This is a genomic window from Shimia sp. R10_1 (genome assembly GCF_017744095.1).
Lineage (GTDB): Bacteria > Pseudomonadota > Alphaproteobacteria > Rhodobacterales > Rhodobacteraceae > Shimia.
Map to the genome: position 1 here is coordinate 230,687 of NZ_JAGHQX010000001.1, position 113,893 is coordinate 344,579.

At 56.5% G+C, this 113,893-nt stretch carries 110 protein-coding genes, 4 tRNA genes and 1 pseudogene (2 of these 115 cut by a window edge); 64 read left to right on the plus strand and 51 right to left on the minus strand.

Features of this window, described 5'->3' with window-relative positions:
* Both J7413_RS01025 and J7413_RS01030 read left to right on the plus strand, forming a co-directional pair.
* Positions 1-687, plus strand: the 3' end of a protein-coding gene (locus J7413_RS01025) for a glycerophosphodiester phosphodiesterase (protein ID WP_209095579.1). The gene continues 1,077 nt to the left of window position 1, outside the view; the window shows 687 of its 1,764 coding nt (coding positions 1,078-1,764); its start codon lies beyond the left edge, outside the window; its stop codon occupies positions 685-687.
* On the plus strand, positions 680-1,243 hold the full coding sequence (locus J7413_RS01030) for a hypothetical protein (protein WP_209095581.1): 564 nt from the start codon (positions 680-682) through the stop codon (positions 1,241-1,243). The genes J7413_RS01025 and J7413_RS01030 overlap by 8 nt, the downstream gene beginning before the upstream one ends.
* A gap of 7 nt (positions 1,244-1,250) precedes the next feature.
* On the opposite strand, the gene J7413_RS01035 is transcribed toward J7413_RS01030, so the two are convergent.
* From J7413_RS01035 to J7413_RS01045, 3 genes are read right to left on the minus strand one after another with little or no spacing between them, the layout of a single operon-like run.
* On the minus strand, positions 1,251-1,832 hold the full coding sequence (locus J7413_RS01035; protein WP_209095583.1) for an HD domain-containing protein: 582 nt from the start codon (positions 1,830-1,832) through the stop codon (positions 1,251-1,253).
* A 5-nt stretch (positions 1,833-1,837) separates the two neighbouring features.
* Positions 1,838-2,080, minus strand: a complete 243-nt coding sequence (locus J7413_RS01040) for a hypothetical protein (RefSeq protein WP_209095585.1) — start codon at positions 2,078-2,080, stop codon at positions 1,838-1,840.
* The gene (locus tag J7413_RS01045) at positions 2,080-2,736 is read right to left on the minus strand and encodes an alpha/beta hydrolase (RefSeq protein WP_209095587.1); all 657 of its coding nucleotides are present in this window, start codon (positions 2,734-2,736) and stop codon (positions 2,080-2,082) included. The genes J7413_RS01040 and J7413_RS01045 overlap by 1 nt, the downstream gene beginning before the upstream one ends.
* A gap of 161 nt (positions 2,737-2,897) precedes the next feature.
* Here J7413_RS01045 and J7413_RS01050 point away from each other — a divergent pair, with 161 nt between their 5' ends.
* The 14 genes from J7413_RS01050 to J7413_RS01115 all read left to right on the plus strand — a co-directional run bounded on the left by J7413_RS01050 (position 2,898) and on the right by J7413_RS01115 (position 17,238).
* Positions 2,898-3,380: an Rrf2 family transcriptional regulator gene (locus J7413_RS01050; protein WP_209095589.1), complete on the plus strand. Its 483-nt coding sequence runs from the start codon at positions 2,898-2,900 to the stop codon at positions 3,378-3,380.
* Positions 3,381-3,382: 2 nt separating this feature from the next.
* Positions 3,383-4,426 carry a cysteine desulfurase family protein gene (locus J7413_RS01055; RefSeq protein ID WP_209096711.1) on the plus strand — a complete coding sequence of 348 codons (1,044 nt, stop codon included), beginning with the start codon at positions 3,383-3,385 and terminating at the stop codon, positions 4,424-4,426.
* Between the two features lie 36 nt (positions 4,427-4,462).
* Positions 4,463-5,986: a Fe-S cluster assembly protein SufB gene (sufB, locus tag J7413_RS01060; RefSeq protein WP_209095591.1), complete on the plus strand. Its 1,524-nt coding sequence runs from the start codon at positions 4,463-4,465 to the stop codon at positions 5,984-5,986.
* Between the two features lie 2 nt (positions 5,987-5,988).
* Positions 5,989-6,258 (plus strand): hypothetical protein, encoded by a 270-nt coding sequence (locus J7413_RS01065; RefSeq protein WP_209095594.1) that lies wholly within the window; start codon positions 5,989-5,991, stop codon positions 6,256-6,258.
* 62 nt (positions 6,259-6,320) lie between these two features.
* Positions 6,321-7,076: a Fe-S cluster assembly ATPase SufC gene (gene sufC, locus J7413_RS01070; protein ID WP_209095596.1), complete on the plus strand. Its 756-nt coding sequence runs from the start codon at positions 6,321-6,323 to the stop codon at positions 7,074-7,076.
* A complete protein-coding gene (sufD, locus tag J7413_RS01075) occupies positions 7,076-8,362 on the plus strand; it encodes a Fe-S cluster assembly protein SufD (RefSeq protein WP_209095598.1) in 1,287 nt (428 codons plus the stop codon). Before sufC ends, sufD begins: the two co-directional genes overlap by 1 nt.
* Entirely contained in the window at positions 8,362-8,847 is a 486-nt protein-coding gene (locus J7413_RS01080; protein ID WP_209095599.1) for a YIP1 family protein, read from the plus strand. Before sufD ends, J7413_RS01080 begins: the two co-directional genes overlap by 1 nt.
* Positions 8,844-9,425, plus strand: coding sequence for a YIP1 family protein (locus J7413_RS01085; protein ID WP_209095600.1), 582 nt, complete (start codon positions 8,844-8,846; stop codon positions 9,423-9,425). Before J7413_RS01080 ends, J7413_RS01085 begins: the two co-directional genes overlap by 4 nt.
* Before the next feature lies 1 nt (position 9,426).
* The gene (locus J7413_RS01090) at positions 9,427-10,647 is read left to right on the plus strand and encodes a cysteine desulfurase (protein WP_209095601.1); all 1,221 of its coding nucleotides are present in this window, start codon (positions 9,427-9,429) and stop codon (positions 10,645-10,647) included.
* A 55-nt stretch (positions 10,648-10,702) separates the two neighbouring features.
* A tRNA-Arg gene (locus tag J7413_RS01095) sits at positions 10,703-10,779 on the plus strand.
* Between the two features lie 298 nt (positions 10,780-11,077).
* Positions 11,078-11,350 (plus strand): hypothetical protein, encoded by a 273-nt coding sequence (locus J7413_RS01100; protein ID WP_209095602.1) that lies wholly within the window; start codon positions 11,078-11,080, stop codon positions 11,348-11,350.
* Complete coding sequence (locus J7413_RS01105; RefSeq protein WP_209095603.1) at positions 11,350-11,508, plus strand: hypothetical protein; 159 nt, start codon at positions 11,350-11,352, stop codon at positions 11,506-11,508. Before J7413_RS01100 ends, J7413_RS01105 begins: the two co-directional genes overlap by 1 nt.
* Positions 11,509-13,542 carry a sialate O-acetylesterase gene (locus J7413_RS01110; protein WP_209095604.1) on the plus strand — a complete coding sequence of 678 codons (2,034 nt, stop codon included), beginning with the start codon at positions 11,509-11,511 and terminating at the stop codon, positions 13,540-13,542.
* Positions 13,543-14,088: 546 nt separating this feature from the next.
* Entirely contained in the window at positions 14,089-17,238 is a 3,150-nt protein-coding gene (locus J7413_RS01115) for a calcium-binding protein (protein WP_209095606.1), read from the plus strand.
* 13 nt (positions 17,239-17,251) lie between these two features.
* Here J7413_RS01115 and J7413_RS01120 read toward each other — a convergent pair whose 3' ends face one another.
* The 7 genes from J7413_RS01120 to J7413_RS01150 form a co-directional block, all read right to left on the minus strand.
* A complete protein-coding gene (locus J7413_RS01120; protein ID WP_209095608.1) occupies positions 17,252-17,848 on the minus strand; it encodes a nucleotidyltransferase family protein in 597 nt (198 codons plus the stop codon).
* A 62-nt stretch (positions 17,849-17,910) separates the two neighbouring features.
* Positions 17,911-20,328, minus strand: coding sequence for an FAD-dependent oxidoreductase (locus J7413_RS01125; protein WP_209095610.1), 2,418 nt, complete (start codon positions 20,326-20,328; stop codon positions 17,911-17,913).
* Between the two features lie 229 nt (positions 20,329-20,557).
* Complete coding sequence (locus tag J7413_RS01130; RefSeq protein ID WP_209095612.1) at positions 20,558-20,968, minus strand: Fur family transcriptional regulator; 411 nt, start codon at positions 20,966-20,968, stop codon at positions 20,558-20,560.
* Between the two features lie 103 nt (positions 20,969-21,071).
* Entirely contained in the window at positions 21,072-21,914 is an 843-nt protein-coding gene (locus J7413_RS01135; RefSeq protein WP_209095614.1) for a PhzF family phenazine biosynthesis protein, read from the minus strand.
* Positions 21,915-21,940: 26 nt separating this feature from the next.
* Entirely contained in the window at positions 21,941-23,353 is a 1,413-nt protein-coding gene (locus tag J7413_RS01140) for a protein adenylyltransferase SelO (protein WP_209095616.1), read from the minus strand.
* A gap of 45 nt (positions 23,354-23,398) precedes the next feature.
* Positions 23,399-23,851: a GNAT family N-acetyltransferase gene (locus tag J7413_RS01145; RefSeq protein ID WP_209095618.1), complete on the minus strand. Its 453-nt coding sequence runs from the start codon at positions 23,849-23,851 to the stop codon at positions 23,399-23,401.
* Complete coding sequence (locus tag J7413_RS01150; protein ID WP_209095620.1) at positions 23,848-24,789, minus strand: nucleoside hydrolase; 942 nt, start codon at positions 24,787-24,789, stop codon at positions 23,848-23,850. The genes J7413_RS01145 and J7413_RS01150 overlap by 4 nt, the downstream gene beginning before the upstream one ends.
* A gap of 297 nt (positions 24,790-25,086) precedes the next feature.
* Between J7413_RS01150 and selD the strand changes: the two genes are divergently transcribed.
* Entirely contained in the window at positions 25,087-27,282 is a 2,196-nt protein-coding gene (selD, locus tag J7413_RS01155) for a selenide, water dikinase SelD (RefSeq protein WP_209095622.1), read from the plus strand.
* Here the strand turns inward: selD and mnmH are convergent, their stop codons facing one another.
* Together mnmH and paaZ are read right to left on the minus strand one after the other, a co-directional pair.
* Positions 27,283-28,323, minus strand: coding sequence for a tRNA 2-selenouridine(34) synthase MnmH (gene mnmH, locus J7413_RS01160; RefSeq protein WP_209095624.1), 1,041 nt, complete (start codon positions 28,321-28,323; stop codon positions 27,283-27,285). It lies immediately after the preceding gene.
* 63 nt (positions 28,324-28,386) lie between these two features.
* Positions 28,387-30,402: a phenylacetic acid degradation bifunctional protein PaaZ gene (gene paaZ, locus J7413_RS01165; RefSeq protein ID WP_209095625.1), complete on the minus strand. Its 2,016-nt coding sequence runs from the start codon at positions 30,400-30,402 to the stop codon at positions 28,387-28,389.
* 106 nt (positions 30,403-30,508) lie between these two features.
* On the opposite strand from paaZ, the gene paaI reads away from it, so the two are divergent.
* From paaI to J7413_RS01185, 4 genes are all read left to right on the plus strand, one after another.
* On the plus strand, positions 30,509-30,934 hold the full coding sequence (paaI, locus tag J7413_RS01170; RefSeq protein ID WP_209096712.1) for a hydroxyphenylacetyl-CoA thioesterase PaaI: 426 nt from the start codon (positions 30,509-30,511) through the stop codon (positions 30,932-30,934).
* A 22-nt stretch (positions 30,935-30,956) separates the two neighbouring features.
* Entirely contained in the window at positions 30,957-32,261 is a 1,305-nt protein-coding gene (gene paaK / locus J7413_RS01175) for a phenylacetate--CoA ligase PaaK (protein WP_209095626.1), read from the plus strand.
* Between the two features lie 4 nt (positions 32,262-32,265).
* Positions 32,266-32,868 (plus strand): TetR/AcrR family transcriptional regulator, encoded by a 603-nt coding sequence (locus J7413_RS01180; protein ID WP_209095627.1) that lies wholly within the window; start codon positions 32,266-32,268, stop codon positions 32,866-32,868.
* A 97-nt stretch (positions 32,869-32,965) separates the two neighbouring features.
* Positions 32,966-33,340 carry a hypothetical protein gene (locus J7413_RS01185; RefSeq protein WP_209095628.1) on the plus strand — a complete coding sequence of 125 codons (375 nt, stop codon included), beginning with the start codon at positions 32,966-32,968 and terminating at the stop codon, positions 33,338-33,340.
* Positions 33,341-33,353: 13 nt separating this feature from the next.
* Here J7413_RS01185 and J7413_RS01190 read toward each other — a convergent pair whose 3' ends face one another.
* The 6 genes from J7413_RS01190 to pcaF are packed head-to-tail and all read right to left on the minus strand — an operon-like array spanning position 33,354 to position 38,260.
* The gene (locus J7413_RS01190; RefSeq protein WP_209095629.1) at positions 33,354-34,424 is read right to left on the minus strand and encodes a 2Fe-2S iron-sulfur cluster-binding protein; all 1,071 of its coding nucleotides are present in this window, start codon (positions 34,422-34,424) and stop codon (positions 33,354-33,356) included.
* Positions 34,425-34,434: 10 nt separating this feature from the next.
* Positions 34,435-34,989 (minus strand): 1,2-phenylacetyl-CoA epoxidase subunit PaaD, encoded by a 555-nt coding sequence (gene paaD, locus J7413_RS01195; RefSeq protein WP_209095630.1) that lies wholly within the window; start codon positions 34,987-34,989, stop codon positions 34,435-34,437.
* Entirely contained in the window at positions 34,983-35,747 is a 765-nt protein-coding gene (paaC, locus tag J7413_RS01200) for a 1,2-phenylacetyl-CoA epoxidase subunit PaaC (RefSeq protein WP_209095632.1), read from the minus strand. The genes paaD and paaC overlap by 7 nt, the downstream gene beginning before the upstream one ends.
* On the minus strand, positions 35,747-36,031 hold the full coding sequence (gene paaB, locus J7413_RS01205; protein ID WP_209095634.1) for a 1,2-phenylacetyl-CoA epoxidase subunit PaaB: 285 nt from the start codon (positions 36,029-36,031) through the stop codon (positions 35,747-35,749). The genes paaC and paaB overlap by 1 nt, the downstream gene beginning before the upstream one ends.
* A 9-nt stretch (positions 36,032-36,040) precedes the next feature.
* Positions 36,041-37,018, minus strand: a complete 978-nt coding sequence (paaA, locus tag J7413_RS01210) for a 1,2-phenylacetyl-CoA epoxidase subunit PaaA (RefSeq protein WP_209095636.1) — start codon at positions 37,016-37,018, stop codon at positions 36,041-36,043.
* Positions 37,019-37,054: 36 nt separating this feature from the next.
* On the minus strand, positions 37,055-38,260 hold the full coding sequence (pcaF, locus tag J7413_RS01215; protein ID WP_209095638.1) for a 3-oxoadipyl-CoA thiolase: 1,206 nt from the start codon (positions 38,258-38,260) through the stop codon (positions 37,055-37,057).
* Positions 38,261-38,788: 528 nt separating this feature from the next.
* Between pcaF and J7413_RS01220 the strand changes: the two genes are divergently transcribed.
* From J7413_RS01220 to J7413_RS01250, 7 genes are all read left to right on the plus strand, one after another.
* Positions 38,789-39,379, plus strand: a complete 591-nt coding sequence (locus J7413_RS01220; protein ID WP_348538707.1) for a ferredoxin-type protein NapF — start codon at positions 38,789-38,791, stop codon at positions 39,377-39,379.
* Positions 39,380-39,395: 16 nt separating this feature from the next.
* Complete coding sequence (locus J7413_RS01225; RefSeq protein WP_247743275.1) at positions 39,396-39,602, plus strand: chaperone NapD; 207 nt, start codon at positions 39,396-39,398, stop codon at positions 39,600-39,602.
* Positions 39,603-39,615: 13 nt separating this feature from the next.
* Positions 39,616-42,105 carry a nitrate reductase catalytic subunit NapA gene (napA, locus tag J7413_RS01230; protein ID WP_209095642.1) on the plus strand — a complete coding sequence of 830 codons (2,490 nt, stop codon included), beginning with the start codon at positions 39,616-39,618 and terminating at the stop codon, positions 42,103-42,105.
* A 69-nt stretch (positions 42,106-42,174) separates the two neighbouring features.
* Positions 42,175-42,609, plus strand: coding sequence for a nitrate reductase cytochrome c-type subunit (locus tag J7413_RS01235; protein ID WP_209095644.1), 435 nt, complete (start codon positions 42,175-42,177; stop codon positions 42,607-42,609).
* 23 nt (positions 42,610-42,632) lie between these two features.
* Complete coding sequence (locus J7413_RS01240) at positions 42,633-43,334, plus strand: NapC/NirT family cytochrome c (RefSeq protein WP_209095646.1); 702 nt, start codon at positions 42,633-42,635, stop codon at positions 43,332-43,334.
* 460 nt (positions 43,335-43,794) lie between these two features.
* Positions 43,795-44,631, plus strand: a complete 837-nt coding sequence (locus J7413_RS01245) for a YihY/virulence factor BrkB family protein (protein WP_348538708.1) — start codon at positions 43,795-43,797, stop codon at positions 44,629-44,631.
* A gap of 71 nt (positions 44,632-44,702) precedes the next feature.
* On the plus strand, positions 44,703-46,304 hold the full coding sequence (locus J7413_RS01250) for an AMP-binding protein (protein WP_209095650.1): 1,602 nt from the start codon (positions 44,703-44,705) through the stop codon (positions 46,302-46,304).
* A gap of 67 nt (positions 46,305-46,371) precedes the next feature.
* On the opposite strand, the gene J7413_RS01255 is transcribed toward J7413_RS01250, so the two are convergent.
* From J7413_RS01255 to J7413_RS01265, 3 genes are read right to left on the minus strand one after another with little or no spacing between them, the layout of a single operon-like run.
* Positions 46,372-47,439 (minus strand): methyltetrahydrofolate cobalamin methyltransferase, encoded by a 1,068-nt coding sequence (locus tag J7413_RS01255; protein ID WP_209095652.1) that lies wholly within the window; start codon positions 47,437-47,439, stop codon positions 46,372-46,374.
* A gap of 11 nt (positions 47,440-47,450) precedes the next feature.
* Positions 47,451-48,389, minus strand: a complete 939-nt coding sequence (locus J7413_RS01260; protein WP_209095653.1) for a methylenetetrahydrofolate reductase — start codon at positions 48,387-48,389, stop codon at positions 47,451-47,453.
* A 26-nt stretch (positions 48,390-48,415) separates the two neighbouring features.
* Positions 48,416-48,712: a virulence factor gene (locus J7413_RS01265; protein ID WP_209095654.1), complete on the minus strand. Its 297-nt coding sequence runs from the start codon at positions 48,710-48,712 to the stop codon at positions 48,416-48,418.
* Positions 48,713-49,022: 310 nt separating this feature from the next.
* Here J7413_RS01265 and J7413_RS01270 point away from each other — a divergent pair, with 310 nt between their 5' ends.
* Together J7413_RS01270 and J7413_RS01275 are read left to right on the plus strand one after the other, a co-directional pair.
* A complete protein-coding gene (locus J7413_RS01270; RefSeq protein WP_209096714.1) occupies positions 49,023-50,135 on the plus strand; it encodes a Ppx/GppA phosphatase family protein in 1,113 nt (370 codons plus the stop codon).
* A gap of 72 nt (positions 50,136-50,207) precedes the next feature.
* Entirely contained in the window at positions 50,208-50,924 is a 717-nt protein-coding gene (locus J7413_RS01275; RefSeq protein ID WP_209095655.1) for an RlmE family RNA methyltransferase, read from the plus strand.
* Positions 50,925-51,260: 336 nt separating this feature from the next.
* Here the strand turns inward: J7413_RS01275 and J7413_RS01280 are convergent, their stop codons facing one another.
* Positions 51,261-52,169: a lysophospholipid acyltransferase family protein gene (locus tag J7413_RS01280; RefSeq protein ID WP_209095656.1), complete on the minus strand. Its 909-nt coding sequence runs from the start codon at positions 52,167-52,169 to the stop codon at positions 51,261-51,263.
* Between the two features lie 186 nt (positions 52,170-52,355).
* On the opposite strand from J7413_RS01280, the gene J7413_RS01285 reads away from it, so the two are divergent.
* From J7413_RS01285 to J7413_RS01295, 3 genes are read left to right on the plus strand one after another with little or no spacing between them, the layout of a single operon-like run.
* Positions 52,356-53,060, plus strand: coding sequence for an acylneuraminate cytidylyltransferase family protein (locus J7413_RS01285; RefSeq protein WP_209095657.1), 705 nt, complete (start codon positions 52,356-52,358; stop codon positions 53,058-53,060).
* 13 nt (positions 53,061-53,073) lie between these two features.
* Positions 53,074-53,865, plus strand: coding sequence for an SDR family oxidoreductase (locus tag J7413_RS01290; RefSeq protein WP_209095658.1), 792 nt, complete (start codon positions 53,074-53,076; stop codon positions 53,863-53,865).
* A complete protein-coding gene (locus J7413_RS01295) occupies positions 53,859-54,794 on the plus strand; it encodes a Gfo/Idh/MocA family oxidoreductase (protein WP_209095659.1) in 936 nt (311 codons plus the stop codon). The genes J7413_RS01290 and J7413_RS01295 overlap by 7 nt, the downstream gene beginning before the upstream one ends.
* A gap of 13 nt (positions 54,795-54,807) precedes the next feature.
* Here the strand turns inward: J7413_RS01295 and neuC are convergent, their stop codons facing one another.
* From neuC to J7413_RS01325, 6 genes are all read right to left on the minus strand, one after another.
* Complete coding sequence (gene neuC, locus J7413_RS01300) at positions 54,808-55,929, minus strand: UDP-N-acetylglucosamine 2-epimerase (RefSeq protein WP_209095660.1); 1,122 nt, start codon at positions 55,927-55,929, stop codon at positions 54,808-54,810.
* A complete protein-coding gene (locus J7413_RS01305; RefSeq protein ID WP_209095661.1) occupies positions 55,926-56,687 on the minus strand; it encodes a polysaccharide pyruvyl transferase family protein in 762 nt (253 codons plus the stop codon). The genes neuC and J7413_RS01305 overlap by 4 nt, the downstream gene beginning before the upstream one ends.
* Before the next feature lie 3 nt (positions 56,688-56,690).
* The gene (locus J7413_RS01310) at positions 56,691-57,626 is read right to left on the minus strand and encodes a glycosyltransferase family 92 protein (RefSeq protein ID WP_209095662.1); all 936 of its coding nucleotides are present in this window, start codon (positions 57,624-57,626) and stop codon (positions 56,691-56,693) included.
* Positions 57,626-58,633, minus strand: a complete 1,008-nt coding sequence (locus tag J7413_RS01315; RefSeq protein ID WP_209095663.1) for a capsular biosynthesis protein — start codon at positions 58,631-58,633, stop codon at positions 57,626-57,628. Before J7413_RS01315 ends, J7413_RS01310 begins: the two co-directional genes overlap by 1 nt.
* Before the next feature lie 114 nt (positions 58,634-58,747).
* On the minus strand, positions 58,748-59,779 hold the full coding sequence (locus J7413_RS01320; RefSeq protein ID WP_209095664.1) for an N-acetylneuraminate synthase family protein: 1,032 nt from the start codon (positions 59,777-59,779) through the stop codon (positions 58,748-58,750).
* A gap of 87 nt (positions 59,780-59,866) precedes the next feature.
* Positions 59,867-61,171 (minus strand): ATP-binding protein, encoded by a 1,305-nt coding sequence (locus tag J7413_RS01325; protein WP_209095665.1) that lies wholly within the window; start codon positions 61,169-61,171, stop codon positions 59,867-59,869.
* A 39-nt stretch (positions 61,172-61,210) separates the two neighbouring features.
* Here J7413_RS01325 and J7413_RS01330 point away from each other — a divergent pair, with 39 nt between their 5' ends.
* The gene (locus tag J7413_RS01330) at positions 61,211-62,125 is read left to right on the plus strand and encodes an MBL fold metallo-hydrolase (RefSeq protein WP_209095666.1); all 915 of its coding nucleotides are present in this window, start codon (positions 61,211-61,213) and stop codon (positions 62,123-62,125) included.
* Between the two features lie 108 nt (positions 62,126-62,233).
* Positions 62,234-62,308 (plus strand) — tRNA-Asn (locus tag J7413_RS01335).
* Between the two features lie 134 nt (positions 62,309-62,442).
* Here the strand turns inward: J7413_RS01335 and J7413_RS01340 are convergent.
* Positions 62,443-62,904 carry a hypothetical protein gene (locus J7413_RS01340; protein WP_247743276.1) on the minus strand — a complete coding sequence of 154 codons (462 nt, stop codon included), beginning with the start codon at positions 62,902-62,904 and terminating at the stop codon, positions 62,443-62,445.
* A 208-nt stretch (positions 62,905-63,112) separates the two neighbouring features.
* On the opposite strand from J7413_RS01340, the pseudogene J7413_RS01345 reads away from it, so the two are divergent.
* Positions 63,113-63,869, plus strand: a pseudogene (locus J7413_RS01345) (IS5 family transposase).
* A gap of 189 nt (positions 63,870-64,058) precedes the next feature.
* On the opposite strand, the gene speB reads toward J7413_RS01345, so the two are convergent.
* The 4 genes from speB to speA form a co-directional block, all read right to left on the minus strand.
* Entirely contained in the window at positions 64,059-64,898 is an 840-nt protein-coding gene (gene speB, locus J7413_RS01350; RefSeq protein WP_209095668.1) for an agmatinase, read from the minus strand.
* Positions 64,895-66,064, minus strand: coding sequence for a carboxynorspermidine decarboxylase (gene nspC / locus J7413_RS01355; protein ID WP_209095669.1), 1,170 nt, complete (start codon positions 66,062-66,064; stop codon positions 64,895-64,897). Before nspC ends, speB begins: the two co-directional genes overlap by 4 nt.
* Before the next feature lie 121 nt (positions 66,065-66,185).
* Entirely contained in the window at positions 66,186-67,397 is a 1,212-nt protein-coding gene (locus tag J7413_RS01360; protein ID WP_209095676.1) for a saccharopine dehydrogenase family protein, read from the minus strand.
* 23 nt (positions 67,398-67,420) lie between these two features.
* Positions 67,421-69,310: a biosynthetic arginine decarboxylase gene (gene speA / locus J7413_RS01365; protein ID WP_209095684.1), complete on the minus strand. Its 1,890-nt coding sequence runs from the start codon at positions 69,308-69,310 to the stop codon at positions 67,421-67,423.
* Positions 69,311-69,847: 537 nt separating this feature from the next.
* Between speA and J7413_RS01370 the strand changes: the two genes are divergently transcribed.
* Genes J7413_RS01370 through J7413_RS01390 form a run of 5 tightly spaced genes read left to right on the plus strand, consistent with a single transcriptional unit; the run spans position 69,848 to position 75,710 of the window.
* Positions 69,848-70,840, plus strand: coding sequence for a BMP family protein (locus J7413_RS01370; RefSeq protein WP_247743277.1), 993 nt, complete (start codon positions 69,848-69,850; stop codon positions 70,838-70,840).
* A gap of 39 nt (positions 70,841-70,879) precedes the next feature.
* Positions 70,880-72,397, plus strand: a complete 1,518-nt coding sequence (locus tag J7413_RS01375; RefSeq protein ID WP_209095686.1) for an ABC transporter ATP-binding protein — start codon at positions 70,880-70,882, stop codon at positions 72,395-72,397.
* Positions 72,397-73,470, plus strand: coding sequence for an ABC transporter permease (locus tag J7413_RS01380; protein WP_348538719.1), 1,074 nt, complete (start codon positions 72,397-72,399; stop codon positions 73,468-73,470). The genes J7413_RS01375 and J7413_RS01380 overlap by 1 nt, the downstream gene beginning before the upstream one ends.
* Positions 73,470-74,411 carry an ABC transporter permease gene (locus tag J7413_RS01385; RefSeq protein ID WP_209096715.1) on the plus strand — a complete coding sequence of 314 codons (942 nt, stop codon included), beginning with the start codon at positions 73,470-73,472 and terminating at the stop codon, positions 74,409-74,411. The genes J7413_RS01380 and J7413_RS01385 overlap by 1 nt, the downstream gene beginning before the upstream one ends.
* Before the next feature lie 9 nt (positions 74,412-74,420).
* The gene (locus J7413_RS01390; RefSeq protein WP_209095688.1) at positions 74,421-75,710 is read left to right on the plus strand and encodes an amidohydrolase family protein; all 1,290 of its coding nucleotides are present in this window, start codon (positions 74,421-74,423) and stop codon (positions 75,708-75,710) included.
* A gap of 108 nt (positions 75,711-75,818) precedes the next feature.
* Here the strand turns inward: J7413_RS01390 and J7413_RS01395 are convergent.
* A tRNA-Asn gene (locus tag J7413_RS01395) sits at positions 75,819-75,893 on the minus strand.
* A gap of 264 nt (positions 75,894-76,157) precedes the next feature.
* On the opposite strand from J7413_RS01395, the gene J7413_RS01400 reads away from it, so the two are divergent.
* From J7413_RS01400 to J7413_RS01445, 10 genes are all read left to right on the plus strand, one after another.
* Positions 76,158-76,712 (plus strand): sigma-70 family RNA polymerase sigma factor, encoded by a 555-nt coding sequence (locus J7413_RS01400; protein WP_209095689.1) that lies wholly within the window; start codon positions 76,158-76,160, stop codon positions 76,710-76,712.
* Positions 76,713-76,775: 63 nt separating this feature from the next.
* Positions 76,776-77,372 carry a hypothetical protein gene (locus J7413_RS01405; protein WP_209095690.1) on the plus strand — a complete coding sequence of 199 codons (597 nt, stop codon included), beginning with the start codon at positions 76,776-76,778 and terminating at the stop codon, positions 77,370-77,372.
* Between the two features lie 33 nt (positions 77,373-77,405).
* Positions 77,406-78,545, plus strand: a complete 1,140-nt coding sequence (locus J7413_RS01410) for a S8 family serine peptidase (RefSeq protein ID WP_209095693.1) — start codon at positions 77,406-77,408, stop codon at positions 78,543-78,545.
* A 476-nt stretch (positions 78,546-79,021) separates the two neighbouring features.
* Complete coding sequence (locus tag J7413_RS01415) at positions 79,022-80,374, plus strand: extracellular solute-binding protein (RefSeq protein ID WP_209095695.1); 1,353 nt, start codon at positions 79,022-79,024, stop codon at positions 80,372-80,374.
* Positions 80,375-80,437: 63 nt separating this feature from the next.
* Positions 80,438-81,739, plus strand: a complete 1,302-nt coding sequence (locus J7413_RS01420) for a sugar ABC transporter permease (RefSeq protein WP_209095697.1) — start codon at positions 80,438-80,440, stop codon at positions 81,737-81,739.
* 4 nt (positions 81,740-81,743) lie between these two features.
* Entirely contained in the window at positions 81,744-82,571 is an 828-nt protein-coding gene (locus J7413_RS01425; RefSeq protein WP_209095698.1) for a carbohydrate ABC transporter permease, read from the plus strand.
* Complete coding sequence (locus J7413_RS01430; protein ID WP_209095699.1) at positions 82,571-83,620, plus strand: ABC transporter ATP-binding protein; 1,050 nt, start codon at positions 82,571-82,573, stop codon at positions 83,618-83,620. Before J7413_RS01425 ends, J7413_RS01430 begins: the two co-directional genes overlap by 1 nt.
* Positions 83,620-85,041, plus strand: a complete 1,422-nt coding sequence (locus tag J7413_RS01435) for a glycerophosphodiester phosphodiesterase family protein (protein ID WP_209095700.1) — start codon at positions 83,620-83,622, stop codon at positions 85,039-85,041. The genes J7413_RS01430 and J7413_RS01435 overlap by 1 nt, the downstream gene beginning before the upstream one ends.
* Entirely contained in the window at positions 85,034-86,053 is a 1,020-nt protein-coding gene (locus J7413_RS01440; protein WP_209095701.1) for a LacI family DNA-binding transcriptional regulator, read from the plus strand. The genes J7413_RS01435 and J7413_RS01440 overlap by 8 nt, the downstream gene beginning before the upstream one ends.
* A complete protein-coding gene (locus tag J7413_RS01445) occupies positions 86,046-86,825 on the plus strand; it encodes an inositol monophosphatase (RefSeq protein ID WP_209095702.1) in 780 nt (259 codons plus the stop codon). The genes J7413_RS01440 and J7413_RS01445 overlap by 8 nt, the downstream gene beginning before the upstream one ends.
* Positions 86,826-86,929: 104 nt before the next feature.
* Here J7413_RS01445 and J7413_RS01450 read toward each other — a convergent pair whose 3' ends face one another.
* The 3 genes from J7413_RS01450 to J7413_RS01460 form a co-directional block, all read right to left on the minus strand.
* Positions 86,930-87,319, minus strand: coding sequence for a response regulator (locus tag J7413_RS01450; protein WP_209095704.1), 390 nt, complete (start codon positions 87,317-87,319; stop codon positions 86,930-86,932).
* Positions 87,316-88,887 (minus strand): HAMP domain-containing sensor histidine kinase, encoded by a 1,572-nt coding sequence (locus J7413_RS01455; protein ID WP_209095706.1) that lies wholly within the window; start codon positions 88,885-88,887, stop codon positions 87,316-87,318. Before J7413_RS01455 ends, J7413_RS01450 begins: the two co-directional genes overlap by 4 nt.
* Positions 88,888-89,184: 297 nt before the next feature.
* Positions 89,185-89,274, minus strand: a tRNA-Ser gene (locus tag J7413_RS01460).
* A 107-nt stretch (positions 89,275-89,381) separates the two neighbouring features.
* On the opposite strand from J7413_RS01460, the gene J7413_RS01465 reads away from it, so the two are divergent.
* The 8 genes from J7413_RS01465 to J7413_RS01500 all read left to right on the plus strand — a co-directional run bounded on the left by J7413_RS01465 (position 89,382) and on the right by J7413_RS01500 (position 96,119).
* Positions 89,382-90,254: a DUF2059 domain-containing protein gene (locus J7413_RS01465; protein WP_209095708.1), complete on the plus strand. Its 873-nt coding sequence runs from the start codon at positions 89,382-89,384 to the stop codon at positions 90,252-90,254.
* Positions 90,255-90,475: 221 nt separating this feature from the next.
* Complete coding sequence (locus J7413_RS01470) at positions 90,476-91,081, plus strand: 50S ribosomal protein L21 (RefSeq protein ID WP_209095709.1); 606 nt, start codon at positions 90,476-90,478, stop codon at positions 91,079-91,081.
* Between the two features lie 23 nt (positions 91,082-91,104).
* Complete coding sequence (gene rpmA / locus J7413_RS01475; RefSeq protein WP_108890078.1) at positions 91,105-91,374, plus strand: 50S ribosomal protein L27; 270 nt, start codon at positions 91,105-91,107, stop codon at positions 91,372-91,374.
* Positions 91,375-91,455: 81 nt separating this feature from the next.
* Positions 91,456-92,049 (plus strand): LysE family translocator, encoded by a 594-nt coding sequence (locus J7413_RS01480; protein WP_209095710.1) that lies wholly within the window; start codon positions 91,456-91,458, stop codon positions 92,047-92,049.
* A 14-nt stretch (positions 92,050-92,063) separates the two neighbouring features.
* The gene (locus J7413_RS01485) at positions 92,064-92,603 is read left to right on the plus strand and encodes a GNAT family N-acetyltransferase (RefSeq protein ID WP_209095711.1); all 540 of its coding nucleotides are present in this window, start codon (positions 92,064-92,066) and stop codon (positions 92,601-92,603) included.
* A gap of 55 nt (positions 92,604-92,658) precedes the next feature.
* Complete coding sequence (gene obgE, locus J7413_RS01490) at positions 92,659-93,705, plus strand: GTPase ObgE (RefSeq protein ID WP_209095712.1); 1,047 nt, start codon at positions 92,659-92,661, stop codon at positions 93,703-93,705.
* Positions 93,693-94,799, plus strand: a complete 1,107-nt coding sequence (gene proB / locus J7413_RS01495; RefSeq protein ID WP_209095713.1) for a glutamate 5-kinase — start codon at positions 93,693-93,695, stop codon at positions 94,797-94,799. Before obgE ends, proB begins: the two co-directional genes overlap by 13 nt.
* A 54-nt stretch (positions 94,800-94,853) precedes the next feature.
* Positions 94,854-96,119: a glutamate-5-semialdehyde dehydrogenase gene (locus J7413_RS01500; protein WP_209095714.1), complete on the plus strand. Its 1,266-nt coding sequence runs from the start codon at positions 94,854-94,856 to the stop codon at positions 96,117-96,119.
* Positions 96,120-96,169: 50 nt separating this feature from the next.
* Here the strand turns inward: J7413_RS01500 and J7413_RS01505 are convergent, their stop codons facing one another.
* Positions 96,170-96,766 (minus strand): histidine phosphotransferase family protein, encoded by a 597-nt coding sequence (locus tag J7413_RS01505; protein WP_209095715.1) that lies wholly within the window; start codon positions 96,764-96,766, stop codon positions 96,170-96,172.
* Positions 96,767-96,795: 29 nt separating this feature from the next.
* Here J7413_RS01505 and J7413_RS01510 point away from each other — a divergent pair, with 29 nt between their 5' ends.
* From J7413_RS01510 to J7413_RS01520, 3 genes are all read left to right on the plus strand, one after another.
* Positions 96,796-96,987, plus strand: coding sequence for a DUF3553 domain-containing protein (locus J7413_RS01510; RefSeq protein WP_209095717.1), 192 nt, complete (start codon positions 96,796-96,798; stop codon positions 96,985-96,987).
* 112 nt (positions 96,988-97,099) lie between these two features.
* Positions 97,100-97,879: a GNAT family N-acyltransferase gene (locus J7413_RS01515; RefSeq protein WP_209095718.1), complete on the plus strand. Its 780-nt coding sequence runs from the start codon at positions 97,100-97,102 to the stop codon at positions 97,877-97,879.
* Positions 97,876-98,694, plus strand: coding sequence for a lysophospholipid acyltransferase family protein (locus J7413_RS01520; RefSeq protein WP_348538709.1), 819 nt, complete (start codon positions 97,876-97,878; stop codon positions 98,692-98,694). The genes J7413_RS01515 and J7413_RS01520 overlap by 4 nt, the downstream gene beginning before the upstream one ends.
* Before the next feature lie 54 nt (positions 98,695-98,748).
* Here the strand turns inward: J7413_RS01520 and J7413_RS01525 are convergent, their stop codons facing one another.
* Entirely contained in the window at positions 98,749-99,363 is a 615-nt protein-coding gene (locus tag J7413_RS01525) for a glutathione S-transferase (protein ID WP_209095719.1), read from the minus strand.
* A gap of 324 nt (positions 99,364-99,687) precedes the next feature.
* Here J7413_RS01525 and rpsB point away from each other — a divergent pair, with 324 nt between their 5' ends.
* Positions 99,688-100,458, plus strand: coding sequence for a 30S ribosomal protein S2 (rpsB, locus tag J7413_RS01530; protein WP_058240801.1), 771 nt, complete (start codon positions 99,688-99,690; stop codon positions 100,456-100,458).
* A gap of 75 nt (positions 100,459-100,533) precedes the next feature.
* Positions 100,534-101,409: a translation elongation factor Ts gene (gene tsf, locus J7413_RS01535; RefSeq protein ID WP_209095720.1), complete on the plus strand. Its 876-nt coding sequence runs from the start codon at positions 100,534-100,536 to the stop codon at positions 101,407-101,409.
* A gap of 171 nt (positions 101,410-101,580) precedes the next feature.
* Here tsf and J7413_RS01540 read toward each other — a convergent pair whose 3' ends face one another.
* The 12 genes from J7413_RS01540 to J7413_RS01595 form a co-directional block, all read right to left on the minus strand.
* Positions 101,581-103,386 carry a methyl-accepting chemotaxis protein gene (locus J7413_RS01540; RefSeq protein WP_209095721.1) on the minus strand — a complete coding sequence of 602 codons (1,806 nt, stop codon included), beginning with the start codon at positions 103,384-103,386 and terminating at the stop codon, positions 101,581-101,583.
* A 577-nt stretch (positions 103,387-103,963) separates the two neighbouring features.
* On the minus strand, positions 103,964-104,728 hold the full coding sequence (locus J7413_RS01545) for a LuxR family transcriptional regulator (RefSeq protein WP_209095722.1): 765 nt from the start codon (positions 104,726-104,728) through the stop codon (positions 103,964-103,966).
* Between the two features lie 320 nt (positions 104,729-105,048).
* Positions 105,049-105,738 (minus strand): phosphate regulon transcriptional regulator PhoB, encoded by a 690-nt coding sequence (gene phoB, locus J7413_RS01550; protein ID WP_209095723.1) that lies wholly within the window; start codon positions 105,736-105,738, stop codon positions 105,049-105,051.
* Between the two features lie 23 nt (positions 105,739-105,761).
* Positions 105,762-106,457 carry a phosphate signaling complex protein PhoU gene (gene phoU, locus J7413_RS01555; protein WP_209095724.1) on the minus strand — a complete coding sequence of 232 codons (696 nt, stop codon included), beginning with the start codon at positions 106,455-106,457 and terminating at the stop codon, positions 105,762-105,764.
* Between the two features lie 12 nt (positions 106,458-106,469).
* Positions 106,470-107,267: a phosphate ABC transporter ATP-binding protein PstB gene (gene pstB, locus J7413_RS01560; RefSeq protein ID WP_209095726.1), complete on the minus strand. Its 798-nt coding sequence runs from the start codon at positions 107,265-107,267 to the stop codon at positions 106,470-106,472.
* A gap of 17 nt (positions 107,268-107,284) precedes the next feature.
* Positions 107,285-108,640, minus strand: a complete 1,356-nt coding sequence (gene pstA / locus J7413_RS01565; protein ID WP_209095727.1) for a phosphate ABC transporter permease PstA — start codon at positions 108,638-108,640, stop codon at positions 107,285-107,287.
* Positions 108,637-110,109, minus strand: coding sequence for a phosphate ABC transporter permease subunit PstC (gene pstC / locus J7413_RS01570; RefSeq protein WP_209095728.1), 1,473 nt, complete (start codon positions 110,107-110,109; stop codon positions 108,637-108,639). Before pstC ends, pstA begins: the two co-directional genes overlap by 4 nt.
* A gap of 90 nt (positions 110,110-110,199) precedes the next feature.
* Positions 110,200-111,237, minus strand: coding sequence for a substrate-binding domain-containing protein (locus J7413_RS01575; protein ID WP_209095729.1), 1,038 nt, complete (start codon positions 111,235-111,237; stop codon positions 110,200-110,202).
* 151 nt (positions 111,238-111,388) lie between these two features.
* Positions 111,389-112,477 (minus strand): ATP-binding protein, encoded by a 1,089-nt coding sequence (locus J7413_RS01580; RefSeq protein ID WP_348538710.1) that lies wholly within the window; start codon positions 112,475-112,477, stop codon positions 111,389-111,391.
* Positions 112,478-112,611: 134 nt separating this feature from the next.
* On the minus strand, positions 112,612-113,133 hold the full coding sequence (locus J7413_RS01585; protein WP_209095730.1) for a gamma carbonic anhydrase family protein: 522 nt from the start codon (positions 113,131-113,133) through the stop codon (positions 112,612-112,614).
* The gene (gene gmk / locus J7413_RS01590) at positions 113,133-113,774 is read right to left on the minus strand and encodes a guanylate kinase (RefSeq protein ID WP_209095731.1); all 642 of its coding nucleotides are present in this window, start codon (positions 113,772-113,774) and stop codon (positions 113,133-113,135) included. Before gmk ends, J7413_RS01585 begins: the two co-directional genes overlap by 1 nt.
* A 4-nt stretch (positions 113,775-113,778) precedes the next feature.
* Positions 113,779-113,893, minus strand: the 3' portion of a protein-coding gene (locus J7413_RS01595) for a YicC/YloC family endoribonuclease (protein ID WP_209095732.1). 776 nt of this gene lie beyond the right edge of the window; only the last 115 of its 891 coding nucleotides appear in the window; the start codon falls outside the window, past its right edge; it ends in the stop codon at positions 113,779-113,781.

A 113,893-nucleotide genomic window follows, 5' to 3' on the forward strand; every position in this document is an offset into this window, starting at 1 on the left:
GTTCAAGAAACGGTGGATGGCGCTGTGGTGGTGATGCACGACAGCGATTTCATGAAACTTGCGGGCAATCCGCTGAAGATCTGGGATGCGTCGCTTGCCGATCTGGAAGAGATCGACATCGGCAGCTGGTATGACCCGGCCTATGCAGAAGAGCGCGTTCCGCTGTTGCGCGACGTGCTGCTTGCGGCAAAGGATAAGGCTGGCGTGATCATCGAGTTGAAATACTATGGTCACGATCAGATGCTTGAGACGCGTGTCGCGGCAATTGTCGAGGAAACAGGCATGGCAGATCAGGTCCAGCTGATGTCGCTGAAATATGATGCGGTGCAAAAAATGCATGCGCTGCGCCCGGATTGGTCCGTTGGTCTATTGGCGTCTGCGGCGCTTGGCAAAATGTGGGAGCTTGATGCGGATTTTCTGGCAGTGAACAGCGCGACAGTGTCTTTGAATCTGGTGAAGTCGGCCCAGGCTGCGGGCAAGCGGGTTTATGTCTGGACAGTGAATGACGCGTTGTCGATGTCTGGCATGCTGTCGTTGGGGGTGGACGGGTTGATCACAGATGAGCCGGCGCTGGCGCGAGAGGTTCTGGCAGATCGCAAAACGCTCTCTGGTATTGAGCGGATGATATTGGGGCTTGCCGGGCGAATTGGTCTGGATGTGCAGGGGGGCAGCGACGCCGATGCTTGAACATATCAGGCTGGGGCTGCTGGTTGTGCTGTTTCCGGTGCAGGTGGGCGTTGCGGCGGCTGAAGAGGACGCGCGGGTGTCTGTCCCGGCAAAGGTCGAGATCTGGCGGCACAGTCGCTTGGAGCAAGTGCGGCGGGCGACGCCGGATGCGTTGCAGCCCTTCACCACCGATGGCTGCTCTGGCGGGATGTCAGCCGCTTGGGAGGCGTTGGCCGAACAATCGCCTTGGTTCTATGAGGTTTTTGAGACGCGCGCGCCTTGGCATCACTGTTGCGTGATCCATGATCGGGCCTATCATCTTGGGGGCGATGATCCTGCGCCAGAGGCGGGATATTGGGCCCGTGTCACTGCCGATGAGGCGTTGCGTGCCTGCGTTCAAGAGGTTGGCCGGACACAAAGCGATGCGCTGGCTGCGCAGTATGGGCGCGATGCGGAGGAAGTGGCGGCGATTATCACCTTTGTCGGTCAGCGGATGTATGAAGCTGTGCGCCTTGGCGGATGGCCGTGTTCAGGGCTGACCTGGCGCTGGGGCTATGGCTGGCCGCAGTGTTGGTGAGGTGCGCTTAGGCGCGACCGTCAAACCACGCAGCAATGCGGGCCTTGAGATGATCCCAGATCGCAGGTGCGCCTTTGGCGACTTTCCAGCCGACGCGATCTTCAAGCTGTTCGCGGGTGACGTTGTATTCGGGCCACGTGCCGCCATCGGTTTCAAGATTGCCGATCACCGGCTGCACACGGTCTATGCTTTTGGCAAAAACAGCGTCGTCTGTTTCGGCCGCTTCGAATTCATCCCAGAGGGCACGCAATTCGGTGGCTTGATCGGCTGGCAATAGGCCGAAGATTCGATCTGCCGCAGCGCTTTCGGCTGCTTCCATCGCGGCAATGTCATGGTCGCCGTGAATAGGGCTGTCGCCCACGTCGATTTCCACAAGATCATGGATCAGCAACATGCGGATCACGCGGTCAATATTAATGTCACGATTGGCGTGTTCGCCGAGGATCAGCGCATAGAGCGCGATGTGCCAGCTGTGGCTGCCGCTGTCTTCGTGCCGATGCCCATCCAGCACCTTGGTGGCGCGATACACAGATTTGAGTTTGTCCGCCTCAGTCAGGAAGGCAATTTGCTGGCTGAGGCGATCGCTCATGTGTCTTAATTTTCCGCAGCTGCTTTGGCCGCGCGGGCGGCTTTGACTTTGTTAATCAGAAAGGCGCGGGCCTTTTCTTCGGACATGCGCACGCGCACTTCGGTCAGAAAGGCCTCTTCGAGGGTCTGTGAAGACGCCGCCAATACATTGCCAACCTCTACAAAGATACGATCATCACCCAGCTCTTTTTGGGCTTTGAGCGTGTCTTCGGCGAGTTTGGCGGCCAGCGTCTCCAGAGACGAACTCATCAGCGGCTGCTTTCCGTCAGGCGCCGTTTCACATAGTCGGTCACATTGCCGGTGAGCTGATCCATATACTCATCGGTTTCAAAAAAGTGACCCGCACCGTCGATTTCGGTGTGCGTGATGGTGATGCCTTTTTGCTCGTGCAGTTTGTTCACAAGGCCGTGTGTCTCTGCCGGGGGCGCGACACGGTCATTTTTGCCATTGATGATCAAGCCAGAGCTCGGGCAGGGCGCGAGGAAGGAGAAATCATACATGTTGGCAGGCGGTGCCACGGAGATGAATCCGGTGATTTCTGGGCGGCGCATCAGCAGTTGCATGCCGATCCATGCGCCAAAAGAGAACCCAGCGACCCAGCAGTGCTTGGAGTTGTTGTTCATTGACTGCAGGTAGTCGAGTGCGGAGGCCGCATCAGACAGCTCACCCACGCCTTGGTCGTATTCGCCCTGTGAGCGGCCCACACCACGGAAGTTGAACCGCAGAACGGTGAAACCCATGTTGTAGAAGGCATAGTGCAGATTGTAGACGACCTTGTTGTTCATCGTGCCGCCAAATTGCGGATGCGGATGCAAAACGATGGCGATGGGAGCGTCTTTTTCTTTCTGCGGGTGGTAGCGGCCTTCGAGGCGGCCCTCTGGTCCTGGAAAAATCACCTCAGGCATGTTTCTCGTCAATCTCCCTCAGAAAGGTTGCCGGCAATTCTTGACGAATTACCTCTGCTACCTTAGAACGCTTCTAAATCGTGTGGCGCTTGTGCGCCATGCAGGTTCTAGCGACTTAAGCTCAGATGCGGCTGAGGTCAATCAGTTCGAGGGAGTCTGATATGAAACTGTCGACAAAAGGGCGCTATGCGGTCGTTGCATTGGCTGATATTGCGTTGCAGCCCGCGGAAAACCTCGTGAGTTTGAATGAAATTTCCAAACGTCAGGATATTTCATTGCCGTATCTGGAGCAGTTGTTTGTGAAGCTGCGGCGTGCTGGGCTTGTGGAATCTGTGAGAGGGCCGGGCGGCGGCTATCGTCTTGCACGTCCCAGCTCAGAGATTCGGACAGCAGATATTTTGGCGGCGGTTGATGAAACCGTCTCAGCGCTTCATACGGGCGCAGGGGCCAGCGGAGGCTCCAGCGGATCGCGTGCGCAATCCATGGCAAACCGCCTTTGGGAAGGGCTTTCCGCGCATGTGTATGTGTTTCTGCATCAGACACGGCTGTCTGACATAGTGCAGAACGACCTCGCACCCTGTCCGGCTGTGCCGACGCTGTTCTCTGTCGTGGATGAAGGCGCAGATGCTGCGGAGGCTGAATAAGCCTGATGCGCGCCTATCTGGACCATAACGCCACCACGCCCCTGCGTGCTGAAGCGAAAGACGCGATGATCGCGGCGATGGATGTGGTGGGAAACCCATCCTCTGTGCATGGCGAAGGACGCAAGGCCAAGAGTCTGCTTGAGCGCGCGCGGGCCGAGGTCGCCTCGGCTTTTGGAGCGGATGGGGCGGATGTGATCTTCACCTCCAGCGCGACCGAGGCTGCGGCTTTGGCGCTGCGGGGGCGCGATTTGCTGGGTGCGGATGTGGAACATGACGCGGTTGCGGCGTGGACCTCCGGCACTTTGGACGTTGATCGCGATGGGCGCGTTGCAATTGACGATCCGGCCCAAAGCTGTGTGCAGCTCGCGAATTCGGAAACCGGTGTGGTGCAGGATTTGCCCGAGGGACTCGCGGTCAGCGACATGACGCAGGCGTTTGGCAAGTTGCCCGTCGCCTTTAACTGGAGCGGCGCGCAGATGGCGCTGATCTCTGCGCATAAACTTGGTGGACCGAAAGGCATTGGCGCGCTGGTTGTGAAACGCGGCACAGATGTTCCTGCGCAGCTTTTGGGCGGTGGGCAGGAAATGGGCCGCCGTGCGGGCACAGAAAACATCATTGGCGCAGCTGGCTTTGCGGCTGCGGCCAGTGCCGCGGCACGGGATCTGGCGGATGGTGTCTGGGATCGTGTTGCGGAACTGCGAGATTTGTTGGAGGCACGCCTTGAGAGTGAGGCGCCCGGTACCATCTTTGTTGGGAAGGGCGCCAAGCGCCTGCCCAACACAAGCTGTATTGCCACCCCCGGTTGGAAAGGGGAAACGCAGGTGATGCAGATGGATTTGGCAGGCTATGCGGTGTCTGCCGGATCAGCCTGTTCGTCGGGCAAAGTTCGGGCGAGCAAAGTGCTGACCGCAATGGGCTATGACACGCCCACAGCCGCAGGAGCAATCCGGGTCAGCTTGGGGCCCGTAACAACAGAAAACGATGTGATGGGGTTTGCTGATGCCTGGCTCTCCATCCAGAAGAAACACCTTGCCCGTTCCGCTTAGGGATTTGGCAAGGCAGCGAACACATAGGAGTAGCAGATGGCGGCAATCGACCAGACGCAAGTAAAAGAAGGTGTCGATCAGGAGACCGTAGATGCCGTGCGCGAAATGGCGGGCAAATACAAATACGGTTGGGAAACCGAGATCGAGATGGAATATGCCCCCAAAGGGCTGACACCGGATATCGTTCGCCTGATTTCAGAGAAAAACGAAGAGCCTGAGTGGATGACCGAATGGCGTCTGCAGGCTTATGAGCGCTGGCTGACACGCGAAGAGCCAGTGTGGGCTATGCTGGACTATCCGAAAGTCGACTTTCAGGATCAGTATTACTATGCGCGCCCAAAGAGCATGGAGCAAAAGCCCAAGTCGCTGGATGAAGTCGATCCAAAGCTGCTCGCCACCTATGAAAAGCTGGGTATTCCGCTGAAAGAGCAGATGATCCTGGCGGGTGTTGAAGGCGCTGAGGATGCGCCTGCAGAAGGTCGGAAAGTGGCTGTGGACGCGGTGTTTGACTCCGTTTCTGTGGGCACGACTTTCCAGAAAGAGCTGAAAGAGGCGGGCGTGATCTTCTGCTCGATCTCTGAAGCGATCCGCGAGCATCCTGAACTGGTCAAGAAATACCTCGGCAGCGTGGTTCCGGTGAGCGACAACTATTACGCCACGCTGAACAGTGCTGTGTTCTCTGACGGCTCGTTTGTTTATGTGCCGCCAGGTGTGCGCTGCCCAATGGAGCTGTCCACTTATTTCCGTATCAACGCGGAAAACACCGGCCAGTTTGAGCGCACGCTGATCATCGCGGACAAAGGCTCTTACGTGTCTTATCTTGAAGGCTGTACCGCGCCACAGCGTGACACCAGCCAGCTGCACGCCGCGGTGGTGGAAATCATCATCGAAGAAGATGCTGAAGTGAAATACTCCACCGTTCAGAACTGGTTCCCCGGTGATGAGAACGGCAAAGGCGGCATCTACAACTTTGTGACCAAGCGTGCGGATTGCCGTGGCGACCGCTCCAAAGTGATGTGGACACAGGTGGAAACCGGCTCTGCGGTGACCTGGAAATATCCATCCTGCATCCTGCGCGGCGATGACAGCCAGGGCGAGTTCTACTCGATTGCGATCACCAACAACCACCAGCAGGCCGACACTGGCACCAAGATGGTGCATCTGGGCAAAAACACCAAATCGCGCATTGTCTCCAAAGGCATCAGCGCGGGTGTGGCGCAGAACACCTATCGCGGTCTGGTGTCCATGCACCCGAAAGCCAAGAACAGCCGGAACTACACGCAATGTGACAGCTTGCTGATTGGTGACAAATGTGGGGCGCATACGGTGCCGTATATCGAGGTGAAGAACAACTCTTCCCGTGTGGAGCATGAGGCGACAACCTCCAAGGTGGATGATGAACAGATGTTCTACTGCCGCCAGCGGGGCATGGACGAGGAAGAGGCCGTGGCGCTGATCGTGAATGGCTTTGCCAAGGAAGTGCTTCAGGCGCTGCCGATGGAATTCGCCATGGAAGCGCAGCAGCTTGTGGCGATCTCGCTGGAAGGCTCTGTGGGCTAACGATGGTTAAGGAGTGTGAGCAAAGAGAAGAGGTAAAGGTCTTCGAATACAACGCAAAAGAGGGTGCCCGAGCGGTTGCTTTCTGGTGGTTGTTTCGCAAGCTGCTTTTACCACTCATTCTTTTCTTCACACTCCTAGTTGTTGCAGCTTGGATGGAGAACGGTCCGATTGCAGGGCTACTGAGCGCAGCAATTTTCGCGACGCCAATAGTGATTTTGGTTCTTTTTTCTAAGGGCCAGTTCGAAAAAATAGCGCGTTACTTCCGCAAATGAAGATGAGCGCTAAAGAAGACAGACCGGGCGCTTGCGCCTGAGGAAACGCGAAGGAATAGAAAATGTTGGAAATCAAAGGCCTGAAGGTCAAACTGGAAGAAGAAGACAAGCAGATCCTGAAAGGTGTGGATCTGACAGTGGAAGCGGGCAAGGTGCATGCGATTATGGGCCCGAACGGCTCTGGCAAATCCACCCTGTCTTATGTTCTGTCCGGCAAAGACGGCTATGAAGTCACCGACGGCGCAGCGACCCTTGAGGGCGAAGACCTGTTGGAGATGGAAGCGGAAGAGCGCGCGGCGGCTGGCCTGTTTTTGGCGTTCCAATATCCGGTGGAAATTCCCGGTGTGGGCAACATGACCTTTCTGCGCACCGCGGTGAACGCACAGCGTAAGGCGCGTGGCGAAGAAGAGCTGTCTGCGGCGGACTTCCTCAAAGAAGTGCGTGCCAAAGCCAAGACCCTGAAGATCGACGCCGATATGCTGAAGCGTCCGGTGAACGTGGGCTTCTCTGGCGGTGAGAAGAAGCGCAACGAGATCCTGCAAATGGCGATGCTAGCGCCAAAGATGTGCATCCTTGATGAGACCGACTCTGGTCTGGACGTGGACGCGATGAAGCTGGTGTCTGAGGGCGTGAACGCGCTGCGTGATGAAGGCCGTGGTTTCCTTGTGATCACCCACTATCAGCGTCTGCTGGACCACATCAAACCAGACGTAGTGCACATCATGGCGGATGGCCGTATTGTGAAAACCGGCGGCCCAGAGCTGGCGCTGGAAGTTGAAAAGAATGGCTATGCCGACATTCTTGCGGAGGTGGCATAATGGCCGCTTTGGCAAAGAAGCAAGAGGCAACGGCGGCCCGGCTGGGCGGGCTGAGCCTGCCAGCGGGTGGCCAGTGGGCCACAGAGGCACGCGAGGCGGCATTGAGCCGTCTCAAGGATATGGGCCTGCCGGATCGTCGTGACGAATACTGGAAGTTCACGCGCCCGGACACGCTGACCCAAGCAGAGGCGCCTGAGGCAGCTGTGTTTGAGACTGGCGAAGCGCCATTGTTTGATGATTTCGACCGCATCAAGATCGTGTTTGTCGACGGTGTGTTTGACGCCGACGCTTCTGACGATCTGGTGGGCGAAGCGGTGACAATCGAGCGGCTGGCGGATGTGGCCTCCAAAGATATCCATTGGGCCAAAGAGCTTTATGGACAGTTGGAAGCCAAGGGTCAGACTCCGGTTGAGCGGCCGCTTGCGGCGATGAACACCGCCTTTGCCACCGATGGCGTGGTGATCCATGCGACCGGTAAGGCAACAAAGCCGATCAACCTGATCTACCGTCACAAAGAGACCACGTCGGATGCGATCCTGCACCATGTTGTGAAACTGGATGCGGGCGCGGAGGTGACCATTCTGGAGAACGGTCCAGCGGCGGCGCGTTTCAACAAATCCATGGAAGTGGATGTGGCTGATGGTGCCGCGTTCCATCATGTGCGGGCGCAGGGGCGTGATCATGAGCGTCGCGCGGTCACACATCTGTTTGGGCGTCTGGGCACCGAAAGCGTGTTCAAATCGTTCACGCTGACTGTGAACGGCCGACTGACCCGCAACGAAGCGGTGCTTGAGCTGACCGGTGACGATGCCATGGCGCATGTGGCGGGCGCGTGTCTTGGGGATGGGGATTTCCATCACGATGACACGGTGTTTGTCACCCATGACGCAGTGAACTGTGAAAGCCGTCAGGTGTTCAAAAAAGTGCTGCGTAATGGTGCTGTTGGCACATTCCAGGGTAAGATCCTGGTGCAACCGGGGGCGCAGAAGACCGATGGCTATCAGATCAGCCAGTCGCTTCTGCTGGATGAGGATGCACAGTTCCTCGCCAAGCCAGAGCTTGAGATCTACGCTGATGACGTAGCATGCTCGCATGGCTCCACCTCCGGTGCCATTGACGAAGATGCGCTGTTCTATCTTCGCGCGCGTGGTGTGCCCAAAGACATCGCAACAGATCTTCTGGTGATGTCCTTTGTGGCAGAAGCTGTCGATGAAATCGAAAGCGAAGAGCTGAGAGACGCCATGCTTGCACGCCTTGAAGGCTGGCTGGAGCGTCGGCGCGGCTGATGTCGGTGACGCAAGACATTGTCGCCAGTTACCGCGCGCCGCGTCAGGTGGTGCGCCGGTTGCTGGCGATGGGAGAACGGGAGGATCGCGCCTTTGCGATCCTCATGGCCGCCTGTGCGGTCATTTTTGTTTCGCGCTGGCCTGCGTTGGCGCGGCAGGCACATTTTGAACAGATTGAGCTGAACCCATTGCTTGGTGGCAGCCTGTTTGCCCTATTGTTTATGTTGCCTTTGTGCGCCTACATCATCGCCTTTGTGACGCATCTGGTGCTTAAGGTGGTCGGGCGCAAACAAAGTGCTTTTGGCGCGCGGATTTCCCTGTTTTGGGCGATGATTGCGACCGGGCCTTTGTATTTGCTGGTGGGGCTTGTGGAAGGCTTCATGGGCGAAGGGGTCGCATTGACCATAGTGGGCGCAGTGTGGTTTGCGGTGTTCATGTGGATTTGGATTTCCGGATTGATTGAAGCGGGCAGAGTGAACGCATGAAAGAACAACTAGGCGCTTTGTTTTGGCTCACGATACGTGACCCGGCCGAGGCGGCACTGGCGATTATGAGCCGACCCGTTGCACGCCAGATTGGCTGGATGATTTTGACGCTTGGCATCATTTTAAATGTGCTTGCACATTTTCTGACGCTGGCGATTTTTCCAGCCCCTGCAGATCTGTATGTGCCCATGCTACAGACGCCCTTCCTCTATGCAGGGGTGATGGGCAGTGGTCTGGTGATTTTGGTTTATGCGTTTTTCTGGGGCGGTCAGGCGATTGGTGGCCGGGGCCGGTTTGACGATCTTTTGCTGGCGTTGGGTTGGCTGCAGTACATGCGCTTTGTTGTGCAGCTGCTTGTGCTGGTTCTGATGGTTGTTTTGCCCGGGCTGGCGTTGCTCGTGTCACTGGGCGTCGGGCTGTATTCGATTTGGATCGTCTTGCATTTTGTCAATGTGATCCATGGGTTTGGCAGCCTTGGGAAGACCTTTGTGCTGCTATTGTTTACCTCGATGGGTCTTGTGCTCGCCATGTCATTGCTGTTGTCAATCACAGCCACAACTTCGATAGGGATCTCCTGAAATGTATGATGTTGAGAAAATCCGCGCAGATTTTCCGATCCTGAGCCGAGAGGTGAACGGCAAGCCGCTGGTCTATCTGGACAATGGGGCGTCGGCGCAGAAGCCCAAAGTGGTGATTGATGCCATCACACAGGCCTATGCTGCAGAATATGCCAATGTTCACCGTGGGTTGCACTATCTCTCAAATCTGGCGACCGACAAATATGAGGCGGTGCGGGGCATCATTGCCAAATTTCTGAACGCCAAAAGCGAAGACGAAATTGTGCTGAACTCCGGCACCACTGAGGGCATCAATATGGTGGCCTATGGCTGGGCCATGCCGCGTATGGAAGCGGGTGACGAGATCGTGCTGTCGGTGATGGAACACCACGCCAATATCGTGCCGTGGCATTTCCTGCGCGAGCGGCAGGGCGTAGTCATCAAATGGGTCGATGTGGACGCCACTGGCGCGCTGGATCCGCAAGCGGTGATTGACGCGATTGGCCCCAAAACCAAATTAGTGGCGATCACGCAGTGCTCCAATGTTCTGGGCACCATGGTGGATGTGAAAACCATCACTGCGGCGGCTCATGAAAAAGGCGTGCCAGTGCTGGTGGATGGCTCGCAGGGATCTGTACACGCACCTGTGGACGTGCAGGACATCGACTGCGACTTCTACGCGATCACCGGGCACAAACTTTATGGGCCCTCCGGATCCGGCGCGATCTACTGCAAGGCAGAGCGGATGGCCGAGATGCGCCCCTTTATCGGGGGCGGCGATATGATCAAGGAAGTCAGCAAAGAAGCTGTCATCTACAATGATCCGCCGATGAAGTTTGAAGCAGGCACACCGGGCATTGTGCAGACCATCGGTCTGGGCGTGGCGCTGGAATATATGATGGATCTCGGCATGGAGAACATCGCTGCGCATGAGGCGGATTTGCGGGACTATGCGGTGCAAAAACTCGCTGGGCTGAACTGGCTGCAGGTACAGGGCACGACGGCCAATAAAGCGGCGATTTTCAGCTTCACGCTGGACGGCGCAGCGCATGCGCACGACATTTCCACCATTCTGGACAAGAAAGGTGTGGCCGTGCGGGCAGGGCACCATTGTGCCGGACCGCTGATGGATCATCTGGGTGTGTCGGCGACATGCCGGGCCAGCTTTGGCCTTTATAACACCACCGAAGAGGTGGACGTGCTGGTGGACGCGCTGGAACTCGCTCACGAACTCTTTGCATAAGCACGCATTTTGCGATTGCGGGGCGTAGCCACACTGGCTATACCCCAACGAGAAAGCACCCGTAGCTCAGCTGGATAGAGTGTCGGCCTCCGAAGCCGAAGGTCACAGGTTCGAATCCTGTCGGGTGCGCCATTCTTCCCAATTTTATACATCGCCCGAGCGTTGGGCGCTTGCATTCCATCTCATGGGTGCGATCACGCATTCGTTTGGGGCAAAGGCACGCGACTTAGGTGTTGCGTGTCTTGCTGGCTGCGTGCGGGCGCTTAAAGGCTCCTCAATGCAGGCGCTTCATTGCTTAGGCGCACTGCGGATTTGATCGAACAGACCAGCTGCTTTTTTGGTTTGTCGTGTTTGCGCGGCAGAGGTTTCAACATGCAATGGCGTGGTGTTGGCACAGCGGACACCTCCAATCGAGTGAAGGAGAACCCCCATGGGCAAAGACCGATTTTTGGGCATTACCAGCACGACAGGGCCAATCAGCTATGGCTTCGCGGTGAGCCCGAGCGACGGCACGGATCTGGAAGAGGTGACACGCAGTTTGATGGTGGCCACGACTGGCGATGTACGGGTCACATTGATGGATCAGGCTGAAGGCGACTCTTTGACATTGCCTGCGTTGCAGCCTGGGGCGCTCTATCCCTTTCGCGTGAAACGGATCTGGGCCAGTGGCAGCTCCGCCGGCGGCATCATTGGATTGGTGTGATGATTGGCGTGGGGATTTCAATTACGGCGCTTTTTCCAGTGCTTGGGCAGCAGACCAGTCTGCGGCGCGAACAGACAGGTGACGTGACGGTCCTGTCGATTGGCGTGTGGGAGCCACGGGTGACACGCGAAGAAAACGGCAATGTAGTGGTGGGTTAAATGGGTGATTTTGAATATAGAATTAACGGTGGCGCGTGGCAGTTGGTGGCGGGGCAAACCCTGCCGTATACAATTGCGGCGTCTGAGGATGATGCTGTTGACGTGCGCGGTATCGGTGAGATTGTGCAAGCAGGTGCCTACCAAGATCCGGTGGTCACACCGCCGGACCCTGATGCGGATGCAATGCTTCTGTTCGTTACGGGGCAGTCCAACAGTCGTGTGGCGGGGACGTCCTCCGCGACACCGCCTGCGCGGTATACGGATGGATCCTTGGGCGCGGTGTTTTCTTTTGTGGATGGCGTAAGTGAAACTGACGGACAGTTTCAACCCTACGATGTCACAACCAACGCCGACCCTGACAACAGTGGAACGGCCTGGGGAGCGGAGGCTGAGTTTGTTTTTCAGATGCGCGAGGCGGGTGATACACGCCCTGTATATGTTGTGAAACGCGCCCGGAATGGGCAGAATTTATACGACCAATGGCACCCGGATACCGCCGGAGGGCAATTTGACAGTCTGCGGGCGAAAACCGCGCGTGCACGTGCCTTACTGGCCGATGCGGGCGTGACGATTGGGCCAGAGGTGCTGATCTGGAACCAAGGTGAAGCGGACGCCAGCCAAGATTTTTCCGCGGCCTCTTATGAAGCAAATTTGTCGGACTGGTTCGCCGCTGTGCGGGCTGAGATCACCACCGGTTTGATAGTTGTGCAACGCATTCGTCCATTGGGATACGGGGGGAGTGATGGGGTCGCAACCGAAGCGGGCTGGCCGCGTGCGTGGACCGTGAGAGAGGCGCAGATATCTGTTGTGGCTGCCGACGCCAATGCGATCGCTGTTGATACTGATTTTATCCCTTCCAATTTTGGCAATATCCACCCCAACGAGCCATGGATCGAAGGATTGGGCGCGCGGTCTTACGCGGCTTACATTGGTACGTATACTGCCGCCTTTGGGCCCCTAAGCGATGCTGTTCCAGCGGCCTTTGATTTTGCGGATGTGCAAGATGTTGCAGCAGGGCAGATCATTACGTCGAACGCTGTATTGCTGACCGGCTTTGAGCGTCGGACAGCGGTTTCTGTGACCGGAGGGGCGTTTCGCACATTGAACAGCCTGAACGGTGACAGCGTCGTTTCTGATTGGGGGACCGTTGGAATGATCGATCCCTTCCAGAAGATCCAGCTGCGTACCACATCAGGGGGGCTGGATAGCACTGTGACTGTCTCTTTAGATGTGGGTGGCACTGCTGCGGACTGGGCTGTTTCCACGGCGTCTGCCACGGCATCGTTTGAACCGGAGACAGATGCCTTTGCCGCGCAAGCCGTGGCGAACGGAGGGGTCACCCTGTCCGGCGTGCAGAAAGATGCGTTGGATGCGTTCTATGTCGCCGCAAAGGCGAGCACATGGTGGCCCAAGATGCGCAGGCTTTATGTCTCGCTTGCTGATGTGGTCTCTTCTGGCATGGATCTGAAGGAGCCATCGGTGTCGCTTGCTCAGGTAGGCAATCTAGCTTCAGACCATTGGGTGTGGGCAGCGGGACAGGGTTGGAGCGGGTTGTCAACTTCGAACGGAGGTCTTGATATGGGATTTGCCCCCGTGTCAGAACCTGACTTGCGCAACAATATGAGCATCGGTGTCTTTTGTTCGTCGTTTTCGACCAACTCTGCGCCCCTCTTGTTGTCCAAGCCCGGACAGGAGAATTACTTGCGCGCCACTGCCAATGGGCAAGCGCGCGGACGGGTCAATCAGGGGAGCAACACAACATCAGGGTCCGTACTTGGGGCGAATGGATGGGTGGCTGCGGTGCGCACAGATGCAGGCAGCCTTCGTCTGTATCACGAGAGTGCGACGCCAATTGATACGGAACCAGATGTATCTGTTTTGCCTTCTGACGGTGCCTTTGAGATCGGAAACTCTTCCGGAACATACGGAAACGGATCGGTTCTTGGTGCGTTTGTTGGGGAAGCAATGAGTGGTGCTGAGCTGGTGGAATTGGCCAGCGCGGTGGACACGCTCCATGGGGCGTTTGGGCACTGACCCGAACGCCGCACTGGCGCGTTTGGGTCGTAAATTGATTCCTTTCGGTGGAAAATCCGTTTCCAATCAATTTGAAAGCTCTCCTTAAGGGAGAGTTTTTTTATTTGGAGATTCAATTGTGTCAGCCATTTAGAAGCACCGCGTCCAAACTGTGGTTCAAATGTGGCAGGAATGGGGCGATCAGAATCTTCTTAAAATTTTGAAAACGTCGCGAGGAAATTCCGCAAATGTGTTGATGTAAAAATATCAAAGTATATCAGCAGGTTGTGTTGTTTATTGGTTGGTGTTGAGTGGTTGTTTTAAATTTGAAGTAAGTTGAATTTTCAATCTTTTAGCTTCCTTAATTAAAAAGACCTACCAATGAACGTGGGATTTGTAACGGCCTTTGGGGGCCTTATCGTGGGGATGCAGTCATGTTTCTCAGACAGAATAGTATTGCCGAGCCTAAGGTGCTTTGTTTTTGGGGTGTTCCGCCAAATGGGCGGTCGACCTTGCGCGTGGAAGTGAGCCACCACGTAACCTAACAGCCTTTCTGAGGACAGTTTGATGCCTATCACCATTACTGTGGATCGCAGTAGTGCACCGGTAGAGGTGCGCGCGGACATGTTCGGGGCCAACCTTTTGGGGACAACCAATGAGGTGGATGGGGTTCCGACCGAACAATATGTGGAGGCGATCGACGCCATCGGATCAACACGGCTTCGGTATCCTGGTGGTCGTGCGGTTAGTGAGAATATCATCGAACTCGATCGCTCTGAAAGCGGCACAGAGCAGCTGCGCGAAGATCTGAGAAACTACCTGGACTGGATCAAGGAAACCGGTCACCGCACCACGCTTGTGGTGCCTGCGCTGGCGCCGGAACACGCCAACCAGCAGGATGTGCGAGACTGGGCAAATCTCGTTCTGCGTTACATGGGTGACAAAGCCGAGCAGATTGTTGGCTATGAGATTGGCAATGAATTCTGGCAGAACATTGATGAGAAACAATACGGTGAATATGCGCATGACATTGCAAATGCGCTGAGCGGGGCAACCTTTGGCGGCTATCAGCCTGAGATCTGGGTACAGAGCTCAAATATTGTTGGCGATGGGTCCAATTATAAAGGTGGCAGCTTTGGGTCGGTCAGTGACGCGGATGCAATTGCTGCGATGCAGCATTGGGACAGAGATGTGCGCCCTGATGACTGGTCTGACAGTCAAACTGCTGAAGAGTACTATAAGAGCCTCAATGGGTTTGAAAAACGCATTGTCAAAGGCAACCTTGAGCTCATCGAACAACTGGATGCCGATCGCGATATCACCAATGGGTTTCAAACCGACAAGGCGTCAGGCGCCATTGATGGGGTGATTGCACACTACTACTTTGATGATGAAGTAGAAGGCTATGACTTGAGTGCAAATTCAAGCCGATCGGAGCTTAAGAACCTTGATCTGCGTCTGGCCACTTGGGAAGGGATGATACAGACGGATCTGGACCTTCAGATCACCGAATGGAATGTTGAAATTGGCCATTGGTCGTTTTTGGGTTTGCGTGCCGCTGGGGCGCTTACGGAACAGTTCCACAGCATGGTGGAGTTGGGTGTAGACGCGGCTGATTTTTGGACCATTCGTCACAACACGGCCTCTGCGATTGCAGGCGGCAACAACGATGCCGGACCCGTTGATCTGACACCTGCTGGGGTCGTCTTGTCGCTGATGACAGAGTCGTTGCATCCCAAAAATGGCGAGATGTATGCGGTTTCGTTGTCTGGATTTGATCCGCGTGAGTTGGAGGTGAATGCCTTCACCAACGGCTATCGCAGCGTGATCTATGTGACCTCTCACAGCCAGGAGTTCGGCAAAGATTTTGTATTGGATCTGTCTGATTTGGCTGCTGTTGCAGAAAATTGGAGTGGGCGGATCGTTGGCATAGCCGATGGGGCTGCCGATGGTTTGAGCGACAACGCGGCTTATGATGAGAATGGCAAGCTGGTTTCGCGCAATCCACGTCGTTCAATCGATCAGAATGAACTGGACGAGCTGAAAGACGTGCTTGGCAACGCTTGGGATGACAGTTTGATCAAGGTCGTCGGTGGGGACGTTAAAACCTATCTGCCGCAACCTGAGTATATTCTGCTTCGACCGGGCGTGAAGACGCCAACGAGCCTGAATGACTTCTATTTTGCCACTGAAACAGACGTTGCCGGCAAAATCACAAATGTGTCGCAGGCTGAGCTTGGCAGGAATGTTTCGTCCCTGACGGCGACGCTCAATCCCTATGAAGTGATTGAGATTGTCATTGAGCATGAAAACATTGTCGCGGGTACGAATTCTGCTGAAGTCTTGGAAGGCGGGGACGGCGAAGACGCCTTTGATGGCAACGGTGGGAATGACTATCTGAATGGGCGCGACGGCAACGACAATCTGATTGGCGGCACGGGAGACGACACCGTAATTGGGGGTCGTAACAACGACAATTTGGAAGGTAAGGCCGGTAAAGATCGTCTGTATGGTGGCAGTGGTGATGATCGCTTGGTTGGTGGTGACGGCGATGACTATCTGCGGGATGAAAACGGCCGCGATACATTCATTGGCGGTGCAGGCAATGACACGGCATCCTATTGGGGGCACCACTATGGCGTTTATGTCGACCTGCACACCGGCAAAAACAACAGCAAGGACACCTACAGCAGTATCGAAAATCTGTGGGGATCCAATGAAGCCAATGACACGCTGATTGGAAGCCGTGGCGACAACTTGCTGTATGGCGCTGCGGGAGATGATCGGATCTACGGCAGGGCAGGGGATGATACGCTGCAGGGCGGTGATGGCGACGACTATCTTCGTGATGATAATGGCCGCGACGTGTTTGAAGGTGGTGCTGGTCAGGACACAGTGTCTTACTGGGGGCACAAGTATGGCGTGGCCGCGAGCTTGACGACCGGGAAAAACACCAGCGGGGACCGCTATGAGAGCATCGAGCATTTGCTTGGGTCCAACATTGCGGATGATCGTTTCTATGGCAATCAGGTTGCAAACCGCCTTGATGGAGCTGGTGGCAATGACAGTTTGCATGGGTATGCGGGCAACGACACGCTGATAGGCGGCGACGGCACCGACCGGCTTTATGGTGGTGATGGCAACGACCGGCTGGAAGGCGGCGCGGGGGATGACTATCTGCGCGACGACGACGGTAAAGATGTTTTTGATGGTGGCGCTGGGTTTGATACGGCCAGCTATTGGGGACACAAAAGCGGAGTGACGGTTAACCTGCAAACGGGCAAAAACTCAAGCTCTGATACCTATGTCAGCATCGAAGGTGTGGTTGGATCGCAAGAGGCCAACGACCATCTTAAGGGGGACTCTGGTGACAACTACATTCGCGGGGCCGCAGGTCATGACACTCTGATCGGTGCGGGCGGAGAGGACACGCTGCGCGGTGATGCAGGCAATGATCGCATGTCAGGCGGTGCTGGCGCAGATGTTTTTGAGTTCCACAATGGTTTTGGCCGCGATGTGATCACAGACTTTGCTTTAACAGGCGCCGCGGATGTGCTGGACTTCTCGGAAGTGACGGAGATCAAGAGCTTTTCTGATCTGATGTCCAATCACGCCAGTCAAGACGGCGATGATGTGGTCATTTCCCTGGGCAGCCATCGCATCACCTTGCAGGATGTCGATCTCGACGTTCTCAATGGGGATCATTTCATGTTCTGATCACCAGAACGGCTTATGTGCGGTGGCGTTCTGCGCGCCAGCTTTCCCATTGCTCGGGCGTGTCCAGATCGACCAAGGCATGATTTTCCGGTAAGGGAACCAACGTGATGGACTGTTTGTTTGCCTTCAGAACATCGCGCGCGCCCTTGTCCCCCGAAAGACGGAGAAGTTCGGGAAAGAAGCGTCGTGGGAATAACACGGGATGGCCGGGAACTTGCGCGGCTGTTGCGCCGCGCAGAATGGCCTCAGGCGTCGCTTTAAGCGCGTTTATCATCGTCTGAAGGTCAAATTCCTCGATTTCGGGCATATCAGCAGGCAAAATCATCACCGCTGTTGTTTCATCTGAAAGCGCCGCGACCCCGGCGCGCAAACTATGGGCCATTCCGTTGTCTGCATCCGGCACAAAGACACTTTGCACAGAAAGACCTGCGAGCGCTTCCATACGGTTGGGTTTGTCCAACGGCAGAGCCACCATCACGTTGGCCCCTGTGGCCAAGGCGCGGCTGGTGATGATGCGCAACAGCGGGGCGCCCTCAATGTCTTCCAGCAGTTTGTCACCACCGCGCATGCGGGAGGATGACCCAGCGGCCAGCACGAGAATTGTCAGCATGGTGCCTCTAACTTGATCCGGACGGGGTGACCGACGTTGCCGCCCCGTGATGTGGAGGAACTCTACCCGCGCATGCGCGTGCCGTCTGCATCAAATAATGGGGCGGTGAGGATCTTGGCCGGACACATCGTGCCAAGGATTTCGATTTCGACTTCCAGGTCAGCCGTGATCTGTTGGCTGGGAACAAAGCCGATGGCGATGGATTTCTGTGCGTGATGCGAGAAGCCTCCGGAGGTGCAAAAGCCCACCACGTCACCATTGAGCCAGATCGGCTCATAGGCGTGCACGTCCGCGTCTTGCGTTTTCACCTCAAAGACGCAGAGCTTGCGGGCTGTGCCGTTTGCTTTTTCGTATTCAGCGGCCTTGCGTCCGATGAAATCTCCCTCTTTCTGAAACGCGATGAAGCGATCAAGACCAGTTTCTGCGGCGGTATAATCCGGCCCGTATTCTGAAAGCCAGGAGCCAAAAAATTTGTCGAGCCGCAGTGACATCATTGCGCGCATGCCAAAGGGGCGCATGCCATGCGGGGCGCCAGCGTCCCAAAGGGTTTTCCAGAGTGCGCGTTGCCCCATTTGATCGCAGTAGATTTCAAACCCCAGATCACCGGTGTAGCTGACCCGCTGGACGATACAGTCAACCATACCAATGGTGACAGGACGGACATCCATAAATTCCATGTCAGACACATCGCTTCGGGTACAGGCCGTCAGGACTTCGCGGGCTTTGGGGCCAGCGATCTGGAAACCTGTGAGCCGGTCTGACACGTTTTTAACCAGCACGCCCTCGGCCTCGTTCTGCTCAAACCACCGCATGTGATAGGCCTGTGCGCCGTAAGACGCAGTCAGCTGGAACGCGTCCTCTGAAAGACAGGAGACGGTGAAGTCGCCGATCAGGCGGCCTTTGTGGGACAGCATCGGTGTGAGGCTGAGGCGACCAGGTTGTGGGATGCGGCCTGCCATTATTCTGTTGAGCCACTGGCGCGCATTTGGACCCGTGACCATGTATTTTCCAAAATTGTGGACTTCGTTGATGCCTACGGTCTCGCGCACAGCTTTGACTTCTCGGGCGGTCGAGGCGAAGGCGTTTGAACGCCGGAAAGACGGGGTTTCATAGCGGGGTTCATCGTCGGCTGCGAAGTAGTTGACAACTTCCAGCCCAAATTGGTGCCCCCAAACAGCGCCCATTTGGTCAAACACATCATACATAGGTGTCTGGCGGAAGGGACGGGCGGCTGGAAGCTCTTCATTGGGGTAGGAAACGGAAAATCGTTTCTGGTAGTTTTCAATCACTTTGGGGCGGGTGTAGCCCGGTGTGATCCAGTCGCCAAAGCGGGCGCAATCCATTGCGAAGGTGTCGCGCTCACATTCGCCTTCGACCATCCATTGCGCCAGCATCAGGCCAACGCCACCGCCTTGGCTGAAACCCGCCATCACTGCACAAGCTGACCAGTAATTGCGCATGCCGGGCACGGGGCCGACCAGCGGGTTGCCGTCGGGCGCAAATGTGAAGGGGCCATGTATGACGGATTTCACACCCGCAGACTGCAATGCTGGAAAGCGCTTGTAGGCGAAATTGATGCTGTCTTCGATCTTGTCGAAATCATCTGGCAGAAGCTCATGGCCAAAGTCCCATGGGGTGCCATCAACTGCCCAAGGACGGCAAGGCTGCTCGTAAAAACCGATGCAGAGGCCGCGGCCTTCTTGGCGTAGATAACTTTCCCCTGCCGGGTCCATCACATGGGGGTGTTCTTTGCCGCCGGTCATCATGTCGACGATCAGCGGTACATCTTCGGTGACAATGTATTGGTGTTCCATCGGGTGCAGCGGGAAATACACGCCTGCCATGGCGCCGACTTCGCGTGCCCAGAGGCCCGCCGCGTTGACCACATGCTCGGCATGAATGGTGCCTTTGTCGGTTATCACATCCCAGCTGCCATCTGGACGTTGTTTGGTGGCAAGTACTTTTGTGTGGGTTTTTATGGTCGCTCCGCCAAGGCGGGCTGCCTTGGCATAGGCGTGGGTAGTGCCGGATGGGTCAAGATGTCCATCAAGCGGGTCATACAGCGCCCCGATGATGCCCTCAATATTGGTGGCTGGTGCGAATTTTTGCACCTCGTCCGGAGTGAGGATTTCGGTTTCTAAACCCATGAATCGGTGTTTGGCGCGCTCCGCCACCAACATATCAAAACGATCGCGATTGTCGGCAAGCGTCACCCCGCCTACGTGGTGCAGGCCGCACGACAGGCCGGTCAGCTCTTCAAGCTCTCGGTAGAGTTTGATCGTGTAGCCCTGCAGCGCAGCCATGTTTGTGTCGCCGTTGAGTGTGTGAAATCCCCCGGCGGCATGCCACGTAGAGCCTGAGGTGAGTTCGTTGCGATCAACCAACATCACATCTGACCAGCCCAGTTTGGTCAGATGATAGAGAACCGAACAGCCAACAACGCCACCGCCGATAACTGCCACACGTGTTGTCATCTGCATGCCGTACTCCATCCTGTTTGTGTCTTATGAAACGAACAAGTCACTGGCGACGGCATGTCGAAAAACGACGAAAATGGTCGCAATTGGATACCCTGAGGTGGGTGACGTGACCACAGATGCGCCACCCGGCTTGGACACAAGTCGCTTTGCAACAAAAAGACCCACTGTGGTGCAGCGGGCCTGTTTGATGATTATTCAACGATGTTGGCTGTGCCGGGCACACCCTTTTTTACTTTTTTATTGGCACTCCGTAGAGTTCCAGACGGTGCCCTTTCAGTGTGTAGCCTAGTTTTTGTGCGATTTTTTCCTGCAAAGCTTCGATTTCTGGATCAACAAACTCAATGACTTCACCAGAATTTATGTCGATCAGATGATCGTGGTGCGCCCGCTCTGCATCCTCATAACGCGCGCGTCCGTCTCCAAATTCATGTTTGTCGAGGATTCCAGCCTCTTCGAAGAGCTTCACCGTGCGATAGACTGTTGCAAGCGAGATTCCTGAGTCTCTTGCGGAGGCGCGCGCATAGAGTTCTTCGACATCAGGATGATCGTCGCAGTCCTGCAAAACAGCAGCAATGGTTCTGCGTTGTCCTGTCATGCGCAAGCCTTTGGCTTCGCAGCGTTCTATGATGGTATCGCCCATGATCGCTCGTTTTAGATGCGTTGTTTTTCTGGCTTTCCTGTCTATCCAAAGACATATTCAATTTCTACAGCAATTTGCCAAGATATCTGGGGAAAACTGCGGTTTATAGGGTCAGTTGGCCTGACATGACACGTACAGCACTTCCCGCGACTGTAACGCCGGTTTCATCTGCCCTTACATGGATCTTGCTGGGTCGCCCCATATCCTCTCCCTGTGTGATGGTAAGAGTGACAGGTGCGTTTTCAATCCTGTGCAGCAATGCGCCGAGTGTGGCGCAGGCGCTGCCCGTGGCGGGATCTTCGGGGATGTTGTCCAGTGGGGCAAACATACGGGCATCCACTTGGTTGCCGTCACGCACATAGGCGAATTGCGCAAAATCCAGACCAGAGGGGTATTTGGCATGGCCTTCCCGGAAGGCAGCGACATCTGTGGACAGACTGGCGAGCACGTCACGGGATTTGACCTGAGTGATTGTAAAGGGCAATCCAACGGATGCCATGACAGGCGGGTGCGTCGCAAAGACGATGTTGTCGGTGCGTGTGCCAAGTGCGGCGGCGACCAAAGCAGGGTCTGGCTCCGCCTGCAGGTCCAATGCAGTGGTGGTGACAAATTCGGCCTGCCGGCCATCTATCTTGCACGATATTGGTCCAACCCCCAGTTCGAATGTCAGATCGTTCCCCGCGCCTTCGTCAAAGAGCGCAAGCGCCGTGCCAATCACGGGGTGCCCCGCGAAAGGGATTTCCATTGTTGGCGTGAATATGCGCAGTTTTGCAGTATGTTTGGGGTCCACTGGAGGAAAGACAAAGGTGGTTTCAGAGAAGTTGAACTCGCGTGCGATTTTTTGCAGCTGCTCCTCCGGCACCGCGGTTGCATCCGGGATGACGGCAAGTGGGTTGCCGCCAAACGCAGCCTCGGTAAAAACATCATAGACAAAATAGTTGGTCATGTTTGGCCCCTCGGCTGTTTGTTGCGTCATGTGCCGCAGAAGGTTTGTTTGACAACTTCGTCTGGCTTGGGCGGCGCCGTGAATGTCGCAAAGCTTTCGTCTTTTAGATAGGGATGTTCTAGGGCGGCGATGAGTGTGTGAAACGGGGCATAGTCGCCTGTCAGTGCGGCTTGGATCATTGCCTCGACTTGATGGTTTCGTGGAATACGCACAGGGTTGGCTTTGGCCATGATGGCTTGAGGATCCGCCGTTTCCGTTTCCAATCGGGTTTGCCACCTGTGGTGCCAGTCTTCGTAATCTTCGTGATGAGACAGTGCGGTTTCGCTGATGGCTCCGTCTGTTAACGCATTGAAGGTGTTCGTGAAATCTGCCTTGGTCGCTGTCATGATCTCCAAGAGATCTGCAATCAGCGTTTCGTCTTCAGCGACCATTGCAGAAATGCCAAGTTTGGCGGCAAAGCGAGTGCGCCATTCTGTGCGGATCAACTCCGGCATGGCGTGTACCAGTTTGGTGAACTCCTGCACCGCTGCGTCTGAATTGTCTTCCAATGGCAGCAAGGATGTCGCCAACTGAGCCATGTTCCAAGCCGCGATTTCGGGTTGGTTTCCATAGGCGTAGCGCCCGTAGTGGTCGATTGAGGAAAACACCATGCCGGGATGGAAGATATCCATAAACGCGCAGGGGCCATAGTCGATGGTTTCGCCAGAAATTGTGCAGTTGTCGGTATTCATCACTCCGTGAATGAAGCCGACAGCCATCCAATGGGCCACGAGCTTTGCTTGGCACGCGATCACGGCCTCAAGCAGCTCTGCTGAAGAGGAGGCATGGGGGTAGTGGCGTGCACAGGCATAGTCCATAAGGGCTTGAAGCCCTTCTGTGTCCTGTCGGGCGGCGAGGACTTGAAAGGTGCCGACGCGCATGTGGCTGCTGGCGACGCGGGTGAGGATTCCGCCGGGTTGCGGGCGTTCGCGAAACACGGTTTCGCCCGTCTCCACCGCTGCGAGTGCGCGGGTGGTGGGCACGCCCATCGCATGCATCGCCTCAGATACGATATATTCGCGCAAAACTGGGCCAAGCCAGGAGCGCCCGTCACCGCGCCGTGAGAATGGGGTTACGCCAGAACCTTTAAGTTGTATGTCATATCCTTTTGATTCTCCTAACAAAACTGCACGACCGTCACCAAGTTGTGGGTTCCAGTTGCCAAATTGATGGCCGGCATAGAGTTGCGCGATTGGATCAGAGCCGTCCGCAAGAGAGCTGCCGGAAAACACCTGTGCAAGCTCTGCGTCGTCTGTGGCATTCGTGATCCCCAGCTGCGTGCCCAAGGCCGCATTGTATGCGATCAGCTTTGGCGCGCGAACTGGGGTGGGTTTCTGGCGGGCAAACAGGCGATCGGGTAAGTCGACGTAACTGTTTTCAAAGGGAATATGCAGGCTCATATAGGCAAGATAATCTGCCCGCCCCAGAAATCCAGAGGCGATGTTTCAGCGTTTGAGGCGGCACATCAGTGCAAACTGATCGCGCCGCTTGAAACCGGCTTTCTCGTAAAACTTCTGAGACGCTGGATTGTCGCGTTCCACAGTGAGGTGAAAGGCAGTAATTCCACTGTTTTCAAGGGCTTGGCAGATGTTATGTAGCGCGCTCGACGCCATGCCACGCCTGCGGACGCTGGGCCGGACATATATTTCATCGATGGCGGCATCCATGCCCGCAAATTCCACCGACCAGCTGAACGTCACAACCAGATAGCCCACCGGAGCGCGGCGCGGCCCGATGAGATAGGCGCTGCCATATGGCGAACCATTGAGCAGCGGGATGAGCGCATCAGCGCGTTTCTCTGGCGAGCTGGCAATTTGCATCTCTGCATGAAAGGCCGACACAAGCGCGTCCAAGCGATGAAAATCTGCCTCTGTGGCGAGGTGAACTGCGCCGCTCATAGTCGCGCAAGTCTTTCTGAAAGAAGGGAAAAGAACCCATCAGCATTGAGATCGCCGATGAACAGCGCATTGGGCGCGCGGTCTGTGACGCCCCACCAATCGGCCACTGTCATACCCATTGTGAGCTCAGATTGGGTTTCGATTTCCACGTTGATGTGGCGACCGGAGAACAGTTCGGGGTTGATCAGATAGGCTGTGACGCATGGATCATGCAGCGGAGCACCGTCTGATCCGTACTTCTCACGGTCAAAACGTTCAAAGAAATCAGTCATTTCGGCGACTGCAACACCTGCCTTGGTGCCGAGCGCGCGGAAGGCGTCATTGCGGGGCTTTGTCACCAGTGCTTTGTGGGTCACATCCAGCGGCATGACCACAAGAGGAACACCGGATTTGAAGACGATGTCAGCAGCTTGTGGATCCACGTAAATGTTGAATTCAGCGGCTGGTGTGATGTTGCCCACCTCAAAATAGGCGCCACCCATCAGGACGATTTCCTGAACCTTTTCAATGATATCAGGGGCTTTCTCAAACGCGGTTGCGATGTTTGTGAGGGGGCCAAGTGGGCAGAGGGTGACCGTGCCAGCCTCATGCGCGCGCAGGGTGTCGATGATGAAGTCAACGCCATGCTGCTCTTGCAGAGCCATCTGAGGGTCAGGCAACACAGGACCGTTAAGACCGGTTTCCCCATGTACATGCTCCGCTGTCACCAGCACACGGCCCATTGGACGGTCGCATCCAGCAAAGACCTTAACGTTTGGTTTACCTGCTAACTCACAGACAATACGCGCATTTTTCGCAGTCAAAGAGAGCGGAACATTGCCTGCCACGGCGGTGATACCAAGCACGTCGATTTCTTCTGGACTGGCCAGCGCCAAGAGAATAGCGACGGCATCGTCCTGTCCTGGATCCGTGTCGATGATGATCTTGCGCGCGCTCATGGCTGTCCTCTTTGCTGGTTGAATGCGCACACTTACAATGTGCAGAGATGATGTCTAGCAAGCATTTCTTAGGACTTCTTAATTCTTTACCGTTCGGTTGAAATCCGCTCATTTCGCACGTCGGTATTGCGTCTGTATTGCGGAGGTATTGCGACGGTGCGTTTTGCGGTGGCGTGATCGCGCAACGGCGCGCAACAGCGGTCTGTAAATCACGTTTTGGTAGAAGGCTGTTTCAAGACGCGCGCTTGGGGTATCCAAGTGCAAAGACTCACGATGAGGCGCAGAAACAGAATGGTCATGACTGCTGACAGGATGCTGACCCGCGATCTGGTTTTGGTGGGGGGCGGTCATGCCCATGCGTTGATGCTCCGGATGTGGGGTATGGCGCCGGTGGCCGGTGTGCGGGTGACATTGATCAATCCGGGTCCGACCGCACCTTACTCTGGCATGTTGCCAGGTCACATTGCGGGGCACTATAGCCGGGAGGCTTTGGACATTGATCTTGTCAGGCTGGCGCAATGGGCTGGCGTGCGCCTGATCAATGGGGCGGCGACGGCGATTGATCCGGTTGCGCGTGTTGTGACCGTTGAAGATGCGATCCTTGGCGCGCGCGAGATTGCCTATGATGTTGCCTCTTTGGATGTGGGATTGCATGCCGTCACGCCGCATATTGCAGGGTTTGCCAAGTTCGGAGTTGGGGCAAAGCCGCTGGGGGTATATGCGGATCGTTGGGCCGGATTCCTGAAACAGGTGGAAATGGGGCAAGCGGAAGGTCAGGTGGCCGTGATCGGTGGCGGCGTCGCGGGATCTGAGTTGTCGATGGCCATGGCGCATAAGTTGCGCACCATGGGAAAGCGCGACGGTGTTACGTTGATCGAAGCCAGCGCGGCGCTTGGCAATGGGGTGCCCGGTGCGGATAAGGCCTTGCGGGCCGCGATGGCTCAGCTTGGGGTGCGCGTTCGGTTGAATGCGAAAGTCAGTCAGGTGCGTGCGCATGCCGTTGCATTGAAAGGCGCGGTAGAGGTGGCCTCTGAGTTCACCGTCGCCACGGCGGGCGGGTTTGCGCACAGTTGGCTGGCTGCATCGGGATTGCCCTGTGACGATGATGGCTTTGTGCATGTGGATGATCGGCTGGTGGTGGAAGGTCATGAGGGGCTTTTTGCGGTGGGCGATTGTGCGCATCTTTTGGCGTCGCCGCGCCCGAAAGCCGGGGTGTTTGCGGTGCGTGCGGCACCGGTCTTGCTGGCCAACATTCGCGCGGCGTTGACCGGCAGTGCCTATGAGAGCTTTCGGCCGCAGGGAGATTATCTGAAGCTGATCTCTTTGGGCGGAAAAGAAGCCATCGCCGCGAAATGGGGGCGTGTGCTGCGCGGTCCTGCGGCGATGCTCTGGCGGATGAAGGATGGCATCGACCAGAAATTCATGCGCCAGTTCGAGGACTTGCCGCAGATGGCCAAACCTGAGGCCGCGGAATGGGTAGCGGATGGTGGCCCAGCGCAGAGCTCGGATCAGATGCTTTGCGGCGGGTGCGGGGCCAAAGTGGCGCCCGGACAGTTGGCGACGGCGTTGGACGCGCTGCCAGATCGACGGCGGACTGATGTGTTGAGCGGGCCCGGGGATGATGCGGCGGTGCTTGAAATCGGCGGTGTTCGCCAAGTGATTTCGGTCGATCATCTGCGAGGCTTTGTCGATGATCCGGCAGTTATGGCGCGGATTGCGGCGGTGCATGCGTTGGGCGATGTCTGGGCCATGGGGGCTGCGGCGCAATCTGCGCTTTTGTCGGTGACCTTGCCGCGCATGACCCCGGCCTTGCAAGCGCGTGCGATGACTGAGATTTTGCAGGCCACAAGCGATGTGGTGCAAGGCGCGGGCGCTGAGATTGTTGGTGGGCATTCCACCATGGGTGCGGAGCTGAGCCTTGGGCTGACGGTGACGGGCTTGTCGGAGGGGGCGCCGATCACGGTGGCGGGAGCACAAGAGGGCGATCGGTTGATCCTGACGCGGCCGATTGGCTCTGGCACGATTTTGGCAGCGATGATGCAGGGCAAGGCCCGTGGGGCGGATGTGGCGGCGCTGCTTTCACAGATGGCGCAGCCGCAGGGGGACGCGGCAGCGATCCTGCGCGGTGCGCATGCGATGACCGATGTGACGGGCTTTGGACTTGCGGGACATTTGATGGCGATTTGCCGAGCATCAGATGTGGCGGCTGCTTTGGATCTGGCCGCGGTGCCGTTCTATGCAGGGGCGGAGGCCTTGGCCGAAGCGGGGCACCGCAGCACGATTTACGCGGACAATGCAGCCCATGCGCCGGTGTTTGGCCCAGAAAGTGCGCGCGCCGCATTGTTGCATGATCCGCAGACGGCCGGCGGACTTTTGGCGGCGGTGCAGCCTGAGGAGGCTGCGGGGTTGGTTGTGCAGTTGCGTGCGCTTGGCCATGCCGCGGCGGTGATCGGCACAGTGCAAAAAGGTGCGCCGTCGATCAGCCTGATCTGATCATTCCGCAGAAATCAGCTTTGCGGCAGTGGCGGCGAGGGTGTCCTCAGAAAGATCAGGGAGCGCGTGCTCTTCGGCGGCGGGCGCATGGGCGCGGCTGATGCGGGCATAGCGCGGATCATAGTGGGTCTGCACAAGCGCGCGGATCAGTGGGGCAAAGTCACGTGTCTGCGCGAGCGCCTGCCACTGCGCGACGGTCTCATGGCCGTGATAGCGGGTCAGTTGAGCCAGCACATCGGAAAGTTTGGCGCTGTCTGTGAGTAGGTCAGGATAGGCGCTCATCAGATGGCTGACACGGGCCTCAAGTGGTGCGGTCAATCGCAAGTTCGGCGCAGCAATCATGGCCTGCCACAGGGCTGGCGGAATGATGAGGCGGCCAATTTTGGAGCTTTCCGCCTCCACATAGACCGGGCGATCCGGCGCGAGCGCTGCGATGCCCATGGCAAGTTGGCTTTCAAAGGCTTTCTGGCTGGGTTGGCTGTCGGAAACAGGGCCAAAAAGAGAGCCACGATGGGCGGCCATGGCCTCCAGATCCAGCGTTTGCGCGCCCTGATCTGCGAGGTGGTGCAAGAGGCGGGTTTTGGCTGTGCCCGTGCCGCCATCAATCACCACCACAGGGCAGGGCATGGCGCCGTCATAAAGCGCTTTGGAGACAAGCCGTCGGTAGGCTTGATAGCCACCCTCCACCGTGTCGGCGCGCCAGCCGATTTGCTTGAGGATGATGGCAACAGAGCCTGAGCGTTGCCCGCCACGCCAGCAGTATACCAAGGGTTTGTAGCTGCCTTCGCGATCTGCCAGCGGCCCTTCGAGATGGGCGGCCATGTTGCGTGACACCAGCGCGGCCCCAATTTTGCGGGCTTTGAATGGGTCTTCCTGCACGTAGATGGTGCCGACGCGGGCGCGCTCTTCGTTGGATAGAGCGGGCAGGTTGATCGCGCCGGGCATGTGATCTTCGGCAAATTCCGCCGGGGAGCGCACGTCGATGATCTCGTCAAACGGTAGGGTGGCGAGATCGGCAAGCTGGGTGAGCGCGAGGGGCATGGGCGGATCCGGGTTGGTGTGCTGGGCAATGCGTAGCGCGCCAAGGGGCTTGGAACAAGCGGCTTAAAACGCAACCATGGTCAGCAGTTCGTATTCCGCGACGGCGTCATCATCCTGATTTGATAGGTGCACATGCCAGCGCACTTCGCCGTAGTCTTCGTTGCGTATGGTTTTCTGTTTGACTGTGAGGGCGACCTTGATGCTGTCGCCGGGCACAACCGGCTTCATGAAGCGTAAGGCGTCGAGACCGGTGTTGGCGAGAACCGGCCCTTCGTTTGGCTCAACAAACAGACCGGCGGCGAAGGACAGCAGGAGATAGCCGTGGGCAACGCGACCGGGGAAGAACGGGTTTCGCGCGGCGGCGGCTTCGTCCATGTGGGCATAGAAGGTGTCGCCGGTGAAATGCGCGAAGTGCTCAACATCCTCAAGCGTCACTTCGCGAGATGGGGTGTGCAGGGTTTCCCCAATCTGCAACTCCCCAAAGCGGCGGGTGAACGGGTGTGCGGGCGCTTGTTCTTGCGTCGTGCCGGGCAGCCATTTGCCCGTGATGCTGGACAGCATGTCCGGGCTGCCCTGAATGGCGGTGCGTTGCATATAGTGTGTGACGGCGCGGATGCCGCCGAGTTCTTCGCCGCCGCCAGCGCGGCCGGGCCCGCCGTGGGTCATATGGGGCAGGGGTGCGCCGTGGCCTGTGGCCTCGGCCATGCTGTCGCGGTTGTTGATGTAGATACGTCCATTGAAGGCGGCGCAGCCCAGCGCGATGTGGCGGGCAACCTCTGTGTCATGGGTGATAAGCGATGTGACTAATGAGCCCTGACCTTTGTTTGCGAGCGCGATGGCGTGATCTATGTCGCGGAAGCCCATGAGAGTGGAAACCGGGCCGAAGGCCTCTGTCTCATGGGCGTGAATGGCGGTGTCAGGCGATGTGCAGTGAAACAGCATGGGCGCAACAAAGGCACCTTTTGCGTCATTTAAGGCATCAGATGTGTCCAACAGCGTGTCACATTCGGTGGCAAGCAGGGCGGCTTTGGCGAGCACATCGGCTTTTTGTGCGCCAGAGACCAATGCGCCCATTTGCGTCTCTTTCGCGCGAGGGTCGCCGATTTTAATGTTGGAGAGCCGCTGGCGCAGGGCTTCTCCCACGGCCTCGATATGGCTTTCGGGTGCAAGAATACGGCGGATTGCGGTACATTTCTGGCCTGCTTTGGTGGTGATTTCCTGTGTGGCCTCTGTGATGAAGAGGTCAAATTCCGGCGTGCCGGGGGTGGCGTCTGGTCCAAGGATGGAGGCGTTGAGACTGTCGGCTTCTGCGGTGAACCGCACGGCGTTTTGCAAAATTGCTGGAGTGGCACGCAGTTTCAGTGCCGTGTTGGCAGAGCCTGTGAAGCTGACGGCATCCTGACAGGTGAGGTGGTCGAGCATGTCGCCAAGCCCGCCAGACACCAGTTGCAGCGCGCCGTCGGGCAAGAGGCCACTGTCCAGCATCAGACGCACGCAGTGTTCGGTCACATAGCAGCTGGATGTGGCGGGTTTCACAATCGCAGGGACACCCGCAAGCAGGGTCGGGGCGAGCTTTTCCAGCATGCCCCAGACCGGAAAGTTAAAGGCGTTGATATGAACTGCCACGCCTTGAAGCGGGGTGCAGATATGCTGGCCCAGAAAGCTGCCATTGCGGGAAAGCTGCTCTGGATCGCCATCGGGATAGACTGTGCTGTCGGGCATCTCGCGGCGGCCCTTTGAGGCATAGACCAGCATGGTGCCGATGCCGCCGTCGATGTCGATCAGGTGATCGGTTTGTGTGGCGCCGGTGTGAAAGGACAGATCATAGAGAGCTTGACGGTGTGCGCGCAGGTGCAGGGCCAGAGCCTTTAGCAGGCGCGCGCGGTCATGAAAGGTCATCTGACGCAGAGCTGGGCCGCCTTTGGTGCGCGCATGATCCAGCATGGCCTGCACATTCAGCATGTCGTTGCCAGCCTGCGCAAACGGTGCTCCAGTGATGGCGCAGTCAATTTGGCGTGCAGATGCATTTGGCGCAATCCATTGGCCTGCGGCGAAACTCGCCACCTGAAGTATGGACATGGCTGCCCCTCCTTGAATGTCTCCTCTGGTTATTTATTGACCAACCGTTCGGTTTATGCAAGCTGAGTGAAGGGAACATCACGCAAAGGAGGGCGGGATGGGAGCACTGACACCGAAGGCGCGCGCAGAAAAGGCGGCGGCTGCCATGTGGGCTGAAGATTGCGCGAGCCAGAGTATCGGCATGGAGATTGCCGAGGTCGATGCGGGGCGCGCGGTGCTGACATTGACGGTGCAGCCTGAGCATTGCAACGGGCATGGTATCTGTCACGGCGGTATCACATTCATGCTCGCAGACAGCGCGTTTGCCTTTGCCTGCAACAGCCGCAATCAGATGACGGTCGCTCAGCACAACAGCATCAGTTACCTCGCACCGGGCCAGCTGGGCGACACCTTACGCGCTGAAGCGTGTGAGGTCAGCTTGCGGGGGCGGAGCGGGCTTTATGATGTCACGGTGACCAATCAGAACGGGCAGATGATCGCCGCCTTTCGGGGCGCATCGCGTGCACTCAAAGGCACAGTTTTTGAAGAATAAAAGAGAACTGGGGAGGGTTTTCATGAACGATCTGTCACCGCGCCGCGAAGAGCTGGAGCCGATAGAGATTGCCTCTATTGATGAAATTCGCACTTTGCAGCTTGAGCGCCTGCAATGGTCACTGCGCCATGCCTATGACAACGTGCCGATGTATCGGGCGCGGTTTGAGGCGGCTGGGGTGCATCCCGACGATTTGAAATCACTGGAAGATTTGGCGAAATTTCCGTTTACCTACAAAGATGATCTGCGTGATCACTATCCTTATGGCATGTTTGCGGTGCCAAGAGAGCAGATCGCGCGTCTACATGCCTCTTCCGGCACCACGGGCAAGCCAACAGTTGTGGGCTATACACAAAACGACATTGATACCTGGGCAGATTTGATGGCGCGGAGTTTGCGGGCCTCAGGATTGCGCGCGGGGGATCTGATCCACAATGCCTATGGATATGGGCTGTTCACCGGGGGGCTTGGTGCGCACTACGGCATTGAACGTTTGGGGGCGACGGTGGTGCCCATGAGCGGGGGGCAAACCGAAAAGCAGGTTGGTCTGATCAATGATTTTCGCCCCGATGGGATCATGGTGACGCCAAGTTACATGCTCAACATTCTGGAAGCGTTTCATGCGGCGGGACTGGATCCACGCGCGTGTTCACTGAGTGTCGGCGTGTTTGGGGCAGAGCCCTGGACGGATGCCATGCGCAAGGAGGTAGAAGACGCGTTTGCGATGCATGCCGTTGATATTTATGGTCTTTCGGAAATTATGGGGCCTGGTGTGGCCAATGAATGTGTGGAGACCAAAGACGGGCCTGTGATCTGGGAAGATCATTTTTATCCTGAGGTCATCAACCCAGAAACCGGAGAGGTATTGCAGGACGGCGAGCTGGGAGAGCTGGTGTTTACGACACTCACCAAAGAAGGGCTGCCGATGATCCGCTACCGCACGCGGGATCTGACCCGGTTGCTGCCGGGCACGGCGCGCAGCATGCGTCGGATGCAGAAAATCACCGGGCGCAGCGATGACATGATGATTTTGCGCGGGGTAAATGTGTTTCCGTCTCAGATTGAAGAACAGGTACTGGCCACCAACGGGCTTGCGCCCTATTACCAGATCGAACTTTACAAAGACGGACCGATGGACGCGATGCGGGTGCATGTGGAAGCGTTGAGTGGCGCAGGCTCTGGCTCAGATGAGATGGCGAGAAATTTGGCGCGTCATATCAAGTCAATGGTCGGCGTGTCAGCGCATATTGTGGTGGGGGCTCCGGGGGCGGTAGAGCGCTCTCAGGGGAAGGCGCGCCGGGTGATTGATCGCCGGAGCGAAGGGTAAGCATATGGCGCGTACCATTGCCAAAGATCACGATCAGAAGCGTGCGCATATCCTGAAGGTGGCGGCGCAGGTTTTCGCCGCTGAGGGGTTCGACCGCGCCTCTATGACGGTTTTGGCAAAGGCGTGCGGGATCTCAAAGGCGAACATCTATCACTATTACAGTGGCAAAGATGCGCTGTTGTTTGACGTGCTCGACAGCTACTTGCGGGCGCTGCGGGATCGGATCTGTGGTCTGGCGCTTGACGGTCTGTCCCCAGAGGCGCAGCTGCGCGCGTTGTTGCGGGAAATTTTGCTGGCCTATCAGGGCGCGGATGACGAACATCGGGTGCAGAGCAGCGCCATCTCAGCCTTGCCACAGAGCGAACAAGCGGTTTTGCGCGGGTATCAGCGCGAGATGGTTGCGGTGATGAAAACGGTTGTCGCCGCAAATGCACCAGAGGTGTTTGATGCGGATGCAATGCGATTGCATGAGGTCACCATGTCAGTCTTTGGCATGTTGAACTGGTATTACATGTGGCAAAGCGAGGCGGATGCGCAGGCGCGGCTGCGCTATGCTGATGTGGTCACCGATCTTGTGCTTGGCGGGATCGCGGGCCAGACACTCTGACCTCATGCCCCGTTGATCCTATGCGGCATCTAATAATTGCGCGGTGCGGTGCCGATGCTATTATTGGATGAATGGTATTCTGGTGTGAGGGATTTTTATGAAACGTTTTGTGACTCCGTTGGCATTGGCCGCGGCCCTGGCAGCGCCGATGGCTGCGCAGGCTGAGCCGTCTTTTGGGTTTGGTGTGACCTTTGTTTTTGGCGGTGATGTGGCCGCAGGTATCCGTATTTTCAGCGATGATGAACCAGAGAGAGCGGTTTTGGCGCTTGGTGCCGATTATAAATTCGGCTCAGGGTCGTTACGGCCCACGGTTGGTGCCGCCTATCTGGATGAGGATTTTTACGTCGATTTCAGCCTTGGCTATGACGTGGGCATTGGCGCGCTGGATTACGGTGTGGGCATTGGCGGTGCGTTTGACACGGAAGAGGACAGCTCTGGCTCATCAGCGCCGTCCACAGATGGACCCACCTGATCCCAACACGTCCTTATTCGTCATATGACACCACCACGCGGTCGCTGAGCGGGTAGGATTGGCACGACAGCACGTAGCCTTTCTCCACCTCATAGTCTTCAAGCGCGTGGTTGGTGTACATGTTGACCTCACCTTCAAGAACGCGGCAGCGGCAGGTGGCGCAGACGCCCGCCTTGCAGGCGTAGGGCACATCCAGAGACTGCGCGCGCGCGGCATCAAGTATGGCTGTGTCCGGGTCCATAGTGATGGTCTGCGTGGCGCCATCTAGCGTGATTGTTGCGGTGACGGTCTGGGCCGTAGCCGAGGCGCTGGCGGCTTTTTTGCGCGCGCGGCCGGGTTGGCTGCTGGCGAAGAGTTCGAATTTGATTTGAGATTTGGGCAGGCCGTGATCCTGAAGGGCCTGTGCGATGCCAAGCATCATCGGTTCCGGCCCGCAGATGAAGGCGGTGTCAACGCTGTTGATGTCGATCCAGCCGGAGCGAAAGAGCTGCGCGCATTTCTCCTCCGTCACCAGCCCGGTGAAGAGGTCGATTTCCTGACTGTCGCTTTCCAGCACATGGATCACGTTGAAGCGGCCCATGTAGAGGTTTTTGAGGTCTTCGAGTTCCTCACGGAACATGATCGTTGTGACGCCTTTGTTGGCATAGATCAGGGTGAAATTGGCGCGCGGTTCGCGTCTGAGGGTGGTTTTGATCAGCGAAAGCACTGGCGTGATGCCGGAGCCGCCTGCAAAACCGAGATAGGATTTGGCCGTGTTTGCGTCGAGGTCTGTGAAAAACGTGCCCATGGGTGGCATGGCAGAGAGCGTGTCGCCGATCTTCAGATCGGTGTTGGCCCAGGTGGAAAAGGCCCCGCCGTCGACCCGTTTGATGCCTACCTGTAGCACGCCGTCGTCTTTGCCCGCGCAGATCGAATAGGAGCGGCGCAGCTCTTCGCCGTCAAAATCGCGCTTGAATGTCAGGTATTGGCCTTGGATGAAATCAAAGGCCGCTGCGTCATCAGCAGCCGGGGCGAGGGTGACCACCACCGCGTCCCGGATGGTTTTTTGGATGTCTGTGACTGTGAGGTCATGAAAACGCGCCATGGGGGTCTCCTCAGATGCATTTGAAGTGGTCGAAGGGTTCCAGGCAGCTCTTGCAGCGCCAGAGAGACTTACAGGGCGTGGAGCCAAATTGGCTTATCTTTTCAACGTCTTCCGCGTTGCAGTTCGGGCAATTGCCTGGGCGGCCAGAGGGTGTCGGAGGCGCGATGCCATAGGCTTTGAGCTTGGCGCGGCCTTGATCTGTCATCCAGTCGGTGGTCCATGCCGGGCTGAGCTGACTGCGCAGTTTGAGGTCGCTAACGCCGTGGTCGCGCAGCGCAGTTTCGATATCGAGGTTGATGATCGAGGTGGCGGGGCAGCCGGAATAGGTGGGGGTCACGGTGACGATGAGCGTTTCATCTTCGTAAGCCACATCACGGATCACACCGAGATCGGTGAGCGAGATCACCGGGATTTCCGGGTCAGGGATGGCGTGGAGCCAAGACCAGACCTGCTCAATACTCGGCAAAGCCGAGGCGCCCGGCGACAGGCCGGGCAGCGCCCAACCGCCCCCATGGGCGGGCGCTTCGCTTCCGCCCGCGGTTGAGCGATGCCCTTTGATCACCATGTCGCCCCCGGATAGGCGCGCTGCAGCCATTGCATTTGGGTAAGTAAATGGCCGAGATGTTCGGTGTGCGTTTGACCTGTGCGGCCACCTTTGTGCGCAAATGTGCTTTCCGGGACCGTCAGAGTGGCCTCAGCGAGAACTCTGCCAACCAGAGCGTCATATTCGGTGCGCAGGCTGGCGGGATCGGGGGCGATGCCTGCCTCTGCCATGGCGGCATCCACCGGATCGGTGGCAAACATCTCGCCAACGTAAGGCCAGAGCCGATCAAGCGCGGCTTGCATCCGGTTGTGGCTTTCCTCTGTGCCATCGCCAAGACCCACCACCGTGTCAGCGGACCGTTCCACGTGATAAGAGGCTTCTTTACTGGCTTTCTCAGCAATCTCAGCCACGCGCGGATCTGTGGATCTTACCAGACGGGGCAGATGGATCGACTGGTAGGCGTCAAAGAGGAATTGGCGCATCAGGGTGTGGCCAAAATCACCATTGGGGAGTTCGACCAGCAAGAGATTGCGAAAATCCCAGACGTCGCGCAGGAAGGCGAGATCATCCGCGGTTTTGCCGTCGCCCATGACTTCTGCGGCATAGGTGAGCCAGAGCTGGGTCTGTCCGATCAGGTCGAGCGCTGTGTTGGCGAGCGCGATGTCTTCTTCCAGCACAGGCGCATGGCCGCACCATTCAGAGGTGCGGTGGCCGAGGATCAAGGCGTTGTCGCCCATGCGCAGCAGGAATTCGGCAAGGTGCGTGTTGTTCTGCGCCATCACATATGCCCCACGTCATCAGGGATGTCGTAGAAAGTGGGGTGGCGGTAGATCTTGCTTTCGGATGGCTCATATAGCGGGCCTTTCTCGGACGGGGCCGAAGCAGCGATGTGGTTGGCCTCCACCACCCAGATGGAGACACCTTCGTTGCGGCGGGTGTAAACGTCGCGCGCGTTTTTGATCGCCATTTCCGCATCTGGTGCGTGCAGGGAGCCGACGTGGCGGTGGCTGAGGCCATGCTGACCACGGATGAAGATTTCCCAGAGGGGCCATTCTTTGGACATGTCTGCCTCCTATTCCGCAGCGGTTTTGCGGGCGCGTTTCTTTTCAGCGTGGGCCAGCAAGCCCTCGCGCACCCATGCGCCGTCGTCCCACGCCTTGTTGCGTGCCTCCAGCCGTTCGGTGTTGCAGGGGCCATTGCCTTTCAACACATCAAAGAACTCTGACCAGTCAGGCTCGGAGAAGTCGTAGCCGCCTTTTTCTTCGTTCCATGAAAGGGTCTCATCGGGCACGGTGAGACCGAGGAACTCAGCTTGTGGCACGGTTTGATCGACGAATTTCTGACGCAGCTCGTCGTTGGTGTTCATCTTGATTTTCCACGCCATGTTCTGGGTGGAATGCACCGAGTCCGCATCCGAGGGGCCAAACATCATCAGTGAGGGATACCAGAACCGGTTGAGCGCATCCTGCGCCATGCGGCGCTGTGCCTCGCTGCCCTGTGCCATCTTCATCATGATGTCAAAGCCCTGACGCTGATGGAAACTTTCCTCTTTGCAGATGCGGATCATGGCGCGGGAATAGGGGCCGTAGGAGGTGCGTTGCAGCGGCACCTGATTCATGATGGCCGCCCCATCCACCAGCCAGCCCACCGCGCCGATGTCGGCCCATGTGAGGGTGGGGTAGTTGAAGATGGAGGAGTACTTCATCTTGCCAGACAGGAGCTGTTCGGTCAGGTCATCGCGGCTCACCCCCAGGGTTTCGGCGGCGCAGTAGAGGTAGAGGCCGTGGCCGGCCTCATCCTGCACTTTGGCGAGCAGGATCATCTTGCGCTCCAGCGTGGGCGCGCGGGTGATCCAGTTGCCTTCGGGCAATTGGCCCACGATCTCGGAATGGGCATGTTGCCCAATTTGGCGGATCAGGGTTTTTCTGTAACCTTCAGGCATCCAATCACGCGGCTCGATCTTGATGTCGGCATCAATGCGGGCCTGAAACTCCGCGAGTTTTTGCGGATCATCCTGGCTGGCTTCTGACTGGATCATCTGAGCGTACATGATTGGTATCCTCCTCTGGCGTCGGGCTGAGAAATGTCAGACCCTTTCGAGAATAAGTGCGGTGCCCTGGCCAACGCCGACACACATGGTGCAAAGCGCGTAGCGGCCGCCGGTGCGTTTGAGCTGATAAGCGGCGGAAAGCACGAGGCGTGCGCCGGACATGCCCAGCGGGTGGCCGATGGCAATGGCGCCGCCGTTCGGGTTCACATGGGGCGCATCATCGGCCACTCCGAGTTCCCGCAGCGAGGCGAGCCCCTGGGCCGCGAAAGCCTCATTCAATTCTATCACATCCATCTGCTCGATGGTGAGACCTGTGCGCTTCAAAACTTTGCGCGTGGCCGGAACCGGGCCGATGCCCATCACGCGCGGCGCAACGCCTGCGGCGGCCATGCCCACGATGCGTGCCATCGGGGTGAGCCCGTTGGCCGCGGCGGCAGCTTCGGTGGCCATCAACAGTGCCGCGGCGCCATCGTTGACGCCGGAGGCATTGCCCGCTGTGACGGTGAGATGGGCACCATTCACGCCGCGCAGTTTGGCGAGCTTTTCAGCGTCTGTGCCGGGGCGGGGGTGCTCATCTGTATCGACAATCAGCGGATCGCCCCTGCGCTGAGGAATGGTCACCGGGGTGATCTCTTCGGCGAAATATCCGGCGGCATGGGCCGCGGCCCACCGCGCCTGAGACCGGGCGGCAAAAGCGTCCTGATCTTCGCGGTTGATGTTATAGTCTTCGGCAACATTGTCCGCAGTTTGCGACATGCTGTCGGTGCCATACATGGCCTTCATTTTCGGGTTCACAAAACGCCAGCCGATGGTGGTGTCAAACACCTCATTGGCGCGCGAAAACGCGGTGGTGGCTTTGGGCATCACGAACGGCGCGCGGGACATGCTTTCCACGCCGCCTGCGATGGCCATGTCGTAGTCGCCCGCGCGCAGACCACGCGACGCCATGCCGACCGCATCCATACCAGAGGCGCAGAGGCGGTTGATGGTGGTGCCGGGCACGTCGGTTGGCAGACCAGCGAGCAGGGCGGCCATGCGCGCCACATTGCGGTTGTCTTCGCCCGCCTGATTGGCAGAGCCGAAAATCACGTCATCCAGTGCAGCCCAATCGACCTGGGGATTGCGCGCCATCAATGCGGCGATGGGCGCTGCGGCGAGATCGTCTGTGCGTACCGAAGAAAGCGCCCCGCCGTAGCGGCCAATGGGGGTGCGTGTGGCGTCACAGATAAAAGCGTCGGTCATGTATCCTCCCAGGATCACTGCTGTCGATTTGATGCTGCAACCCTCGTGTTTTCGTAGGCCGAGGTTTGATTCGTCGCAACAAAAAGTTACCATAAATTTAGATGTGGCAATAAAATGTAACGCATAGTGTTGCACTTTTAGCCTGTATAGATTGAGTGAAACAAACAATTCTCATGAGTTGAAGCGGCAATGTGAAAGGCGACCTTGCGTCGTATTGAGGCCTCGGGGCCGATTAATGCTTGGCGCCAGATCGGTGCTGTGTGCGTTGGAATTGGCTCGGGGATGGCCAAACGGATCCGGAAAAATTAGGACTGCTTGTGTGCGACCGTTTGACACATTCAAAGCCTGAGCTATAGTGAAGGGAGCGTTTCTTTAGCTGCTTGTTTTTGTTGGGATTGATGGATGTGATCTCGGGATGAGCGCATGAATTCGAAGCCCCCCTGATCGGGGGGAGGAACGCAGGCCTCGTTGAGGCAGAAGACCGGACTAACGAATTTTCGACCGATATAGTTTTTCTACGGTGGGTATGTGACGTCTGAACTGCAACATTCGCCTGAACGCAGAGCCCTTCTCCGGGGGCGCACGATCTATGCGGATGTTTTGCGGCCACCGGGTGCTTTGGAAGCCGGGGCGTTTGAAGACACATGCACGCATTGCGGTGACTGCGCGGCCTCTTGCCCGCAAGCGATCATCAAAGCTGACCCAGATGGCTTTCCATTTGTTGATGTTTCCGCGCGCGGATGTGATTTTTGTAACGTCTGCGCAGATGTCTGTGTTGAAGACGCGATATTGCCTGCCCAGAGTTGGGATGTGCGTGCCGTTGTGGGCGACAGTTGTTTGTCTGTCCAAGGCATCATGTGCCGCACCTGTGAAGATCACTGTGATGCAGCGGCCATTCGGTTTCGTCCAATGACGGGTGGCAGAGCGCAACCCTTGATTGATCCAGACAACTGCACCGGATGTGGAGCCTGTGTTGCGCCTTGCCCAGCCGATGCGCTGACGCTTCAAAAACCAGTGGCCACCTCGGCCACAGATGACATTTCATCAGCCAGCCTTTCTCAAGCCAGCGAGTTTCAAAATGTACAATATCTGCGGATGCCTCGTTCACGCGATACCTGAGCGCGTTTCACACATTATGGCCGAAATAGAGGCTTTGGAGGGGTGCGATGTGCATGCCGCCGAGGGCGGACGCATCGTGACAACGGTTGAGGATACCGAGACCCAGCGCGCCTCTGAGATCATTATGGGCATGCATCAAATTCCGGGCGTGATCACGATCACGCTGACCTATCACCATTTCGAACAGGGCGGTGCAGCGACAGCACCTGCCCAAGCGCTCTGAAGGAGGGGTAGCCATGACATTGCCAACATCCCGACGTTCCTTTCTTAAGGCTTCGGCCGCGGCGGCGACAGCCTCCGCCGCTGGGATCACACTGCCCAAGGAGGCGCAGGCCCAGGTGGGCACGCCCGATATCCGATGGGACAAGGCGGCGTGCCGTTTTTGCGGCACCGGGTGCTCTGTGCTGGTAGGGGTTAAGGATGGTCGCGTGGTTGCCACTCAGGGCGACCCTGAGGCAGAGGTGAACCGGGGGCTGAACTGCATCAAGGGCTACTTCCTCTCTAAGATCATGTATGGCGAAGACCGCCTGACCCAGCCGATGCTCCGCAAAACCAATGGGGTTTATGACAAAGATGGCGAGTTCACCCCAGTGGGATGGGATGAAGCCTTCGACATTATGGAAGAAAAGTTCAAAGCCGCGCTGAAAGACAAGGGACCAACCGGTGTTGGGATGTTTGGTTCTGGGCAGTGGACGGTTTGGGAAGGCTATGCCGCTGCCAAGCTTATGAAGGCGGGCTTTCTGTCCAACAACATCGACCCGAATGCACGCCATTGTATGGCCTCTGCTGTTGTCGGTTTCATGCGGGCCTTTGGCATTGATGAGCCTATGGGCTGCTATGATGATTTTGAGGCGGCGGACACCTTTGTGCTGTGGGGCTCCAACATGGCGGAGATGCACCCCATTTTGTGGTCGCGCATCAGCGACACGCGCCTGACCAAGCCGGATGCGCAGGTGCATGTGCTCTCCACATTTGAGCATCGCTCCTTTGAGCTCGCGGACAATGGCATGATTTTCACGCCGCAGACCGATCTCGCGATACTCAATTTCATCGCCCATTACATCATCGAAAATGATGCTGTGAATTGGGACTTTGTGAACAACCACACCAACTTCAAAAAAGCGACCACCGATATTGGTTATGGGCTGCGGGATGAAAACCCACTGCAGCAGGCGGCGGCCAATCCCAACAGCGGGAAGATGGAGGCGATCGATTTTGAAGCCTACAAAAAATACGTCAGCGACTACACGCTGGAGTCGGTGAGCGAACTGTCTGGTGTCCCAGAAAGCAATCTGTTGCGGCTGGCAGAGCAATATGCTGATCCCAATCGCAAGGTGATGAGCCTTTGGACCATGGGGTTCAACCAGCATACGCGCGGTTCTTGGGTGAACGGGCTGTGCTATAACGTGCATCTGTTGACCGGCAAAATCTCTGAGCCGGGCAATTCACCGTTTTCACTGACCGGGCAGCCTTCGGCCTGTGGCACGGCGCGAGAGGTTGGTACCTTTGCGCACCGTCTGCCTGCGGATATGGTGGTGAACAATGATGAGCACCGTGCGATTGCTGAGAAGAAGTGGAAGCTGCCAAGTGGCATTTTGAATGCCAAGCCCGGATCCCATGCGGTGCAACAGAACCGGGATCTGAAAGACGGCAAGATCAACGCCTATTGGGTGCAGGTGAACAACAACATGCAGGCCGCGCCCAACATGAACGAAGAAGGGTATCCGGGATACCGCAACCCCGACAACTTTATTGTGGTGTCTGATCCTTATCCAACGGTCACGGCGATTGCTGCTGATCTGATCCTGCCCACCGCCATGTGGGTCGAGAAAGAAGGCGCCTTTGGCAACGCAGAGCGGCGCACGCAGTTCTGGCGGCAGCAGGTGGATGCACCGGGGGAGGCAAAATCAGACCTCTGGCAGTTGATGGAATTCTCCAAACGCTTCACCACAGATGAGGTCTGGCCTGCGGAGACTTTGGCGGCCAACCCAGAATATAAGGGCAAGACCCTGTTTGAAGTGCTCTTTGCCAATGGGCAGGTGGATAAATACCCGCTGTCTGAAACGGCGGAAGGCTTTGCCAATGCGGAATCTGAGGATTTTGGCTTCTACGTGCAGAAAGGTCTGTTTGAGGAATATGCCACGTTCGGGCGTGGCCATGGCCATGATCTGGCAGAGTTTGAACGCTATCATGAAGAGCGCGGCATGCGCTGGCCCGTGGTGGATGGCAAGGAGACGCTGTATCGCTTCCGCGAAGGGTATGACCCCTATGTGAAAGAGGGCGAAGGCGTGCGGTTTTACGGCAACAAGGATGGCCGGGCCAATATCATATTTGCACCTTATGAGCCCCCTGCGGAAAGCCCGGATGACGCCTTTGACATGTGGCTTGTGACCGGTCGTGTGCTGGAGCATTGGCATTCAGGCTCAATGACGCGGCGGGTGCCAGAGCTGCACCGCGCCTATCCCCATGCGCAGGTGTTTATGCATCCTGATGATGCCAAAGATCGGGGTTTGCGACGCGGGCAGGAAATAACGATTTCCACCCGACGTGGCGAGATGCACAGCCGGGTGGAGACGCGTGGGCGCAACAAGATGCCACGCGGCGTGGTGTTTGTGCCGTGGTTTGACGAAGGCCAGTTGATCAACAAGCTGACGCTGGATGCGACCTGTCCACTGTCCAAGGAGACGGATTTCAAGAAATGTGCCTGCAAGGTGGAGCGCGCCTGATTTGTGCGCCCGCATAGCCAGCGCGGGGGCGGCCACGCGCCATCCCTCGCAAGCTACGGAGATTGTAAGATGAGAAAATACAATTATGTCAGCGCTTTGGCGGCAATTGCGGTGGTGTTGATCAGCGGCGTTGCGGTGGCGGATCAGGCCGGGACCGTGAAGGCGCTTCGCAATGATCCGCTGGATCACATCAACCGGATTGACGAGGTGCTGCATCAGGAAACCCGCCGATTTGTGCGCAATTATCGCCAACAGCCGCCCCTGATCCCGCATTCGATTGACCAGTATCAGATTGATTTGAGCGCAAACCAGTGTTTGGCCTGCCATGACTGGAGCAATGCAGGCGACCGCGGTGCGCCAACGCTTTCAATGACGCATTACCTTGATCGCGATGGGCAACAGCTGGATGCGGTCGCGGGCACACGCTGGTTCTGTAATCAGTGCCATGTGCCACAAGCTAACACGCCTCCGCTCGTGGAGAGCACCTTTGTGCCCTCGCAGTGACGCCAGAAAGAAGGAGTTGAGACATGTCTGATCATGGCAAGAAACCCGGCTTTTTCCGGCGCGCCTTTCGACTGCTGACCTCACCCGCAACGACGTTTTCGATGGGTGGGTTGCTGATTGGCGGCTTTGTGGGCGGGATCCTGTTCTGGGGCGGCTTTCATTGGGCGCTGGAGCTGACAAACACCGAAGAGTTCTGCATTTCCTGCCACGAGATGGAGCGGAACTTCGCGGAATACAAAGAGACGGTGCATTACAACAACCACTCCGGCGTGCGTGCCACCTGTCCGGATTGCCATGTGCCGAAAGAATGGCAACACAAGATTAAGGCGAAGGTTCTGGCCAGCAAAGACGTATATCACACGCTGGTAGGCACAATTGACACGCAGGAAAAATATGACGCGCATCGCCTTGGCATGGCGTCGCAATCCTGGGTGAAGATGAAGAAATCTGACAGCCGCGAATGCCGCAACTGCCATAATTTCGAATATATGGATTTCACCATTCAGGAAAATCGTGCGGCGGCCAATCACCAGCAAGCGCTGGATGAGGGTTTGACCTGTATTGATTGCCATCAGGGGGTCGCGCACAACTTGCCTGAAAACTATCTGGAAACCTACCGCGCGCTGGTGGAAGAGCTGGCCGATGCCGGTGAGATCCCAGCACCAAAGGGCAGGGTCGTGGCGGAGTCGCTGGGCGACATTAAGGCGTTTCTCAACGCGAATTGAGCAGCCTGCGCGCCCGTTAAGTCGCTTGTTGAAGAAAGGTGCCGGCTCCTGAAAAGGAACCGGCACATGCCTTGCTTTGTGAGTGGTCTGGCTTGGGCGCAGACATTGCAAAACCGCCAAGGCTGAGCGATCTTGCCCCCAGCCAGCGCCACAGGGAGGGAGGGTGTGCGCCAGCTGATCGTGGCCACGCAGCGGTATTGGAGAGGGAGCTGTGTGGCGTCTTTGGAAAGAGTTGGCTGTTACCCCAGGCCGCATCTTTCGTGTGACACCACGGATAGACTCACTTTCTGAAAATATCCTTTTAGAATGTTCCCAGTTTTGAATGGTATTTGTTTAAAACTTTATACAATGACGCATGTTGACGACATCCTACACGATGCAGCGATCCAGTCTGCTGGAAAGTCCATTGAGTTCAGCCTATTATCCGAAATGATTGAAAAGCTATTTTTGGGTGACACCGGTGACGGTCTTGCAAAATTTTTTTGAAGCACTTCGCCGATTTGGGGCCAAGGGCGGCGCGATGCGCAGTTCGCATCTGGCTTTGTCGTTTTTGTTGGCCATTTTTCCATTTTGCCTGTTTGCACTTTCGCTGGCGGGGGCTCTGAGCCCGGAAAGCCATATTGATGATGTCATCGCGTTTGCCATTGGTGCCTGGCCGGATGCGATTGCAAATTCGATCGAGAGTGAGTTGCGCGCGGTGCTACAGGCGGGCAGTTCGACGCTGACGTTTGGCGCTGTTCTGGCGATCTTTTTTGCGTCAAACGGCGTGCAAGCCATTCGACTGGTGATCACAGAGGCCTATCGTGACACAGATCCACGCCCATTCTGGAAGACGCGCGCACTGTCGATTTTGTTCGTGCTTGCCGGATCCTGCGTGATCGTGGTGGCAGGTTCCATCAATGTGGTGGTTCCGCTTACGGTGCATTATTTCGATGATCTTGTGCCTTGGCTCAGTCAGTCGATCCTGAGCAATGACCAGTTTCGGCAGTTGGTCACCCTGTCTATATCGGTGTTCTTTCTCTTTGCATGTCACAAATGGTTGCCGGGTGTATCGCACAGCACGCGTGAGCTTGTGCCCGGAATTGTGCTGTGCATGTTTCTGTGGTGGGCGGTGTCCAAGGGCTTTGCTTTTTACCTCAGCAGCTTTGCCACCTATTCGGTCACCTATGCCGGGCTTGCCGGGATTATGTCGACCTTGGTCTATCTCTATTTGTTGTCAGCGATCTTTGTTCTTGGTGCTGAGTTCAACGGCCAGTTGATGGATGCACAGAAATCCCGAGAGAGTGCAGCCGCGTAGGTGTTTCTACGGTGATTGCGCTCACAGTTTGCGCCGTTAAAGTCCCGCGTCACGAATAAGGAGGAGTTCCGATGAGCATGACGATCGGCGGGCTGTTTGCCGCGCGGGCAAAGACCTATGCGGACAAGCTATTTTTGCAGGTTCCAGCGAATTCTGAACGGGCCTATCACCCGGACGGCTATCTGTGCTCCTATGCTGAGGCGCGCGCGCAAGTTGATGCAATGGTGGCCACACTGAAAGCTGCGGGATATGGCCATGGGCACCGGATTGCGGCGCTTTTGGAAAACCGGCCGGAGATGCTCATTTTGAAGCTCGCTTTGGCAGAGCTTGGTATCAGCTGGGTGCCTGTGAACCCGGATTACCGTCCTGCCGAGGTGGCCTATCTGCTGCAAGACAGCGGCGCGGAATTGGCACTTGTTGTGCGAGAGCAGCGCGCGCTGATGGAAGCGGGGATTGCGGAGAGCGGTCTGGATGTGCCGATGGTGGAAATGGGCACAACGCTGCCGGCTTTGCCCCAGAGCAAGACCGCTGCGCCCAAGGACGGCCCGATTACACAAGAGACCGAAGCCAGCCTGATCTACACCTCCGGCACCACAGGGCGGCCCAAGGGCTGTATGCTGAGCCATGGCTATGAGGTGGAGATGGGGCAGTGGTATGCCTCTCGTAGGGGGCTTATCCAATTTGAAGCGGGGGTGACCAAGGTTTATTGCCCGTTGCCGCTGTTTCATGTGAACGCCGCGATCCTGTTGTTCATGGCGGTGATTGAAACCGGCAGTGCGCAGATCGCACCAGAGCGATTCCGGGCCAGTGCGTGGTGGCGCGAATTGGCGGAAACCGGCGCCACGGCCGCACATTATCTGGGGATCATCATTCCAGCCCTGATGAACCGCGCACCAGAGGACTGGGAGAAGAAACATAAGGTTCAGTTCGCTGTTGGGGCAGGGGTAGAGCCCACGCTGCACCGTCCGTTTGAAGAGCGCTTTGGGTTTCCGTTGATCGAGGTCTGGGGCATGACAGAGATGTGCCGCATTCTGGGCGACTATGAAGAGCCGCGCCGGATCGACACTCGCGCGATGGGTCGCCCGCAACCGGGGTTGGACGTGCGCGTCGTGGATGGTGACGATCAAGAGGTGCCACGGGGCACGGCGGGCGAAATGGTGCTGCGCTACAGTGCTGAGACCCCGCGGCGGGGGGCTTTTTCGGGCTATCTCAACCTTCCGGAGGCCACTGAGGAAGCCTGGCGTGGGGGATGGTTTCACACCGGCGATACGGTGGTGATGGATGAAACGGACATGATCACCTTTGTGGATCGAAAGAAAAACATCATCCGACGGTCTGGTGAAAACATTGCGGCGGCGGAGATTGAGGCTTGTCTGCAGGATCACCCGGCTGTTGAGCGTGTGGCGGTGGTGGCTGTGCCAGACGAGATGCGCGACGAAGAGGTCATGGCCTGCGTGCAGGTGGTTGGTACGCGGGGCGAGTCCCTGTCACAGGAGCTGTTTGATTGGTGCTTTGCACGACTGGCCTACTACAAGGCTCCGGGGTGGATACGGTTTGTTCAAGAGGTTCCGGTGACGGGCACCCAAAAGGTGCAGAAACACAGTCTGTTTGGCGAAGGTGACGATCCCACGGTGGGAGCTGACGACTATCGCAACCTTAAGAAGCGCGGATAAATCTTTCACATAAAAGAAAAAAGCCCGCATCAAAGGATGCGGGCTTTTTCGTCATATCAAGGCGCGCTTAGGCGCGACGGCGACGACGACCGCCCCGGCCACCTGCGGCTGCATCTGCAGGGGATTTGTTGAATTTGATCCACTCAGCACCACCTTCGTCGTTGTTGGTCAGGAAGTTGGCGGCGCGGATGGCCTCCATCTCTTTGCCTGCGCGGGCTTTGGTGGAGCCCAGACCGAAGGTTTCGCAGAAGGTCTCGTCATCCATGTCCTCTGGGATGATGATCCCTTTGGCGGCGATTTCGGCTTTCTTCTCGGCCAGCTTTTTGGGGCCAACAGGCAGGGCAACCGGGTTCATGATCGCGGAGGTCATGCCGGTCGCCATTGCCATTGGCAGGAAGGCGTTGTTGATGCCGTGACGGTTTGGCAGGCCGAAGGAGATGTTGGACGCACCACAGGTGGTGTTCACGCCCAGCTCGTTGCGCAGACGGTGGTTGAGTTCAAACACCTGCAGGCCAGCAGTGCCCATGGCGCCGATTGGCATCACCAGTGGGTCGACCACGATGTCATGAGCCGGGATGCCGAAGTCAGCTGCGCGCTCAACGATCTTTTTGGCCACGGCAAAGCGGACCTCTGGGTCCTCAGAGATGCCGGTGTCGTCGTTGGAGATGGCCACCACAGGCACGTTGTATTTCTTGACCAGCGGCAGAACGATTTCCAGACGCTCTTCTTCGCCTGTCACAGAGTTCAGCAGCGGACGACCTTTGGCCGCTTCCAGACCGGCCTCAAGCGCGCCGGGAACCGAGCTGTCGATGCAGAGCGGGCAGTCGGTGACTTCCTGCACCTTTTCCACCAGCTGGCGCATCAGGTCAGGCTCAACAAAGTTGTTGTCCGCGTAGCGTGGGTCTTCGGCCATTTTGTTGGAGAAAACCGCGCCGGAGTTGATGTCCAGAACAGTAGCGCCTGCGGCCACCTGTGCCAGTGCATCTGCTTGCACGCGGGAGAAATCGCCCGCTTCCAGCTCTGCGTTCAGGATCTTGCGGCCGGTTGGGTTGATGCGCTCACCGATAACAGTGAACGGCTGATCAAAACCCATGATCGCTGTTTTTGTTTGTGATTCAATGATGGTCCGGGTCATGTTTTATCCTGTCAGACAGAGGTGCTTTGTGGGGCGGCTGGCTGCGTGGAGGCGCCGCCGTTTTCGATTGCCCAATTGGCGTTGGTTTTGATGCCGCCAAGCGGGAAGAAGTGGACTTTCTCGATGTTGAAATCCGGGTTGGCCGCTTTGTGGGCCGCGAGACCCGCGAGAACTTCGGTTGGCTCATGCGGCAGCAGCAGTTTGGAAACGTCTTTGGCGCGCTTCTGAAGCACTTTCAAAGACGGACCAACGCCGCAGGCAATGGCAAATTTGATCATGGTCTGCAGTTTGGCAGGGCCCGCGATACCGATGTGGATCGGCAGGGTCATGCCGCGCTCTTTCAGGGTGTTGGCCCATTCGATCACCGGCTCTGCCTCAAAGCAGAACTGGGTGGCCAGCGCCATATCCGCGTCGGTGCGCTTGGAGAACTCGAGTTTCCAGTCCAGAGCGGCGTAGGTGTTGGCGCGACCACCGTCCGGGTCGATGTCCATGTTCGGCTCTGGGTGGCCCGCCACGTGCAGGTTGGTGAAACCGGCTTTGTCAAACAGACCCGTGTCCAGGAGCTGCATGGAATCGGAGAAATCGCCATGCGGGTTGGCAACGCCACCGGCCAGCAGAAGCGCCTGTTTCACATCAGCTTCGCCCTGATACATGGAGATCCAGTTTTCCAGCGTCGCCTTATCTTTGATGATGCGTGCCGGGAAGTGGGGCATCACATCGTAGCCTTCGCCTTTGATGCGCTTGGCAGTGGCAACCATATCCTCGATTGGTGTGCCTTCGATGTGGGCGATATAGACGCGGGTGCCTTCCGGCAGCAGCACGCGGAAATCTTCGACCTTTGCTGCGGTGCGGGGCATTACCTCGATAGAGTAGCCTTTCAGGAAAGCTTCCATCTCAGGTGAGGTGGTTTTGCCATCCTCGCTCTTACGTTTGAAATTCAACAAAGCCATTGCGGCCTCCCAAAACGAGGGGCGTGTCATGCCCAGCCTTCATTGGCGATCAGGGCTTTGATGCGCTCCTGATCGAATTCTGCCTCAAGCCGCGCGACCTCTTGTTCGACGATCGCTTGCGGCTCTCCTTCCACCGGGTAGGGATCAGCCTTACGCCATTCTGCAAGATAGGCATCCGTGTCAGATGCGCCAACTTTCATTGCCGCTCGGTCGATTGCTTGCTCAAACCGTTCTGCCAAAGGTTTTTTCGCGCCTCGGCGTCCTTTGCCAACGATCACTTGAGCAGGAATATCGCGCCAATAGACAATTGTGACATCAGGCATAGGTTTGATTCCTCCAGTATCAGTGCTTCCTTCGTAGGCCAGGGTTGCGTTTTGGTTTGTCTCAATTTCGACACGAAGACAGCATTCCGCGACCTAGGGGTTTGTTGTGGGCTTTGTTGTGGGGCGGTTGTAGCCAATTTTGACTGGATATGGCTATGCACGTGGCTGTGAATTCTTTGCATGAAAAAGATGAAGGTGTCAGCCAATTGGTTTGGAACGCACAAGCTTTGGAGGAGGCGCGCGCAGGAGGGATTGCGCGAAATGGACGGAGTGATTAGGTTAGAGGCAACACGAAATGGAGGGCGTGATGATGGCGCCCAAGCGTCCCAAAGGTGCGGGCGCATTCCCAAAACCGGTTGAGAGCCCCGCGCCGAAACCGCCTGATCCGAGTACGCTTTATGCGGCGCTGGATCTTGGCACAAACAGTTGCCGCATGCTGATTGCCCAGCCAAAGGGCAGTCAGATCCATGTGGTGGACAGCTTTAGCAAGTCTGTCCAGTTGGGGTCCGGGCTGGAAAGTACCGGGCGCCTTTCACGTGGCTCAATGCGACGCACCATTCAGGCCATGCGGATCTGCCAGCAGAAACTGAAGCGTCATAAGGTCAAACGCATGCGTTTGGTGGCGACGGAGGCCTGCCGTCGCGCCAAGAACGCGCGGGATTTTGTCCGGCAGGTGCGGCGTGAGACGGGATTGCAGCTGGAGATTATCAAAGCCGAAGAAGAAGCGCGTCTTGCGGTGATCAGCTGCGCGCCTTTGGTGTCCATGAAAACCGAGCAGCTTTTGGTTGTAGATATCGGCGGTGGGTCAACGGAGCTTGTGTGGATTGATCTGTCCTCTGTGCCGCCGATCGAGCGGTCGCGCGCGATCATGCGGTTGCGTGGGGGGTTCCACACAGTTGACAGCCCATTCCCTGCCGCAAAGGTGGTGGACTGGATCAGCGTGCCTCTTGGGGTTGCAACACTGCGGGATCAGTTCCGCGATGTTGAGGATGATGCCGGGCGGTTTGCGCTGATGAGTTGGTTTTTTGAAGAAAACCTGAGTGAATTTGCGCCTTATAAAGATGAGCCACCGAGCGAAGGGTTCCAGATCATCGGGACCAGTGGCACGGTGACTACTGTGGCGGCGAGCCATCTGGGCTTGCGACGGTATGACCGGACCAAGGTGGACGGGCTGCGTATGACCAGTGAGCAGATCGACAAGGTCATTCGGGGCTATCTGGATCTTGGACCACGTGGCAGACGCAATGACCCGCGCATCGGACAGGATCGTCAGGCTTTGATCATGAGCGGATCGGCGATTTTGCAGGCGCTTTTGCGGTGTTGGCCGACGGATCGGCTTTCTGTGGCAGATCGTGGTCTGCGTGAAGGGCTGCTTTATGCGCAGATGAGCGCGGATGGCGTGTTGGAAGACGGACCTTTCTGAATAAGCAAGACCGCTTGAAGTGGCGGCAAAAATGACTAGAAGGCTTTGTTTCAAAGCGAAGTGGTGAGCAAGATGGCCAAGAAACCGACCGGCAAAAACACATCCGGGCGCGGACAGCGCGATTTGACCGTAAAGGTGAAGTCGGCGCGTGGGCGCAAATTGTCCAGCACTCGCTGGCTGCAGCGCCAGTTGAATGACCCTTATGTGCAGCGCGCAAAGGCCGAGGGCTATCGCGGTCGTGCGGCATTTAAGATCATGGAGTTGGACGACAAATACCGCTTTCTGGTGCCTGGCGCCCGGGTTGTGGACCTTGGCTGTGCCCCCGGAGGCTGGTGCCAGGTGGCCGTGCCACGCGTGAACGCGCTTGGCGAAAAGTCAGGCAAAAAAGTTGGCACCATTCTGGGGGTCGACCTTCAGGAAGTTGAAGCCATTGCAGGCTGTGAGATTCATCAGCTCGACTTCATGGAAGACGATGCCGATGTGAAGGTGAAAGAGTGGCTGGGCGGCAAGGCTGATGTGGTGATGAGCGACATGGCTGCCGCAAGCTCTGGCCACAAGCAAACCGATCACCTGCGCATTATGTCGCTTTGCGAAGCGGCTGCCTACTTTGCCTTTGACGTTTTGGAAGAGGGCGGCACCTTTGTCGCCAAAGTTCTGGCCGGTGGTGCAGAAGGCGAGTTGCAAAAGCTTCTGAAGCAGAAGTTCACCAAAGTTGCCAACGTGAAACCCCCCAGCAGCCGCGCAGACAGCTCTGAGAAATTCGTGGTTGCGACCGGTTTCCGTGGATAACGCTAAATTTAAGCGCTGCGGAGCAGGGAGTCAGTGGCGCTTTTCATCAAACGTTCAGCACGAAATTCAAAGTGGTCATCTTTGAAGAGTTCAACCGTTTGACGGGCGCGCACCTTCTTTTGATGCGCTGCGAGGTTTTGTTGGCGCAAAAGCTCAAACAAACGGGCATGGCGTGCAGAATTCGCGACTTCAAATGGGCGGACGTGGAACACAACTCTCTCCTATAGCAACAAAATCCGGCCTCTTGATCTTTGGGCCATGCTTCTTGCTATCACGACGAGGTGTTTAAAAAAGCGCGCAAATGGGATGATTTTGTGAAGAAATTGCAGCGTTTGCTCAGGAATTAGACCGAGCACGGTCTTCGCTTGTGTCATTGCCAGCGCCCCGCCAACGGTTGTGTGTCCACATCCATTGCCCCGGATAGGCACGAATGAGCGCTTCCAGGCTGTCATTGAGGGCTTTGGTCATTTCTTCAGCGGTGCTGTGCGGCACAGGGGCTTCCGTCTGTATGACATAAGTGCCATCCGGTTGGCGCACCCCATAGCAGGGGACGAGGTCGAGTTTGAACTTAAGCGCCAATTCCGCGGCTGAGGTCGCCGTTCGGGCGGGTTTGCCCATGAAATCCATCACTGGTGCGTCATTGATACGCTGGTCTTGGACGATTCCGAGAAAGCCACCACTGCGCAGATGTTTGATCATGCCGGACATGCCACGGCGGCCACGTTCAAAGACGGGTTTTCCGAAATCTTCCATGGCGGCGACGTAGTGATCATTGAAGTATGGGTTGGACATTTTTTTATAGAGTCCAGCCACCTGAATGCCCTGCGCCAAAAGCGCGGCGCGCACGGCGAGGTAGTTGCCGAAATGCCCGGTCACCAGCATGGCGCCTTTGCCCTCTGCCTGCGCTGCTTTGAGAGCGGCAAGACCGGGGCCTGTGATGGGGTATGTGGCAACGCGCGCGGAAAACTCATTTGCCGAATACATTTCCATCAGCATGCGGCCCATGGTTTCGGGCACTTCGCGTACGATGGCCTCGCGCGCTGTAGCGCTCAACTCTGGCATCACAAGCGCCAGATTTTCGCGGATGCGGCGGCGGTTGCCTGTGAAAGGGGCGATCACATTGGTCATGACTTTGCCACTCAGTGTGATGCGCGTCTCATAGGGCAGGCAGCGCATCGCGGACAAAAAGCCGCGAATGATGGCGTCGGTCAGCCAATGGGCAAAGGTGCGTTTGGAAGAAGCCATCAGTGGTGCAATCAATCTTTTTGCGTCATGAAGTTGGCCGATACATATGTTTTGTGCATTTGCCACGCAACCCGTTTGGCAGTTTCGCGTTGCGTGGCCAACGGGGCTTGCGTAACAAGCTGAGGGCAACTGCGCGCATGTCGTCATGCGCCCGCCCCGCGGGCTCGCAACAGAGGAGAGGCATTTATGATCCTTGGTCATATCGGAGCACGGAAAGGCTCCAAAGGGGTTGTTCGCAAGAACTTCAAAAACTTGTGCGGCAAGCCAATGATCGATTGGTCGCTGGATCAGCTGTTTGAACACCCGATGGTGGATGCGGTGGTCGTATCGACGGATGATGAGGAAATGTATGAGCATGCCGTTGCCAAGGGGGCGCTTGAGATTGGGCTGCGGCCTGCGCATCTCGCAACGGATGAGGCGCCCAAATGGGGGGTCTGGCAACATGCCATGGAGGCAGGGGAAGCTGCGGCGGGCCAGCCTGCCACCGCGTTTCTGGATCTGGATTGCACCTCTCCCATGCGCCAACCTGAGGATATCACCGGTGCGCTGGAGCTTTTTCTGAAAGAGCAGCCAGACATGGTCATGAGTGTTTGTGAGGCGCGGAAAAATCCCTACTTCAATCTCGTGGAACCGGATGAAACTGGTGCGCTGCATGTCAGTAAGCCGCTGCCCGGTGGCGTCTGGGCCCGTCAGGCTGCACCGACAGTTTATGAGCACGCGGCGTCGACCTATGTTGTCGCGCCACACTATCTGCGCGATGCAAGAACAATTTACGAAGGGCGGGTGATCCCGTTTGAAATGCCGCCTGAGCGTTGCATTGATATCGATTCCCCCTTTGATTTCAGATTGGTAGAGATGCTTCTTCGCGAGTATCTTGAGAGCAAGGGCTGAAGGAGGCCGCAAGATGGACAAACAGTTGGACGGGCGCACGGTATTTATCACAGGCTCTGGCGGTGTCTTGGGCTCCACTTATGTGCGGCGTATGTTGGAGGTGGGTGCAAAGGTTGTGGCCACCGATCTGCCCGGCGCGCGGGCGGATGCGCTTAAGGAGACACATGGCGACAACCCGAACTTTGGCTATTACGACTTGAACGTTGGGGTCGAAGAAGAGGTTGTCGAGATCTTCAAACGTGTCATGGCGGATGGATGGCAGCCCAATGTGGTGCTGAACAACGCGGCCATCACGGGGGAGATGCTGATGGGCGCGGGCAAGCCGTTTCCCGATTTTGCCGATACCACGGTGGACGACTTTGAACGCACCATGCGCACCAACCTGACCGGCGCCTTTATGATTGCACGTCAGATGGATCGCGACATCGTGGGCAAATACCCAAGCGCGCTGATCAATGTGGCCTCGATGTATGCGCTCAATGGCGCGCATCATCCGATTTATGATGGTATGCCGTTCAAGAATTTCTCGGCTTATGGTGTTTCCAAAGCCGGCATTCACGGCATGACTGTTTGGCTGGCAGGGTACTGGGCGAAGCGTGACGCCACGGTGAACACGATTTCGCCGGGTGCGGTGTTCAACGGGCATTCCGAGGAATTTCAGAAACGCGTCGGCGCGTTGATCATGCAGGATCGCATGGCGCAGCCCGATGAGATCGCGGATGTGATGCTGTTCCTTGCCAGCAAACACGCAGGCCACATGACCGGTCAGATGGTCAATGTGGATGGGGGTTTCTCGGCGTGGTGATCGCCGTCATCGGGGCAGGCTCCATCGGAAAACGCCATGCGGCCAATCTGGCGGCATTGGGCGAGGCTGTCGAGTTGATTGGGTGGCGCGGGTTTGACCGCGCCGCTTTCGAGGTGCGCAAAGATATCGAGGCGGTGGTGATTGCCACCTCCACGCCAATCCGGCTGGAGCTGATCGAGATGTGCGCCGCGCGGGATTGGCCGTTTTATGCGGAAAAGCCGCTTGCTTGGCGTGTCGAGCAGGCAGACGCGATCCATGACGCAGCCACACCTGTTGCGGCACGTTCGATGGTCGGTTTCATGATGCGCTATCACCCGGCGGTGCGGGCGTTGGCAGGGCTTGATCTGAGCCAGACCTATGGGTTTTCTTTTGAAATTGGCCATGACGTGCGCCAGTGGCGCGAAAACTGGTCTTTTGCCGGAAGCTATGCTGCAGAGCCAGAGGGGGGCGGGGTTTTGATGGACCTGTGCCACGAAATGGATCTGGCGCTGGCAGTAATGGGACCGCTTGAGCTTTCAGATGTGCGCGCGCTGGCGCATAAGGACTTTGCGCAGATTGATTTCGCAACACGTGTCGATGTGGTGGCAAAAAGCGGAGCGGTGGGCACCATCTCCATGGACTATGTTTCGCCGGTATCCTTGCGCAAAGCGGCGCTGCGCGGGGCGGCGCGTATGGTCGACTTGGACTTCCTTGCGCCAAGCTTGTCTGAGGACAAGGGGCAGGGCGCAGAGATCACCCCATATGTGTTTGAACGCAACGACATGTTCATGGACATGATGCGTGATTTCCTCGCGCTTGCACGTGGTCAGGAGACATCAGGCAATCCGCTGATGCCACGTTTTGACCGGATGCGGGACAGCAGCCTGTTGATTGCGCGCGCTTGGGAAGCCCGCCGTATGACGGGCTTTGTGGATATGGACATGTCTTAACGGACTGGGCCTTTCAGGTGTTGTCCTGAAAGGCCTTTTGCAGACCTTGCCCCCAGAACGTTTCATCGTTCAGAAGCGCGACAAAACGGTCGGCAGAATGACCTTCGCCAAATCCTGTGTGTGGTGCGTGTGGTTTGCCCCATTGGGTTGCCAAAAAGTCGCGAATGGCAGCGCTGTCTGAGGCGGCACAGGACACCACGGAGCTCGACTGCGCGCGATTGGTCTGACGGGTGCCGATATCCAATGAGGGCAAGCCGAGGAACGGCGCTTCGCGCACCCCGGCGGAGGAGTTGCCAATCATACAGGCGGCGTTTTTCATAAGTTCGGAGAAATGGTTAAACCGCATCGATGGATACTGGCGAAAGCGATCTGTTGGCAAAGTTGCCAGTACTTTGAAGATGTCTTCTGATCCCGGGTCATTGTTGGGTGCGATGACAAGAAAGTTCTTTCCGGAGGCTTCCAGCTCGGCAAACAAATCCTGTGCCTGCGCACCCATTGTCGCCTGCTCAGAGGTGACTGGATGGAAGGTCACAAGGCCGAACTCGTCAAACGGAATGTCGTAGTGCTCTTTGACCTGATCGAGAGTGACACCGGAGGGCCCTGCGTGAAAATCAAGCTCAGGTGAGCCGATGACATGCACGGCAGCCTCAGGCTCCCCCATCGCCATCACGCGGTTCTTGGCGGCATCAGAGCTCACAAAATGATGGCTGGAGAGCTTGGTGTTGCAGTGGCGATAAATCTCATCAATGGTGCCGGAGACCTCACCACCTTCGATATGCGCGCAAGGAATGTAGTTCGTGGCGGCCACCAAAGCGCCAGCCAGCGCTTCGATGCGATCCCCATGCACCACAACCAGATCAGGATTGGTTTCGGTGATGTAGTCCGAAAACCCAATCACGGTTTTTGCCAAGATGATATCTTGGGGATCCCCGGGACGCTGGTTGAGATATTCATGTTTTGTCACACCGGCCATACGGTGGACTTCCAGTTTGGTCATGCCGTAGCGCGCCAGCATATGCATGCCGGTGATGAAAAACGTCACCTTGAAACCTGCATCACGGGCGGCAATCGCAAGTGGTTCCAGCTTGCCGAAATCGGCACGCGTTCCGGTGAGGAAGAGTAAGGAGCGGGTCATTTGGTGACCTCTGTTATGATTGCATCGACCTTGTTTTTAAAGGCGTATGTTGCGTCTCTACAGGTGGTTAGCATTTCTGGAGCGGCGATTCCGGTGTTCAGTTTTTCTTTCCAATTTCTCGGTGTCGCATAAGCCGGCTTGAAGCGATAGCCATAAAACTTGTTGGAAAACGGTACGCAAATTGTTTTACGCCCCATTAGAAGAGACCAATAGACGCCGTGATAAGAGTTGGAGACAACGGTCTTGCCACTGGCAATGAATGCAAGCGCCTCTTCTAGTGAGCCGCAATTATTTGACAGTTTGGGCATCTCATCTGGTATGGCAAGTTTCTGTTTTTCTGTTTTGCCGCCATGAAAGTAAAACACTATGTCGTGCTCAGGTTCCTTAGCGGTATCAAACAGCGGTGACATACAACTCGCACAAGGGGCATAGTCATAGCGCGTGTCACCCCAGTCGCGGCTTCCAACGAGATCACATAAATTGCGCGCACGAGCGTACTTGCGTGAGATCGGGAAAGTTTGGCGTGTGCCCACACCCCAGGCAATATGTTTGACGCCATCATGCTTTAGAATGCCTGCTTCATCAGCGAGCCCGCCAAATATCTTGCCTCCGCCATAAATCCCAATTTTGTATTCAGGACTTGGTGTGCGCAGATCTTTGGCTTGTGCATCCTTCCAATCAAAATAGTCAAACGGACTGCATTTAGCATCTCCGACGTTGTTTGTATCGCGCAGGTGCTGAAACATCAAAGCTGGCATGTATTAACCTCGAAATGTGTCTGCGAATTGGTTTGCATCGAAGATGCCATGACGCGAAAGGAAATCCAAAGCGGACGTATCGGAGACTGGTTCAGCCTCGATCAACTTCTGCTTTTCCCGAAGGGATCTCGAGCGCGTGTCATTTGAGACACCTGAAACTGCGCCACGATTGATCTTTTCTTCTGTGTCTTGCTGAGACAGCAGGTAGTAGTGATTAAGCTGCAAGACATCATTGGTAACAAAACTCTCGGATTTACGAGTTTTATTGGATGCAGTGCGACCCAGGGTATTGGCTGAGTTTTTTCCCATAGAGACCGTTTCAAATTTGTGCACGCTGACCTTTGTTACCTGACATGGGTCTATGATGCATTTGAAGTTGAGCAGTGGACCTGATTGATGCCGCGCCCGTTCTGTGTATCCGAATGGAATGGGGGTTGTTGTGGGCGATTGGTGTCCGTTGTGGCCAAACATGACCCAAGGCAAAGAGATATTGCTGTGCGCCTCCAGCGGCTTGAGGGCGTCCTCAATTGTCAGAGTGTCCTTGGGCACTATGTATTCATCAAGGTCTATCATGCTCATCCAGCGAAACCTCTCCCCAAAGGTGCTTATTGCATGGCAATATGCGAGAATCTGGCGAGGCAGAACCATTGCTGGAGACGAGGTTTCAGTGTGTAACTGCCAAGGGATAACTGTGACTTTTAATCCGCTAAATTTACTTGCAATTTCTGCGGTCCGATCAGTGGACTTGTTGTCGTAGAGAATGACTTCTCGCACGCCTGCGAGAGCGTGGAATGTTAGCCAGTCAGCAATACGTTTTTCTTCATTTTTGGCAATCGTGACCAACGCCACACCATGTCGTCCGGCAGCTGCCATCGGTGGTTTTATTGAAATGCGTGAAGCGCGGCCTTTTTTGCGCGGCTTTGAAAAAAACCACTTCATTAGGGTGCCTGCCAGATATCGCGGTTGCCGTCGGAATTCAGACGTTCTGCGATCAGGGAAAACTGATCGTCGCGGTCCATCTTGGGGTAATAGCACTGATCAAGAAAAGACATGAAAGCGTCGCGTGCCTCTTTGGAATAAGAAAACTGTTCAGGCGCGGCAAAGAGCGCCTTAAGGGTGGCGGTGTCTTTTGCCTGCTGCGCCACGCCGTCTATCGCCCAGTAGCATTCACCGCAGGCCACCACCGGTTTGTCATAAAACATCGCCTCAAGTCCGACGGAGGAATTGACCGTCACCACCCCTCGGCTGGCAGCGACCTGCGAAAACGTGTCATTGGCATTGTCCAGAAAGACTTTGCCGGGCAGGGCGTTTTGGATTTGGGCGGCGAATGACTCTGGTGCTGTTGGATGCTCCTTTATGCGGATATGCCACCCTTCAGGTAGTGACTGCGCTGCTTGAGCGACTGCGTCAATCAGCATAGGCACCGTGGGGAAGTTCCCGCCGAACAGGCGCAGCTGGCTGTCGCCCGGTGTCTGAAGCGCCACGAAGATGAACGGATCACTCAGAGGAGGTGCGTCTAGGTCTTCGGCGACGCGCAGAGCATTGCGTTGTTTGATCTGACCTTTGATTTCCCGCCAGTCGTGTTTTTGTGCGCCCCCAAACCACCGTTTGTATGGGGCGATGTCGCGCGGCAGACAGCTGGCGTTGTTTACGCCCTGTGGGTCAACTGTGATCCGCCCTGGGAAAGGCCCCAACTCAAAGAACAGAGTCTTTGCACCGGCGGCCTTTGCACCCTGCATGAACACACGACGCGTGCCATTCAGTCCATTCCAGCAGACCGCAACTTCGTTGGGACGCTTTCTAAAATAGGCGCGTGCACCATTGTATTGCAGCTTCAACAATCTAAGCGTCAAACGCTGTTTCAGACCGCTACCTCCACGATCTTTGGACATAGCCTGTGCCTGACTTGCTTCGCGCTCGGTTTCTGGCCAATTGCGAAAACTCATAGGCGCAAGCCTCAGCCAGTTGATACGACCACCTGATGATAGCAGTCGCTCAATTTTCGCGCGCTTGTCTTTGCGCGGATCAAGACAGGTAAATTGGAAGCCGCCCATCTGGCCTCATCCCTCCAAATCTTCCCACTTGAGCTGCGTGTTTCGTGTCACCGCCTTGGTGAGTGTTTTGCCAACCACTTTATCAAAGTCGTAGCCGGGAATTTCGCCGGAGCCCGGGCGGCGGGCCCAGATGTCTTGTTCGGTGATCACATGGCCTGCGGGCAGGTCTTTGTCTGCGACAACAGAGGCGCGGGCGAAAGCGTAGACGGGTTCTTCGGCCTCAGTGCGTTGTTTTGGATTGTTGGCGGCGATCCAGATTTCACGGGAACGTTCGATCAGGAAGCGAAGTTCCGAGGGATCCATCGAGTTGATGATATCGGGGCCCTGACGGTAGCGGGTGTCGGTATAATGACGCTCCAGAATACATGCCCCAAGCGCCACAGAGGCCAGTGCCATTTCCGGGCCGATGGAGTGATCCGAAAAGCCCACAACCGCGTTTGGGAAGGCCTCTTTCAGATCGGTTACGCCGCGCAAAGAAACGATTTCAGGCGGGGACGGGTATAGGTTGGTGCATTCCAGCAGGGCATATTCGACGCCGGCCTCTTCCAGGATGGCGACAGAGCGCTGCATGGTTTCGATGGTCTGCATGCCGGTGGACATGATGACCGGTTTGCCAAAGGACGCGATGTGGCGGATCAGGGGCAGGTTGTCGGCTTCGCCAGAGCCGATCTTGAATGCAGGCACATTGGCTTCGGCAAGAAAATCGGCAGCTTTGCGCGAAAACGGTGTGGAGATAAAGATCATGCCGAGCTCTTCGGTATAGCGCATGAGCTCCAATTCATCTTCGGCGGACAGCGCGCATTGCTCCATCACTTCCCAGATCGACACATCTGCGTTTGGCGGGAAGATCTGCTTGGCTTCTTCGGTCATTTCATCATCCACAAAGTGGGTCTGATGTTTGACCATTTCACAGCCGGACAGGGCAGCAAGGCGCACCATCTCTTTGGCCACGGCAAGATCGCCGCCATGATTGATACCGATCTCTGCGATCACGAGAGGCGGGTGATTGGGGCCAATGTCTCGGTTTCCAATACGCATAACGCTTCCTTTTATCTGTCTTTTCTGTCGCAGGACTTTGGTTTTGACTGCTATCGCCTTCGGCGTCAGGTGTAAAGCTGAGCCGGCCTAGCGGCCCAGCACCAGATCCGCCCGCAAGCCACCCAGCGTTGTGCTTTCACCTAGTCTTAAAATGCCGCCATGGGCGCGCGCCACATCGGCTGCGATGGAGAGGCCAAGACCGACCCCCATGCCTTTGTTTTGGTTGCGTGCTGGCTCAAGCCGGGCAAAGGGTTTGAGCGCTTCCTCATAGTTTTCAGGCGAAATACCGGGGCCATCATCCTCGACACGGATGCGCAGGTATTTGTCGGTCATTTCGACGGAGACGTCAGCCCGCGACCCATAGCGGATTGCGTTGCCAATGAGGTTGTCCACGGCGCGGCGCACACTGGCGGAGCGTAGCGGAATTTCTTCACCGTCATCGCAGGTGTGCAATGTCACGTCTGCGCCGCTGCGAGTGTAGCCGCTGACGATGTTTTGCACGAGCTCGACGGGGTCGGTCGCTTCGCTTTCATCTGCATAAACTCCTCGGGCGAAATCGAGGAAGGCATCCAGCATGCGCTGCATTTCCTCGACATCTTTCTCCAGCGGTTCCCGATCTTCATCATCGAGCAGCGACAAACCCAGTTTGAAACGGGTGAGGGGGGTGCGCAGGTCATGACTGACACCTGACAGCATTAGGGTACGTTGTTCGATCTGGCGTTCAATACGGGCGCGCATGTCCAAGAAGGCATTGCCTGCAGCGCGCACTTCTGTGGCGCCACGCGGCGAATACGGCAGCGAATGGCCGCGTCCAAACGCCTCTGCAGCCACGGCCAAGCGTTTGATTGGCCGCAGTTGGTTGCGCAAATAGAGATAGGCAACAAAGGTCAGCAAAGCGCCAAATACCAGCATATTCACAAAGAGCTGGTGAGAGTTGGCCGCAGACACGCGATTGCGGTCAAAGATAAGCTTTATCAGGCCATGGGCCGTATCCAAATTGAGAATGACGATGCGGTCATCTTCCAGCTCAACCGCGCGCACGCTGGGAAGCAGCAGCTTGAAATCTCGCGTCATTATGATGCCCGAGAAATCGTACCAAAGTCGCGTGTCCTTTGTGGCAAGGCGCTCGGGCTGGATCAGCACAATTTTCAGCGTTTCCAGAACCGTTGGCAGCGCGTCGGGTTGGCTTTCCTGCACGTCCAGTGCTTCAAGCACCAGTTGAACTTCACGCACGGTCGCGCGTGTCATCTGCTCTGTCACCCCTTCAAAGTGTCTGCTCACAAGCACAAACGACACCACAACCTGCAGGAGTACGACTGGCAGGATCAAGATCATGGCGGCGCGGCCGTAGAGACTGCGCGGCAGATATCGTTTGAGCCAGCGAAAAAACATGCCTACACCTTGGTCATTGACACTCCCGAGAGGACGACCATGAACGCGCAAACCTTGGCTTTCAACCCAGAACCCGGTGTGGCGGCGCAATTGGAGGCGAATGTCCGCCGGGTCTTGGCGCCTAACCCCTCGCCAATGACGTTTCGCGGCACCAACACTTATCTGATCGGATGCTCAGAGATTGCGGTGATTGATCCCGGTCCTGAAAGCGACGCCCACTTGCGCGCCATTCTTTCTGCTCTGACACCTGAGCAAACGATAACCCACATTATCGTGACACATGCTCATCTCGATCATTCACCACTGGCCAAAGCGCTGTCAGAGGAAACTGGCGCGCCAATCTATGCCTATGGCGATGCGGACGCGGGACGCAGCTCTGTGATGCAGACACTGGCAGACAGTGGTCTGGCGGGCGGCGGTGAGGGGGTGGATGCAGATTTTCTTCCGGATCGGGTCGTGTGTGAAGGAGAAGTGCTGCGCGGGCGCGGTTGGGCGCTGGAGGTGATCCACACACCCGGACACTTTGGCAACCACATCTCGCTTGCCATGGGAGATATGTGCTTTTGTGGGGATCACGTCATGGGGTGGGCCAGTTCGCTGGTGTCGCCGCCCGATGGGGATCTGACGGATTTCATGGCGTCCTGCGCAAAGCTGCGCGCGCGTGACTGGCGGGTGTTTCATGCGGGACATGGGGCGCCAATTGAAAACCCTGCTGCGCGGCTTGATTGGCTTATGGCGCACCGTCAGGGGCGCGAAGCAGAGATCCTTCAGGCATTGGGAACTGGACCTGCGACAGCAGGCGCGCTGGCTGCCGAAATTTATGTCGAAACCCCTGCGGCGCTCCTGCCTGCCGCAACCCGGAACGTCTTTGCACACCTTGTTGATTTGCATGGTAAAAATCGGGTTAAGGCGCAAGGTGCGCTGTCTGCGGATGCGGTCTTTGAGCTGATGTAAAAGATTTTTGCGGATTTTCAAAAAACTTCAAAAAAGCCTCTGGACGTATCAGAAAAGCAAAGTTATACCCCGCCACATCTCCTGAGATTGCTCAAGAGAAACACATGTTCCGGCGTAGCTCAGCGGTAGAGCAGTTGACTGTTAATCAATTGGTCGTAGGTTCGATCCCTACCGCCGGAGCCATAAAAAGCCCTTAGGTCGCAGAGACCTGAGGGCTTTTTTGCATCTAGAGGCGGGTTTCGTGCTCATTGCGGTTCAGCTACTGTGTCCGCTCCGGATCTGACGTGATAATTTTATGTTGGAGGCGCTATCAGCAATCAGAAACGCCGGTTCACCCCAATTTGTGATCTGGTTTCGGTATAGGTGAAAGCGCCAATATCGCTGCGTGTATTTTCGTAACTGATATCAAAAAACGGCGTGTAGCTGCCCGCGATAAACCAATCGTTTTTTTCCAGTCTCAACCTAAGTCCGTAGGTTTTTTGGTTTGGGTCGGCGGGAAGAATGGGGCTTGGGTTCTTGTGATCTTTGAAGCGGTAATACAGGCTTGGCTGCGCAGTGATGCCGTATCTCATCTCAAACGTCCCAAAAGCCGTGATTTGTGTTGTCAACGCATCCTGTGAGGCGTTTGGAACGTTCTCCCGTTCTATGCGGCCCGTAACACCAATAATGGCGCGCCCACCAACCGCTTGTCGTACGCCAACACTGGCCGTCGCGATGTGACCTGACAAAGAACTGTCGCGGGCGTTTGTGATGTCAAAAAACGTGGTTCTTGCGAACACTGATCGCCCCTCAAGACCTCTGCTTTCAAAGCTTGCAGTCAGGCCTATGCGATCTTCGTATTTTGCCCCCGCGATGTATCGCGTCCGTATTTCAGGTGCGACTGCATATGTGAGCCTCTGTTTGGTGAACCGCAAGCCACCCGTAGGGTCAGGACCCATTGATTTCGGTCCAGCGGCGTGATTCACGGTTCGAAAATCGAGCGGTAACATGTCTGATCTATTCTGGCTTACGGACGCGCAGATGGCGCGTCTTAAGCCCTTCTTTCCCAAGTCCCATGGTAAGCCACGCGTTGATGACCGACGTGTTTTGAGCGGTATTATCTTCATCAATCGCAATGGGTTGCGTTGGCGCGACGCTCCTGCGGCCTATGCCCTCACAAGACGCTCCACAACCGTTGGAAGCGGTGGAGCGATAAAGGTTTCTTCGCCCGGATGATGGTGGGTCTGGCCGCCGAACACGGCGAAGAGAAGACTGTGATGATCGATGCGACCTACCTCAAAGCACACCGGACAGCGACCAGTTTGGGCGTCAAAAAGGGGGGCGTGGACGCCTGATCGGTCGGACGAAGGGCGGCATGAATACCAAGTTGCACGCCATTTGCGATAGCCAAGGACGTCCGCTGAACCTGTTCGTGACCGCAGGACAGGTCAGCGATTACACCGGGGCCCGCGCCATGGTGAACAGTTTGCCCAAGGTGGACTGGCTGCTTGGAGACCGTGGCTACGACGCCGACTGGTTCAGAGAAGCGTTGAAAGACAAAGGGATACGTCCCTGCATCCCCGGTCGAAAGCAGCGCAAGAAGCCAGTGAAATACGACAAGCGCCGCTACAAACGGCGTAACCGGATTGAGATCATGTTCGGCAGGCTGAAAGACTGGCGGCGTGTCGCAACACGATACGACAGATGCCCGAAGGTCTTCCTGTCAGCAATCGCTCTCGCCGCAACCATCATCTATTGGCTATGAGTCCTGAACCTAGGGGGCATTCAAAGCGACAGTAGCGTTTCAAATTGGCAATAGCCAATTGCCTTTTCAGGCATTTGTCGTGCCGTCACTGATTTATACCGGTCTTTGTTTTTAGAGCTGCAGAAGACTGAGAAACGAGGAATACTGCACTGTGAGAGCCAAAGCTGCATCCTCGTTTTGCATCGTTTTTCAAAGCGCCATCAGTCGATACACGATCTGTGCGGCGGTGAAATCCCAGGCTTCTTCGCCGTTGGGCGCCAATTCTACGACGTCGAAACCGACACAGCGGCGGCCTTTCAGAGCGTGTTCCACGAGATGCAGCGCTTGATAAAAGCCAAGCCCACCGGGTACCGGCGTGCCTGTGGCGGGCATCTGGCTTGGGTCGAGGCCATCCACGTCAAAGCTCACATAGACCAGCTCCGGGAAGTCTTCGGGCAGGTCGACCGCATGGGTGTTGTTGACCACGATTTCCTCAGCATCGACATGAAAGACGTTGTTTTCTTTGCGACTTTCTGCCTCTTGCGGGCAGAGTGCGCGGACGCCGAATTGGGCCAGCCGGATGCCATCCTCAGATAGAAGATGCATAACCGAGGCATGGGAGTGTTTTTCGCCCTGATAGGCGATGCGCAGATCTGCATGGGCGTCGATTTGCACGATGCCGATGGGTTGGCCCAAGGCGCGGGCTACGCCACTGACCGCGCCGTAGCTCAAGGAATGCTCGCCGCCGAGTGTCACGGGCAGTTTACCTGCTTTCACAACGGCTTCGGTTTTGGCCGCCAGACGCTCCATGACTTCGGGCAGCGGGCCGTCGCAGTCCAGCGCGGCATGGGTATGTATGCCTTTGGCGCAGGGCTCGATGCCTTTGCACAGCCGCTCAAGCTCATTGGAGGCTTCGATGATCGCAGCGGGGCCACCTTTGGTGCCCGCGCCATAAGAGACGGTGCGCTCCAGTGGCACGGGGATCACGTGGAAAAACGCGTCTTCAGTACGCTCGGTTTCGGTCAGTTCGCTGTCCAGAAAAACGCTCATGACAGGCGCTCCTTAAAATCGGTGTAGTCAAATGTGCGCACCATGGTGAGCGCGTCGGTTTCGCTGTTCCACAGAGCAATCGCGGGCAGGGGCACGCCGTTGAAGGTGTTGGTTTTCACCATGGAATAGTGCGCCTGATCGAGGAAGGCGAAGCGCTGGCCGATCTCAAGCGGCTGCGCCCATGTGTAGTCGCCAATCACGTCACCGGCGAGGCAGGAAGGGCCGCCGAGGCGATAGGTGTGCCCCGCGTCCGCCTCATCCAGAAGGGCTGGGCGATAAGGCGCTTCGATCACGTCGGGCATGTGGCAGGTGGCGGAGATATCGGTGATCGCCAGATTCATACCATTGGTGGGCAGATCGAGGATTTCGCCAACCAAAATGCCTGCATCCAGTGCCACCGCTTCGCCGGGCTCCAGGTAGACCTCCACATTAAAGGTGCTGCGGATCTCTTTGATGAAAGCGATCAGCGCTTCGCGGTCATAGTCCGCTCGTGTGATGTGGTGGCCGCCGCCGAAGTTCAGCCATTTGAGATCCGCCAGATAGGGGCGCAGTTTGGGTTCCACCGCTACCCATGTCCGTGCAAGCGGCTCAAAGCCCTGCTCGCAAAGCGTGTGCATGTGCAGACCGTCGACGCCGTCAAGAATGTCTGGCGTCAGCTGGCTGACGGGTGTGCCAAGGCGGGAACAGGGTGCGCAGGGATCGTACTTGGCAATCTCGCCCTCGGAGTGTTCCGGATTGATACGCAGACCAACCTGAACCTTGGCGGATTGGGCTTTGCTGAGAAAGCGTGCTTTCTGGCTGGGGCTGTTGAAAATGATGTGGTCAGACAGTGCGAGAATTTCATCAATGTCGCTGTCTTTGTAACCAGCGCAGAAGGTGGCGACCTCACCGCCGTATTCTTCACGCCCCAGACGGGCCTCATAGATGCCGCTTGCGCAGGTGCCGCCGAGATATTGGCGCACCAGCGGGGCAAGCGAGAACATGGAGAAGGCTTTGAGGGCGCTCAGCACATGGGCGCCGGAGCGGTCAGAGACATCTTTGAGGATGCGCAAGTTACGCGTAATGGCGGCTTCATCCACCACAAAGCAAGGGCTTGGCACGCGGCTGAGATCAAAGGTGCGAAACGCGCCTGCGTCTCCGGCCTGAGTTTGCATCATGTCAGACATCTTTGGCTCCACGATGAGGGGAAAAAGGGGGCGCTGCCCCCGTCACCGCAGGCGGTGACTCCCCCGGGATATTTTGGGCAAGAGGAAGCGGCAGCCCAGTTCAGACCGCCGCTGAGAGGGTTTAGAAGTCGACAGGGCCATCGAGTTCGTGCACCTGCCAAGGCAGGCCGTGTGCATTCAGCATGTCCATGAAGTTATCAGGGTCCAGCTGCTCCATGTTCCACACGCCGGGCTCTTTCCAGTTGCCTTTGAGAACCTGTGCCGCACCGATCATTGCGGGCACGCCGGTGGTGTAGGACACGGCCTGAGAGCCAACCTCTGCATAGCATTCTTCGTGGTCGCAGATGTTGTAGATGTAGTAGGTTTTTTCGCCCGACCCATCTTTGGCCTGACCCGTTGCGATGTCGCCAATGCAGGCTTTGCCTTTGGTCAGCGCGCCCAGATCACCGGGATCGGGCAGCAGGGTTTTCAGGAACTGGATCGGAATGATTTCCTTGCCGTCATGCATCACCGGATCGATGCGGGTCATGCCGACGTTCTGTAGTACAGTAGCGTGCATGATGTAGGCATCACCAAAGGTCATCCAGAAACGTGCGCGCTCGATCTCTGGGAAATGGGTGGAGAGGCTTTCCAGCTCTTCGTGATACATCTGGTACATGTTTTTTGTGCCAACACCGGGGAAGTCGAACTCCACCTTGTTGGTCAGCGCCGGGCTGTGCTGCCATGCGCCGTTTTCCCAGTGACGCACTTCGGCGAGCACTTCGCGCAGGTTGATCTCCGGGTTGAAGTTGGTGGCAAAAGCTTGCCCGTTGTCGCCGCCATTGGCGTCCAGAATGTCGATCTGGCGGATGGTGTCGAGCTTGTGCTTTTTCAGCCAAGTCGCAAACACAGAGGTCACGCCCGGATCAAAGCCAGAGCCGAGGATGGCGGTCAAACCCGCTTCTTTGAATTTGTCCTGATAGGCCCACTGCCAGTGGTATTCGAACTTGGCCACATCTTCGGGCTCATAGTTTGCGGTATCCAGATAGTGGCAGCCTGCTTCGAGACAGGCATCCATCAGCACCAGATCCTGATAGGGCAGCGCGAGGTTCACCAGAAGCTCCGCACCGGTTTCTTTGATCAGGGCAACCGTGGCCGCCACATCCATGGCATCGAGCTCTGCGGTTTTGATCTCCACACCCACGCGCTCTTTCACGCTTGCGGCGATGTCATCACATTTGGATTTCGTGCGGCTCGCCAGCGTGATCTCGCTGAAGATATCGGCATTCATCGCCATTTTGTGGACCGCAGCGTGGCTGACGCCGCCAGCCCCGACAACAAGAGTTTTTCCCATGAGCGTCTCCTGACTGATGAGGGTTATTCGAAATAAGTGTAGCCATTCATCGAGTCGCGATACGCGCCGATGAGGGTTTTGCGTTCATTGGATTGCAGACGGCCGGCAGAGATCGCCTCGTCCACCATTTTGCGGAAGGCCGCGATGCAGTCGGCTGGGTCGTACTCCACATAAGACAGCACTTCAGCGATGGTGTCGCCTTCCTGTTCATGCAGCAGGTCAAAGCCGCCATCGGCGCGCAGATCGATGGTCACAACATTGGTGTCTCCAAAGAGATTGTGCAGATCGCCCAGCGTTTCCTGATAAGCGCCCACAAAGAACACACCCAGGTAATAGGGGCGGTCTTCGGGCAGGGTGTGCACTGGCAAGGAGGGCGCGATGTCACCTGCAAGGATGAATTTGTCCATCTTGCCGTCGCTGTCACAGGTGATGTCAGACAGCACCGCGCGGCGGTCTGGCATCTCATTGAGCATCTGTAGCGGCACAATCGGGTGCAGCTGGTCAATCGCCCAAACGTCCGGCAGGGATTGGAACAGTGAGAAGTTGCAATGGTAGACATCGGCCACCTGCTGCAATTCACGGTCCAGATCGCTGTTGGGTTCGCTTTCGCGTGCGATGACCTTTATGTCGGACATCAGGCGTAGGAAAATCCGTTCGGCGCGGGCCATTTGACGCAAGTCGATATGGCCGCGGCGGAAAAGTGCGCGCAGTTCATCCCGGTAGAACCGCGCATCATTCCAGCATTCCTGAACACGCTCTGCCACCAGATAGCCGCCGATGGCGGCCAGATCTGTGACATAATGGTGATCCTCTGGCTGCACCTCTGGCGCGTCGGGTGCGTCATAGAGCGTGCTTTCGAGCACATCAAACACCAGCATCGATGAGGTGGCAGAGACCGCGCGGCCGCTTTCCGTGACCAATACCGGATGGGGCAGATCCGCCTCGTCCATGGCGTAGCCAACGGTTTCAACGATATTGGCGCAGTATTCTTCGACGGTGTAGTTGATCGAGTTTTCAGAGGCGCGTTTTTCGCCCGTATAGTCCACACCCAGACCGCCGCCGAGATCAAGATGGGTGAGCGGCACACCCTCTCGGGTGAGTTCAATGAAATAACGACAGGCCTCGGATACGGCGCGGCGAACATCATTCACGTCAGGCACCTGACTGCCGAGATGGGAGTGTTGCAGCTTCAGACAATGCAGCAGATTTTCGTCGCGCAGACGGTCCACCACGCGCAAAAGCTGGTCTGTGTTCATGCCAAAAGCAGAGCGATCCCCGGAGCTGCTTTGCCATTTGCCGCTGATCTGGTTGGTGAGCTTTACGCGCACGCCAAGCAGGGGATCGATGCCCAGTTCTCGCGCGACTTCGATCACGATCTCCGCCTCTTTTGGGCTTTCAAGAACGATGACGGTGTTGAAACCAAGGCGCTGAGATAGGATGGCGAGGCGCACAAATTCCGCGTCTTTCACACCGTTACAGATGATCAGCGCTTCTTTGGACAGCCGGTGTGCCAGTGCGATCACCAGCTCCGGCTTGCTGCCAGCCTCAAGGCCAAATTCATATTGGCGGCCAAAATCAACAATCCGATCCACAACCTGCGACTGCTGGTTGACCTTGATTGGGAACACCCCACGATAGCTGCCGCGATAGCCGGTTTTGGTGATTGCCGTTATGAAGCTCTCGTTCAGGTGCCGGATCTCAGCCTCAAGGAAGCTTTTCACACGCAGCAAAAGCGGGCTTGCGATGCCGCGTTGCTGGAGGTCCTCGAGAATGCCGGGCAGGCTGATTGGTTTTGCATCCGGGTTGGCCGGATCACAAAGCGCGACATCACCGTTTTGCAAAACGGTGACCAGTCCTTTGCTCCAACGGTCAATGCCGTAAATGGAGTCAGAGAGCGGCTGTTCATGAGACATGCGAACAAACCTTAGCTGATATTTGATAGGATGGAAGGAGAGTACAGGCGATTTCGCTATCGCGCAAAACTACGCGGGCTCAATTTGTCCTGCATTACGAAGATGAAGCCATTTCATCTGTGTGAACTCCCTAGAGGTTCCTCAGCCTTGCGCTGAAGGAAACTTTTCTGGCCATTAATTTTGCAAAGGGCTGCTGTCAAACAAAAAGTTTATGCTTGGAAAGATGGTCGCACGAGACACCGTTTGCGGCGCACAATAGGTCGTTTTGCACACAGTGCGGGCTGGCAGCCTTCCTAAGCCGGAGGACTGCCGAACAGTATCGTCGCGCCCGTATGCAATTGGTGCGTGGCTCTTTGCATGGCGTTGACGCTGACGGGCGGCGCCATGTTCGCGCTGCTATCTTTTTGGCGCATTGCCACTTTTTCTGGCAAAACTGATGGAGTAGGGTGTGTCGTGTTATCGCGTGCGCATCTGTTTGTTGACCAAGAAGTAAAACACCTATCGGTTTGGATGATGCACCATCAACAGGGGAAAACGATGAAAACATTTGGGAATTTGAACCGGCGCGTCTTAATGGCGTCGGCTTTAGGCTTTGGTTTGCTGGCAGGCGCTGGTGCGGCGATGGCGGATGCGGTGAAGGTGGCAGCGATCTACACATTGCCCGTAGAACAGCAGTGGATCAGCCGCATTCACACTGCATTGAACACCGCCGCAGAGCGGGGCGACATTGAATATACTTTCTCAGAAAACGTCGCCAACTCTGACTACGAGCGTGTGATGCGTGAATATGCAGAGCAGGGTGCGCAGCTGGTTGTGGGTGAGGTCTTTGCTTTGGAGCGCGCTGCGCGCAAAGTTGCGAAAGACTATCCCGATACGGCTTTCTTGATGGGGTCTTCCTTTGGTCCGGTGGCGCCGAATTTCTCTGTCTTTGACAACTGGATCCACGAGCCAAGCTACCTGTCCGGCATGATCGCAGGCAAGGCGACCGAGAGCAATGTGATCGGTATGGTTGGCGGCTATGCGATCCCAGAGGTGAACCGTCTGATGCACGCCTTTATGGATGGCGCGCGTGAGGTGAACCCAGAGGTCAAGTTCATCGTGAACTTCATCGACAGCTGGTACGATCCGCCCAAGGCCAAAGAAAGCGCTTTTGCCATGATGGATGCGGGTGCGGACGTTATGTATGCAGAACGTTTTGGCGTGTCTGACGCCGCTGTTGAACGCGGTGTGAAAGCCGTGGGCAACGTGATCGACACCTCCGGTGACTATCCGGGCACCATTCTGGCCTCTGCGCTTTGGCATATGGAAGCCACCATCGACAAGGCAATCGCCAATGTGAAAGCTGGCAGCTTTGAGGCCGCAGACTACGGCCAATACAGCTTTATGGCTTATGGCGGTGGGTCTCTGGTGCTGGATGACGCATTGGTGCCTGCCGAGGTTGTTGACGCCGTGCGCGCCAAAGAGAGCGAGATCATGGACGGTCTGTTCCGCGTGAACGTGAACGACGCACGCCCTGTGTCTGACAACTGATGATGAAGGAGGTCGGCGATAAGCCGACCTCACACACCTATGACACAGACAACTGTTCTATCCCTTAAAGGGCTCTCCAAGCGTTTTGGCTCGGTTGTGGCCAACAACGATGTGAGCCTTGATCTCCACCAGGGCGAAGTGCTCGCGTTGTTGGGGGAAAATGGCGCTGGCAAAACCACGCTCATGAATATGCTCTTCGGCCACTACTTGCCGGACAGTGGCGCCATAGATGTGCGCAATGAAATTGGCATGATTGAGCCTCTGACGCTTGGCCACCCGCAGGCCGCGCTTTCGGCGGGCATTGGCATGGTGCACCAGCACTTTACATTGGCTGAAAACCTGAATGCGCTCGACAATATTGTGCTGGGTTCAGAACCTCTGTGGCGGTTGCGCCGTAACAGATCTGCTGCGCTTCGCAAGATCGAAAAGATTATGTCTGACACTGGCTTGCAAGTCGCGTTGGACGTGCCCGTTGGGCGATTGTCCGTGGGGGAGCGGCAGCGTGTTGAGATCCTGAAAGCGCTCTATCGCGATGTGCGCATTCTGGTGCTGGACGAGCCAACAGCCGTGTTGACGCCTCAGGAGGCAGACACGCTTTTTGAGAACATAGGCGCGATGACGAAGCGCGGTTTGTCTGTGATCTTTATTTCGCACAAACTGCGGGAAGTTTTGGCGTTTTCCCATCGGATCGCAGTGCTGCGCCACGGCGTGAAAGTGGGCGAGATCGCCACCAAAGACGCAGATGAACGCAGCATTGCACGCATGATGGTGGGCGCAGATACACCCGAAACGCAGCGTGAAGAGATGGCGCCCGGTGCGCCAATCATGACGCTTGAAAACGTGTCTGTGACCGGGCGCTCTAAACGGGACAGCCTGACAGATGTGAGCTTTCAGGTCGCGCGACATGAAATCCTGGGCATCGCAGGCGTTTCGGGCAACGGCCAGAGCGCGCTTGCTGGGTTGATTTCTGGATTGAATGTACCGAGCAGTGGGATTTTCAAGATCGACGGCGACGCCATTTCCCACGCAAACCCTGCGACAATGATCAAAGCGGGCGTGGGACGGATCCCGGAAGATCGGCATCATGATGGGATTGTCGGCTCTATGAGTGTGGCCGAGAACATGGTGATTGAGCGGCTCCAAGACCCGGAGGTGCAGTCGGGCGGCATCCTGAAACGTGAAGCGATTTCTGAAAACGCGGCAAGGCTTACCGAAGCCTATGATGTCCGGGGGCCAGGTGTGACCGCACGGGCCAGATTGCTGTCTGGTGGCAATATTCAGAAGCTTATTCTTGCGCGGGTGTTTGAGCAGTCCCCAAAACTCATTCTCGCCAATCAACCCACGCGTGGCCTCGATATGGGGGCCGCGGCAGAGGTGGCCCGTCGCCTGCTGGACGCCCGTATACAGGGCGCAGGGGTGGTGCTGATCTCTGAGGATCTGGACGAACTGCTCGGTCTGTCTGACCGCATCATGGTGATCCATGATGGGGAGTTGATCGAGGCGCACACAAGAGACCGAGAGGAAATCGGCCTGATGATGGCAGGAGAACACGCATGATCCGCATCGAGCCCCGCAGCGCGCCCTCGCGCGCGCTCACTTTGGGCATTCCCGTCCTTTCAGCGCTGATTGCCCTCGTGCTGGCGGCGGTGCCGTTGGCTTTTGCGGGCGCCAATATATCAACCGCCTATGTCGAGATGTTTCGCGGGGTGTTTGGCTCGACCTTTGCGTTCACTGAGATGCTGACCCGCGCTACGCCTTTGATTTTCACGGGGCTTGCGGCTGCGCTCGCGTTTCGCGCACGTCTCTGGAACATCGGTGCAGAAGGCCAGCTGTACCTTGGCGCCATGGCCGCAGTGGCCGTGGGTGCAGGTTTTCTGGATGTGCCCGCCATTGTGTTGGTTCCGACCATCATCCTCTGCGGCTGTGCTGCGGGGGCGGCAGGTATGGTGGCGTCCACCGCGCTGAAGACCCGTTTTGGCGCAGATGAGGTGGTGACGACTTTGCTGTTGAACTTCATCATATTGATTTTCCTGCAATATATGCTGGAAGGACCGTTGCAGGATCCGATGGGGCTGGGCTGGCCGCAAAGCGCGCCGATCCTAGATCAGGGCATGTTGCCGCCGCTTATGGAGCGTATGCGCGTTCACAGCGGGCTGATCATCGCGCTGGTCTGCGCGGTGGTGGCGCAGTTCATGCTCACGCGGTCGGTCTGGGGCTTCAAACTGCGCGCTGTTGGAGAAAACGCCGCCGCCGCGCGCCATGCGGGCATTCCGGTGAACCGTACCATGATGAGCGTGGCGATTGTCTCTGGCGCACTGGCGGGCATGGCGGGGGTGAGCGAAGTGGCGGGGCTGAAAGGCTATCTGACCGCGGATCTCTCTCCGGGTTTTGGCTACACGGGGATCGTGGTGGCTATGCTCGCAGGCCTGTCCCCTGTTGGGGTGGTGATCTCTGCTTTGTTCATTGCGTCGGTCTTTGTTGGGGCAGATTCCATGAGCCGCGCCATGGGCGTGTCATCCTATCTGGCAGACCTTGTGGTCGCCATGTCGCTGTTGTGCGTTCTGATCGGAGGCTTCTTTGCCCGTTTCCGCCTTGCTCGTGTGGCCCCTGCGAAAGGAGAGGTCGCATGATGGATATTCTGAATATCTTGCTGAGCGAGAGCTTCTGGGCGGCCTCACTGCGGATTGCCACGCCGCTGATCTTTGGGGTGCTGGGCGCGCTGCTTTGTGAGAAATCGGGCGTGCTCAATCTCGGCATCGAAGGCATCTTTGTCGCCGGAGCCATGTCTGGTTGGATGGCTGTCTGGCTCGGTGCCGGGCTTTGGGGTGGTGTTCTTGTCGCAGCAGGCGCTGGGGCATTTTTTGGGCTGATCCATGCTTTGCTAACTGTGCCACTGGGCCTCAGCCAACACGTTTCCGGCCTAGGGGTCACGCTCTTTGCCACCTCGGTGAGCTATTTCACCTATCGCACGGCGTTGCCAAATGTCTCCTCACCGCCACGGATTGAACCTTTTCGTGCGCTGGATGTCCCGGTGCTGTCAGACATTCCCTTTCTTGGGCCGGTGCTCTTTCAACAGACCGCGCTGACCTGGCTGGCGCTGCTGATGGTGGTGGTGATCTGGTATGTGCTGTATCGCACCCCGCTGGGCGTGGCGATTCAAGCGGTGGGTGACAATCCAGACAGTGTGGATGCACAGGGGCTTTCCGTTTACGGGCTGCGCATCGGCGCGGTTGTGGCGGGGTCTGCGCTGATGGCTTTGGGCGGTGCTTTTCTGACCATGTCGGCGTTTGATGCGTTTTTCTTTGGCATGGTGAATGGGCGCGGTTGGATCTGTATTGCGCTGGTGATCTTTGCCAGCTGGCGACCGGGCAAAGCTCTGCTGGGGGCATTGCTGTTCGGTGCCTTTGACGCGCTACAGGTGCGACTGCAGACTGAAGTGGGTGCCGTGATCCCCAGTCAGGCCTTCCTTGCAGCACCCTATGTGCTTTCCATTTTCGCTCTTGTTGTGGCCGCTCGTCGCGCCGACTATCCGCGCGCGCTGTTGTCGCCGTGGTTCAAGGGCCAACGTTAAGGATCAGACATGTTTGATTTGATTGTCAAAAACGCCACCTTGCCTGATGGGCGCAAGCGGCTGGATATTGCGGTAAAAGATGGCGTGATCGCGGCTGTAGAGGCAGGGATCACGGCAGATGCCAAAGAGATGATTGACGCCGAAGGCCACCTTGTGGCGCCGCCGTTTGTAGATCCGCATTTTCATATGGACGCAACGCTGTCCCTTGGCACGCCCCGTATGAATGTCTCTGGCACGCTGCTGGAAGGCATCGCGCTGTGGGGAGAGCTCAAACCGATTCAGAGCGTGGATGATATTGTCGCCCGCGCACTGCGCTATTGCGATTTGGCGGTCTCCATGGGGCTGGGCGCGATCCGCACGCATGTCGACACCTGCGATGATGAGCTCAAAGGCGTGCAGGCGCTTCTGGAGGTGCGTGAGCAGGTCAAAGACTACATTGATCTGCAGCTTGTGGCCTTCCCGCAGGATGGCGTGCTGCGGGACCCAACGGCAATGGCCAATACGGTGCGCGCACTTGATATGGGCGTGGATGTGGTCGGCGGTATTCCGCATTTCGAGCGCACCATGGCAGATGGCGCAGAGTCCGTTCGCCAGCTGTGTGAAATTGCGGCTGATCGTGGCCTGATGGTGGATATGCATTGTGATGAAAGTGACGATCCGCACAGCCGACATATTGAGACGCTGGCCTATGAAACCCAGCGGCTTGGATTGCAGGGCAGGGTGGCGGGTTCGCATCTGACCTCGATGCATTCTATGGACAACTACTATGTCTCAAAGCTCATTCCTCTGATGGTGGAGGCGGGTGTGCATGCCATTCCCAACCCGCTGATCAACATCATGCTGCAGGGGCGTCACGACAGCTATCCCAAGCGGCGCGGCCAGACCCGCGTGCGCGAGCTGCGTGATGCCGGTATCACTGTTGGCTTTGGCTCTGATTGTGTGATGGATCCGTGGTATTCACTGGGCAAGGCTGACATGCTGGATGTGGCTTTCATGGGGCTGCACGTGGGGCAGCTATCGAGCCGTGAGGACATGGCGTGGTGTTTTGAGGCGGTCACAACCAATTCCGCTAAAATTATGGGGCTTGAGGGTTATGGCATCGCACCGGGCTGTCAGGCAAACATGGTGCTTTTGCAGGCGCAGGATCCAATCGAAGCGATCCGTCTGCGCGCCAATCGCCTGTCCGTGATCAGAGGTGGACGCGTGATTGCAAGCAACCAACCGCAGATCGCACAACTCGCATTGCCCGGGCGCCCGTCAGAGGTGGATCCCGCGAGCTATGCGCCTTCTACAGACTAAATCCAACTGCCAGACGCCTGAGGTCACCCTTTCGGCGTCTGGTCGCGGAAGGGTCATGGCGACACAAACAAAAAAGCCCTCAGGTCGTTGAGACCTAAGGGCTTTTTATGGCTCCGGCGGTAGGGATCGAACCTACGACCAATTGATTAACAGTCAACTGCTCTACCGCTGAGCTACGCCGGAACATCTACATCTGCGAAAGTGCTTCAGCAGATGTGGGGCGGTATAGCTATGGTTTTCGGGGACGTCCAGAGGCTGTTTGCAGAAAATGTAATTTTCTTCAGCCTTCGCATTTTGGCTACATGATGCGCTCTCACGCAAGAGTGATCTGTGACTGCATGTTTCAAAGCCCTGAAGGGCCGCCAGACCGTTGCGTACGGTTGACAGCACAGCCTTGGGTGGAAGAGGCTGCGGGCGTTTTTACTGCAATGTCGCCACAGGGGCATCATGACGACCGCCAGAGACCCGGATCGAGATCAAGCACTAATGGCGCGTGTCACAAATGGTGATGTGAAGGCCATGCGCGCGCTTTATGAGAGCCATTCCGAGGCGGTCTGGCGGTTTGTGCGCAGCCGCCTGCGTGATGAGTTTGAGGCCAATGACATTGTTCACGAAACGATGCTGACCGTCTGGCGCACGGCAGAGCGATATCAGGGCCGGGCTTCGCTTCGGTCATGGATGCTCTCAATCGCCCGCAACAAGATTGTGGATCACCTGCGCAAACATGGACGTGTTGATCTGCGAGAGGCAGACACCACTGTCCCCGATGACACGCCGAATGCCGAAATTATCGTTGCTGCGGCTCAGGATGCCGCGCGTCTGCGTGTCTGTATCGAAAAGCTCGGCCAACATCAGCGTGCGGCCATCCATTTGGCTTATTTTGAAGAGCTGACCTATGATGAAATTGCCACCGTCGAGCAGGTGCCTGCCGGAACTGTAAAGTCGCGCATATTTCATGCCAAACAGCTGTTGATGCGGTGTCTCACAAGAGGGGCGAAATGATTTTGAACCTTTGGGAGCGGTCCGCCGACCTATGGCAAGGTTGGCAAAAGCACGAGGTGACCGATGAGTGACACTTGGGAACACGCCTACAGCGACGAGCAATTGGACGCCTACGTCCGAGGGCAAGCCGGTGACACACTGACACAAGCGATAGAACGCGACATGGCGGTGACACCGGCCTTGCGAGCTGAGATCGCGCTGTTGCGTGGCATAAGACCCGCTTTGGAGAAGGCGGCGCCGGTTTCGCCACCGGGAGAGCTAGGCTGGCGACGCTTGGAAGCGGCTATGTCGGATGCGCCGCAAGAGCGTTTGCTTCAAAATCGCGCCACACCAAATTATTGGCGCGTTGCTGCCATAGCCCTGGGAGTCGCTGTGATCGCACAGGGTGCGCTGCTGCTCATGCCCAAAGTGGCACCGCAGGAGGCGCGTTTTCACACCGCATCGCAGGCAGGCGAAGGCTTTGAATTGGCCGTAGCTTTTGAACCAGATGCACAAATCGCAACCGTGGCGACGCTTCTGGCAACTGCCGGTGCGCAAATTGTTGATGGCCCAAGTGCTGCAGGACTTTATCGAATAAGGTTTGAAACGGCAGAGTCGTGGGAGGCAGGCAAAGCATTGCTCGACGCGGCGCTGGCTGTGTCCTTTGTGGCGCAGCCCTAGTGTGTGGCGAAGCGCCGTGATGAGGTGACAAATATGTCAAAAGCGTTTGGTTTTCTTCTTGGGGTGTTTCTGCTGGTCGCCTGTGCTGCGCAGCAGCCAGCCAAAGTTGCGCGCGCCGATGTGCGCGACCAAAGTGAGCTCATCGTGTTGGTGGCAGAGTCACCTGACACTTTGATCGAACGGGCCGAAACCTTAGGGTATGTCACGCGATCGGTGCGCCAGCTTGAGGCATTGGGGGATGTCCTTGTGTCACTGACGATTCCGGAGGGGCTCACCATCCCGGATGCCATTGAGCAGATAGAAGCGGCCGTGCCGGGTGTTACCGCAGGGGCGCATCATCTTTATCGTCTGCAGGCGAGCCCGTTTGCGCCCGGTGGCACAACCTATGCAAATGCGCTGATTGGGTGGCCAGAAGCGGGCTGTCAGGCTGTTCAGCGTGTTGGGATGATTGATGCGGCTCTGCCTGCGCAGCACCCATTGCTTGGCAACGGTCTGATCAGGCAGAAAGCGTTCGCCACGGTCGGGCAGGGCGTTGTGTCAGATCATGGGGCGCAAATGGCGGAGCTTTTGGTCGGGGACGGCCGGCTCACCGATGCGACGCTTTTCAGCGCGGGCGTTGTGGAGAGTTCTGTTTCAGACGAGGCCACCGCCGGTGTGACGGCGATTCTGCAAGCGGTGAACTGGCTGGCGACACAAGATGTTGGCGTGGTGAACATCAGCCTCGCGGGGCCGCGCAACAAGCTGCTCAATCGAGGCATGGGGCGGGCCGCTGACGATGGGATGGTCTTTGTGGCCGCTGCAGGCAATCAAGGTGCATCGGCGCCACCGCAATACCCCGCAGCTTTTCCCTTTGTGCTGGCTGTGACGGCGCTGGATCAAGACCTGAAGGTTTATAGCAAGGCGGTGCGTGGCGATCATATTGATGTGGCCGCACCGGGAGTTGATATTGTCCTTCACGATGACACCGGTCCGCGCATACTTTCCGGCACGTCTGCCGCAACACCCTTTGTGACCGCTGCTGTGGCCGCCAACAAAAACTGGGTCGCCTATAGCGCTGAAGAAATGCGTGCAGATCTTTCATCGGTGACGCGAGACATTGGCGCATCGGGCAAAGATCGCGTTTTTGGAGAAGGTATGATACAGACGCCAGATTCTTGCCAAGCTCTGCAATAACGGCCTGTCACCACGCTGCAGCTGACGTGAAATCGCGGCAAAACAGTGTTTTTAGAATGCGATTGTGCTTGCCGATTTAGAAGCAGGGCAAACCGAACATCCAGCGCGAATGAGGGCAGGGATGTTTTTCTTTTACGTGTGCCTCTTTGGGTCTTTGAAGCCCCTTCATAGTGTGGCAAGTGCTGCCTTGGGCGTGTTGCGAGAGAATTTGCGCGGCTCCGTTTTCTCAGAATTTGTGAATTTTTGTTGACACAAATGCACACGTGTTCATTTATGGCGCTGGGAGGAGTTGTGTCACATGATTTGTGAGCCTGTGAATATATCGGCAATTTCAGCTATTTTGCGGCTTAAGTGTCCTGATCAATTTTTTCTGGAAAAATACAGACCTTTCACACAGGTGACACAAACCCAACTTAGAGAGCTTTTTGCACACGTGTGCGAAAGTTTGATGCGGGATGAAATCAGGGGAGTACCTAATGACCGTTTCCAAATTTAAAGGCGCCTTTGCCGCGCTTATGTTGAGCGCTGCCGCGGTTCCGGCATTGGCTGAAGATGTGAACATCGTTGTTTGGGCTGGCGGCTCTAATGACGCGGATGCTTACCGGATCACAGCGATTGAACTCGCGGCAGATATGCTGGAGCGTGAAGCGGCGATTGAAGGGCGTGAGCTCAACATTACCGTAGAAGGCAAACGTGATTTTGGCGGCTGGGAAGAGTTCAAACAAGGAGTGACCCTGGCGGCAGAAGCCGGCACCGCGCCAAACATCGTCGTCACAAGCCACCTCGACATCGCACCATGGAGCCAAGCAGGCTACATTGTGCCAACCGAAGACTATCTGGATTTCGACGCCTGGCCGCTGAACGACATCTATCCGAACCTTCTCGAAATCGCGGCATATAACGGCATCCAGTGGGGCATCCCACAGGACGCAGAGAGCCGTCCGTTCTTCTTCTGGAAAGACACCATGCGTGGCATCGGCTATTCCGATGCAGATATCGCAGCGCTGCCAGCCAAAATCGAAGCCGGTGAATATACCCTGCAAAACGTGCTGGAAGACGCTAAGAAAGCGGTTGAAATGGGCCTCGTAGAAGAGGGCTATGGTTTCTATCCACGTCCATCCAATGGTCCGGACTATGCGCAGTTCTACCAATCCTTTGGTGGCGTGCTTCAGGATCCGGAAACCGGCAAGCTCGTGCTCGACAAAGCTGCCATGGAAGCCTTCTATCAGTTCTTCGCAGATGCTGTTGATGCGGGTATCACACGTAAAAACCACCTCGGCACAGATTGGGGCCAGTGGTACAGCGAAGTGGCCAACGGCAAAGCTGCAACCTGGCACGGCGGCACCTGGCACTATGCGCGTTACACTGGCAAAGAAGGCAACGAAGACTTCTTTGGCACCATTGAATTTGGTCTGATCCCAGCGGGCAACGACAACGGCCGCGCCAACACCATCACGCACCCTCTGGTGTATCTGGTGACCGATCAGCAAAACGATGATCACGAAGATATCGCCGCACAGCTGGTGAAAATCGCTTCTGAACCACGCATGAACTCGCTGCACGCGATCCAGTCTGCACACCTTGGCATTTCCAAACAGCAGTCCAACATCGAGATCTATTCCAACGATCGTTGGGCCTCTGAGGCAACCGAGCGTCTGCTTGGTACAGCAAATGCTCAGCCAAACAATCTGGACTACGGCGCCTTCTCTGAAGCGATGTTCAAAGGTCTGGAAGCCGCTTGGACAGGTGTCAAATCCCCAGCAGATGCTGTTACAGAGCTGGAAAGCGAACTGACTGCGAAACTCGGCGACAACCTGATCGTCAAATAAATCAAACCTTGATCGGGGCGGCGTTTGCGGCCCCGATCCCTGACTATTTTTTCGGAGCCGACCATGCCACGCTTCAATGCGCTTGGGTTTGGATTTCTTGCGCCTGCACTGATTGTTGTTGCGCTGTTTTTCCTTGCCCCGGTCATCCTCACGGTGTTCTTCGCCTTTACCAATATGTCCACCTCGACGGGCATCACCGGCGGGGACTACCTGCTGTCTCAATCTGACCTGCGCGGGGTGAAAGCCAGTGGCGTGTCTGACGAAACCTATGACGCGCTCGAAAATGCGGGCTATCTGGTGGATGACGCCGGCCTCGCACGCCTCGCAGAAGCCCGTGATCAGGCAACGGCAGACGAACTCGCAGCCTTGCACAGCGGCGCAAAATTCGATGCACGCCGGGATATGGAGCGCGCGCTGAAGGATCTGCGTGACAATCGCATCAGGTCCACGCGTGATCGAAAAGCCCTCGCAGAGCTTTTCAAGACGAGTGTGATGGATGAGCGGTTTGGCAGCGAGGCGGCCTTCCGCACCGCTCTGGACGGTGTTGGCATTCCTCAGGCAGATCAGGACATACTGGTCAAAGAAGCCTACACAGGCTGGGTCTGGACCACAGAGAACATGAAACTTTTGTTCTCGCTCGACAGCTCTTACCGCTATGCGATGAACACGGTGATCTACGTTACGTTGACCCTTGGCTTCAACGTGGGCTTTGGTCTGTTTCTTGCGATTTCAACCTTTTACCTCTCTCCGGGTATGGCGGCGACGTTCCGCACGATCTGGTTTCTGCCGCGTATTTTGCCGCCCGTCCTCTATGTGCTGATGTGGAAGTGGTTCACTTGGGACACAGGGTTTTTGGCAACCATCACGGGCTACCTTGGCATAGCACCGCGCAACTGGATGCTAGACACTGCCACCAACGCATGGGTCGTTGTGATCCTGATCAACGGGTTTGTGGGCGCGTCCCTTGGCATGATCCTGTTTTCCTCCGCGATTAAGGCAATCCCGTCCTCGATGCTTTACGCATCAGAGGTGGATGGAGCCAACCGCTGGCAACAGGTGCGCTATATCATCCTGCCGCAACTGCGCTGGCCGATCCTGTTCACAACCTCATACCAGACGCTCTCTTTGCTGACGTCCTTTGAATATATCTTGCTCTCCACCGACGGTGGGCCGGGACGTGCAACAGAGGTTTGGGCATTGGCGGCTTACCATACGGCGCTGAACAACTATGGCGGCAACCTGCAATATGGGTTTGGTGCAGCCTACGCCTTGATCCTCGTGATCATCGGCATTGCAGCCAGCCTGCTGTACCTGCGCTTCTTCAACTTCAAAGAGCTTGTCACCAAGCCGCGGATCGAGGGGTAAGGCCATGAACGCGAATTTCAAATCATGGCCAGTGATTGCCATTCTGTCGCTGGTGTCCTTGCCACTGTTGATCATGTTTGTGTTCCAGATCGTGGACACATTCACCAACCCATATCCGGGATCAATCTGGCCACAGATGTTCACGATCGAGCATTGGCGCTTCCTCTGGGAAGAGCCGGCCACTGGTCGCTCTTCGATCTGGGCGGTGACATGGAACACATTTGTGTTTGCCTCCACAACGGCGGTGGCTGTCACCTCTATTTCGCTGACAGCGGCCTATGCCCTGTCTCGTTTGAACTTCCCGGCGCGGCGTTTCTTTCTGGCAGGCCTGATCGTTCTGCATGCGTTTCCGACGATCACGCTGATCATTGCGATTTTTCTGATCCTGCAGTTTCTTGGGCTCTATAACTCCTTGATGGGGGTGATCCTTGTAAAGGCTGCTCTGGAGTTGCCATTTGGCATTTGGATCATGAAAGGCTTCTATGACACAGTGCCATGGGAGATCGAGATGGCCGGTGTGCAGGATGGGGCAAGCCGTTTCACGGTCTGGTGGAAATTGGTGCTGCCGCAGGTGCAGCCCGGACTTGCCGCATTGCTGATCTTTTCTTTCCTGTCTGGCTGGTCTGAGTTTGTTTTGCCACTGGTGCTTGCACCTGGCAATGACGCGCAGGTCCTGTCGACTTATCTGTCCGCGCTCATCCTTGATGATGCGAAACCTGACTTCAACCTCTTCAAATCGGTGGGCCTGTTCTACGCCATACCGGTTATCGTCATCTATCTGGTTTTCCAGAAAAAACTCATGAATATCTACGGCGGGGGCTCGAAAGGCTGATGCAACTTAGGCTCGAAAACTTCACCAAAAAATTCGACAATCTGACCGTCATCGACCAGTTGAACCTGACTGTTGAAAGCGGAGAGATGATGGCGCTGCTTGGCCCATCTGGCTGCGGTAAGTCGACCACATTGTTCACCATTTGCGGCATCCACCGCATGAACGGCGGCACCCTGCATTTTGGCGATCGCGATGTGTCCAACCTGCCATCGCAACAGCGCAATGTGGGTGTGGTGTTTCAGAACTATGCGCTCTATCCGCATATGAACATCCGCGACAACATTGCCTTCCCCTTGCGGGTGCAAAAGCTCGACAATGCGACCATTGCCAAGAAAGTGGCAGAAATTGCAGAGCTGGTGCATATCCCTGAATTGCTGGATCGCAAGCCTGCGCAGCTGTCTGGCGGCCAACAACAGCGGGTGGCGCTCGCGCGCGCACTTGTGCGCAAGCCTGACGTACTTTTGCTGGATGAACCCCTCGCCAACCTTGACGCCAAACTGCGTCTTGAGATGCGTTCTGAAATCCGGCGCATTCAGCTGGAAACCGGCATCACCGCCATTCTCGTGACCCACGATCAGGTCGAAGCCATGTCAATGTGTGATCGCATTGCTCTGATGAAAGGTGGCAAGATCGTTCAGCTCAGCGAACCTGATCAAATGTACAATGACCCGGTCGACACCTTTGTGGCTGGCTTCCTTGGCAACCCGCCGATTTCCTTCCTGGATGCACAGGTCAATGCAGATGTGTTTCAGGTTGGCCCAAGCCAAATTACCATCGCCGATAGCCTGCGCGCCAAAGTGAATGGCGCGGTCAAACTGGGCATCCGCCCAGAGTATTTTGGCCCACAGTTCGGCACTGGGATCACGGGTAAGATCAGCTTTGTGGAAACACAGGGGCGCGAAGACCTCTATAATGTCACCTTGCCCGATGGATCGGTTCTGCGCTCCATTCAAGCGGCGGGTCCGCGCCTGAAGCTTGGCGACAGCGTAAACTGGGGCATTTCCCATGACCACGCATTGGCATTCACTCCAGACGGGGCACGCATCTGATGTCTGATTGGCTTTCACCCAAACGCCCCATGTCGATTGCACATCGCGGTGCCAGTGCCTATGCGCAGGAAAACACATTGGGTGCATTTTCACTGGCTGCCAAACTGGGTGCGGACATGTGGGAGGTCGATCTGCATCAAACTGCAGACGGGCAGGTGATCGCCTTTCATGATTTCGCGCTTGTCGATGGGCGTGCGTTGGCGCAGCTGTCTTATGCCGAGGTCCGGAACGCAGTGAGTGAGGGCGAGGCGCCCTTGCTGTCCGACATCATCGCATTGGCCAAAGAGGCCAACTGCGGGATCTACGCAGACATCAAGGCGCCAGAAGCTTCGGTGGAAACATCGCGCATGCTTCAGGCGGCAGGCATCACCCGCGCAATTCTTGGCGCGTTTGATCCTTCGGCCGTGCGCGCCTTGAGAGCGGCGCAGACCCCTTATCCGCTGGCCGCGCTGATCCCAATTGGCGTGGATCCATTTGAGGCGTCAAAAGACGCTGACATCATCCACCTATGTTGGGAAAAGCTTGCCCGCCCGCAGGATCTTCTGACGGATGAGTTCTTTCAGAAATGCGACACATTGGGCAAAAAGGTGGTGCTCTGGCACGAGGAAGATCCAAGGCGTATGGCGGATTTGCGTGGCAAACCCGTGCTTGGCATCTGCTCTGATCGGCCTGAGCTGGTGAACCCGGTGCGCTTTCGGAATAACACGCAGGTCATCTGCCACCGAGGCGCCAATAAAATCGCACCTGAAAACACCCTCAGTGCGGCGCATGCATGTTTCGCTGCTGGCTTCAGCCACGTTGAAATCGACGTGCATGTTACCGCAGATCGCGAACTGGTCGTGCTGCATGACGCAACGCTGGAGCGCACGACAAACGGGCAGGGGCCGGTTTGCAACCACACGCTAGCAGAGCTGCGCGCCCTGAGTGCCGGCGCCTGGTTCTCGCCGTTCTATCGCGCTGAAAAGATCCCAACACTTGATGAGGTTCTTGAGCTGGCTTCCCTCTATGAGGGCAAACTCTATATCGAACTCAAATCTGCTCCGGCTGATCTGATTTGGGCGCGCGTCGAAGCCTTTGGCCTGCAAGACCGTGTGTTCTTCTGGTCTTTCAATGCAGAGCTGCTGAAAGATATGCGCGGCTTAAGTGATCAGGCCCATCTGATGATGCGCAGGCAGGATTTCGACACACTTGAAGACACAATCTCGAACCTTGCCCCATCATTGATCGAATACACGATCCACGATGACTGGACAGACTTTTCGAAACTACGGTCAAGCGACATTCCATTTATGGTTGCTTACAATGGAGATGATCCCTCCATAATTGAAAAGATTGTCGACGCATCTCCTGACATGGTTAATCTGGACCAACCATTTCTATTCGCTGATATTTGTCGACGCAAAGGATTGACCATTGAGTGATGAGCCCAAAAAATCTGTGACCTCCTTTGATGTGGCACGCCGGGCGGGGGTGTCGCGCTCCATGGTGTCGCGGGCGTTCACAGATGGTGCCAAGATCTCTGAGGCGTCGCGCAAAAAGGTGCTCAAGGCAGCTGATGAACTTGGCTATCGCGTGAATTTTCTGGCCCGCGGTTTGCAAACACGTCAATCCAACCTGGTGGGCATTGTTGCCTCCTCGTTGGACACGCCGTTTCGCTCCCAGCAGGTTAAGATTGCGGCACGCGAGTTTATTCGTCACGGCTATCGCCCCATCCTTTTAACGATCGAGGAAAACGATGACGTCGAACAATGGGTGAGCGTGATGCTCAACTATAATGTGGCGGGGGTGCTGATCACCTCGGCCACGCCTTCCTCTCAGATCATTCAGGAATGTCGGCGGCTGCAGATGCCTCTGGTACTGATCAACCGCGGGACCATGCAGGATATCACGGACACGGTTCAGATTGATGTCGCACAGGCCGGCTCATTGGCGTTTTCGATGCTCACCCGCACGCGACGTGGCCGGCTTGCGGTTGTGCGCCCGAAAACCGAGTCCTATTCGGTCACAGGCCGCGTGCAGGCGTTTGTCTCCAAATGCGCGCAAGAAGGGGTCGAGCTGCAGGAGTTTGTTGCCGACGGTCAAAGTTATGCGGCAGGCCACGACGCTGCCGGGATGCTCGGCCTGTCGACCAAGGACATTGATGGGGTGTTCTGCGCGACAGATCTTTTGGCGATGGGCGTGATGGACAGGCTGCGCACGGATTGGGGCACGCGTTTTCCTGATGACCTCGAACTGATCGGATGTGACGATATCGAACAGGCCGGGTGGGGCGCCTATCAGTTGTCAACCATGCGCCAGGACACCGAAGAACAAGTGCTGGCCGCAGTCGCACAAATGCGTCAACGCATCGAAACGCCGGATGCCGAAATTCAGACGTATATTCAAAATCTTACGCCGATTTTTCGGCAAACAACATTGAGCAGTTATGACTAAATCCTACAAATCCCGGCTCGATTTTGCCAAAGCGATTGCCCGCGACGCTGGGGCGTTGGCTTTGTCGCTTTTTGAGCAGCGAGAAACAGGCTTTGTTGCAAGCAAAGGTTTGCAAGACTTTGTGACGCTGGCTGATCGCAAGGTCGAAACCCTGATACGCAGCCAAATCGCAGCCCATTTCCCGGATGATGCTGTCTTGGGCGAAGAGGACGGGCTCTCTGGCAACAGCGAGCGCGTTTGGGTTGTTGATCCGATTGACGGGACCGCCAATTACATGCGGGGTCTCCCGGATTGGGCGATTTCCATTGCCTGCTGCGAAGGAAATGACATTGCATTTGGGGTGATTTTTGTTCCGGCACGCAACGAGCTGTGTTGGGCCGAAAAGGGCCATGGGTGTTTTTGCAATGATGAGCAAGTCGCCGTTTCCGATTGTCAGCGTGCGGATGAGGCCTTGCTGCTGCTGGGCCGCTCTGGGCGATGCTCGCTGCAGAGCTATCTAGATCTGGTTACGCGCACAATTGATGCCGGTATGGAGTATCGGCGCAACGGCTCAGCGGCTGTGAGCTTGATGGACGTTGCACAGGGCCGGGCAGAGGGCTTCTTTGAGGCACATCTGAACGCATGGGATGCAATGGCTGGCATCTTGCTTGTTCAGGAGGCGGGCGGCGTTGTGCGCGCAGACCCGGTGCCCCAAACTCTGAGCCATGGAACCGAAGTCATCGCCACCGCCAGAAACACGCACGCAGAAATCGTTGCCACAATCGACGCCTGACTGTTGACGCCTTTAGACGTGATAGGCACCAAGCAGAGTTTTTAGGTAAACAAAAATACGAAGGCGTTTAGTTAAGCGCCTTCCGTCGCTGAGAGGGGGAATTCTCAGCAAAGACATTCCGCCATAGCGTCCACCAGAGTGTCCAGCTTGACAGGCTTTGCGACAAAGCCGACAATCCCTGCGTCCTCGCAGAGTTTCTTCTGCGTGTTTGAAACACTTGCAGTCACTGCAATCACTTTTGGAGCGTCACTGCCCAACAGTTTCATGATCTCCTGCGTGGCTTCGATGCCGTCGATTTCCGGCATATTGATGTCCATCAGGATAAGATCAAACACACCGGTTTTTGCCTTCTCGATGCTCTCAGCACCATCATGCGCCACCTCACACTGTAGACCGCAGTGCTTCAGCATACGTTGCATGATCTTCAGGTTAGTCGGCTCGTCATCTGCAACCAAAATCCGTGGATTGAGTGCGGCCAGTTCTGTCTTTGTCATTCTGCAGGCACTTTTTTCTCTGTTGTGCTGGTTGAGGGAATAATGATTTCGGCTGGCATTTCAAACGTAAAGGTTGAGCCAACCCCAACGGAACTTTCCAGCGTGATGTCACCCTTGGCTTCGATCGCGATGCCGCGTGCAATCGAAAGCCCCAGTCCAGTGCCGCCCGCCTTGCGGTTCGATGCGCTGTCCCCCTGCGTGAAGCGGTCAAAAATCCGCGTTTGCATATCCGGCTCGATGCCCGGTCCCGTGTCGGTCACCGCCACACGGAAAACACCTGCGTTTGCATGTTCCGAGGGGACGATGCTTCCCTTCACTTTGACGGAGCCCTGTTCCGTAAACTTCACCGCATTGCCCACGAGGTTCACCACAATCTGGCGCATGCGTTTTTCATCTCCAAGAATGATCGTGTCATCCTCAGGCAGAGAAAGCTCAAACGACAGGTCTTTCTTCTTGGCCAGAACAGTGGCGAAGCTGGTTGCGTTCTTCATGAATCGCGTCACATCCATTGGCTCAGGTTTGATGCGCAGTGCACCCGCTTCTATTTCGCCAAAGGTCAGGATTTCCTCGATCAGGGCCATCTGATTGTCGGCGCAAGAGTTCAAGATCTCGATCAACTCTTTGTCTTCTTCAGGCAGATCTATCATTTCCAGAAGTTGGGCCGCGCCGATCACGCCATTCATCGGGGTGCGCAATTCGTGGCTGATCGTAGCCAGAAACTGCGTTTTTGCCATATCAGAGGCGCGTGCCGCTTTGGCTTCCTGGCGGAGCTCTTTGGTCATGCGCACAATCTCTTTGATCAGTGGTAGTGCGACAAAGACCCAGGCAAACGCCGCAGCAAAAATCGCAATAATCAAAACCAGAGCAGACAGGTAAATCGGCGCGCGTCCTGCCAGCATGGATTTTTCGCGAAGAACCGCGGAAACATGGGCGATCTGGTCAGAAGGCAGATTATCATACGCAGCCCAAAACTTTGTAAAGCTCGCATGGTCGTTTTTCTCGTCAACAACGATCTGAGCGGTTGCCAATAGGATCGATGCTATCGCACTCTCCAGCGACAGATCGTCCGCCACTTCAGTTTGCCACTCGTTTTCTTCTTCCCAAAGGTCAACCAGATCGTCTGGCATATCATGGCCATACAAACCAAGCTGCTGGCTCAAAGCGATTGGATTGATGCCCGCTTCAATCGTGCGATCGGTCAACTCTTGTCGCGTCTCTGATGCGCTTTCTTCCATGACTTCTTCGCCGTCAGGATCCGCTGCGCGCAACGCAGAAAAGAGGCCGAGTGTTTTGACATAGTCGCGCTCGGTGTCGTCCCATGCGTCTTTTCGCCCAGATTCAACCTGCGCCAAATCGCCCTTAATTTGCGCCACGCCTTCAAGCAATTGCCCAAACGCCAAAACATAGTGAGACCCAACAGCGGCGGACCTGTGGAAGAATACCGAAGCGGCGCTGGCAACGGCCAAGGGGATCATCAAAACAGCCATGGCCGCGAAAAGACGATTTCGCAGGTGCTGCTGGCTCAGCGAACCAATCTTGGTTTCTGGTTTAACCTGACTACTGTCCATAGAGACCTCGCTCTGGCATTTGTTGCAACGGATGATCACCGACGATGTGACCGTTAGTCCTCTTGGATTTCTAAATCCCTAAGCAACTGAAAGAAAATGAACAAATCCAAGATACTTAAAGTTGCATATTCTACTTTAACTTTATTTATTGGTGTCCAGCAAATCTTTTGGTTGTGCTGCATGGGATTGGCGTAAAATGTGCTTAAAATGGCGCAATTTAAAGTGGTGACAATTCAGGCTTAAGATGATTATCAAATAGATCATTCCGATCAAATCGGCGGAAGTCTGGAGCAATAGTGGCGGAGAGACAGGGATTCGAACCCTGGGTCCCCGTGAAGGGACAACGGTTTTCGAGACCGCCCCGTTCGACCACTCCGGCACCTCTCCGTCCGAATAGACCGTGGTCTTGGTGAGGGCGTCGTTTAATCGGCTTTGTGATGTGGTGCAAGTGGGATTTGCATTGTTTTGCTATCGAAATCGACTAGCTTAAGCGGATGAACAGTTTCACCGCCCCTCTGGCCCCGTCATCCGTCTTTTTGTCCCGTCTGGCGCATGTCTTTGTTGTTGGCGCGTTTGCATGGCTGAGCGTTTTTGTAGCCCCTGCACAGGCCGCCGATCGGGAGCGGGTGGAAGCTTTCTTACAGGTCACAGGCTTTGATGTTGCGATTGAATCCATTGCATTGTCAGCCTCTTCCGCCCCCATTCTGCTTGGGCTGGAAGAAGAGGATTTTGGCCTTCAATGGACCGCTCTCACCAAAGAGGTGTTTGACACCGAATTCATGCACAACCGTGCGCTCGATATCTTAGAGGCGACGCTGGATGACGACAGTCTCGCCCATGCGGCAGCGTTTTATGCAAGCGATTTGGGGCAGCGGCTCGTGGCGGTCGAAAACGCCGCACATATGGGGGATGATGAAGAAAAAGAGTTGGTGGGTGGCGCGCTGCTTGCAGATTTGGAAGCCAATGATGATCCCCGTGTTGATCTGTTTAAGCGTATGACGGTGGCCATTGACCCAGAAGACGTGGGCTCTGACGCGATTTTGGAAATTCAGGTGCGCTTCATTTTGGCAGCCTCTTACGCGGGCGTCGTTGATTTGCGTACCGATGAAGAGGGGTTGCGCGCCGCGTTGCGGGAAAATGCGGCGGAAATGGACGCGGAGATAGAGCTCTCTTCCTTGCGCAATGCCGCCTATACGTATCAGGACTTTTCGTTGGAAGAGCTGATTGAATATACGGAAGCACTGGAAGACCCGGCCATGATGACTGTATATGAGCTGATGAATGCGGTGCATTTCGAAGTTATGGCGAACCGCTTCCAGGCACTGGCTGTGCGGATGGGTGATTTGCAGCCCGCGCAAGAGCTTTGAGGGCGATATAGGCCTTTAATATAAAGCTTGACGAACACTGAAATCCAAAGCATAAGCGCGCCACCGGCGTGGAGTGTGTACTTTGCGCCGCGTTTTTGTTGTAACACAGTCCCGACAAGGGACGCGCTGTTCGAGGCGGCACCGTCGAAAGGCATTGCCACAAACGCCAAACCCGAGAGGGGGCGGGGCCACAGGACGCGATCAGATCGAAGGAATAGGACATGTTCGCAGTCCTGAAGACCGGCGGCAAACAGTATAAAGTACAGGCAGGTGATATCCTGCGTGTCGAAAAACTGGCTGCAGACGCTGGCGAAAAAATCCAATTCAACGACGTGCTGATGGTTGGCGGTGACTCCACCGTTGTTGGCGCACCTTTCGTTGAAGGCGCAGCCGTGCAGGCAGACGTGATCGACCAGATCAAAGGCGAAAAGCTGATCAAATTCGTGAAGCGTCGTCGTAAGCACAGCTCCAAGCGTACCGTGGGCCACCGTCAGAAACTGACTCTGGTTCGCATCACAGACATTCTTGCGTCCGGCGCAGACAAGTCTGGCGTAAAAGCAGCCGTGGGCGCAGGCTCCGTTGCAGCACCTTCCGAGGCCAAACCAGCCAAGAAAGCGGCGAAGGCAGAAGCAAAAGCAGAGGCACCAGCCGCTGCAGCAGCTGATGACCTGACTGCAATCAACGGTGTGGGCCCGGCAGCAGCGAAAAAGCTGGCAGATGCAGGCATCACCTCTTTTGCACAGCTCGCAGCGGTTGACGTAGACAGCTTTGACGCTGTTAAAGTAAAGCCTGAGTGGGTTGCACAAGCAGCCGAACTGGCGAAGTAAGCGAAGTATAGGAGACTAACGATATGGCACATAAAAAAGCTGGTGGTAGTTCCCGTAACGGTCGCGACTCCGCGGGTCGTCGTCTTGGCGTGAAAAAATACGGTGGCGAAAACGTGATCCCAGGCAACATCATCCTGCGTCAGCGCGGCACCAAGATGTGGCCAGGCGAAGGCGTTGGCATGGGCAAAGATCACACCATCTTTGCAACTGTTGACGGCAACGTGAAGTTCCACAAAGGCCTCAAGGGCCGCACCTTTATTTCGGTCCTGCCAGTGGCGGAGGCCGCAGAGTAAGCCGACCTTAAGGGTAATGAGACATTTAAGGGACCGGCGAAACAGCCGGTCCCTTTTTCTTTTTAAAGGTGCATTCAGACGATGAGCGTCGCAGTGATCAGTTTTGGCGTTTTTGCCGCAAGTCAGGTGGGCACACCTGGGCCTGCGAACATGGCGCTGTTGGCCACCGGTGCGCGCTTTGGTTTTCGGGCCGCTCTGCCATTTGTGGCTGGCGTGGCTTTGGGCAAACAATTGATCATTTGGCCGATTGGGTTTGGCCTGATGGAGCTTGCCGAAACCGTGCCTGGTTTGTTTGACGCTCTGAAATGGGTGAGCGCGGCCTATATCTGTTGGCTTGCGTGGAAAGTGGCCAATCTCAGGCTAGATCCAAAGCGCGACGCGGTGACCCAGCCTCCCGGATTTGCGGCGGGTCTTTTGGTGCATCCACTCAACCCTAAAGCCTGGGCGATGATCGTCGCCGGCTTCACAAATTTTGTAACACCTTCGACACCGGCGTTGCAGGCCACGGCCACCATCGCCATCTGTCTTTTGGCGGCGCAGGCCGTCTTTCATCCGATCTGGACCTATGCAGGAGACCAGATTGCCCAGACCGTCGCCGGAAAACCCGCCGAACGTTATTTGATGCGCACTTTGGCCGCGCTGACTGTGGCCTCTGTGCTTTACGTAGTTCTTTGAGGAGGAGAACAGGCATGAAATTGGATACTATTGTGAACCAGCCTGTGATCGAAACAGACCGCTTTGTGTTGCGCCCGCTGCGCCGCTCTGATCAGGGCCTGATCGAGATGCACACCGCAGACCGTGAACTGGCGCGGATGACCACTAGCATCCCGCACCCGATCCCACCCGGCGCGACCGAGGCGTTTATTGCGCGTGCGCAATCAGAAGACCGCATTGAGGATGTCTGGGCCATTGACAGCAGTGCCGATGGACAGCCTGAAGTCATGGGGCTGATTGGCCTCACCCGTGTGGATGAGGGGCAAGTGGAAATCAGCTACTGGATTGGCAAAGCTTTCTGGAACACAGGTCTGGCCTCACGTGCTGTGCGGGCACTGATCGATGCCAACCCGCTTCAAAGCCGGACAATCTTCGCCAGCGTTTTTCAGGATAACCCGGCCTCTGCGCGGGTGCTGACGAATTGTGGGTTCCAATATTTGGGGGATGCCGAGAGCTTCTCTGTGGCACGTGACGCAAATGTCCCCACCTGGACCTACAGTCTGAAACTGGATTGAGCCTTGCCGCAAGGCAAGGTATGAGCGCTGCACGCGCCGTATAAGGACAAAAGCTATGAAATTCCTCGACCTTGCCAAAGTCTACATCCGCTCAGGCGGCGGTGGGGGCGGCTGTGTATCCTTCCGTCGTGAAAAATACATCGAATACGGCGGCCCGGATGGTGGCGATGGCGGCAATGGCGGCTATGTCTGGGCGGAGGCTGTCGAAGGGCTGAACACGCTTATCGACTTCCGCTACCAGCAGCACTTCTTTGCCAAATCCGGCCAGCCCGGCATGGGCAACCAGCGCACCGGCAAGACTGGGGATGACATCGTTTTGCGCGTCCCAGTGGGCACTGAGATTCTGGATGAGGATCAGGAAACTGTCATTGCCGACCTGACCGAAGTTGGACAGCGCGTCCTGCTCGCCAAAGGCGGCAACGGCGGTTTTGGCAACCTGCACTTCAAATCCGCCACCAACCAGGCCCCACGCCGTGCCAATCCCGGCCAGCCGGGTGTGGAGCGCACCATCTGGCTGCGCCTGAAACTGATTGCGGATGTGGGTCTTCTGGGTCTGCCCAATGCGGGCAAATCCACCTTCCTTGCCGCCACCTCCAATGCGCGGCCCAAGATCGCGGATTACCCGTTCACAACGCTTCACCCCAACTTGGGCGTTGTCGGCGTGGATGGCGTGGAATTTGTTGTGGCTGACATACCCGGCCTGATCGAAGGCGCGAGCGAGGGCAGGGGCCTTGGCGATCTGTTCCTCGGCCACGTTGAACGCTGTGCGGTGCTATTGCACCTCGTGGATGGCACCTCTGGTACGCTGCTTGAGGATTACAAAACCATTGTGCAGGAAATCACCAATTACGCCGATATTCTGGCTGACAAGCCGCGCGTGACTGTGCTCAACAAAATCGACTCGCTGGATGCGGAAGAGCGCGCATTCCTCAAAGAGGAACTCGAAGCGGTTGCGGGCGGCCCTGTGATGCTCATGTCTGGTGCAAGTCACGAAGGCACCACCGAAGTGCTGCGCGCCCTGCGCGCAGAGATTGATGATGACCGCGTACGGCAGAAGATCGACGAAACAGCGGATGAGGAAGAGGCACCGTGGCAACCCTAACTGACGCAAAACGGGTTGTTGTGAAAATCGGGTCGGCACTGCTTGTTGACCGGACCTCTGGGTTATTGAAGGCCGAATGGCTGAAAGCCCTCGCCGAAGATGTCGCCATGCTGAAGGCACGGGGCACCGATGTGGTGCTGGTGTCTTCTGGCTCCATCGCTTTGGGACGTGGCGCGCTTGGACTGCCCGCCACTGACCTTACGCTCGATCAATCCCAAGCTGCGGCCGCAGTTGGCCAAATCCGTCTGGCCCGCGCCTATGAAGAAGCGCTCGCGCCCCATGGCATCACCACCGCACAGGTCTTGGTCACGCTGGAGGACAGCGCCAACCGCCGCCGCTACCTCAATTCCCGCGCAACTTTGGATCAACTGCTCAGCCTTGGCGTTGTGCCCATTGTCAATGAAAACGACACCGTCGCCACCGATGAAATCCGCTATGGCGACAATGATCGGCTGGCCGCACAAATCTCACTCACCACAGGCGCAGATCATCTGATTCTTCTGTCTGATGTGGATGGCTTCTATTCCGCCAACCCGATGACCGATCCCAGCGCCAAACGCTTTGATGTCATCGACACCATCACGCCCGACATCGAAGACATGGCAGGGGAAGGCGTCTCTGGCCTGTCCAAAGGCGGCATGATCACCAAACTGATGGCGGCCAAAACCGCCACCGCAGGCGGCTGTGCCATGGCGATCACCGAAGGTTCTGCCATGCGCCCTGTTCAGGCACTGGAAAACGGGGCGAATGCAACGTGGTTCACCGCCCAAGGCACGCCTCAGCTCGCGCGCAAACGGTGGATCAACTCGATGAAACCACAGGGCGCTCTGGTGGTGGATGCAGGTGCCGCGCGCGCGTTGGCTGCGGGAAAGAGCCTGCTGCCTGCAGGTGTGACCGCCGTAAACGGAGAGTTCAACCGCGGTGATCCGATTGAAATCACCGATGCGAACGGGCACCGTTTGGGGCAGGGGCTGACCGCCTATGCCGCCAAAGATGCCGCCAAGATCAAAGGCCACCACAGCCGCGACATTGAACCGATTTTAGGCTACCCCGGACGCGCCGCACTGATTCACCGAGATGACATGGCGCTCTAGGCGCTCAAAACCTTCGCCGAAGGCAAAATTCACCAACCACAAAGGACAGATCTGATGAAAGACATCGCAGATATCCCCGCCCTGATGGCCCAGATTGGCGCGCAAGCCAAAGCGGCAAGCGCGGAGCTGGCCTTTGCCCCGCCGGAGGTGAAACGTGCCGCGCTAGAAGCCGCCGCCGATGCGGTCTGGGCGCGCCGGGCCGAGATCATCGAGGCCAACAAAAAAGACCTCGAATTTGGCCGCGACAAAGGCCTGTCTGATGCTATGATGGATCGCCTGATGCTGGATGAAGACCGCATCGGTGGCATCGTCACCGGCCTACGCACGGTTGCGGCACAGGATGATCCTGTCGGCGAAGTGCTCACCGAATGGGACATGCCCTCCGGCCTCAACATTCGCCGCGTGCGCACGCCCTTGGGTGTGATTGGCGTCATCTATGAAAGCCGCCCCAATGTGACCGCTGACGCGGGCGCGCTGTGCCTGAAATCCGGCAACGCCGTGATCCTGCGTGGCGGCTCTGAAAGCTTTCACAGCTCCGGTGCGATTCACGCCTGCCTTGTTGATGGGTTGAAATCCGTTGGCCTGCCCGAAGCCGCGATCCAGCTGGTGCCCACACGTGATCGCGCGGCCGTTCAGGAACTGCTGACCATGGTCGATACAGTGGATGTGATCGTGCCGCGTGGTGGCAAAGGGTTGGTGGGGCTTGTGCAGCGTGAAGCCCGCGTGCCGGTCTTTGCTCACCTTGAGGGCATCGTCCACATCTATGTGGATGCGGCTGCCGACGCACAAAAGGCGATGGATGTGATCCTGAATGCCAAAACCCGCCGCACCGGCATCTGTGGCGCGGCGGAATGCCTGCTGATCAACGAAAATCTCGTTGATAGCCTCGGCGCTGCGCTTATTCAGATGCTGCTGGATGCGGGGGTGCGGGTGCATGCCGATGAAACCTTGCAGAAGATCGCAGGCACCACACCCGCCACAGCGGAGGATTGGGGCAAAGAATATCTCGACATGGATATTGCCGCGAAAGTGGTGCCGGACGTCGACGCAGCGATTGCACATATCCGTCAGTATGGCTCCAATCACACCGATTGTATCCTGACCGAAGATGACGCCACCGCTGCGCGTTTCTTTGAACGTCTGGACAGCGCGATCCTGATGCGCAACGCCTCCACGCAGTTTGCCGATGGCGGTGAATTTGGCATGGGCGCAGAAATCGGCATCGCCACCGGCAAAATGCACGCCCGCGGTCCTGTTGGCGCAGCCCAGCTCACAAGCTTCAAATATCTGGTCGAAGGCGACGGCACCACGCGGGCCTAAGTTTCAGTAGACCAAAACAAAAGGCGCCGGATTTCGGCGCCTTTTTTCGTTTAAAACCTGACCTCCAGGCTCATATCGGTCATCGAGACATTGAGCGTGCGCCCCAGAAGGTTCACCCCCTGTGGCAGCAGGCCAAACTGCACCTTTGCAGGCACAAGTCCCTCGGGTACGTCGCCATGTGACACGGGACCCCATAGATCGGTGTCCGCACGCAGTTTCTCGCTTTCTGCGAGCAAATACCACCCCGCGCCTTCCTTGGCGATGCTGATTGTGCCGCCAAATGGCATCGATGTTTCAAAGCACATGAGCGTCAGAAAGGCGAGACGCAGCTCAGAGCGGGCCACAGCGCCCTCGACTTCCCAAAACGTTTCCACCCGCGACGCAGGCGCCAGATCACTCAGGATGGATTGTATTTCCTGCGTGCCCACCATCTGTTCGTCACCTGGCTGGCCAAAAGCCACGCGAAACAGACGAATGCGCGCGTTTGCGTTCTTTACGCTGTCCTCGATCATCTCCATCTCAGGGCCCTTTGCGTCGCCGGTCAAAGCAAGCAGTTCAAGCCCATTGCCAATCGCCCCGACCGGGCTGATCAGGTCGTGGCAAATCCGTGACCCTACCAATGCGGAGAAATCCGTATTATCTGACATCTGTATTCCTTTAGAAAACGAGTGGCCCAATGGATGATCTCAATGCCTTTCTTGAACCCGGAATGTTGGTCACACATCCGACACAGCCCGATTGGGGCCTGGGGCAGGTGCAGTCCAATATCGGTGGCAAAATCACCGTCAACTTTCGGGATGCGGGCAAAGTTGTTCTTGATGGTACACGCGTCATGTTGATGCCGGCATCTGAAACCCAATTTGGTTAATAAAGTGTTCACGCCCATCCAGAAACGTCAACACATGATCTCTGCTGGCTGAATTGATTTCCCCGATTCAGCTGCGTAAAAGGCCTCAAAACAAAGAGGAAAACGCGCTCCCATGACCGAGCAGTCCCGCGACTTTAAAGTTAAACTTGCCGAGTCTGACGCGGAACTTCGCGCCGCACAGCATCTGCGTTACCAAGTGTTCGTGAAAGAGCTGGGCGCGGATGGACCTATGGTGGATCACGCCCAGGAGCTTGAAAAAGACCGGTTTGATCCAAAGTTTGACCATCTGCTTTTGATTGATCGCGCGCGTTCCGAAGATCTGCAGGCGCAAGTTGTGGGCGTTTACCGACTTCTGACCGGGGAAAAAGCCGAAGAGATTGGACAGTTCTATTCAGAGGACGAATACGATCTGTCGGCACTGAAAGCCTCGGGCCGGCGTTTGCTGGAACTGGGGCGTTCCTGTCTCTTGCCGGAGTATCGGGGTGGGGTGGGCATGTTCCATCTCTGGAACGCGCTGGCAGCATATGTGGCTGATCATGAGATCGAAGTGCTGTTTGGCGTTGCGAGCTTTCACGGCACCGACATAGCCCGCCATGCCGCTGCACTGTCGCTCCTGCACCATCGCCATCTGGCCCCGTCAGATATCCGTCCGCGTGCGCAAGATGGGGTGTTTCAGGCGATGGACCTGCTGCCCGAAGCGGACATCGACCGCCGAACAGCAATGCTGTCGGTGCCACCTTTGATCAAAGCTTACCTGCGCCTTGGTGGTTTTGTCGGTGAAGGGGCGTTTTTGGACCATGCCTTTAACACCACCGATGTCTGCCTGATCCTTGACACCGCCCGTATGAATGAGAAAAGCCGGGCGCTCTATACAAAGGAGCGCGCACTGTGAGCACTTGGGAAAGCGAAGAAGGCTATCCAGTTCAGCCTGAACTCGGGGCAATGGGCATTCTGCGCGTTGTTGCACGCGGCTTTCCTCTGGCCATCTTGGTGTTTGGATGTCTGGGGCTGTTGTTGCTATTGCGCCTTATCGAGCGTCCGCTGTTTGGGCTGCAACGCCCCTGGACCCCACACATCACGCAATTTGTCTGCCGCAACGCGTTCCGGCTGCTTGGCATTCGCTTCACCGTGACCGGCACACCGATCAAAGGGCGCGGTGCGGTGGTTGCAAACCACTCATCTTGGCTGGATATTTTTGCCCTCAACGCGCCACAACAAGTCTATTTCGTATCCAAAGCGGAAGTTGCCAAATGGCCCGGAATTGGCTGGCTTGCGCGGGCAACGGGCACATTGTTCATTAGGCGTGACCGCCGCGAAGCGCGTGCGCACAAGCAAATGTTTGAGGATCGTCTGCTGGCCGGGCACCAGCTGCTGTTCTTTCCAGAGGGCACCAGCAGCGACAGCCAAAGGGTCTTGCCGTTCAAGACCACGCTCTTTGAGGCGTTTTTTGATCCACGTCTGCGCGAAGAAATGGTCATACAACCCGTCACGGTGCACTACACAGCCCCCAAAGGGGCAGAGCCTCGATTTTATGGCTGGTGGGGAGATATGGACTTTGGTCCGCATCTGCTTTGCACGTTGGCAGCCCCACGGCAGGGCCAAGTTGACGTGATTTACCATCCCCCGCTCAACGTCAGCGACTTTGCCGATCGCAAGTCACTGGCGCGTGCGGCTGAAACCCAAATCCGCGCTGGCCTGAAAAAATAGTTCTTCAAAAAGGCACGGTGATGGGGCGAATGTCGCCCCAAAACTGCTCAGCGCTCAACCATTGTCACGTGCCAGTGCGCGCTGAAAAGCCGGCCGTGCCTCTATGGCGGCCACATATGCTGTCAGTTTCGGATATGCTTCTGAAAGGCCCAGCCGATGAACTGCGGCTTGTGCTGGGAACAGCATCATCACATCCACGGCGGACAAGTCATCAAGAACAAAATGACCGGACGGGCGCAGTTGCGCTTCCATATAGTCAAAATGGTTCTTTGTTTCCGAACGTATGCGCGGCTGCAGCGGCGCAGCTGCCTCGCCCAGACGGCTTGTATAGATGCCCAGAAGCAAAGGTGTCATCGCAGACCCTTCTGCAAAATGCATCAATTGGAGATGGGCCATAGCCTCTGCACTGTTTTCCTTAGCTGGCAGCATCTGGGGCGCATATCGCTGGCACAAAACCTCAACAATTGCGGCCGATTCCGTGATCAGTTGCCCATCAATTTCCAACATGGGCGCTTTACCCAGCGGATGTATCTCTTTCAGCGCCTCAGGTGCCAAAAACGTCTCGCTGTTACGCTGATAAGCGCAGAGCTCATAGGCCACGCCAATCTCTTCGAGCAGCCACATGATGCGCAATGACCGGGATTGATTCAGATGATAGAGTTTGATCATGAAGGCAGCTCCTTGGTTGTTTGACTGAACAGGCTTTTACGTCATAGAAAACGCCAAGGCGCTTGACGCCTCAACACCGGTCGACCAACGAAATTCACCGCCTCAAGGCAAAGGTCAACCCGCCGCGATCCGCGGGGCCTGCAATTTCGGGATTCCGCGACAATAGGTGCTTGCAAGCAAACCAATGCTGGTGTAAACGCGCGCCATTCAAACCCGCAGACGGGGTTTGGGCTTGGACAGGGGAGACATCCCTGTCGGTCCGCCGGTTGGAGCATCCGCTCTCACTTCTCCCCGTCAAGGCGTAAACCGGAAAAGGAAAATAGCATGGCTCTTCCCGAGTTCTCCATGCGTCAGCTGCTGGAAGCTGGCGTGCACTTTGGTCACCAAACACAGCGCTGGAACCCACGCATGGGCCCGTTCATCTACGGCTCCCGCAATGGCATCCACATCATGGACCTGACCCAGACCGTTCCTATGCTGGACCAGGCTCTGACAGCCGTACGTGACACCGTTGCAAAAGGCGGCCGCGTTCTCTTCGTTGGCACCAAGCGTCAGGCCGCAGCGCCGATCGCAGATGCCGCAGAGAAATCCGCGCAGTATTTCATGAACCACCGCTGGCTCGGCGGCACGCTGACCAACTGGAAAACCGTTTCCCAGTCCATCAACCGTCTGAAAGAGATCGACGAGAAACTGGCATCCGGCGCAGAAGGCCTGACCAAGAAAGAGCGTCTGGGCATCGAGCGCGACCAGGAGAAGCTGCAAGCCTCTCTCGGCGGCATCCGCGACATGGGCGGCGTTCCTGACCTGCTGTTCGTCATCGACGTGAAAAAAGAAGCACTGGCGATCGCCGAAGCCAACAAACTGGGCATCCCAGTTGTGGCTGTGGTTGACACCAACTGCTCCCCAGACGGCGTTGACTACATCATCCCAGGCAACGACGACGCATCCCGCGCGATCTCCCTGTACTGTGACCTCGCAGCCCGCGCAGCGCTGGACGGCATGACCGCACAGCTGGGCGCAGCTGGCGTGGATCTCGGCGAATTCGAAGCTCCGGTTGAAGAAGCCGTGGCCGAAGAAGCCGCAGCAGACGCGTAAGCGACGTTGCAAATCTGACATGGGGGCAGGGTACACCCGCCCCCACATTCCCAATTCTGACGAGGAGAGCCTAAGATGGCGATCACAGCAGCAATGGTTAAAGAACTGCGCGAGATGACCGGCGCAGGCATGATGGACGCGAAAAAAGCGTTGACCGAAACCAATGGCGATCAGGAAGCAGCAATCGATTGGCTGCGCACCAAAGGTCTGGCGAAAGCGGCCAAGAAATCCGGCCGTACCGCTGCCGAAGGTCTGGTGGCTGTCACTGTTGAAGGTGGCAAAGGTGTTGCGGTTGAGGTGAACTCCGAAACCGACTTCGTTGGCAAAAACGCGGACTTCCAGTCCATGGTTGCCAAAATCGCTGGCGCAGCGATCAACGTTGCTGACGTTGACGCGCTGAAAGCAGCGGATCTGGGCGGCAAAACCGTTGAAGAAACCGTAACCGACGCTGTTGCCACCATCGGTGAAAACATGTCCGTGCGCCGCATGGCGTCCGTAGAAGGTGACGTTGTGACCTCCTACGTGCACAACCCAGCGACCGACGGCATGGGCAAAATCGGTGTTCTCGTGGCGCTGAAAGGCGGCGACGAAGCATTCGGCAAGCAGGTTGCCATGCACATCGCAGCGGCCAACCCTCAGGCCCTGGGCGAAGCAGACCTCGACCCAGCCATCGTTGAAAAAGAGAAAAACGTTCAGATCGAGATCGCACGTGAATCTGGTAAGCCAGAGCAGGTGATCGAGAAGATGATCGTGGGCCGCATGAAGAAATTCATGTCCGAAGTGACCCTGCTGGGCCAGAACTTCGTGATCAACCCTGACCTGACCGTTGAAGCAGCTGCCAAAGAAGCAGGTGCGGAAATCGTTGGCTACGTCCGCATGGAAGTGGGCGAAGGCATCGAGAAGAAAGAAGAAGACTTCGCAGCAGAAGTGGCCAAAGCCGCTCAGGGCTAAGCCCCTCTGAAGTCGACGACTTTGAACGCCGCACACTCTGTAGTGTGCGGCGTTTTTTTGTGTCTGTTTATTAATCTCAGCTCTCGGCCAACTGCGCTTCTTTGGCAGCACTAAAACCGAAAAAGGGGCCCGCATCCGGACCCCCTATAAGAACAAGCATCAACGATTGATCTAAGCTGCTGCGCTGTGCCCATTGGCAAGTGATCTGTCGCTCACAACCACCGCGTCTTGCTCAATTTCGAAAACAGCCAGATGCGCGATGAGCTCTTCAGAGTTGTCCTCAAGCGTGGCGCAGTGCTGTTGGGTCTGCTCAACCATCTCTTTGTTCTGTTGCGCGACACGATCCAGTTGCTCGATGCCAGTGCTGACATCTTCAATCGTGCTGGATTGTTGGTCCACGACCTGTGCGATTTCTTCAACCATATCGGAGATCCCGCCAACCTTGTCAGCAATGCTCTTAAGCTCGTCACCCATGCGGCCAACCAAATCAACGCCTTCCGTAACCTGGCTCGAACTGAGCGCGATGAGGTCTTTGATCTCCTGCGCAGACTCAGTGGATCTAAGGGCCAGCGAACGTACCTCAGAGGCGACAACCGCAAATCCACGACCAGCTTCACCTGCCCGAGCGGCTTCCACCCCTGCGTTCAACGCCAGCAAATTGGTTTGGAACGAAATATCCTCAATCACCGAAATGATTGCCGAAATCTGGTTCGAAGAACCTTCGATCTTCGACATCGAGTTCACGGCCATCGACACAATGCCACCGCTCTGATCTGCTTCTTTGCGTGCTTCGGATACGATACGTTCGACCGAGCGCGCGTTTTTCGACGCTGATTTTGCGCTGATGGTCAGATCCTCCATCGCGGAGGTCGTTTCATCCAATGTGGACGATTGGCTTTCTGTACGCTGTGCAAGTTCCTGTGATGCACCGGCCAATTCAGAAGAGAAGTGTTTCACAGACTCAGAATTGCGATGAATTGCGCCCAAAAGCGTGTTCAACTTCTCTGCCGAGGTGTTGAAGTCTTTGCGAAGCACATCCATGGCGCCAGCAAACGCATCATCCAGACGATAGGTCAAATCGCCCTTGGAAAGCTCTTTCAGCCCCATGCCAAGTGCGGTCACAACGGTCTCCACCTGGCGCGCATTCTCGCGGATCTCTTCTTCTTTGCGCTGATTACCCTCAATCGCCTCTCGAAGCGATGAAACCACTCGTGCCAACGCGCCAATCTCGTCTTTTCTCTGTCCAAGACTTTCATCGGCAGTCACATCACCTTCAGCCATGCGCCCCAAGAGTGCCTGAAGATGTGATACTGGGCGGGTCACCGACAGCGTTACGTATCGCGCAGCGAACACAGAAAGTGCGACAGCCGCCAAGAGAATGAGCGTCACATGCAGACCAAAGCTGTCAAGCGAGGCAGTGACAGTCGAACCGGCAGAATGATTGGCCGCTTCTTCGAAATCAATGAACTCATTGATCACATTCAACCAGTCCGAAAACAGCGGAGAGACTTCTTGCAACAGAGTAATCGCCTGCGCTTTGTGTCGCGGATTTCCTGAAGAGATTTTGTTGATGATTTCATCAACCAACGGATTGGTCTCCGCTTGAACCAGCGCAATACGCGCTGCGATTTCTTTTTCTTCAGGGCGCACGGTGGCCGTGTCCGCCAATAGCTTTTCGAGCTGCTTTTCATTTTCAGCATAAGTGGCAGCCAAAGCATCGATCAGCGCAACCTGCGCATCGCGATCTGGGCCCGCCTGCAACAGCACCACATCCCGAATAGCAATGGCGCGGTCGTGAACGCTGCCGCGAAAATTGATTGCATGGCGTTGTTTGACCGAATTGACTTCGTTGATTTGCGCGAGTGTCTCGCGCGCTGCTTCAACGCGCCAGACCGCGACAATGGCAAGCCCCACCATAAGGGCAAGCATAAAGGCAAAGGTCACTGACAAACGGGCACCGATGGCGAGATTTTTCATCTCTGTCTCCAATTCAGGTGAATTCATGTCGATGGCCATCCCCGCCATCGCTTTTGTAAGGAGCTAAATCTGAGATCAGGCATAAGAAACCGTTAAAATGCCCTATGAAACTACAACTCACACCGCATTAGACTGCAGCCGAGTTGCCCTCGATTTCAGGGCAATTTGAGGCACGCGTCGCACGTGGATGACATTGGGTTAACAGCAGAGTAGGGCGCATATACGCGCAACTTCTTGTCGCACAACGGTGATAAGAGGCCCTGTTTCAATCAGGCCGACTAAGGCAGACTGATCAATGCCCACATAAAAAACGGCGCCACCAAACGGTGACGCCGCTCTTTCCACGGCCTCCAAAACATGGGGATGGGGAGGCCACCGAAATTGTTAGCTTATGGCCAAAATAAACCTAAGCTAACGTCCGGGTTGTGTACCGGTCGACACGGAGAGCCTCGAAATTACGAAGATCAGCGCCGATATGTTCCAAGGCCAAAGCCACCACTCACGGAACAATTCGATATTGCCATTCTGACAAATAACCAACAAGTCAGGGATACCATACTAATGACGCTATAATGCGTCAGTTTTGGCCTTCAAGCAAGTAAATTTGTCGCATGAACGAAGCCTTGAGCAAAGCCTGGGCTGTGGTCTCCACATTCATGGCGTCTCGGGCCAGCCGCAAATGCTTCTCAACTGTCGCGGGAGTGCGGCCAATCAGCAGTGCAATATCCTGAATGGTTTTGCCATCGCCAACCCATTCCAGCACTTCTCTTTGACGATTCGTCAGTTCCCGTTCCGGATTTTTGTAGGGCAGGGACTGGATCTTCAGATGCGCCACATTATTGAACAATGAAATCTCGCGGCCATGTGTTTCCCAAAGTTCGTCAACTTCGTATTGCGCCAGGTCAGAGCGCGCGCCAAGTGAGATCGCGCCCTTGTGGCGCGATGAAACCGTCGGGAAACTCACGGTGTAGCCAGCGTGCAACCCAAACTGTTGGTTCACCTGATACACTTGGATTTGTTTTTCGGTTAAATTGCCCGCTGCAAAGGCGTTCTGGATGATACTCCAACTCTGTGCGCCTGCGTTATCAAGTGACCACTTCATCATCGGGCCGTCAAAGTACAGGCCTTCACCGATGTATTTATCCAGATAGGCACGCTCATGATTGGAGAGAATGAAAAAGTCTTCAACATCACCCAATGACATGCCGCTGCGATAGTTGGTGTAGCCATAGATGATTTTGTCAAAACCATAGGTTGCCATCTTGGCGCAGTGCAGTTCCCAAAGCGCCTCAAGGCTGGTCTGGTTCATTACAGTTTCGACGTAGTCCAACGCTTCGTCCATCAGTGCATCCACAATACAACGGCGCAATCAAGTACAGCACAGAGGAAATCTGGTGCGCTTGTCGGCAAGTTTACAACTGTCGTCAGGTTCGTTCATCCCCACGAACTAATCCTAAAGGTATCGTAAATCTTTCCTAAGTGTCCAGAGGGGTAAGATAGTTGTTTTGACCATTTGGTTTAATGACATAATACCAATTATAAGACTTAAGGATTGACTACTAAAATACTAATTCCCACCCTCGCTAAACGAAAAACGAGCTCACTTTCAATGCGTTGCGAGGCACATCCAATGCGCCTCGTACCTCTCGTCAAATGTGGCGCCTATCCAAGCGCATAACCGGCGCCGCGCACCGTGCGCAGCGGGTCATTGCCCCCATGCACACACAGCGCTTTGCGCAGACGACCGATATGTACATCTACCGTGCGGCTGTCGACATAGATGTCGCGTCCCCAAACCCGATCCAACAGCTGTTCACGGCTCCAGACACGACCAGGCTTTTCCATAAACGTAGCCAGCAGACGAAACTCTGTCGGCCCAAGCCGCAACGCTTCATCAGAGCGTGTCACCCGGTGAGTTTCGGCATCCAAAATGATGTCTTCATATGTGAGCGTCTGGCCAACCGACGACGGACGCACGCGGCGCAGCTGGTTACGCACCCGTGCCATCAGCTCCATCACTGAATACGGTTTGACAACATAGTCATCAGCGCCGGTTTCAAGCCCACGCACACGGTCAACCTCTTCAGACCGCGCCGACAACATGATCACCGGAATGTCTTTGGTCTCCGCGCGTGTTTTCAGACGCCGACAGATTTCGATGCCAGATGTGCCCGGCAACATCCAATCCAGCACGATGATGTCAGGCTGCACCTCCTGCACCATCAACAGCGCTGTGTCGCCATCCGCGGCGGCCTCCACGTCAAACCCTTCGGCCTGAAGGTTGTAACTCAGAACTTCACGCTGTGCCGGTTCATCTTCTACGACGAGAACGGTGGGATGATCTTTGGCCATCTTCTTTGCCTCTCTATCTCTCTTTAGGCCTCAAGCCGTGTGGCTTTGGGGCGCGCCTCTTCAGGCATGGAACCGGTCACCAGATAAATCACCTGCTCGGCAATTGCGGTCACATGGTCGCCCATGCGCTCGGTGTTTTTTGCCATGAAATGCAGGTGCATACAGGGAGTGATGTGGCGGGGATCTTCCATCATGAACGTCAGGAATTCACGGAACAGCGCATTGTACATCTGGTCAATGCTCTGATCACGCTCAAGCACGTCTTGTGCCAGCGCCACGTCGCGCTGAATAAAGGCATCCAGCACATCTTTCAGCATCAGCTGCACTTCCTGCGCCATCCGCCGCAGAGAGCCATGCGCGCCCTCAATCTGTTCCATATGCACCAGCACCGCTGTGCGTTTGGCCATGTTCTTGGCGTAGTCGCCAATACGCTCAAGGTTGCCAGCGATTTTCATCACAGACAGCACAACGCGCAGATCGACCGCCGCAGGCGCACGCAGCGCAATCAGATTGGCGCAAAGCTCATTGATCAGGTCTTCAAGCGCGTCAACGGCCTTGTCACCTTGCCGCACTTCAGCAGCCAGCTCTTCGTCACGGTTCTGCATGGATTTGGCCGCATCGCCAATCGCCGCCTCAACCAGGCCGCCCATTTTCATCACATGCGCCTGAATGCCTTCGAGGTCGCGGTCAAAGGCGGAAGCAATATGTTGATCGTTCATAATACGGTCTCCTTAGCCGATCCGGCCAGTGATATAGCTTTCAGTGCGCTCGTCTTTTGGGTTGGTGAAGATCTGCGAGGTGTCGCCAAACTCCACCAGATTGCCCAAATGGAAAAACGCGGTTTTCTGGCTGACACGCGCGGCCTGCTGCATGGAGTGCGTCACAATCACCACGGAATACTGGTGGCGCAGCTCATCAATCAGCTCTTCCACCTGCGCGGTGGCAATCGGGTCCAAAGCAGAGCACGGCTCATCCATCAGCAGCACTTCAGGCTCAGTCGCCACAGCGCGTGCAATGCACAGACGCTGTTGTTGACCACCGGACAGCCCCGTGCCCGGCGCATGCAGACGGTCTTTCACCTCATCCCAGATTGCACCACGGCGCAGGGATTTCTCCACGATCTCGTCCAGATCCGCCTTGTTCTTGGCCAAGCCGTGAATACGCGGGCCATAGGCGATGTTGTCGTAAATCGACTTGGGGAACGGGTTTGGCTTTTGAAACACCATGCCGACTTTCGCGCGCAGCTGCACCGGATCGACGCGTTTGTCATAGATGTCTTCGCCATCAATCAGGATGTCACCTTTCACACGGCATACATCAATTGTGTCGTTCATCCGGTTGATACAGCGCAAGAATGTGGATTTACCACAACCCGATGGGCCGATGAAAGCCGTCACGGCCTTCGCATCAATCTCGACGTTCACGTCTTTGATGGCATGGGTGTCACCATAATAAACCTGCACGTTGCGGGCGGAGATTTTGGTTGCGTTCTGGTCCACGGCGGCCCCCAGTTCAGCTTGGTCATACATATTGTTCAATCCTTTGCTTACCAACGGCGCTCAAACCGGCGGCGCAGGATAACTGCGAGAGTGTTCATTGAGATGAGGAAGATCAACAAAATGATGATCCCGCCCCAGGCGCGTTCATAGTAAGCTGGGTCAGCGCGCTTCGCCCATTCGTAGATCTGTGCCGGCATGGCAGAGTTCGGATCCAGCAGGCCGCTGGCAATACCGTCCGGCGCGTTGGACGCGATATAGCCCACCATCCCGATCAGCAGCAGAGGTGCTGTTTCACCGAGTGCCTGCGCAAGACCAATGATGGTGCCGGTCAGAATACCCGGTGCAGCCAGCGGCAGCACATGGTGGAACACCGATTGCATTTTAGAGGCCCCTACCCCCAGCGCCGCATCACGGATGCTTGGTGGCACAGATTTCAGCGAGGCACGGGTCGAAATGATGATGGTTGGCAGCGTCATAAGCGTCAGCACCAAACCACCGACCAGCGGCGCGGATTGCGGCAGATGCATGAACTGGATGAACACCGCGAGACCCAAGATACCAAACACAATGGATGGCACAGCCGCGAGGTTGGAAATGTTGACTTCGATCAGATCTGTCAGGCGGTTCTTAGGCGCAAATTCTTCGAGATAAATCGATGCGGCCACCCCCAACGGCAAGGCAAGGAACAGCACCACAAACATCATGAACAGAGAGCCCAGCATGGACACACCGATCCCGGCTTGCTCCGCGCGGCTTTCGGATGCATCCGCACCAAAGATGAAGGCCGGGTTGAAGGTTTTGGCAACCACGCCCGCTTCCAGCAGCCCATCCACGATGTCGAGGTGCTCGGCGTCGATGTTCTTGTCGCGTGCCAGATGCTCACGTTTCACACGGTCTTTCAGATAGCCATCCACACGGCTCGACGCGAGGAACTTGAACTCCACCGTCTGACCAATCAGTGCCGGGTTTTCGATCACCGCCGCACGCACTTGGCCCGCAGCAGACGCTGAAATCAGCGCCTTCATCTCTTTGGATTTGGTCAGCGGTGTCTCGATACCTGCCTTCTGCACTTCGGCAAGAACAGCTTTTTGAATCAGCGGGTTATAGCCAAAAGTTGACACTTTCTTAATGTCATCAATGTTGCGGTTGCCCTTTTTATCGAGCTTGGCCTCATCCAGATAGACCGGCACGGTCAGGAAGGTCTGCTGAAACGCGCCCAGACCACTGGTCAGGATCGCAAACAGCAGCACAAAGAGGAACGTGATACCGGTGGCAATGGCGGCCACGCCATAGGCGCGAAACCGTTTCTCTGCCGCATTGCGCTTTTTGGTGCGCGCATCCAGCGTGGTCAGAGAGCCAGACTGCGGCTTTGCGCCATCGGTGGGAAGGCTTGCGTCGGTCATTCGTACTGCTCCCGGTACTTACGGACGATGTAGAGCGCGAAAACATTCAGCGCCAAGGTCAGAACAAAAAGGGTGATCCCAAGGGCAAAGGCCACCAGGGCTTCTGGCGATGCAAAGTCAGAGTCGCCTGTCAGCTGAGAGACAATCTTGGCGGTCACGGTGGTCATCGCTTCAAACGGGTTGAGCGAAAGCCGGGCTGCGGCCCCTGCCCCCATGACCACAATCATGGTTTCGCCAATCGCGCGACTTGCGGCCAGCAGGATCGCACCCACAATACCCGGCAAAGCGGCCGGCAGGATCACCTGTTTGATGGTTTCAGATTGCGTCGCGCCCAGCCCGTAAGAGCCATCGCGCATCGCCTGTGGCACCGCGTTGATGATGTCATCAGACAGTGAGCTGACAAAGGGGATCAGCATGATGCCCATGGCGATGCCTGCGGTCATCACCGCGCGGCCACCACTCATCCAGCCTGCGCCATCATCGCCAAAGACCGACACCAGAAGCGGCCCAATGGTCAGCAGCGCAAACAGACCATACACAATGGTCGGGATCCCGGCGAGGATCTCCAGCAGCGGCTTGGCAATGCCCCGCACGCGTGGTGTCGCGTATTCCGACAAGTAGATCGCGGCAAACAGCCCAATTGGCACCGCCACCAGCAACGCAATGAAAGAGATATAGAGCGTGCCCCATAGCAGTGGCAGAATGCCCAGCTTGGAGGCGCCCCCCCGGCCAGAGAAGCTCGGCGCCCATTCCAACAGCGTGAAGAAGTCCGCCGCAGGATAGAGGCGGAAGAATTCGGCAGTGTTGAACACCAGAGACAGCACAATGCCGATCGTGGTCAGGATCGCCACAGAGGCTGCCGCGATCAAAAGCGCCAAAATGCCTTGTTCCACGGTGTTGCGCGCTTTGTAGTCTTTGTCGGCCTGCCGAATGGCAAAACCTGCGGCACCAAGGGAGAGAAGCAAAGTAAGCGCTGCAAGGATAAGGCTGCCAGTGCTCGTCATCGTACGATAGGCCTGCGCCGCATGCAGTATCGGCTGGGTGATCGCAGAGGTCACAACCTGCCCGGCCTCTTTCAGGCTGGCAGTCAGCGCTTCAACATCGGCCCCTGCATCAAGAGACAGCTCTTCAGAGATCACGCCAGCAGCCACAGCGTTGTTCAGCCCCTCGGCGGTGCGGCGCACTTCGGCCATCACCAGACCAATGCTTGAGCCTTCTTTGATCTCACTTTCTGGGATCATACCAGCAATGCTGTTTTGAATCACAAGCGGTTGCGCGATCAACCAGACAACGATCAGCCCAAATGCAGGCGCCGTGACTTTCATGAACACGTTCCAGCCATAGTAATTCGGCAGGGAATGCAAGGCGCGCGCGTCACCACCAGCGCTGCTCAGGGCACGCTGTCTCCCAAAAACAAAGCCGACGATCGAAATCGCCAGCACAATCACGCAAAGCCAGATAACAGGCATATGTCCCCCAGAAGTCTTTTTCTCAAGACAGATTGGAAAGAGGCGGCGACAGGCGCCGCCTCAGATGTTTTATCGACTTAACAGTCGGGATCAGCTATCGCCACCCATGGTTTTTTCAGCCGCGACTGCGTCCTGAGTTTCAACCAGCGCAGGGTCGGATACGAGGCCGTACTCAGCCAGAGGGCCGTCTGGGCCTGCAATCTCGTCAGCGACGAAGAACTCAGCGTATTCTTTCAGGCCAGGGATCACGCCGATGTGCGCTTTCTTCACGTAGAAGAACAGCGGGCGGGACACTGGGTATTCACCGGTGGAGATGGTTTCGGTGGAAGGCTCAACGCCTGCCATGGTCGCCACTTTCAGCTTGTCGGTGTTGTTCTCATAGAACGCCAGACCAAACACGCCGATGCCGTTTGCGTTGGCGTCGATAGACGCCAGGGTCTCGGTGTAGTCACCGTCGATGTCCACGGCGCGGCCATCAGACATCACTTCCAGACATGCGTCTTCTGCATCGTCCTCAGACATGCCAGCCGCCATCATCGCTTCAAAAGCGCCAGTGGCTTCACAGCCAGCTGCAACCACTTTCTCTTCAAACACTTCACGGGTGCCGTGCTTAGTGCCTGGGATGAAGGCCAGAATGTCTTCCGCAGGCAGATCCGCGTTGAAGTCAGACCATTTCTTGTGTGGGTTATCCACCAGCTTGCCGTCCACCATCACTTTTGGCGCCAGCGCGTTAAAGATGTCAGACTGGGTGAAAGCGGAGTAGTCAGGGCCGTCCAGCTGGGAGGCAAACACGATGCCGTCATAGCCGATGCGCACTTCGATGATGTCAGTCACACCGTTTTCTGCGCAGGCTTTGATTTCTTTATCGCGGATCTTGCGGGAGGCATTCGCAACATCGGTGTGCTCGGTGCCAACACCTTGGCAGAAACGCTTCAGACCAGCAGAAGAGCCACCGGATTCAACAACCGGTGTTGGGAAGTCGAAGTTTTCGCCAAAAGCTTCAGCAACGATGGAAGCATAGGGCAGAACGGTGGAAGAACCGGCGACCTGAACTTGGTCACGCGCCGCAGCAGAGGTGGCGGCAACGGCCGCGATGGCCAGAGCAGAGGCAGTCAGTTTGACAGACATTAGTATAACTCCATGTGTTTAGACTGTTCTGTTTCAGTCTCACAGCGCGGTCTAATGCGCCTGTTCGAAGCTTTTGTGACGGCTATGTAACAGCTGTATGACAGCGGCCAAGAAAATATGTCATTTCGCAAAAAACAATATTGCCAAAAGGTTACTTCAAAGGAAGCAACACATTGAAAACGCTACCTTTACCCAGCTCGCTTTTGATATGCATACGGCCCCTGTGACGGTTAACAATATGTTTTACAATGGCGAGCCCAAGACCCGTGCCGCCCATCTCCCGCGATCTATGAGAATCTATGCGGTAAAAACGCTCCGTCAGACGGGCAATATGCACCGAGTCGATTCCCGGCCCATCATCACGCACCGAAAGCGCATATCCCGGCCCCATCACGCCAACCCCGCTGCGCTTTTCTGCTAGGGTGACCGTGACAGTGGTGCCCGGGCCGCCATACTTCAGCGCATTTTCCACGAGATTCGTGACCACCTGCAAAAGCTGGTCCGCATCCCCAGGCACCACTGCCTCTTCTCGCACCTTGTCATACACCAAGGTGCAACCAGCCTCTTCCGCCATAGGCCCAAGGTTTTGCAACACAGACCGGATCACCTGATCCAGATCGACCGGATCCGTGGGGCGCATTCGCGACACTTCCTCCACACGGCTGAGTGACAAGAGATCACCGACCAGACGATTCATCCGGCTCGCTTCCGCCGACATAATGCCCAGAAACCGATCCTGTGCCTTAGGATCAGCCCGCGCTGGCCCCTGAAGGGTTTCCACAAATCCCAGGATCGCTGTCAGTGGCGTACGCAGTTCGTGGCTCACATTGGCCACAAAATCTCGACGCATCTGATCAAGCTGCTGAACCTCTGTGACATCCTGAAAACAGATCAGCACACCTTTGAAGCTTTGCCCACTGCGCGGCATACTCAATCCGCGCGGGCCGCTTGCTTCAGGGGGCAATGTCACTGGCGCGCAGCTGACATCATAGCGGTGTTCCTGTGGCCCTTCGCTGTGCAGATAAATCGCGCGATGCGTCTCCCCATCCCGCAGACAGTCTTCAACGGCCGCGTTCAGGCTTGGTTGACGAAACACCAAAATCAAGGGCCGGTCATCGTCCGCATGAGGATTCAGTTTCACCGCCGCCGCATTGCCACCCACAATTCTTGCCCGGCTGTCCACCAGAACAGCGGGAAGAGGAATCGCATCCAAGTATGATCTGTAAAATTCGCGCTGCACGTTTGCCTCATATCTTCAAAAGGCCCGGCCAAAACGGCCAGGCACCGTTTGCAGGCTCAAATCTTAGCAACGTAACAGGAATATGACATGCCACCCTATCTAAAGAGAAACTGTCACAAATCGCGATGCGCGAGTCAGATTGCGCGCAGCCCGGACTTATAGCGTAGAAAATTCTCCTGATAATGCAGCGCTGACAAGCGCAGCTTTGCAATCGCCGCCTCATCCAGCTGGCGCACCACCTTTCCGGGCGTGCCCATCACAAGGCTGCCATCAGGGATCTCTTTGCCTTCCGGGATCAGCGCCCCTGCCCCGATCAGACAGTTTTTGCCGATCTTGGCCCCATTCAGGATGATCGCGCCCATGCCAATCAGGCTGTTCTCGCCGATCGTGCAGCCATGCAGCATCACCTTATGGCCAATGGTGCAGCCCGCGCCAATGGACATCGGAAAACCCATATCCGTGTGCAGCACACAGTTTTCCTGCACGTTGGAGCCAGCGCCAACCCGGATCTCCTCATTGTCTCCACGCAGCGTGCTGCCAAACCAGACAGAAGCACCAGCCTCAAGCACCACATTGCCAATCAGATTGGCATCCGGCGCACACCAGCTGTCTTCATCCTGCTGAGGGCGCACCCCGTCCAGTTCATAAATCGGCATCAGGACATCTCCTCAAACTGCATCTGCAACTGGCGCACATGATCCTGCAGCTCTGGCTGCTGAATACGCCGCATCCGCTCCGCTTCCACAATGGTTTTCAGCTTGGCTTCGGTCTCATCCAGATCGTCATTGACCAGCACATAATCATAGTAGCCCCAGTGGCTGATCTCATCCCAGCTCTTGAGCATACGCTTGGCGATCACATCTTCGCTGTCCTGCGCGCGGGTTTCCAGACGGCGGCGCAGCTCCACAATCGACGGTGGCAGAATGAAGATCGACAGCGCATGTTTGCCCAAATCCGAATTGCGGATCTGAATTTCACCTTGCCAGTCCACGTCAAACAGCACGTCCTGACCATTGTTTATGGTGTCCCGCACCGGTCCCGCTGGCGAACCATAGAAATTGCCAAAAACGTGGGCGTGCTCCAGCATCTGCCCTTCGGCAACCTGCGTTTTAAACTCTTCTTCTTTCATGAAGAAATATTCGCGCCCATGCTCTTCACCTGGGCGTGGCGCACGTGTGGTGGCAGAGACCGAAAACTTCAGCCCCGGATCCCAGGCCATCAACCGCCGCGCCAGCGTTGATTTCCCTGCGCCGGAGGGGCTCGACAAAATGATCAAAAGGCCGCGTCTGTTGGTCATGCTCTCATTCCACGTTTTGAACCTGTTCCCGCATCTGATCTATCACAGCTTTGAGGTCCAGCCCAATCCGCGTCAAATCCACCGATTGTGCCTTTGAACACAGCGTATTGGCCTCCCGG

Excerpts from the sequence above, each read along its gene's own strand:
- J7413_RS01030 (WP_209095581.1), top strand. The coding sequence starts at position 680 with ATGCTTGAACATATCAGGCTGGGGCTGCTGGTTGTGCTGTTTCCGGTG.
- J7413_RS01035 (WP_209095583.1), bottom strand. The coding sequence starts at position 1,832 with ATGAGCGATCGCCTCAGCCAGCAAATTGCCTTCCTGACTGAGGCGGAC.
- J7413_RS01040 (WP_209095585.1), bottom strand. The coding sequence starts at position 2,080 with ATGAGTTCGTCTCTGGAGACGCTGGCCGCCAAACTCGCCGAAGACACG.
- J7413_RS01045 (WP_209095587.1), bottom strand. The coding sequence starts at position 2,736 with ATGCCTGAGGTGATTTTTCCAGGACCAGAGGGCCGCCTCGAAGGCCGC.
- J7413_RS01050 (WP_209095589.1), top strand. The coding sequence starts at position 2,898 with ATGAAACTGTCGACAAAAGGGCGCTATGCGGTCGTTGCATTGGCTGAT.
- sufB (WP_209095591.1), top strand. The coding sequence starts at position 4,463 with ATGGCGGCAATCGACCAGACGCAAGTAAAAGAAGGTGTCGATCAGGAG.
- J7413_RS01065 (WP_209095594.1), top strand. The coding sequence starts at position 5,989 with ATGGTTAAGGAGTGTGAGCAAAGAGAAGAGGTAAAGGTCTTCGAATAC.
- sufC (WP_209095596.1), top strand. The coding sequence starts at position 6,321 with ATGTTGGAAATCAAAGGCCTGAAGGTCAAACTGGAAGAAGAAGACAAG.
- sufD (WP_209095598.1), top strand. The coding sequence starts at position 7,076 with ATGGCCGCTTTGGCAAAGAAGCAAGAGGCAACGGCGGCCCGGCTGGGC.
- J7413_RS01080 (WP_209095599.1), top strand. The coding sequence starts at position 8,362 with ATGTCGGTGACGCAAGACATTGTCGCCAGTTACCGCGCGCCGCGTCAG.
- J7413_RS01085 (WP_209095600.1), top strand. The coding sequence starts at position 8,844 with ATGAAAGAACAACTAGGCGCTTTGTTTTGGCTCACGATACGTGACCCG.
- J7413_RS01090 (WP_209095601.1), top strand. The coding sequence starts at position 9,427 with ATGTATGATGTTGAGAAAATCCGCGCAGATTTTCCGATCCTGAGCCGA.
- J7413_RS01100 (WP_209095602.1), top strand. The coding sequence starts at position 11,078 with ATGGGCAAAGACCGATTTTTGGGCATTACCAGCACGACAGGGCCAATC.
- J7413_RS01105 (WP_209095603.1), top strand. The coding sequence starts at position 11,350 with ATGATTGGCGTGGGGATTTCAATTACGGCGCTTTTTCCAGTGCTTGGG.
- J7413_RS01110 (WP_209095604.1), top strand. The coding sequence starts at position 11,509 with ATGGGTGATTTTGAATATAGAATTAACGGTGGCGCGTGGCAGTTGGTG.
- J7413_RS01115 (WP_209095606.1), top strand. The coding sequence starts at position 14,089 with ATGCCTATCACCATTACTGTGGATCGCAGTAGTGCACCGGTAGAGGTG.
- J7413_RS01120 (WP_209095608.1), bottom strand. The coding sequence starts at position 17,848 with ATGCTGACAATTCTCGTGCTGGCCGCTGGGTCATCCTCCCGCATGCGC.
- J7413_RS01125 (WP_209095610.1), bottom strand. The coding sequence starts at position 20,328 with ATGCAGATGACAACACGTGTGGCAGTTATCGGCGGTGGCGTTGTTGGC.
- J7413_RS01130 (WP_209095612.1), bottom strand. The coding sequence starts at position 20,968 with ATGGGCGATACCATCATAGAACGCTGCGAAGCCAAAGGCTTGCGCATG.
- J7413_RS01135 (WP_209095614.1), bottom strand. The coding sequence starts at position 21,914 with ATGACCAACTATTTTGTCTATGATGTTTTTACCGAGGCTGCGTTTGGC.
- J7413_RS01140 (WP_209095616.1), bottom strand. The coding sequence starts at position 23,353 with ATGAGCCTGCATATTCCCTTTGAAAACAGTTACGTCGACTTACCCGAT.
- J7413_RS01145 (WP_209095618.1), bottom strand. The coding sequence starts at position 23,851 with ATGAGCGGCGCAGTTCACCTCGCCACAGAGGCAGATTTTCATCGCTTG.
- J7413_RS01150 (WP_209095620.1), bottom strand. The coding sequence starts at position 24,789 with ATGAGCGCGCGCAAGATCATCATCGACACGGATCCAGGACAGGACGAT.
- selD (WP_209095622.1), top strand. The coding sequence starts at position 25,087 with ATGACTGCTGACAGGATGCTGACCCGCGATCTGGTTTTGGTGGGGGGC.
- mnmH (WP_209095624.1), bottom strand. The coding sequence starts at position 28,323 with ATGCCCCTCGCGCTCACCCAGCTTGCCGATCTCGCCACCCTACCGTTT.
- paaZ (WP_209095625.1), bottom strand. The coding sequence starts at position 30,402 with ATGTCCATACTTCAGGTGGCGAGTTTCGCCGCAGGCCAATGGATTGCG.
- paaK (WP_209095626.1), top strand. The coding sequence starts at position 30,957 with ATGAACGATCTGTCACCGCGCCGCGAAGAGCTGGAGCCGATAGAGATT.
- J7413_RS01180 (WP_209095627.1), top strand. The coding sequence starts at position 32,266 with ATGGCGCGTACCATTGCCAAAGATCACGATCAGAAGCGTGCGCATATC.
- J7413_RS01185 (WP_209095628.1), top strand. The coding sequence starts at position 32,966 with ATGAAACGTTTTGTGACTCCGTTGGCATTGGCCGCGGCCCTGGCAGCG.
- J7413_RS01190 (WP_209095629.1), bottom strand. The coding sequence starts at position 34,424 with ATGGCGCGTTTTCATGACCTCACAGTCACAGACATCCAAAAAACCATC.
- paaD (WP_209095630.1), bottom strand. The coding sequence starts at position 34,989 with ATGGTGATCAAAGGGCATCGCTCAACCGCGGGCGGAAGCGAAGCGCCC.
- paaC (WP_209095632.1), bottom strand. The coding sequence starts at position 35,747 with ATGGCGCAGAACAACACGCACCTTGCCGAATTCCTGCTGCGCATGGGC.
- paaB (WP_209095634.1), bottom strand. The coding sequence starts at position 36,031 with ATGTCCAAAGAATGGCCCCTCTGGGAAATCTTCATCCGTGGTCAGCAT.
- paaA (WP_209095636.1), bottom strand. The coding sequence starts at position 37,018 with ATGTACGCTCAGATGATCCAGTCAGAAGCCAGCCAGGATGATCCGCAA.
- pcaF (WP_209095638.1), bottom strand. The coding sequence starts at position 38,260 with ATGACCGACGCTTTTATCTGTGACGCCACACGCACCCCCATTGGCCGC.
- J7413_RS01225 (WP_247743275.1), top strand. The coding sequence starts at position 39,396 with ATGGCCGAAATAGAGGCTTTGGAGGGGTGCGATGTGCATGCCGCCGAG.
- napA (WP_209095642.1), top strand. The coding sequence starts at position 39,616 with ATGACATTGCCAACATCCCGACGTTCCTTTCTTAAGGCTTCGGCCGCG.
- J7413_RS01235 (WP_209095644.1), top strand. The coding sequence starts at position 42,175 with ATGAGAAAATACAATTATGTCAGCGCTTTGGCGGCAATTGCGGTGGTG.
- J7413_RS01240 (WP_209095646.1), top strand. The coding sequence starts at position 42,633 with ATGTCTGATCATGGCAAGAAACCCGGCTTTTTCCGGCGCGCCTTTCGA.
- J7413_RS01250 (WP_209095650.1), top strand. The coding sequence starts at position 44,703 with ATGAGCATGACGATCGGCGGGCTGTTTGCCGCGCGGGCAAAGACCTAT.
- J7413_RS01255 (WP_209095652.1), bottom strand. The coding sequence starts at position 47,439 with ATGACCCGGACCATCATTGAATCACAAACAAAAACAGCGATCATGGGT.
- J7413_RS01260 (WP_209095653.1), bottom strand. The coding sequence starts at position 48,389 with ATGGCTTTGTTGAATTTCAAACGTAAGAGCGAGGATGGCAAAACCACC.
- J7413_RS01265 (WP_209095654.1), bottom strand. The coding sequence starts at position 48,712 with ATGCCTGATGTCACAATTGTCTATTGGCGCGATATTCCTGCTCAAGTG.
- J7413_RS01270 (WP_209096714.1), top strand. The coding sequence starts at position 49,023 with ATGGCGCCCAAGCGTCCCAAAGGTGCGGGCGCATTCCCAAAACCGGTT.
- J7413_RS01275 (WP_209095655.1), top strand. The coding sequence starts at position 50,208 with ATGGCCAAGAAACCGACCGGCAAAAACACATCCGGGCGCGGACAGCGC.
- J7413_RS01280 (WP_209095656.1), bottom strand. The coding sequence starts at position 52,169 with ATGGCTTCTTCCAAACGCACCTTTGCCCATTGGCTGACCGACGCCATC.
- J7413_RS01285 (WP_209095657.1), top strand. The coding sequence starts at position 52,356 with ATGATCCTTGGTCATATCGGAGCACGGAAAGGCTCCAAAGGGGTTGTT.
- J7413_RS01290 (WP_209095658.1), top strand. The coding sequence starts at position 53,074 with ATGGACAAACAGTTGGACGGGCGCACGGTATTTATCACAGGCTCTGGC.
- neuC (WP_209095660.1), bottom strand. The coding sequence starts at position 55,929 with ATGACCCGCTCCTTACTCTTCCTCACCGGAACGCGTGCCGATTTCGGC.
- J7413_RS01305 (WP_209095661.1), bottom strand. The coding sequence starts at position 56,687 with ATGCCAGCTTTGATGTTTCAGCACCTGCGCGATACAAACAACGTCGGA.
- J7413_RS01310 (WP_209095662.1), bottom strand. The coding sequence starts at position 57,626 with ATGAAGTGGTTTTTTTCAAAGCCGCGCAAAAAAGGCCGCGCTTCACGC.
- J7413_RS01315 (WP_209095663.1), bottom strand. The coding sequence starts at position 58,633 with ATGAGTTTTCGCAATTGGCCAGAAACCGAGCGCGAAGCAAGTCAGGCA.
- J7413_RS01320 (WP_209095664.1), bottom strand. The coding sequence starts at position 59,779 with ATGCGTATTGGAAACCGAGACATTGGCCCCAATCACCCGCCTCTCGTG.
- J7413_RS01325 (WP_209095665.1), bottom strand. The coding sequence starts at position 61,171 with ATGTTTTTTCGCTGGCTCAAACGATATCTGCCGCGCAGTCTCTACGGC.
- J7413_RS01330 (WP_209095666.1), top strand. The coding sequence starts at position 61,211 with ATGAACGCGCAAACCTTGGCTTTCAACCCAGAACCCGGTGTGGCGGCG.
- speB (WP_209095668.1), bottom strand. The coding sequence starts at position 64,898 with ATGAGCGTTTTTCTGGACAGCGAACTGACCGAAACCGAGCGTACTGAA.
- nspC (WP_209095669.1), bottom strand. The coding sequence starts at position 66,064 with ATGTCTGACATGATGCAAACTCAGGCCGGAGACGCAGGCGCGTTTCGC.
- J7413_RS01360 (WP_209095676.1), bottom strand. The coding sequence starts at position 67,397 with ATGGGAAAAACTCTTGTTGTCGGGGCTGGCGGCGTCAGCCACGCTGCG.
- speA (WP_209095684.1), bottom strand. The coding sequence starts at position 69,310 with ATGTCTCATGAACAGCCGCTCTCTGACTCCATTTACGGCATTGACCGT.
- J7413_RS01370 (WP_247743277.1), top strand. The coding sequence starts at position 69,848 with ATGAAAACATTTGGGAATTTGAACCGGCGCGTCTTAATGGCGTCGGCT.
- J7413_RS01375 (WP_209095686.1), top strand. The coding sequence starts at position 70,880 with ATGACACAGACAACTGTTCTATCCCTTAAAGGGCTCTCCAAGCGTTTT.
- J7413_RS01385 (WP_209096715.1), top strand. The coding sequence starts at position 73,470 with ATGGATATTCTGAATATCTTGCTGAGCGAGAGCTTCTGGGCGGCCTCA.
- J7413_RS01390 (WP_209095688.1), top strand. The coding sequence starts at position 74,421 with ATGTTTGATTTGATTGTCAAAAACGCCACCTTGCCTGATGGGCGCAAG.
- J7413_RS01400 (WP_209095689.1), top strand. The coding sequence starts at position 76,158 with ATGACGACCGCCAGAGACCCGGATCGAGATCAAGCACTAATGGCGCGT.
- J7413_RS01405 (WP_209095690.1), top strand. The coding sequence starts at position 76,776 with ATGAGTGACACTTGGGAACACGCCTACAGCGACGAGCAATTGGACGCC.
- J7413_RS01410 (WP_209095693.1), top strand. The coding sequence starts at position 77,406 with ATGTCAAAAGCGTTTGGTTTTCTTCTTGGGGTGTTTCTGCTGGTCGCC.
- J7413_RS01415 (WP_209095695.1), top strand. The coding sequence starts at position 79,022 with ATGACCGTTTCCAAATTTAAAGGCGCCTTTGCCGCGCTTATGTTGAGC.
- J7413_RS01420 (WP_209095697.1), top strand. The coding sequence starts at position 80,438 with ATGCCACGCTTCAATGCGCTTGGGTTTGGATTTCTTGCGCCTGCACTG.
- J7413_RS01425 (WP_209095698.1), top strand. The coding sequence starts at position 81,744 with ATGAACGCGAATTTCAAATCATGGCCAGTGATTGCCATTCTGTCGCTG.
- J7413_RS01430 (WP_209095699.1), top strand. The coding sequence starts at position 82,571 with ATGCAACTTAGGCTCGAAAACTTCACCAAAAAATTCGACAATCTGACC.
- J7413_RS01435 (WP_209095700.1), top strand. The coding sequence starts at position 83,620 with ATGTCTGATTGGCTTTCACCCAAACGCCCCATGTCGATTGCACATCGC.
- J7413_RS01445 (WP_209095702.1), top strand. The coding sequence starts at position 86,046 with ATGACTAAATCCTACAAATCCCGGCTCGATTTTGCCAAAGCGATTGCC.
- J7413_RS01450 (WP_209095704.1), bottom strand. The coding sequence starts at position 87,319 with ATGACAAAGACAGAACTGGCCGCACTCAATCCACGGATTTTGGTTGCA.
- J7413_RS01455 (WP_209095706.1), bottom strand. The coding sequence starts at position 88,887 with ATGGACAGTAGTCAGGTTAAACCAGAAACCAAGATTGGTTCGCTGAGC.
- J7413_RS01465 (WP_209095708.1), top strand. The coding sequence starts at position 89,382 with ATGAACAGTTTCACCGCCCCTCTGGCCCCGTCATCCGTCTTTTTGTCC.
- J7413_RS01470 (WP_209095709.1), top strand. The coding sequence starts at position 90,476 with ATGTTCGCAGTCCTGAAGACCGGCGGCAAACAGTATAAAGTACAGGCA.
- rpmA (WP_108890078.1), top strand. The coding sequence starts at position 91,105 with ATGGCACATAAAAAAGCTGGTGGTAGTTCCCGTAACGGTCGCGACTCC.
- J7413_RS01480 (WP_209095710.1), top strand. The coding sequence starts at position 91,456 with ATGAGCGTCGCAGTGATCAGTTTTGGCGTTTTTGCCGCAAGTCAGGTG.
- J7413_RS01485 (WP_209095711.1), top strand. The coding sequence starts at position 92,064 with ATGAAATTGGATACTATTGTGAACCAGCCTGTGATCGAAACAGACCGC.
- obgE (WP_209095712.1), top strand. The coding sequence starts at position 92,659 with ATGAAATTCCTCGACCTTGCCAAAGTCTACATCCGCTCAGGCGGCGGT.
- J7413_RS01500 (WP_209095714.1), top strand. The coding sequence starts at position 94,854 with ATGAAAGACATCGCAGATATCCCCGCCCTGATGGCCCAGATTGGCGCG.
- J7413_RS01505 (WP_209095715.1), bottom strand. The coding sequence starts at position 96,766 with ATGTCAGATAATACGGATTTCTCCGCATTGGTAGGGTCACGGATTTGC.
- J7413_RS01510 (WP_209095717.1), top strand. The coding sequence starts at position 96,796 with ATGGATGATCTCAATGCCTTTCTTGAACCCGGAATGTTGGTCACACAT.
- J7413_RS01515 (WP_209095718.1), top strand. The coding sequence starts at position 97,100 with ATGACCGAGCAGTCCCGCGACTTTAAAGTTAAACTTGCCGAGTCTGAC.
- J7413_RS01525 (WP_209095719.1), bottom strand. The coding sequence starts at position 99,363 with ATGATCAAACTCTATCATCTGAATCAATCCCGGTCATTGCGCATCATG.
- rpsB (WP_058240801.1), top strand. The coding sequence starts at position 99,688 with ATGGCTCTTCCCGAGTTCTCCATGCGTCAGCTGCTGGAAGCTGGCGTG.
- tsf (WP_209095720.1), top strand. The coding sequence starts at position 100,534 with ATGGCGATCACAGCAGCAATGGTTAAAGAACTGCGCGAGATGACCGGC.
- J7413_RS01540 (WP_209095721.1), bottom strand. The coding sequence starts at position 103,386 with ATGAAAAATCTCGCCATCGGTGCCCGTTTGTCAGTGACCTTTGCCTTT.
- J7413_RS01545 (WP_209095722.1), bottom strand. The coding sequence starts at position 104,728 with ATGGACGAAGCGTTGGACTACGTCGAAACTGTAATGAACCAGACCAGC.
- phoB (WP_209095723.1), bottom strand. The coding sequence starts at position 105,738 with ATGGCCAAAGATCATCCCACCGTTCTCGTCGTAGAAGATGAACCGGCA.
- phoU (WP_209095724.1), bottom strand. The coding sequence starts at position 106,457 with ATGAACGATCAACATATTGCTTCCGCCTTTGACCGCGACCTCGAAGGC.
- pstB (WP_209095726.1), bottom strand. The coding sequence starts at position 107,267 with ATGTATGACCAAGCTGAACTGGGGGCCGCCGTGGACCAGAACGCAACC.
- pstA (WP_209095727.1), bottom strand. The coding sequence starts at position 108,640 with ATGACCGACGCAAGCCTTCCCACCGATGGCGCAAAGCCGCAGTCTGGC.
- pstC (WP_209095728.1), bottom strand. The coding sequence starts at position 110,109 with ATGCCTGTTATCTGGCTTTGCGTGATTGTGCTGGCGATTTCGATCGTC.
- J7413_RS01575 (WP_209095729.1), bottom strand. The coding sequence starts at position 111,237 with ATGTCTGTCAAACTGACTGCCTCTGCTCTGGCCATCGCGGCCGTTGCC.
- J7413_RS01585 (WP_209095730.1), bottom strand. The coding sequence starts at position 113,133 with ATGCCGATTTATGAACTGGACGGGGTGCGCCCTCAGCAGGATGAAGAC.
- gmk (WP_209095731.1), bottom strand. The coding sequence starts at position 113,774 with ATGACCAACAGACGCGGCCTTTTGATCATTTTGTCGAGCCCCTCCGGC.